This is a genomic window from Pseudodesulfovibrio mercurii (assembly GCF_000189295.2).
Taxonomy (GTDB): domain Bacteria; phylum Desulfobacterota; class Desulfovibrionia; order Desulfovibrionales; family Desulfovibrionaceae; genus Pseudodesulfovibrio; species Pseudodesulfovibrio mercurii.
This window is the reverse complement of sequence record NC_016803.1, coordinates 1-113,923: the sequence shown is the minus strand read 5'-3', so window position 1 is coordinate 113,923 and position 113,923 is coordinate 1. Positions and strand designations below refer to the sequence as shown.

At 66.1% G+C, this 113,923-nt stretch carries 103 protein-coding genes and 3 tRNA genes (1 of these 106 cut by a window edge); 50 read left to right on the top strand and 56 right to left on the bottom strand.

Going from position 1 to position 113,923, the window contains the following annotated elements:
- From DND132_RS00530 to DND132_RS00490, 9 genes are all read right to left on the bottom strand, one after another.
- Positions 1–373, bottom strand: the 5' end (the start) of a protein-coding gene (locus DND132_RS00530; protein ID WP_014320749.1) for a molybdopterin-dependent oxidoreductase. Its footprint begins 2,312 nt before the window's first position; only the first 373 of its 2,685 coding nucleotides appear in the window; it begins with the start codon at positions 371–373; the stop codon falls past the left edge of the window.
- Positions 374–376: 3 nt separating this feature from the next.
- Positions 377–1,345: a radical SAM protein gene (locus DND132_RS00525; protein ID WP_014320748.1), complete on the bottom strand. Its 969-nt coding sequence runs from the start codon at positions 1,343–1,345 to the stop codon at positions 377–379.
- Positions 1,342–2,463, bottom strand: coding sequence for an ABC transporter ATP-binding protein (locus tag DND132_RS00520; protein ID WP_014320747.1), 1,122 nt, complete (start codon positions 2,461–2,463; stop codon positions 1,342–1,344). The genes DND132_RS00525 and DND132_RS00520 overlap by 4 nt, the downstream gene beginning before the upstream one ends.
- A complete protein-coding gene (locus DND132_RS00515) occupies positions 2,463–3,575 on the bottom strand; it encodes an ABC transporter ATP-binding protein (RefSeq protein WP_014320746.1) in 1,113 nt (370 codons plus the stop codon). The genes DND132_RS00520 and DND132_RS00515 overlap by 1 nt, the downstream gene beginning before the upstream one ends.
- Positions 3,572–4,432, bottom strand: coding sequence for a carbohydrate ABC transporter permease (locus DND132_RS00510; protein ID WP_014320745.1), 861 nt, complete (start codon positions 4,430–4,432; stop codon positions 3,572–3,574). The genes DND132_RS00515 and DND132_RS00510 overlap by 4 nt, the downstream gene beginning before the upstream one ends.
- The gene (locus DND132_RS00505) at positions 4,432–5,358 is read right to left on the bottom strand and encodes a carbohydrate ABC transporter permease (protein ID WP_014320744.1); all 927 of its coding nucleotides are present in this window, start codon (positions 5,356–5,358) and stop codon (positions 4,432–4,434) included. Before DND132_RS00505 ends, DND132_RS00510 begins: the two co-directional genes overlap by 1 nt.
- A gap of 64 nt (positions 5,359–5,422) precedes the next feature.
- Positions 5,423–6,988, bottom strand: a complete 1,566-nt coding sequence (locus tag DND132_RS00500; protein WP_014320743.1) for an extracellular solute-binding protein — start codon at positions 6,986–6,988, stop codon at positions 5,423–5,425.
- A gap of 72 nt (positions 6,989–7,060) precedes the next feature.
- The gene (locus DND132_RS00495; RefSeq protein WP_014320742.1) at positions 7,061–8,158 is read right to left on the bottom strand and encodes an acyl-CoA--6-aminopenicillanic acid acyl-transferase; all 1,098 of its coding nucleotides are present in this window, start codon (positions 8,156–8,158) and stop codon (positions 7,061–7,063) included.
- A gap of 88 nt (positions 8,159–8,246) precedes the next feature.
- Positions 8,247–9,623 carry a glutamine synthetase family protein gene (locus DND132_RS00490; RefSeq protein WP_014320741.1) on the bottom strand — a complete coding sequence of 459 codons (1,377 nt, stop codon included), beginning with the start codon at positions 9,621–9,623 and terminating at the stop codon, positions 8,247–8,249.
- Positions 9,624–9,997: 374 nt separating this feature from the next.
- On the opposite strand from DND132_RS00490, the gene DND132_RS00485 reads away from it, so the two are divergent.
- The 6 genes from DND132_RS00485 (at position 9,998) to DND132_RS00460 (ending at position 17,951) form a co-directional block, all read left to right on the top strand.
- Complete coding sequence (locus DND132_RS00485) at positions 9,998–11,884, top strand: hybrid sensor histidine kinase/response regulator (protein WP_014320740.1); 1,887 nt, start codon at positions 9,998–10,000, stop codon at positions 11,882–11,884.
- A gap of 7 nt (positions 11,885–11,891) precedes the next feature.
- Positions 11,892–13,286: a sigma-54-dependent transcriptional regulator gene (locus DND132_RS00480; protein WP_014320739.1), complete on the top strand. Its 1,395-nt coding sequence runs from the start codon at positions 11,892–11,894 to the stop codon at positions 13,284–13,286.
- 230 nt (positions 13,287–13,516) lie between these two features.
- Positions 13,517–14,494 carry an ABC transporter substrate-binding protein gene (locus DND132_RS00475; protein ID WP_014320738.1) on the top strand — a complete coding sequence of 326 codons (978 nt, stop codon included), beginning with the start codon at positions 13,517–13,519 and terminating at the stop codon, positions 14,492–14,494.
- A 15-nt stretch (positions 14,495–14,509) separates the two neighbouring features.
- A complete protein-coding gene (locus DND132_RS00470; RefSeq protein WP_014320737.1) occupies positions 14,510–15,298 on the top strand; it encodes an ABC transporter permease in 789 nt (262 codons plus the stop codon).
- Entirely contained in the window at positions 15,295–17,151 is a 1,857-nt protein-coding gene (locus DND132_RS17910; protein WP_014320736.1) for an ATP-binding cassette domain-containing protein, read from the top strand. The genes DND132_RS00470 and DND132_RS17910 overlap by 4 nt, the downstream gene beginning before the upstream one ends.
- A 101-nt stretch (positions 17,152–17,252) precedes the next feature.
- On the top strand, positions 17,253–17,951 hold the full coding sequence (locus DND132_RS00460; protein WP_014320735.1) for a molybdopterin-dependent oxidoreductase: 699 nt from the start codon (positions 17,253–17,255) through the stop codon (positions 17,949–17,951).
- 97 nt (positions 17,952–18,048) lie between these two features.
- On the opposite strand, the gene DND132_RS00455 is transcribed toward DND132_RS00460, so the two are convergent.
- Genes DND132_RS00455 through DND132_RS00445 form a run of 3 tightly spaced genes read right to left on the bottom strand, consistent with a single transcriptional unit; the run spans position 18,049 to position 22,577 of the window.
- Positions 18,049–19,434, bottom strand: coding sequence for an efflux transporter outer membrane subunit (locus DND132_RS00455; protein WP_014320734.1), 1,386 nt, complete (start codon positions 19,432–19,434; stop codon positions 18,049–18,051).
- 15 nt (positions 19,435–19,449) lie between these two features.
- Positions 19,450–21,393, bottom strand: coding sequence for a MacB family efflux pump subunit (locus DND132_RS00450; protein WP_014320733.1), 1,944 nt, complete (start codon positions 21,391–21,393; stop codon positions 19,450–19,452).
- Positions 21,394–21,395: 2 nt separating this feature from the next.
- Complete coding sequence (locus DND132_RS00445) at positions 21,396–22,577, bottom strand: efflux RND transporter periplasmic adaptor subunit (RefSeq protein WP_014320732.1); 1,182 nt, start codon at positions 22,575–22,577, stop codon at positions 21,396–21,398.
- A 536-nt stretch (positions 22,578–23,113) separates the two neighbouring features.
- On the opposite strand from DND132_RS00445, the gene DND132_RS00440 reads away from it, so the two are divergent.
- A complete protein-coding gene (locus DND132_RS00440) occupies positions 23,114–23,290 on the top strand; it encodes an ATP-binding protein (protein WP_014320731.1) in 177 nt (58 codons plus the stop codon).
- A 221-nt stretch (positions 23,291–23,511) separates the two neighbouring features.
- Here DND132_RS00440 and DND132_RS00435 read toward each other — a convergent pair.
- Positions 23,512–23,603, bottom strand: a tRNA-Ser gene (locus DND132_RS00435).
- Positions 23,604–23,802: 199 nt separating this feature from the next.
- Between DND132_RS00435 and DND132_RS00430 the strand changes: the two genes are divergently transcribed.
- Positions 23,803–24,234: a Fur family transcriptional regulator gene (locus tag DND132_RS00430; RefSeq protein WP_014320730.1), complete on the top strand. Its 432-nt coding sequence runs from the start codon at positions 23,803–23,805 to the stop codon at positions 24,232–24,234.
- A 1-nt stretch (position 24,235) separates the two neighbouring features.
- Here DND132_RS00430 and DND132_RS00425 read toward each other — a convergent pair whose 3' ends face one another.
- Together DND132_RS00425 and cysC are read right to left on the bottom strand one after the other, a co-directional pair.
- Positions 24,236–25,219 carry a hypothetical protein gene (locus DND132_RS00425; protein ID WP_014320729.1) on the bottom strand — a complete coding sequence of 328 codons (984 nt, stop codon included), beginning with the start codon at positions 25,217–25,219 and terminating at the stop codon, positions 24,236–24,238.
- A gap of 203 nt (positions 25,220–25,422) precedes the next feature.
- The gene (gene cysC / locus DND132_RS00420) at positions 25,423–27,114 is read right to left on the bottom strand and encodes an adenylyl-sulfate kinase (protein ID WP_014320728.1); all 1,692 of its coding nucleotides are present in this window, start codon (positions 27,112–27,114) and stop codon (positions 25,423–25,425) included.
- A 201-nt stretch (positions 27,115–27,315) separates the two neighbouring features.
- Here cysC and phnF point away from each other — a divergent pair, with 201 nt between their 5' ends.
- On the top strand, positions 27,316–28,089 hold the full coding sequence (gene phnF / locus DND132_RS00415) for a phosphonate metabolism transcriptional regulator PhnF (protein WP_014320727.1): 774 nt from the start codon (positions 27,316–27,318) through the stop codon (positions 28,087–28,089).
- Here phnF and phnE read toward each other — a convergent pair whose 3' ends face one another.
- The 3 genes from phnE to DND132_RS00400 are packed head-to-tail and all read right to left on the bottom strand — an operon-like array spanning position 28,090 to position 30,597.
- Entirely contained in the window at positions 28,090–28,929 is an 840-nt protein-coding gene (phnE, locus tag DND132_RS00410; RefSeq protein ID WP_014320726.1) for a phosphonate ABC transporter, permease protein PhnE, read from the bottom strand. It lies immediately after the preceding gene.
- Positions 28,922–29,716 (bottom strand): phosphonate ABC transporter ATP-binding protein, encoded by a 795-nt coding sequence (locus DND132_RS00405; protein ID WP_014320725.1) that lies wholly within the window; start codon positions 29,714–29,716, stop codon positions 28,922–28,924. Before DND132_RS00405 ends, phnE begins: the two co-directional genes overlap by 8 nt.
- On the bottom strand, positions 29,716–30,597 hold the full coding sequence (locus DND132_RS00400; RefSeq protein WP_014320724.1) for a phosphate/phosphite/phosphonate ABC transporter substrate-binding protein: 882 nt from the start codon (positions 30,595–30,597) through the stop codon (positions 29,716–29,718). Before DND132_RS00400 ends, DND132_RS00405 begins: the two co-directional genes overlap by 1 nt.
- Before the next feature lie 309 nt (positions 30,598–30,906).
- Here DND132_RS00400 and DND132_RS00395 point away from each other — a divergent pair, with 309 nt between their 5' ends.
- Positions 30,907–32,049 (top strand): alpha-D-ribose 1-methylphosphonate 5-triphosphate diphosphatase, encoded by a 1,143-nt coding sequence (locus DND132_RS00395; protein ID WP_238528232.1) that lies wholly within the window; start codon positions 30,907–30,909, stop codon positions 32,047–32,049.
- Positions 32,050–32,107: 58 nt separating this feature from the next.
- On the opposite strand, the gene DND132_RS00390 is transcribed toward DND132_RS00395, so the two are convergent.
- On the bottom strand, positions 32,108–33,394 hold the full coding sequence (locus DND132_RS00390) for a BamA/TamA family outer membrane protein (protein ID WP_148266915.1): 1,287 nt from the start codon (positions 33,392–33,394) through the stop codon (positions 32,108–32,110).
- A gap of 95 nt (positions 33,395–33,489) precedes the next feature.
- Positions 33,490–33,831 (bottom strand): DsrE family protein, encoded by a 342-nt coding sequence (locus tag DND132_RS00385; RefSeq protein WP_014320721.1) that lies wholly within the window; start codon positions 33,829–33,831, stop codon positions 33,490–33,492.
- 217 nt (positions 33,832–34,048) lie between these two features.
- On the opposite strand from DND132_RS00385, the gene DND132_RS00380 reads away from it, so the two are divergent.
- From DND132_RS00380 to DND132_RS00360, 5 genes are read left to right on the top strand one after another with little or no spacing between them, the layout of a single operon-like run.
- Positions 34,049–34,552: a MarR family winged helix-turn-helix transcriptional regulator gene (locus DND132_RS00380; RefSeq protein WP_041915637.1), complete on the top strand. Its 504-nt coding sequence runs from the start codon at positions 34,049–34,051 to the stop codon at positions 34,550–34,552.
- Between the two features lie 32 nt (positions 34,553–34,584).
- Positions 34,585–35,607, top strand: a complete 1,023-nt coding sequence (locus DND132_RS00375) for an HlyD family secretion protein (RefSeq protein WP_014320719.1) — start codon at positions 34,585–34,587, stop codon at positions 35,605–35,607.
- An 8-nt stretch (positions 35,608–35,615) separates the two neighbouring features.
- Complete coding sequence (locus DND132_RS00370) at positions 35,616–37,355, top strand: ATP-binding cassette domain-containing protein (protein WP_014320718.1); 1,740 nt, start codon at positions 35,616–35,618, stop codon at positions 37,353–37,355.
- 2 nt (positions 37,356–37,357) lie between these two features.
- Entirely contained in the window at positions 37,358–38,497 is a 1,140-nt protein-coding gene (locus tag DND132_RS00365) for an ABC transporter permease (protein WP_014320717.1), read from the top strand.
- 4 nt (positions 38,498–38,501) lie between these two features.
- A complete protein-coding gene (locus DND132_RS00360) occupies positions 38,502–39,614 on the top strand; it encodes an ABC transporter permease (protein WP_014320716.1) in 1,113 nt (370 codons plus the stop codon).
- 173 nt (positions 39,615–39,787) lie between these two features.
- Here DND132_RS00360 and DND132_RS00355 read toward each other — a convergent pair.
- From DND132_RS00355 to DND132_RS00320, 8 genes are all read right to left on the bottom strand, one after another.
- A tRNA-Ser gene (locus DND132_RS00355) sits at positions 39,788–39,881 on the bottom strand.
- 88 nt (positions 39,882–39,969) lie between these two features.
- Entirely contained in the window at positions 39,970–41,487 is a 1,518-nt protein-coding gene (gene der, locus DND132_RS00350; RefSeq protein WP_014320715.1) for a ribosome biogenesis GTPase Der, read from the bottom strand.
- 237 nt (positions 41,488–41,724) lie between these two features.
- A complete protein-coding gene (gene mtnA, locus DND132_RS00345) occupies positions 41,725–42,765 on the bottom strand; it encodes an S-methyl-5-thioribose-1-phosphate isomerase (RefSeq protein WP_014320714.1) in 1,041 nt (346 codons plus the stop codon).
- Between the two features lie 284 nt (positions 42,766–43,049).
- Positions 43,050–44,483: an Asp-tRNA(Asn)/Glu-tRNA(Gln) amidotransferase subunit GatB gene (gene gatB, locus DND132_RS00340; RefSeq protein ID WP_014320713.1), complete on the bottom strand. Its 1,434-nt coding sequence runs from the start codon at positions 44,481–44,483 to the stop codon at positions 43,050–43,052.
- Between the two features lie 10 nt (positions 44,484–44,493).
- Positions 44,494–45,138, bottom strand: a complete 645-nt coding sequence (locus DND132_RS00335; protein ID WP_014320712.1) for a DUF4254 domain-containing protein — start codon at positions 45,136–45,138, stop codon at positions 44,494–44,496.
- Positions 45,131–46,534 carry an MltA domain-containing protein gene (locus DND132_RS00330; RefSeq protein WP_014320711.1) on the bottom strand — a complete coding sequence of 468 codons (1,404 nt, stop codon included), beginning with the start codon at positions 46,532–46,534 and terminating at the stop codon, positions 45,131–45,133. The genes DND132_RS00335 and DND132_RS00330 overlap by 8 nt, the downstream gene beginning before the upstream one ends.
- Before the next feature lie 21 nt (positions 46,535–46,555).
- Complete coding sequence (locus DND132_RS00325; RefSeq protein WP_014320710.1) at positions 46,556–48,319, bottom strand: ARMT1-like domain-containing protein; 1,764 nt, start codon at positions 48,317–48,319, stop codon at positions 46,556–46,558.
- A 2-nt stretch (positions 48,320–48,321) separates the two neighbouring features.
- A complete protein-coding gene (locus tag DND132_RS00320; RefSeq protein ID WP_014320709.1) occupies positions 48,322–49,173 on the bottom strand; it encodes an NAD(+)/NADH kinase in 852 nt (283 codons plus the stop codon).
- Positions 49,174–49,338: 165 nt separating this feature from the next.
- Here DND132_RS00320 and DND132_RS00315 point away from each other — a divergent pair, with 165 nt between their 5' ends.
- Positions 49,339–49,749 carry a DVU0524 family FlgM-associated protein gene (locus DND132_RS00315; RefSeq protein WP_014320708.1) on the top strand — a complete coding sequence of 137 codons (411 nt, stop codon included), beginning with the start codon at positions 49,339–49,341 and terminating at the stop codon, positions 49,747–49,749.
- Positions 49,750–49,776: 27 nt separating this feature from the next.
- On the top strand, positions 49,777–50,085 hold the full coding sequence (gene flgM / locus DND132_RS00310) for a flagellar biosynthesis anti-sigma factor FlgM (protein WP_014320707.1): 309 nt from the start codon (positions 49,777–49,779) through the stop codon (positions 50,083–50,085).
- Between the two features lie 20 nt (positions 50,086–50,105).
- On the opposite strand, the gene fliW is transcribed toward flgM, so the two are convergent.
- The 11 genes from fliW to DND132_RS00255 all read right to left on the bottom strand — a co-directional run bounded on the left by fliW (position 50,106) and on the right by DND132_RS00255 (position 60,526).
- Positions 50,106–50,525, bottom strand: a complete 420-nt coding sequence (gene fliW, locus DND132_RS00305) for a flagellar assembly protein FliW (protein ID WP_014320706.1) — start codon at positions 50,523–50,525, stop codon at positions 50,106–50,108.
- Positions 50,525–50,767 carry a carbon storage regulator CsrA gene (gene csrA, locus DND132_RS00300; protein WP_014320705.1) on the bottom strand — a complete coding sequence of 81 codons (243 nt, stop codon included), beginning with the start codon at positions 50,765–50,767 and terminating at the stop codon, positions 50,525–50,527. Before csrA ends, fliW begins: the two co-directional genes overlap by 1 nt.
- A gap of 105 nt (positions 50,768–50,872) precedes the next feature.
- The gene (gene flgL / locus DND132_RS00295) at positions 50,873–52,537 is read right to left on the bottom strand and encodes a flagellar hook-associated protein FlgL (RefSeq protein WP_014320704.1); all 1,665 of its coding nucleotides are present in this window, start codon (positions 52,535–52,537) and stop codon (positions 50,873–50,875) included.
- Positions 52,538–52,553: 16 nt separating this feature from the next.
- Positions 52,554–54,689, bottom strand: a complete 2,136-nt coding sequence (gene flgK, locus DND132_RS00290; protein ID WP_014320703.1) for a flagellar hook-associated protein FlgK — start codon at positions 54,687–54,689, stop codon at positions 52,554–52,556.
- Positions 54,689–55,168, bottom strand: a complete 480-nt coding sequence (locus DND132_RS00285; protein ID WP_014320702.1) for a flagellar protein FlgN — start codon at positions 55,166–55,168, stop codon at positions 54,689–54,691. The genes flgK and DND132_RS00285 overlap by 1 nt, the downstream gene beginning before the upstream one ends.
- A gap of 77 nt (positions 55,169–55,245) precedes the next feature.
- Positions 55,246–55,980: a rod-binding protein gene (locus tag DND132_RS00280; RefSeq protein ID WP_014320701.1), complete on the bottom strand. Its 735-nt coding sequence runs from the start codon at positions 55,978–55,980 to the stop codon at positions 55,246–55,248.
- A 1-nt stretch (position 55,981) separates the two neighbouring features.
- The gene (locus tag DND132_RS00275) at positions 55,982–57,139 is read right to left on the bottom strand and encodes a flagellar basal body P-ring protein FlgI (RefSeq protein ID WP_014320700.1); all 1,158 of its coding nucleotides are present in this window, start codon (positions 57,137–57,139) and stop codon (positions 55,982–55,984) included.
- Between the two features lie 48 nt (positions 57,140–57,187).
- Complete coding sequence (locus DND132_RS00270; protein WP_014320699.1) at positions 57,188–57,883, bottom strand: flagellar basal body L-ring protein FlgH; 696 nt, start codon at positions 57,881–57,883, stop codon at positions 57,188–57,190.
- 15 nt (positions 57,884–57,898) lie between these two features.
- Positions 57,899–58,912: a flagellar basal body P-ring formation chaperone FlgA gene (flgA, locus tag DND132_RS00265; RefSeq protein WP_014320698.1), complete on the bottom strand. Its 1,014-nt coding sequence runs from the start codon at positions 58,910–58,912 to the stop codon at positions 57,899–57,901.
- Between the two features lie 36 nt (positions 58,913–58,948).
- Positions 58,949–59,731 (bottom strand): flagellar basal-body rod protein FlgG, encoded by a 783-nt coding sequence (flgG, locus tag DND132_RS00260; RefSeq protein WP_014320697.1) that lies wholly within the window; start codon positions 59,729–59,731, stop codon positions 58,949–58,951.
- Positions 59,732–59,749: 18 nt separating this feature from the next.
- Positions 59,750–60,526: a flagellar hook-basal body protein gene (locus DND132_RS00255; protein WP_014320696.1), complete on the bottom strand. Its 777-nt coding sequence runs from the start codon at positions 60,524–60,526 to the stop codon at positions 59,750–59,752.
- Positions 60,527–60,660: 134 nt separating this feature from the next.
- Between DND132_RS00255 and DND132_RS00250 the strand changes: the two genes are divergently transcribed.
- The 12 genes from DND132_RS00250 to uxx1 all read left to right on the top strand — a co-directional run bounded on the left by DND132_RS00250 (position 60,661) and on the right by uxx1 (position 71,741).
- Positions 60,661–60,736, top strand: a tRNA-Gly gene (locus DND132_RS00250).
- A gap of 114 nt (positions 60,737–60,850) precedes the next feature.
- Positions 60,851–61,309, top strand: a complete 459-nt coding sequence (gene rimP, locus DND132_RS00245; protein WP_014320695.1) for a ribosome maturation factor RimP — start codon at positions 60,851–60,853, stop codon at positions 61,307–61,309.
- Between the two features lie 53 nt (positions 61,310–61,362).
- Complete coding sequence (nusA, locus tag DND132_RS00240) at positions 61,363–62,742, top strand: transcription termination factor NusA (protein ID WP_014320694.1); 1,380 nt, start codon at positions 61,363–61,365, stop codon at positions 62,740–62,742.
- Positions 62,743–62,762: 20 nt separating this feature from the next.
- On the top strand, positions 62,763–62,999 hold the full coding sequence (locus DND132_RS00235; RefSeq protein WP_014320693.1) for a YlxR family protein: 237 nt from the start codon (positions 62,763–62,765) through the stop codon (positions 62,997–62,999).
- Positions 63,000–63,003: 4 nt separating this feature from the next.
- A complete protein-coding gene (infB, locus tag DND132_RS00230) occupies positions 63,004–65,937 on the top strand; it encodes a translation initiation factor IF-2 (protein WP_014320692.1) in 2,934 nt (977 codons plus the stop codon).
- Between the two features lie 72 nt (positions 65,938–66,009).
- Positions 66,010–66,303: a DUF503 domain-containing protein gene (locus DND132_RS00225; RefSeq protein WP_014320691.1), complete on the top strand. Its 294-nt coding sequence runs from the start codon at positions 66,010–66,012 to the stop codon at positions 66,301–66,303.
- 11 nt (positions 66,304–66,314) lie between these two features.
- Positions 66,315–66,656 carry a 30S ribosome-binding factor RbfA gene (gene rbfA, locus DND132_RS00220; RefSeq protein WP_014320690.1) on the top strand — a complete coding sequence of 114 codons (342 nt, stop codon included), beginning with the start codon at positions 66,315–66,317 and terminating at the stop codon, positions 66,654–66,656.
- Positions 66,631–67,599: a DHH family phosphoesterase gene (locus DND132_RS00215; RefSeq protein WP_014320689.1), complete on the top strand. Its 969-nt coding sequence runs from the start codon at positions 66,631–66,633 to the stop codon at positions 67,597–67,599. Before rbfA ends, DND132_RS00215 begins: the two co-directional genes overlap by 26 nt.
- A complete protein-coding gene (gene truB / locus DND132_RS00210; RefSeq protein WP_014320688.1) occupies positions 67,600–68,541 on the top strand; it encodes a tRNA pseudouridine(55) synthase TruB in 942 nt (313 codons plus the stop codon).
- A 64-nt stretch (positions 68,542–68,605) separates the two neighbouring features.
- Positions 68,606–68,875, top strand: coding sequence for a 30S ribosomal protein S15 (gene rpsO, locus DND132_RS00205; RefSeq protein ID WP_014320687.1), 270 nt, complete (start codon positions 68,606–68,608; stop codon positions 68,873–68,875).
- Positions 68,876–69,131: 256 nt separating this feature from the next.
- Entirely contained in the window at positions 69,132–71,393 is a 2,262-nt protein-coding gene (pnp, locus tag DND132_RS00200; protein ID WP_014320686.1) for a polyribonucleotide nucleotidyltransferase, read from the top strand.
- A 144-nt stretch (positions 71,394–71,537) separates the two neighbouring features.
- Positions 71,538–71,741, top strand: a complete 204-nt coding sequence (gene uxx1 / locus DND132_RS00195) for a UXX-star selenoprotein family 1 (RefSeq protein ID WP_014320685.1) — start codon at positions 71,538–71,540, stop codon at positions 71,739–71,741.
- A gap of 94 nt (positions 71,742–71,835) precedes the next feature.
- Here the strand turns inward: uxx1 and amrB are convergent, their stop codons facing one another.
- From amrB to DND132_RS00155, 8 genes are all read right to left on the bottom strand, one after another.
- On the bottom strand, positions 71,836–72,645 hold the full coding sequence (amrB, locus tag DND132_RS00190; protein ID WP_014320684.1) for an AmmeMemoRadiSam system protein B: 810 nt from the start codon (positions 72,643–72,645) through the stop codon (positions 71,836–71,838).
- A 136-nt stretch (positions 72,646–72,781) separates the two neighbouring features.
- The gene (locus DND132_RS00185) at positions 72,782–75,967 is read right to left on the bottom strand and encodes a tetratricopeptide repeat protein (protein WP_238528216.1); all 3,186 of its coding nucleotides are present in this window, start codon (positions 75,965–75,967) and stop codon (positions 72,782–72,784) included.
- 217 nt (positions 75,968–76,184) lie between these two features.
- Positions 76,185–77,201, bottom strand: coding sequence for a sigma-54 interaction domain-containing protein (locus tag DND132_RS00180; RefSeq protein WP_014320682.1), 1,017 nt, complete (start codon positions 77,199–77,201; stop codon positions 76,185–76,187).
- Between the two features lie 456 nt (positions 77,202–77,657).
- The gene (locus DND132_RS00175; protein WP_014320681.1) at positions 77,658–79,052 is read right to left on the bottom strand and encodes an NAD(P)/FAD-dependent oxidoreductase; all 1,395 of its coding nucleotides are present in this window, start codon (positions 79,050–79,052) and stop codon (positions 77,658–77,660) included.
- Positions 79,053–79,364: 312 nt separating this feature from the next.
- On the bottom strand, positions 79,365–79,691 hold the full coding sequence (locus DND132_RS00170; RefSeq protein ID WP_014320680.1) for a flagellar basal body rod C-terminal domain-containing protein: 327 nt from the start codon (positions 79,689–79,691) through the stop codon (positions 79,365–79,367).
- Positions 79,692–79,779: 88 nt separating this feature from the next.
- On the bottom strand, positions 79,780–80,550 hold the full coding sequence (gene folE2, locus DND132_RS00165; RefSeq protein WP_041915634.1) for a GTP cyclohydrolase FolE2: 771 nt from the start codon (positions 80,548–80,550) through the stop codon (positions 79,780–79,782).
- 184 nt (positions 80,551–80,734) lie between these two features.
- Positions 80,735–81,154: a nickel-responsive transcriptional regulator NikR gene (nikR, locus tag DND132_RS00160; protein ID WP_014320678.1), complete on the bottom strand. Its 420-nt coding sequence runs from the start codon at positions 81,152–81,154 to the stop codon at positions 80,735–80,737.
- Between the two features lie 11 nt (positions 81,155–81,165).
- Complete coding sequence (locus tag DND132_RS00155) at positions 81,166–81,864, bottom strand: class I SAM-dependent methyltransferase (RefSeq protein WP_014320677.1); 699 nt, start codon at positions 81,862–81,864, stop codon at positions 81,166–81,168.
- A gap of 312 nt (positions 81,865–82,176) precedes the next feature.
- Here DND132_RS00155 and gcvH point away from each other — a divergent pair, with 312 nt between their 5' ends.
- The 6 genes from gcvH to DND132_RS00125 all read left to right on the top strand — a co-directional run bounded on the left by gcvH (position 82,177) and on the right by DND132_RS00125 (position 87,882).
- A complete protein-coding gene (gcvH, locus tag DND132_RS00150) occupies positions 82,177–82,557 on the top strand; it encodes a glycine cleavage system protein GcvH (RefSeq protein ID WP_014320676.1) in 381 nt (126 codons plus the stop codon).
- Between the two features lie 72 nt (positions 82,558–82,629).
- The gene (gene gcvPA / locus DND132_RS00145; RefSeq protein WP_014320675.1) at positions 82,630–83,964 is read left to right on the top strand and encodes an aminomethyl-transferring glycine dehydrogenase subunit GcvPA; all 1,335 of its coding nucleotides are present in this window, start codon (positions 82,630–82,632) and stop codon (positions 83,962–83,964) included.
- Positions 83,961–85,403 (top strand): aminomethyl-transferring glycine dehydrogenase subunit GcvPB, encoded by a 1,443-nt coding sequence (gene gcvPB, locus DND132_RS00140; protein ID WP_014320674.1) that lies wholly within the window; start codon positions 83,961–83,963, stop codon positions 85,401–85,403. Before gcvPA ends, gcvPB begins: the two co-directional genes overlap by 4 nt.
- Entirely contained in the window at positions 85,393–86,757 is a 1,365-nt protein-coding gene (locus DND132_RS00135; protein ID WP_014320673.1) for a dihydrolipoyl dehydrogenase family protein, read from the top strand. The genes gcvPB and DND132_RS00135 overlap by 11 nt, the downstream gene beginning before the upstream one ends.
- A complete protein-coding gene (locus tag DND132_RS00130) occupies positions 86,754–87,197 on the top strand; it encodes a NanQ anomerase/TabA/YiaL family protein (RefSeq protein WP_014320672.1) in 444 nt (147 codons plus the stop codon). The genes DND132_RS00135 and DND132_RS00130 overlap by 4 nt, the downstream gene beginning before the upstream one ends.
- Positions 87,198–87,495: 298 nt before the next feature.
- Positions 87,496–87,882 (top strand): rhodanese-like domain-containing protein, encoded by a 387-nt coding sequence (locus DND132_RS00125; protein ID WP_014320671.1) that lies wholly within the window; start codon positions 87,496–87,498, stop codon positions 87,880–87,882.
- Between the two features lie 97 nt (positions 87,883–87,979).
- On the opposite strand, the gene DND132_RS00120 is transcribed toward DND132_RS00125, so the two are convergent.
- The 3 genes from DND132_RS00120 to DND132_RS00110 form a co-directional block, all read right to left on the bottom strand.
- On the bottom strand, positions 87,980–88,525 hold the full coding sequence (locus tag DND132_RS00120; protein ID WP_014320670.1) for a hypothetical protein: 546 nt from the start codon (positions 88,523–88,525) through the stop codon (positions 87,980–87,982).
- A gap of 306 nt (positions 88,526–88,831) precedes the next feature.
- Entirely contained in the window at positions 88,832–89,353 is a 522-nt protein-coding gene (locus DND132_RS00115) for a hypothetical protein (protein ID WP_014320669.1), read from the bottom strand.
- A 108-nt stretch (positions 89,354–89,461) separates the two neighbouring features.
- Complete coding sequence (locus DND132_RS00110) at positions 89,462–91,228, bottom strand: chloride channel protein (RefSeq protein ID WP_014320668.1); 1,767 nt, start codon at positions 91,226–91,228, stop codon at positions 89,462–89,464.
- A 189-nt stretch (positions 91,229–91,417) separates the two neighbouring features.
- Between DND132_RS00110 and DND132_RS00105 the strand changes: the two genes are divergently transcribed.
- A complete protein-coding gene (locus tag DND132_RS00105) occupies positions 91,418–91,939 on the top strand; it encodes a hypothetical protein (RefSeq protein ID WP_014320667.1) in 522 nt (173 codons plus the stop codon).
- Positions 91,940–91,941: 2 nt separating this feature from the next.
- Positions 91,942–93,258: an L-cysteine desulfidase family protein gene (locus DND132_RS00100; protein ID WP_014320666.1), complete on the top strand. Its 1,317-nt coding sequence runs from the start codon at positions 91,942–91,944 to the stop codon at positions 93,256–93,258.
- A gap of 521 nt (positions 93,259–93,779) precedes the next feature.
- On the opposite strand, the gene DND132_RS00095 is transcribed toward DND132_RS00100, so the two are convergent.
- The 5 genes from DND132_RS00095 to DND132_RS00075 form a co-directional block, all read right to left on the bottom strand.
- Positions 93,780–94,247: a hypothetical protein gene (locus tag DND132_RS00095; RefSeq protein WP_014320665.1), complete on the bottom strand. Its 468-nt coding sequence runs from the start codon at positions 94,245–94,247 to the stop codon at positions 93,780–93,782.
- 68 nt (positions 94,248–94,315) lie between these two features.
- Positions 94,316–94,786: a lipoprotein gene (locus DND132_RS00090; RefSeq protein WP_014320664.1), complete on the bottom strand. Its 471-nt coding sequence runs from the start codon at positions 94,784–94,786 to the stop codon at positions 94,316–94,318.
- A gap of 78 nt (positions 94,787–94,864) precedes the next feature.
- Complete coding sequence (locus DND132_RS00085; RefSeq protein WP_014320663.1) at positions 94,865–96,520, bottom strand: ribonuclease J; 1,656 nt, start codon at positions 96,518–96,520, stop codon at positions 94,865–94,867.
- Between the two features lie 5 nt (positions 96,521–96,525).
- Positions 96,526–97,248 (bottom strand): lysophospholipid acyltransferase family protein, encoded by a 723-nt coding sequence (locus DND132_RS00080; RefSeq protein ID WP_014320662.1) that lies wholly within the window; start codon positions 97,246–97,248, stop codon positions 96,526–96,528.
- A gap of 117 nt (positions 97,249–97,365) precedes the next feature.
- The gene (locus DND132_RS00075) at positions 97,366–99,426 is read right to left on the bottom strand and encodes an elongation factor G (protein ID WP_014320661.1); all 2,061 of its coding nucleotides are present in this window, start codon (positions 99,424–99,426) and stop codon (positions 97,366–97,368) included.
- Positions 99,427–99,690: 264 nt separating this feature from the next.
- Between DND132_RS00075 and DND132_RS00070 the strand changes: the two genes are divergently transcribed.
- The 13 genes from DND132_RS00070 to DND132_RS00010 all read left to right on the top strand — a co-directional run bounded on the left by DND132_RS00070 (position 99,691) and on the right by DND132_RS00010 (position 111,879).
- Positions 99,691–100,653, top strand: coding sequence for a ParB N-terminal domain-containing protein (locus tag DND132_RS00070; protein ID WP_014320660.1), 963 nt, complete (start codon positions 99,691–99,693; stop codon positions 100,651–100,653).
- On the top strand, positions 100,646–101,752 hold the full coding sequence (locus DND132_RS00065) for an SPL family radical SAM protein (protein ID WP_014320659.1): 1,107 nt from the start codon (positions 100,646–100,648) through the stop codon (positions 101,750–101,752). The genes DND132_RS00070 and DND132_RS00065 overlap by 8 nt, the downstream gene beginning before the upstream one ends.
- A gap of 182 nt (positions 101,753–101,934) precedes the next feature.
- Positions 101,935–102,726 carry a 30S ribosomal protein S2 gene (gene rpsB / locus DND132_RS00060; protein ID WP_014320658.1) on the top strand — a complete coding sequence of 264 codons (792 nt, stop codon included), beginning with the start codon at positions 101,935–101,937 and terminating at the stop codon, positions 102,724–102,726.
- Between the two features lies 1 nt (position 102,727).
- The gene (gene tsf, locus DND132_RS00055; protein ID WP_014320657.1) at positions 102,728–103,537 is read left to right on the top strand and encodes a translation elongation factor Ts; all 810 of its coding nucleotides are present in this window, start codon (positions 102,728–102,730) and stop codon (positions 103,535–103,537) included.
- A gap of 114 nt (positions 103,538–103,651) precedes the next feature.
- On the top strand, positions 103,652–104,371 hold the full coding sequence (gene pyrH / locus DND132_RS00050) for a UMP kinase (RefSeq protein ID WP_014320656.1): 720 nt from the start codon (positions 103,652–103,654) through the stop codon (positions 104,369–104,371).
- Between the two features lies 1 nt (position 104,372).
- Complete coding sequence (frr, locus tag DND132_RS00045) at positions 104,373–104,927, top strand: ribosome recycling factor (RefSeq protein WP_014320655.1); 555 nt, start codon at positions 104,373–104,375, stop codon at positions 104,925–104,927.
- A 19-nt stretch (positions 104,928–104,946) separates the two neighbouring features.
- The gene (uppS, locus tag DND132_RS00040; RefSeq protein WP_014320654.1) at positions 104,947–105,654 is read left to right on the top strand and encodes a polyprenyl diphosphate synthase; all 708 of its coding nucleotides are present in this window, start codon (positions 104,947–104,949) and stop codon (positions 105,652–105,654) included.
- Between the two features lie 110 nt (positions 105,655–105,764).
- The gene (locus DND132_RS00035; protein ID WP_014320653.1) at positions 105,765–106,574 is read left to right on the top strand and encodes a phosphatidate cytidylyltransferase; all 810 of its coding nucleotides are present in this window, start codon (positions 105,765–105,767) and stop codon (positions 106,572–106,574) included.
- A 14-nt stretch (positions 106,575–106,588) separates the two neighbouring features.
- A complete protein-coding gene (gene dxr, locus DND132_RS00030; RefSeq protein ID WP_014320652.1) occupies positions 106,589–107,791 on the top strand; it encodes a 1-deoxy-D-xylulose-5-phosphate reductoisomerase in 1,203 nt (400 codons plus the stop codon).
- A gap of 72 nt (positions 107,792–107,863) precedes the next feature.
- A complete protein-coding gene (gene rseP, locus DND132_RS00025) occupies positions 107,864–108,922 on the top strand; it encodes an RIP metalloprotease RseP (protein WP_014320651.1) in 1,059 nt (352 codons plus the stop codon).
- A gap of 10 nt (positions 108,923–108,932) precedes the next feature.
- Positions 108,933–109,727 carry a tRNA (adenosine(37)-N6)-threonylcarbamoyltransferase complex dimerization subunit type 1 TsaB gene (tsaB, locus tag DND132_RS00020; RefSeq protein WP_014320650.1) on the top strand — a complete coding sequence of 265 codons (795 nt, stop codon included), beginning with the start codon at positions 108,933–108,935 and terminating at the stop codon, positions 109,725–109,727.
- Between the two features lie 45 nt (positions 109,728–109,772).
- Positions 109,773–111,353, top strand: coding sequence for a hydantoinase B/oxoprolinase family protein (locus DND132_RS00015; protein ID WP_014320649.1), 1,581 nt, complete (start codon positions 109,773–109,775; stop codon positions 111,351–111,353).
- 97 nt (positions 111,354–111,450) lie between these two features.
- Entirely contained in the window at positions 111,451–111,879 is a 429-nt protein-coding gene (locus DND132_RS00010) for an arsenate reductase ArsC (RefSeq protein WP_014320648.1), read from the top strand.
- Positions 111,880–112,437: 558 nt separating this feature from the next.
- Here DND132_RS00010 and dnaA read toward each other — a convergent pair.
- The gene (dnaA, locus tag DND132_RS00005) at positions 112,438–113,799 is read right to left on the bottom strand and encodes a chromosomal replication initiator protein DnaA (protein WP_014320647.1); all 1,362 of its coding nucleotides are present in this window, start codon (positions 113,797–113,799) and stop codon (positions 112,438–112,440) included.
- Between the last annotated feature and the right edge of the window lie 124 nt (positions 113,800–113,923).

The window sequence follows — 113,923 nt, the reverse complement described above, 5'->3', positions numbered from 1 at the left end:
CCAGCAGGTTGAAGAAATACTTGTTCAGGAGCTTGAGCGCCGTGCGCTCGCCGTACCCCTGGTAGTACAGGACCGCCTCGGGCCCCGACTCGGCGACCACCGCCTTCAATTTGTCGGCCACCAGGTCCAGGACCTCGTCCCAGGTCGCCCGTCGCCAGCGGCCGTCCACCTTGCGCAGGGGGTGGGTGATGCGCTCGGCGCTGTACACCCGCTTGATGTACTTGGCGGTCTTGTGGCAGGACACCCCGCCGGTCAGGGGGTGGTCCGGGTCGCCCGAGAGCTTGACCAGCCGCCCGTCCTCCACCACGGCGATCAGGCCGCAGGAGTTGGGGCAGTCCCGGGTGCAGGTGGTCACGATCTTCCGTCGGCTCATTATCTATGCTTCCTTGGCGTTGTCATCGGTGTCCGGCGCGGCCGGTGCGGCGGCGCGGCGCAGGGCCATGCAGCCCCCCTGGCAGCGGCGCATGAAGTCCTTGCACTCCAGGCAGTCCGTGGACACGTTGGCCTTGCGGATGGGCCGTACCCGCTCGGCGAAGTGCCACATGACCGCGTCCTGGCTCGAAAAGGCGGTCACGTCCGGCACCGCGATGTCCCGCATGGGCAGGCAGTAGGACGCGGACAGGTCCGGATGCACGTCGATGGACGGATGGCAGACCCCGGAGAACTTCATGGACACCCGCTCGAGGTAGTTCCGGTCTTCGATCCTGAGGTCGCACAAACGGACGCTGCAATCAAGCCCGGTGCGGATGCCCCGCTCCTCGCACGCCTTCACGAAACGGACGATGTGGGAGATGACCTGCCGCGTGTCGTCGTTGGTGAAGTGGTCGTTGGCCGCCGAGATGGACGGCCGAGAGATGTCGTAGCGCACGGACTGCACCCCGTACCGGGCGCACCCCTCCAGCAGGTAGCCGTACTCGCGGTACCGGCTGGAAAAGTTCTTGGAGAAGGTCAGCCGCGCCCCGGACCGGGCGATGGCCGTCAGGTTGGCGTCGAGCAGCGCTGCCTGCGTGTCGGAGTACATGGACGGCTCGTTGTAGTTGACCACGAAGTTGGAGACCACGGGCGTGAGCCGGTCCGCCAGGTCCGTGGGGAACAGGCCGTTGGTGAACAGCACCGGGGCGATGCCCGCCTCGGCCGTGCGCTCGACCATGTACGGCAGCAGCGGGTGCAGGGTCGGCTCGCCGCCGATGAAGGCCGCCGCCGGGAGCTGCGCCCGCTCCATCCATTCCAGGAGCCGGGCGAAGTTCTCCTCGGTCAGGTCCTCGGGGTACTCGGCGTGCAGCTCCCTGGCGAAGCAGTAGGAGCAGGCGAGGTTGCACCGGTAGGTGACGAAGATGTTGATCATGCCTGTATCCGCAACCCGGTTTCGAGGTCGAAGGCGACCATGCGCGCGGTGTTCACCGGGGTCACCCCGATGGGTGCGTGCAGGGTCAGGCCGGGGACCTCGCGGCTGTCGATGAGCACGCGGAACTCGGCGTCGTGCACGCGCACCGTGGCCACGGACTTGGGTCCGAGCGGCTCGATGTCGATCAGCTCGCCCACGGCCGGGGCTCCGTCCGGCGCGGTCAGGACCAGGTTCTCCGGACGGATGCCCAGCTCGAACCCGCTCCCCCTGGCCTTGAGGGGCGCGGCCAGATGCTCGGGCGCGGCCAGGGACACCCCGGCGTCCTTGATGCGGACCGTGCCGGAGGCCTCGTCGAACTCGCCCCGGAACAGGTTGATCTGGGGCGCGCCCACGAAGCAGGCGGTCTCGCGGTCCGCGGGCAGATCGTAGATGGTCTGGGGCGCGTCCACCTGGACCACGCGGCCCTTGCTCAGCATGATCACCGTGTCCGCGATGGCCATGGCCTCGTGGTAGTCGGGCGTGGCCATGAGGAAGGTGTACCCCTGCTCGCGCTGCATGCGCCGCAGCTCCGCGCGCAGTTCGATGCGCAGCTTGGCGTCCAGGCTGGACAGGGGCTCGTCGAGCAGGAAGAGCTGGGGCGTGCGGATGAGCGCCCTCCCCAGGGCCACGCGCTGCTTCTCGCCGCCGGACATGGTCTTGGGCAGCCGCCCGAGCACGTGGGTGATCTGCAGAGTCTTGGCGATCCCCTCCACGCGCTCCCGGATGACCTCCCCGCTCTCCTTGCGGATGACCAGGGGCGAGGCGATATTGTCGAAGCCGCTCTTGTTCGGATAGAGCGCCAGGTTGTCGAAGATCATGGCCACGTTGCGGTCGCGCGGCTCCCACCGGCCCACGTCGCCGCCGCCCAGGAGCACGCGCCCCTGCTCGGGCGTCTCCAGCCCGGCGATGATCCGCAGGGTGGTGGTCTTGCCCGCCCCGGCCGGGCCGAGGATGACGGTCAGCGAGGCCTCGGGCACGACGAAGTCCACTCCGCTCAGGGCCTGGTTGTCGCGGAACCGCTTGGACACGGATTCCAGGTGCAGGACGGGGGTCTGCCCCCCGATGTTGGCGGTCGTCATCAGAAAACCCTCCCGGCCACGCTGATCTCCTCGCGGCGGTTGCTGTCCCCGCCGAAGAAGACCAGGGAGTCGAAGTCGATATCGAGCCCCACGGGGTCGCCCGTGTGCAGGGCGCCCGAGGGCGGCGTGACCAGGGTGAGCATCTCGTGGCCCGCCTCCACGGTGACGACCATCTCCGGGCCGCGCGGCTCCACGTTGTGGATGCGCCCGGTGATGTCCGGCGTCCGCGACTCGGACAGGCTCAGGGATTCGGGACGCACGCCCAGGGTGTGGAACCCGCCGGGCGCGGGACCGTCGGCACTCTCGCCCATGGCCAGGGAAAAGGCGTCCTTGGTGAAACGGATGGCCCCGCCGTCGGTGACGAACCGGCCGCGCAGCAGGTTCATGGGCGGCGAGCCCAGGAACCCGGCCACAAAGGTGTGGTCCGGCCGGGCGAAGATGGTCGAGGTCTCCTCCACCTGGAGGATGTGGCCCATGTTCATGACCGCGATGCGGTCGGCCAGGGACAGGGCCTCCACCTGGTCGTGGGTCACGTAGATGATGGTCAGGCCGATCTCCTGCTGCAACCGCCTGAGTTCGCGGCGCATGGCCAGCCGCGCCTCGGCCTCCAGGTTGGACAGGGGCTCGTCCAGGAGCAGGATCTCCGGCTTGGTCACCAGGGTCCGGCCGATGGCCACCCGCTGGAGCTCCGAGCCGCCCAGCTCCTTGACGCTGACGTCGAGCTTGTCCTGCATGCCGAGCAACTCGGCCACGCCCTCCACGGCCCGGTTGATCTCCAGCACGTACTTGCCGCGCACCTCCAGGCCGAAGGCCAGGTTCTTGCGCACGGTCATGTGGGTGAAGACCGCGTAGTCCTGGAAGACCAGCCCCACGTTGCGCTTGCCCGCCGGGGTGTTGACCACGGTGGCCCCGTCGATCTGGATGTCGCCGCCGGTGGGCTGCTCCAGACCGACGATCATGTTCAGGGTGGTGGACTTGCCGCAGCCGGAGGAGCCCAGCAGGGCCACGGTCTCCCCGGCCTCCACGGCCAGGTCGATGTCGTCCACGGCGATGACGTTGCCGTCGGAATATTCCTTGCGCAGCTTCACCAGTTCCAGTTTGGGTCTGCTCATTGCTTGATCGCTCCGAATGTCATGCCACGGGCGAGGTGGCCTTGGATGAGGTAGCCGACGATGACCAAGGGAATCATGGCCAGCACGGCCAGGGCGGCCTGCACGCCGTACAGGGTCCCGGCCGTGGCCGTGACGTACTTGGCGAGCTGGACCGGGATGGTCGAGATGTTCGAATAGGCCAGGACCAGGGCGAACATGAACTCCGACCAGTTGAGAATGAAGATGAACATGGTCGTGGCGAACAGCCCGCCCTTGATGAGCGGAATGGTCACGGTCAGGTGCGCGGCCAGCTTGCCGCTCCCGTCGATCATGGCCGCCTCCTCGATCTCGCGCGGCAGGTCGTCCACGAAGGACTTGAGCATCCAGGTGGAGAACGGCAGCGTGACCGCCACGTAGATGGCGATGAGTCCGGTGTAGCTGTCGATCAGCCCGATGTTCGAGAAGATGATCACGAAGGGCACGGCGATGGCCGCGGGCGGGAACATGCGCCCGGACAGGATGACCAGGGGCGTGGACTTGGAGTTGTTCCCGTAGCGCGAGATACCGATGGCCGAGAAAAGCCCGATGATCACGGACAGGGTGGTGGACACGATGGTCGCCAGCAGCGAGCCGAAGACCGCCTTGGTGGCGGGCTGGCTCACGCCGCCCACGCCGTACTTGCCCAAAGCCTCGGGGTCGAACAGGGTCTGGAAGTTGACGAAGGTCGGCTCGGACGGGACCCAGATGGCCGGGGACGCGTTCCAGTCGGTGGGCGGCTTGATGGCCGTCATCAGGATCCAGAAGACCGGGAACAGGACCACGATCAGGGCCGCGCCCATGATGATGGTCTGCACGGGGGAAAGCTTCTTGTCTTGCATTATTTGCCCTCCAGGAGCTGGTTGCGCACCGGGGCGAGCAGCAGGTGGACCAGCAGGAGCGATCCCACCAGGACCAGGAAGGCCGCGGCCGCGCCGTAGGCGAGCTGGAAGTCGTTGAAGGCCAGCTTGTAGATGTACAGGCTGATGGTCTCCGTGGAGGAGCCGGGCCCGCCCCGGGTGAGCATGAAGACCTCGTCGAAGAGCTTGATGATCTCCATGGCCCGGATGACGAAGGCCACGATGATGACCGGCTTGAGGGTCGGCATGACCACGCGCCAGAAGACCTGGCTGGGGTTGGCCCCGAGGATGACCGCCGCCCGTATCGGGTTCTCGGGCACGGAGTTGAGCCCGGAGAGCAGGATCAGGAAGAAGAGCGGCGTCCAGTGCCAGACCTCGGTGACGATGACCGCGACGATCGCCGGGGCGGCCGAGCGGAACCAGTCCAGGGTGGCCCCGGCCCCGAAGACGAACTCGAGCATCTGGTTCACCGGGCCGTTGGACTGGAAGAGCATCCAGAAGATGTACCCCACCACCACGGGCAGGATCATCATGGGCGTCAGAAACGCCGAGAAGAGCACCGACTTGCCCCGGAACCTGCGCAGGAACAGGACCGCCAGGCCGAGCCCGAAGGTGAACTCGAGGCACAGGCAGATGCCGGAGATGAGCAGTGTGCGGATGACCGCGTAGATGAACCGGGTGTCCCAGATGAGCAGTTCCGAATAGTTGTCGAAGCCCACGAAGGAGGCGTCGAACAGGGAGCCGCGCGTGGGCGACCAGTCGGTGAAGCTCATATACAATGCCACCAAGAGCGGCATGACGAGGACCAGGAGGGAGACCACCTGCCCCGGCACCGTGAAGATGCGGGCGATGGCCTGGTTGCTGAACCCCTTGCGGTCCGGAGTGGTGCCGATAGCTGTCTGTGTCACGTTTTCCACCTGACCGGCCCGGGGAATGGCCCCCGGGCCGGGTTCGGTTGTTGGGAGTCTCGTTCTAGCTCCAGTTGTCCACGCCCGCGGCCTTCTTGATGGGCGCGGCCAGGTTGGAGGTCAGGGCGATCCAGGCCTTCTTGACCTTGTCCTTGCCGATGCGGCGGGTGATGCGCTCGAACTTGTGCGCGGCCTGTTCCAGGGCCTCCTTGGGCTTCTTGGAACCGGTCATGCAGGCGTGCACCTCCTTGTCCAGGGCGTCCTGGTACTCGAAGCCGCCGGGCAGGCAGAAGTCGGGCACGGTGTTGACCATGTTGTTGTACAGGGTGTTCAGGTACGGCTTGGTGTAGGTGTCCACCAGCCGCTTGGTGGGTTCGAGCATGTGGTTGACGCGATACGGGTCGGAGTAGCCGCCGAGGTACGGGATGGCGTCGGCCGAGATGGTCGGCGAGGTCATCCACTGGGAGTAGGCGTAGGCCAGCTCGGGGTTGGCGGAATACTTGGAGACCGCGTAGCCGTAGCCCCAGCAGAACATGCCCGCGTACAGCTTGGTGCCGTCCTTGGTGAAGTCGGCGGGCATGACGGTGGCCGCGATCTTGCCGGTGGTGGCCGGGCCGGTGGACGGGGCCATGGAGTACTTGAAGCCGGACGGCCAGACGATGTTCATGAAGCCCTCGCCCCGGCCGAAGGCGTTGTAGTTGGAGGACCAGGTGAAGGAGAAGGCGTCCGGGTGCAGGAACTGGTTCATGGCCAGCATGTCTTCCAGGGCGGCCACGCCTTCGTCGGAATTGAAGGTCGGGTTCATCTCGCCGTCGAAGTAGAGCATGCCCTTGGACACGAGGCGCTGCATAAACATCCACTTGACGTAGTACGGGGAGCGGTATTCCAGGGAACCGTAGAAGCCCTTGGCCGGATCATGCATGAAGGAGGCCAGGTCGTAGTACTCCTTCCAGGTGTCGGGCACGGCCAGCTTGCGGCCGAACTTGTCCTCGAAGGCCTTGGCCTTGTCGGAATCCTCAAGGTAGTCCTTGCGGCACAGCAGGGTGATCTGGTCGCCGTCGTTGAGCAGACCGGCCACGCGGCCGTTGTACAGCTGGGCATGGTGCGAGGCCGGGAAGACCACGCCCCATTCCTTGTTGAACAGCTCGGGGTCGTACTTCTCGGTCCAGTCGGTCAGGTCGTAGATGACGCCGGAGTCGATCCAGTCCGGATAGGACATGGCCGTGGGCATCATGACGTCGTACCGGCCGGTCTTGGCCACGGCCTCCTGCATGCCCTTGGTGTGGACGACCTCGTCCGGCTCCTCGATGAACTCCAGGGTGATGCCGAGTTCGTTCTTCCACTTGTCGGCATACGGGGTCATGTTGCCGATGGACCCGGTGGGAATGAGCAGGGTCAGGGTCTTCTTCGTGGCCTTGGCCGCAGCCACCTTGGCCAGGGCCCAGGCGCGCTCCTCGGGACCGGAGATGGCGGCGAACGCCTTGACCGCGCCCAGCGGCGACAGGGCCACGGCGTTGGCCACGGCCGCGGCCACGCCCAGGGTGGTCATGGTCTTGAGGAACGAGCGGCGGGTCATGCCGCCGGACTCATACTCTTTCAGGGTCTTCTCCAACTTCGCATTCGTTTCCATTGCACACCTCTGCTTGCTTAATATGTTGAAAATGCTTGCCAGCTACCGAACATCAGCCGATTCACCGCCGCGTCAGAGGACGTGGCGCTCGTAGGTATTCTCGCAGGGATTGCCGGAACACAGCTCCAGCCACCCCGCCTCGGGGTCCATGATCACGGCGAAGACCGTGTGGAAGGCCGTCTTCGGGTCCTCGCCGGGGAACCCGTGGGCGCAGATGCACCGGGGATAATTGGTGTGGTCCCTGGTCAGCTCCTTGAGCTTCTCGGGGTTGAGGGCGCCGCGATGGCGCTTCAGGAAGTTGTCGGCCACCTGCTTGCGCACCATGGACCCGCCGTGGGACAGCCAGTTGGGGGTCTCGAACCGGCGCATGTCCCGGCCCACGAAGTGGTTGGTGTGGGCGATGGACCCGTCGATGTCGAGGAGCTGGTAGTACGCGGCCGAGGTCTCGGCGCAGAAGGCCACCCCGCTTCCCGCGAACTGGTAGTTGATGCCCCCCGCGCGCGGCGAGAAGATGGCCGCGCCCAGCGCGTCGCCGATGCGCTCGCTGGATAGCGCCCTGCGCATGATGAACGGGTAGACCACGCCGGGCCGGGCGTCCGTGGCCGTGACCTTGTTGATGACCGCGCCCACGCCCGCCGCGTTCAGGCCGACCAGGCCGAGGATGCCCGCGAACGAGATGACCAGCTGGGCCGGGCCCTGTTCCGGAACGATGCGCAGCAGGCAGAGAAACCTCTCGTAGTATTTCTCCATGTCGTAGGTCTGGCCGATGTAGGCCCGGCCGCCCTCCCCGGCGTCGCGGGTGACGTTGAAGGTGGTGCAGCCCCACAGGCCGTCGGGCAGGACCGTGCCGCCGATGCCGGGCGCACGCAGGTCCTCCAGCTCCAGGAAGGAGTTGAGGTAGAGAATCTCCTTGAAGGTCACGCCCGCGCCCTCAGCGATGCCGCGCATCTCCTCCACCAGCTCGGGGGAGAACTTTTCGAGGAAGCCGAGATTCTTCATGCAAAAGGTTTCGAGCCGGTCCTTGTCCACGCGGATGAACCCGTTGTTCATCTGGTGGACCGAGGTCACGGACTCCACGAACTCCGCGATCAGGTCCCCGAGGGCCCGGCCGTGGGCGACGCCCCGTTCGAAGGGGGTGCCGGTCAGTTCTATGACGGGAATGGTGCTCATTGTTGCTCCGGTTGCTCCTGTTCGAAAACACCGCACGGGGAGGGAGGATGAAGGAAGGCCCCCCTCCCCGGGTTGGGAGGTGCGGTGTCTACAGCAGTTCCATGTAGTAGTCCCACTCCCATGGATCGACGCGATTGTTGAATTCGGGGGTACCGTAGTCCGCGAACTTGGCCCTGGCGGTCTCGACCTCGAACTTCTTCACGGCCAGGACCAGCTTGATGAACTCGGGGTCGAGCACGGCATGCAGGTCCGTGTCCTGCTCGAAGGCCTCCACGGCCTCGTCCAGGGTGAACGGCAGCCTGGGCAGGGTTTCATCGTCGTAGGCGATGCCCAGGACCGGATCGGGCAACTCCGGCTTGGAACGGATGCCCTCAAGGCCGGCGGCCAGGGTGGACAGGGCCAGAAGGTAGGGGTTGGTCCCGCCGCAGGCCAGCCGGTTCTCGAAATGGGTGGACTCGCCCCGGCAGCCCTTCAGGCGGATGCCCACGGTGCGGTTCTCCATGCCCCAGGTGGCGGTGTGCGGGGCGAAGGAATTGACCCGGTAGCGCTTATAGCAGTTGATGGTCGGGGCGGTGAACACGGTGTTGGCCCGGGCGTGCTTGAGCATGCCCGCCAGGAAGTCGCGCGCCAGCTCGGACAGGCCGCACTCGCCGTCCGGGGCGTTGAAGGCGTTCTTGCCGGTCTTCTTGTCGATGAGGGAGACGTGGAAGTGGGAGCCCGAGGCGCTGGAATTGATGAACGGCTTGGTCAGCCAGGTGGCGATGTAGCCGTGCTGCAGGGAAATCTCCTTGCAGCCCATCTTGTAGAGGAAGGCGGTGTCCGCGGCGGGCAGGCCGTCCTGGTAGTACAGGTTGATCTCCTGCTGTCCCGGCCCGTGCTCGGAGTTCTGGGTGATGATCCGCACCCCGGCCTGGTCCATCTTGCGCATCAGGTCGTAGGTATAGTCGATGTCGAAGTTGTTCTTGAGGGTGACGAAGATGGGCTGTCCGTCGTAGACCGGCTTCCTGGTCTCCTTGTCCAGCACGTAGAACTCGAACTCGTAGCCCAACCGGCAGATGTAGCCCATGGCGGCGAACTCATCGAGGATCTTCTTGAGCAGCAGGCGCGGGGAGGCCATGGCCGGGCGGCCGTCGTACCAGTAGGGGTCCACGGTGATGTTGGCCGTGTTGGGCACCCAGGGCAGGACCGTGAAGGTGGACAGGTCCGGCACCGTGCAATGGTCCTCGAAGGCCACCTCCTCGGCGTACCCGGTCCCCTTGGGGACCATGGACTGGATGTCCAGGCCGAGCAGTCCGCCGTAAAAGTTCAGGCCGTTCTCTATATAGTCCATGAACGCGCCGACCGGCACGGTCTTGCTCCGGGACACGCCGTACAGGTCCGCTTGCTCGAAACGGACGAACTGGATGTCATGATCCCGGATCTGCTTCTTGATGCTGTCGATGGAAGATGGTTTTGGCAGGCTCATCGTCTCAATCCCTCATTTTGGCAATTTTATGATACCGCTCGCCCGGACCGAATCCGGACAATTTTCATCAATGTGATTTTTTCATCTAGTACAATCGCCGTGCCATTTTGGCCTGTTTTTCAATAAAATACAGTAAATCAGTTAGTTAAGTAATCATTTGCTCAGCGCACTCCATCTTAGACATATCTCGATTCGTTCTCGATTCTTAAAAACGAGAATTGAATTATTGAAAATTTAACTGGCAGACAAAGAGTCTTCTTGAGTAAAATATAAATTAAAACAGTATATTAATGACTATTTTATTATGATTGAAAAAACTTTGCGAAATAACTATAGTGTTCGTAGAGCGTAAATGTAGAAAAATGTAAATCGAAATGCAGATACCCGCACCTTCCGATCTCCGGCTCTTCGCCCGGCAGAGCCCGACCCCCATGGCCGTGCTCGGCCCGGACGGGGTCATCGCCTATGCCAACAACGCCTTCACCCGGCTGCTCCCGGCGGACGCACCCTTTCCAGAGGGGCGGCGGCCGGACGAGCTGCCCTTCCACGCCCGGTTCCTGCGGGTCCTCGAGGACGGCCTGGCCCAGGTGGCCCTGACCGGCATGGAGCAGTTGGTGGAGATGGGCGACCCGTCGGCCCCGGACCGGGAGCTGGCCTCCTGCCGCCTGGTGCCCCTGCCCGGCGGCGAGATCGTGGTCGAGGTCCACCGCCACGCCGAGGTGGAGCGGCTGCGCGCGGCCCTGCGCGACGAAAAGGTCCTCCGGCGGCAGTCGGACATGCTCCGCGAGCGCGGCCGGCTGCTCTTCTTCGACGTGGTCAACGAGCTGCCCGTGTTCGTCTACATGCAGCGGCGCGACTACTCCGTGGCCTACGCCAACAAGAAGACCCTGGCCTTCTACGGCGAGGTGGGCGGGCGGCGCTGCTACCAGATGTTCGGCGGCCGCGACGACCCCTGTCCCCACTGCCCTACCTTCCGGGTCTTCGACACGGGCGAGCCCGTGGACTGGCAGTTCACCGACGACGCGGGCCGGACCTTCCACATCTACGACTATCCCTTCGAGGACGAGAACGGGGAGCCCCTGGTCATGGAGCTGGGGGTGGACATCACCGAGCTGAAGCGGGTGGAGCGGGAGCTGTTCCAGGCCCAGAAGATGCGGGCCATCGGCGTGCTTGCGGGCGGCATCGCCCACGACCTGAACAACAACCTGGTCCCGATCATCTTCAATGTAGACTACGCCCTGGGCAAGGCGGACAACACGCCCATGGAGGCCCCCCTGGCCGAGGCCCTGCGCGCCGCGTACAAGGCCTCGGAACTGGTCGAACAGGTCCTGGAGTACAGCCGCCAGCAGGAGGTCAGCCGCTCGCCCCTGCACCTGACCCCCCTGGCCCGCGAGAACCTGGCCATCCTGCAGGGCACCCTGCCCGACCACGTGCGCCTGGACATGGACTGCTCGGCGGACAACGACTGCGTCCTGGCCAACCCCTCCCAGGTCCAGCAGGTTCTGCTCAACCTCTGCCGCAACGCCGTCCAGGCCATGCCCGGCGGCGGCACCCTGTCCGTGCGTCTGTCCAACCTGCACCTGGACTCGCAGAAGGAAGCCCCGCACTCGGGCCTGGCCCTGGGCGACCACGTGGTCCTGACCGTGTCGGACACGGGCCACGGCATAGAGCCGGGCTCGGCGGAGCGCATCTTCGAGCCCTTCTACACGAGCAAGAGCAAGAGCGGCGGCACGGGCATGGGGCTGGCCGTGGTCCACGCCATCGTGACCTGCAACGGCGGGACCATCCACGTGGACTCCGTGCCGGGCCGGGGGACCACCTTCACGGTCTACCTGCCCTGCACCGCCACCCCGGAGACCAAGACCCTGGCCCGCGAAACCCGCCCGGCCGCCCGGTCAACGGGCCGCCTGCTCCTGGTGGACGACGACGCCGGGGCCCTCCAGGCCATGCAGCGCGTCCTGCGCGACGCGGGCTACGAGGTCTTCACGGCCTCCAGCGGACAGGAGGGTCTCAAGGAATTTTTCCGGGGCAAGGGGCGGTTCGACCTGGTGGTCACGGACCAGTCCATGCCCGGCATGACCGGCATGGAGATGGCCGCCCGCGTCCTGGAACACGCTCCGGACGCCAAGGTGGTCATCTGCACCGGCCACGTGGAGGCCCGGCTGGAGGCCCAGGCCCGGCTCACCGGGGTGGCGGGCTTCGTCATGAAGCCCATGTCGCCCCGGACGCTGGTGGAAAACGTCAACAAGTTCCGCATGTAGGACGACCATGGCACGCATACTGATCATCGACGACGACGAGCTCATCCGAAGCGGCCTGTCCCGCTGCTTCGGCGACCTCGGCCACGAGATCCTGACCGCCGACAGCCTGAGCCGGGGGCTGGTCCGGGCGCGCAGCGGCGTGGACGTCATCTACCTGGACCTGAACCTGCCCGACGGCGACGGACACATGTCCATCAACGAGCTGTCCGCCGCGCCCGGCGGGCCCGAGGTCATCGTCCTGACCGGCCTGAAGGACAACTTCGGGGCCCAGGAGACCCTGACCAGCGGGGCCTGGGACTACATCCAAAAACCGGCCACGCCCTCGGTCCTCAAGGCGTCCCTGGAGAGCGCCCTCAAGTACCGCAGCGACAAGTTCGCGGCCCAGCAACCGGCCCGAACCTTCGACGACGGCGGGATCATCGGCAAATCCCCGGCCATGGACCGGGTCCGACAGCTCATGGCCAAGGCCGCCGAGAGCGAGGCCGGGGTGCTCATCCTCGGCGAGACCGGGGCGGGCAAGGAGCTGGCCGCCCAGGCCATCCACCGCAACAGCGCCCGCCGCGACAAGCCCTTCGTGGTCGTGGACTGCTCCAACCTGACCGAGACCCTGCTCGAAAGCGTGCTCTACGGCCACGTCAAGGGGGCCTTCACCGGGGCCATGACCGACCACCGGGGGCTGGTGGCCGAGGCCGACGGCGGCACCCTGTTCCTGGACGAGATCGGCGAGCTGCCGCCCTCCCTGCAGAAGTCCTTCCTGCGCGTGCTCCAGGAGCACCGCTTCCGGCCCGTGGGCTCCTCCCGCGAACAGGCCAGCGACTTCCGGCTCATGGCCGCCACCAACCGCGACCTGGAGGCCATGACCCGGACCGGGACCTTCCGCTCGGACCTGCTCTTCCGGCTGCGCACCCTGGAAATCTCCCTGCCGCCCCTGCGCGAGCGCGACCAGGACGTCATCCTCCTGGCCCGCCACTTCGCCAAGTCGGCCTGCGAACGCTACCGCCTGCCCCCCAAGCAGTTCTCCAAGCAGCTGGCCCGCGTCCTGCACCCCTACACATGGCCCGGCAACGTCCGCGAACTGGGCAACGTCATGGAGGCGGCGGTCATCGCCGCCGGACAGGAGCCGGTCATCTATCCCAAGCACCTGCCCGGCCACATCCGCGTCTCCTCCCTGGACCGGGCCAAGCCCAAGCGCGCCCCGGCCCGGCCCCAGCCGAACCAGGCCACGGACGGCCCCATCCAGGCCTACAACGACTACAAGGCGTTGCGCGACCAGGCCTACTTCCGCCAGCTCATGGACATCTGCGACTTCGACATCCCCGAGGCCAGCCGGTTGTCGGGCCTGAGCGTGCCGAGCATCTACCGCCATCTCTCCCTGGCGGGCATCCGGCGCAACAGGAAATAGCCCGGCCCAAGGGTCTCCCCGCCGCCCCCCGGCCCAGCCCCGACCTTGGGTCCGGGGATCATATGTCACGCGTATACATATTTCCGTGACGACGTTGCCGGTCCGTCCCCGCCATTACATACTTACGCCATTCGCCGACGGAATCCGCCGAGCCATCCCGTGTGCCGGTCAGGACGCCCGCCGCCCGTCGAAACATCCACGCCCAACCCCTTTTGCAAGGAAGTCCACCGATGATCACACGCAGGCATTTTCTCTCCATGAGCGCCGGGGCCCTGGCCCTGTTCCCCTTCCTGTCCGCCCACCGGGTCCTGGCCGCACCGGAAAAGCTGGTCCTGTCCGGCCCGCCCGCGCCCCTGAGCCTCCCCCTGGTCCGCCTGGCCCAACAGTCCCCGGCCGGGCTGCCCGCAATGGAGATGAAGCAGTGGCGCAACCCGGACATCATGCGCGCCTGGATGGTCTCGGGCGAGGCCCAGGTCTCGGCCGCCCCGGCCAACGCCGCCGCCATCCTGTACAACAAAGGGCTGCCGGTCCGCCTCCTGGACGTCAACAACGGCGGCATCCTCAGCCTCCTGACCCGCGATCCGTCCGTCAAGGATTTCACGGACATCAAGGGCAAGAAGGTCCTGCTCTTCTACCGGGGGGACATCCCGGACACCATCGTCCGCTACCTGGCCGCGAAGCAGGGCATCGACCCGGACGCGGACATGACCGTTTCCTACGCGGACTCGCCATTCGAGGCGTTGCAGATGCTTCTGTCCAAGCGCGCGGACACGGTCCTGCTGCCCGAGCCGGCGGCCATGGCGGCCGTGCTCAAGGCCAAGGCGTCCGGCATGGAGCTGCACCGCATCGTGCTCCAGGACGTCTGGGAAAAGGTCACCGGCAACACCCTGTTCCTGCCCCTGGGCGGGACCATCTGCCAGGCCTCCATGGCGGAGAAGGAACCGCAGACCGTGGCCGCGCTCCGGACCGGCATCGGCCAGGCCGTGGACTGGATCAACGCCCACCCGGCCGAGGCCGCCCAACAGTCCGCCGACTTCTTCGGGCTCAAGGCCCCGGTCCTGCAAAAATCCCTGGAGACCTTCCCCATCCGGCGTCTCCCCGCCGCCGAGGCCCGCAAGGACCTGGAATTTTACTACAAGGCCCTGATGGAGCTGTCGCCCAAACTGACGGGCGGCAAGCTGCCGGACGACGCCTTCTACCTGGGCTAGGCAACGGGAGGGAGGATGTCCCGCGCCGCGAGCACGGTCCGGTCCGCCCTGCGGGACCTGCGCTACCCCGCCCTGGGCGTGGCGCTCTTCCTCGCCCTGTGGTGGGTCGGCAGCCTGTGCTACGGCCCGTTCATCCTTCCTTCGCCCCTTGAGGCCTGCCGGGCGCTCTGGCGGCTGACCCTGGAGGGCGCGGTGGGCAAGGCGGCCCTGGTCACGGCCGGGCGCGCCCTGGGCGGCTTCGCCGTGGCCGCCGTGCTCGGCAGCACCGTCGGCATCCTGGCCGGACTCCACCCCGCCCTGGCCCGGACCCTCCGGCCCATCACGGCCATGCTCCTGGGCATCCCGCCCATCGCCTGGATCGTCCTGGCCATGCTCTGGTTCGGCACCACCGGCCTGACCCCGGTGTTCACCGTGGTGGTCACCGCCCTGCCCATCGTCTTCGCCGTGGCCGTGGAGGGCGCGCGCACCCGCGACCGAGGGCTCGAGGACATGGGCCGCTCCTTCGACACGCCCCCGGCCATGCTCTTCCTGGACGTGCGGCTGCCGCACATCCTGTCCTACCTCTTCCCCGGCTGGGTCACGGCCCTGGGATTGTCCTGGAAGGTGGCGGTCATGGCCGAGCTGCTGGCCTCCACCGACGGCATCGGCGCGGACCTGGCCCTGGCCCGGGTCAACCTGGAGACCGCCGACGTCCTTGCCTGGATCATCGTCCTGCTGGCCATGCTCCTGGCCGTGGACCTGCTCCTGCTCGACCCCCTGCAACGGCGCCTGGAGCCCTGGCGCCGCACGGTCCGGTCATCATGACCGCCACGCAAGACGGTCCCGTGCTGGCCTGGGAGCACGTCCACCACGACTACGGCGACGGGCCGGTGCTGGCCGACGTCAGCCTGCGCGTGCTGCCCGGCGAGGTCCTGGCCCTGGCGGGCCGCTCGGGCTGCGGCAAGACCTCCCTGCTGCACATGGCCGCCGGACTGCTCGCGCCCGGCCGGGGGCGGGTGGTCAACACCTTCGCGCACACGGCCTGCGTCTTCCAGGAGCCGAGGCTGCTTCCCTGGCGTCGCACCGTGGACAACATCGCCTTCGGGCTCAAGGCCCTGGGCGTGCCCAGGGCGGACCGCCTGGACCGGGCCCGGCGGCTGGCCGGGCGCATGGGCCTGAACCCCGGCGACCTGGCGAAATTTCCCCATGAACTGAGCGGCGGCATGCGCCAGCGGGTCTCCCTGGCCAGAGCCCTGGCCGTGGAGCCGGACCTGCTCCTCCTGGATGAACCGTTCAGCGCCCTGGACGTGGGCCTCAGGCGCGAACTCCAGGACCTGGTCCGGTCCCTCATGGAGGAGCGCGGCCTGGCCGCCGTGTTCGTGACCCACGACCCGGCCGAGGCGGTCCGCCTGAGCCACCGCGTGGTCATCCTGGCCCCGTCCCCCGGCCGCGTGGTCCACGACCAGGCCATCGACCGGTCCCCGGCGGACCGGGACGCGGACTTCGTCCGACGGACCACCGCCGAACTCCTGGCCGCCCCGCCCGTGCGGGCGGCCTTCGGCAACCACGGGGACGCCCCGACGCCCCCCGAACCAACCGGCATACCGGCAACCAACGAGGTGAGTATGGTGGAATTCAAGCCCGTGCACCTGCCCGAGACGACCCTGGCCACGGACATGGCCGGGCGCAAGGTCCTGGTCAGGACGGAACTCAAGCGGGTCTTCGGCTACAACCCCATGGTCACGGCCCTGCTCTTCGCCCTGGCCCCGGACAGGATCGCGGGGCTGGGCATGCCCCCCATGCCGCCCGAGCGCATGCTGGCGAGCCCGGAATACCTCTCCCTGCCGGTCCTCGGGGTCATGGGCGGCAACTTCGGCGGCGGCAAGACCACCCTGGACAGGGAGGCCGTCGGACAGCGCGGCGTGGACCTGATCCTCTCCCTGACCCTGTTCGCCCTGGACGAGGTCGAGGTGGCCCAGGCCGACCGGCTGCAACAGGAGCTGGGCATCCCGGTGCTCGTCTACGACGGGGGCCTGGACCGCACCGGCGAGGTCCTGCGGCGCGTGGGCGCGCTCCTCGGCGTGCCCGACCGGGGCAACCTCCTGGCCGACTATTTCGAGGAGAAATTCCACCGGATCGTCCGGACCGTGGCGGGCATCCCCCTGGGCGAGCGGCGCACGGTCTACTACGCCCAGTCCCCCACCGGCCTGCTCACCGAGCCCCGGCGCTCCCGCCACGGCGAGCTCATCGAATACGCGGGCGGAGTGAACGTGGCCGAGGTGCACGAGCAGCGCGGCTGCGGCCGCACCCCGGTCTGCGCCACGGACCTGGCCCGCTGGGACCCGGACGTGGTCGTCATGCTCTCGGACGAAGGCAAGTCTCCGCAACGGCTGTACAACCGAATCCGGACCGATCCCTTCTGGTCCCGGCTCAAGGCCGTGCGCAACCAGGCCGTGTTCGAGCCTCCGGCGGGCATGTACCACTGGTTCGACCGGCCGCCGTCCGTGAACCGGCTCATGGGGCTGATCTGGCTGACCAACCTGCTCTACCCCGAGTGGTTCGGCTGGGACATGATCCGGGAGACCAGGGAGTTCTACAAGCTGTTCTACCGCATGGACCTCGGCCCCAAGCAGGTGGAGACCCTGCTCGGCCCGAGCCTGAAGGGGCTGGCCAACTAGCCCGCGCTTTTTCCTTGTCCTTTGCATCGCTCTTTGCCAACATGGGAACATGGCAAAGTGCCGGTCCCGCACGGCCCGGCCGCAACCCGCAAGGAGGATGCATGAACGAGAAAGCCCGATTGTCCCGGCGCGAGTTCCTGTCCGTGGCCGCCGGAACCGTGGTCGCCATAGGTCTGCCCGGCCTGTTCGCCACGGTGGCCGAGGCCCGGCAGGCGGAACTGGCCGGACTGCTCCGGCCCGACGGACGCCCCCGCGTCCCGCCGGGCCAGACCGTGATCGAACGCATCGAGGACATGGGCGGCAGGCCCGGCTCGCCCCGGCCCGAGGACTTCGCCCTGCGCGTCCAAGGCGAGGTCGCGACCCCGCTTGAACTCGATTTCCAGGGGCTCATGGACCTCGGCCAGCAGGACTTCACCTGCGACGTCCACTGTGTGACCGGCTGGACCCTCCTGGACGCCGCCTGGCGCGGCGTGTCGCTCTCCACCATCCTCGACCGCGCGCAACCCACGGCGGACGCCCGGTTCGTCGTCTTCCAGGCCGCCCACGGCTACACCACGAGCATCCCGCTGACCGAAGCCAGCAAGCCGGACGTGTTCCTGGCCCACAGCCTGTTCGGCGCGCCCCTGCCCGGCCCCAACGGCGGCCCGGTGCGCGGGGTGGTCCCGGACCGCTACTTCTACAAGAGCGCCAAGTGGGTGGAAGGGATCAAGATCGTCGCCCGCGACGAACGCGGCTACTGGGAAAAGCGCGGCTACAGCAACTCCGCCGACCCCTGGAAGGAGGAACGCTACTCGCGCTAGGCGGCCCGGTCCGCTCCGGCGCGAAAAGGGCCCGTCTCCCTTGAGACGGGCCCTTTCGCGTTCAAGGCCGGGGACGCGGGCAACCGCCCCGCCCCGATCATTTGGTCTGGGCCACGGTCTCCGTCCGGGGCGGCTCGCCGCCCAGGGCCTGGTACAGGGTCACGTAGTTGGTCAGCCGGCTGTACAGGTTCTCGGCCGCGGACTGCTCGGCGATGCGCCGGGTGTCCTGGGCGTCCAGCCAGTCCTTGAGAGTTCCGGAGCCAGCCTTGTAACGGACCTCGTAGATCCGCTCCACCTCGCGGGCGGCGGTCAGATTCTCGGCCAGATGGTTGGCCCGCTCGGCCAGGCGGTCGCGGTTGGACAGGGCGTCCTCGACTTCCTTCATGGCCTCGTACAGGGTCTGGCGGAAGTTGACCACGGCCTCGTCGAAGTCGGCCTGGGAGACCTTGAGCTGCAGCTGCAGGGTGTTCCAGTTGAGGAACGGAAAGGTCAGGCTGGAGACCAGGGCGGCCACGGGGTTGTTCAGCAGGTCGGACAGCTCGGTGCTGGCGCTGCCCAGCGAGCCGGTCAGGGTCAGGGGGGGATAGAAGTCGGCCTTGGCCGCGTCCGTGTCGGCCAGGTACTCGCGCAGCCGCAGCTCGGCCGCGCGCAGGTCCGGGCGGCGGCCCAGGAGCTGGGCGGGCAGTCCCGCCGGGATGGGCGGAAGCGCGGCCATGGACAGGGTCTCCGGGTCGGCCATGGTCTTGCCCGGCGGCATGTCGAAAAGCACGGCCAGGGCGTTGATGTCCTCCTGGCGCGCCTGGCGCAGGGTCTGGTTGGTGGCCAGCAGGCTGGCCAGGTCCTGGCGGCTCTGGTTGACCTCCAGGGACGAGGCCGCGCCCCACCGCTCCTGGGACTCGGTCAGGGCCAGGGTCTGCCGGGACGACTCGATGTTGCTCTCGCTGAGTTGCAACCGCACGTTGTCGTAGGCGATGCCCCAGTAGAGCTTCATGGTCGTGCCCACCAGGGACAGGGCCGTGCCCTGGCGGTCCTGCTCCGTGGCCAGGGCCTCCCACTCGGCCGAGTCGCGCGCGCTGGAGAGCCTGCCCCACAGGTCGGCCTCCCAGCTGATGCCGAACTTGGCGGAATAATCCGTGTCCCAGCCGCCCCGCTTGAGGGACTTTTCGCTGTCCGTGCCCAGGGAGGCGGACAGGTTCGGGGTCATGTCCTCCCAGGCCAGTCCGGCCTGGTACTGGGCCTTGCGCACCTTGATGGCCGCGGCGGCCAGGTCGTTGTTGCGCTCGAGGGCCAGGGCCACCAGCCGGGTCAGGGCCGGGTCGCCGAAGTCCGTGGGCCAGGTCGCGGCCGGGGAGACCTCGGCGGCGGACGCGGTCCACTGCGCGGGCGTGGTCGTCTCCGGCGGGGTGAAGTCGGTCTTGAGCAGCGCCCCGCAACCGGACAGGGGCAGGAGGAGAAGCAGGAGCGAAACGATGTATCTATGCATGAATGTTTCCGTTTGTTATTCGCGGACCAGGGCGTCCACCGGGTCCAGGCGCGATGCGCTGCGGGCCGGGAGGTAGCCGAAGGCCACGCCGATGAGGGTGGAGCAGACAAAGGCCAGGACCATGGAGGCCGTGGAATAGACCATGGTGTAGCTGCTGCCGCTTTCGGCCACGAGCACGCCCACCCCCAGGGCCAGGAGGATGCCGAGGACGCCGCCCAGCAGGCAGACCAGCACGGCCTCGATGAGGAACTGGCTCATGATGTCGCCGCGCCGCGCGCCCACGGCCATGCGCACGCCGATCTCGCGGGTCCGCTCGGTCACGGACACGAGCATGATGTTCATCACCCCGATGCCGCCGACCACCAGGGAGATGACCGCGATGGCCGAGATGAGCAGGGTCATGGTCTGGGTGGTGCTCTCGATGGTCTTGCGGATGGTGTCCGTGTTCATGATGAAGAAGTCCTTGAGCTTGTGCCGGCGGGTCAGGAGGTGATTGATGCCCTGCTCGGCGGCCTGCATGGGCGCGCCGTCCTTGACCCGCACGGTGATGCTGCCGAGGTAGGACTGGCCGATCATGCGGTGCATGGCCGTGGTGTACGGCACCCATATGTTCAGGGAGTCGCTGTTGGGGCCGAAGGTCTGCTTCGCCTTGGTCACGCCGATGATCCGGCAGGGCACGCTTCCCAGGATGATGACCTTGCCCACCACCTGCTCGCCCGCGCTGAACAGCCGCTTGTACGTGTTCTGGTCGATGACCGCCACCTGGCCGATCTTGCGGACCATGTCGGCGTCGAAGGACCGACCCTGGTCCATCTCGTAGCCGTAGACCCGGAAGTACAGTTCGTTCACGCCCGAGACCGAGGCGTCCACGTCCACGTTGCGGTAGCGCAGGTCCACCGAGGTGGAGACCTTGGGCGTGACGCTGTCCACATAGGACTGCCGGGCCAGGACATCGGCGTCCGAGGGCACCAGGGTGTGGATGTTCCCGGACCGGCGGTCGCCGAAGTCCTCGCCCGGAAAGATGTCGATGACGTTGGTGCCGATGGCGCTGATGTCGTTCAGCACGCGCTGCTGCGAGCCCTGGCCCAGGGCCACCACCGAGACCACCGAGGCGATGCCGATGATGATCCCGAGCATGGTCAGGAAGGTGCGCAGCTTGTGCGCGGCCATGGCCGACAGGGCCATGCGCAGCAGCTCGCGCGCCTGGTCCAGCCAGGCCACGGCGTTGCGCTTGACCGGCTCCGGACGGCTCGCGGCGGGCGCGGCCGGGGGCGCGGCCTCGTTGGCCCGGTCCGAGATGATCTCGCCGTCGCGGATCTCGATGATCCTGCGGGCGAAGGCGGCCACCTCCATATCGTGGGTCACGACCACGATGGTGTGCCCCTCGGCGTTGAGTTCGGTCAGAAGGTTCATGGTCTCGCGGCCGCTGTGGCTGTCCAGGGCCCCGGTGGGCTCGTCGGCCAGGATGACCTGACCGCCGTTCATCAGGGCGCGCGAGATGGACACCCGCTGCTGCTGGCCGCCGGAAAGCTGGCCGGGCCGGTAGTTGATGCGGTCCCCGAGGCCCAGCCGCCGGAGCAGCTCGGCCGCCCGTTTCCGGCGCGCCGCCGGGGCCATGCCCTCGTAGATGGCGGGCATCTCCACGTTGTCCAGCGCCGTCAGCGAGGAAAGCAGGTGGTAGCGCTGGAAGATGAAGCCGAAATGCTCGCGCCGCAGCCGCGCCAGTTCGTCGGCGTCCAGCTCGGACACGTCCCGGCCCGCGATGCGGTAGGTCCCGCTGGTGGCGGAATCCAGGCAGCCCAGGATGTTCATCAGCGTGGACTTGCCCGAACCCGAGGCCCCGACGATGGCGACCATCTCCCCGGCCTCGATGCTCAGGTTCACGTCCTTGAGCACGGCCATGGGCTGGTCGCCCGCCGGGTATTCCTTGCGCAGGTTCTCGATGTGCAGCAGCGGCATGGTTAGAACCCCATGGGCCCGTGGCGGCGGCTCGACTGGCTGACCACGGTGTCGGCATCGGCCTCGCCCAGGATGACCAGGTCGCCCTCGGTCAGGCCGTCCAGGACCTGGATGTTGACCGAATCCGAGAGCCCCGTGCGCACGCCGCGGACCTCGGCCCGGTTGTCCTGGGTCAGGACTCGGACCGAGTAGTGCCCCTGCTTGTCCTTGTCGCCCAGGGCGCTCTCGGGGATAAGCAGGACGTTCCTGGCCTCGTCGAGCACGATGGTCACCTCGGCGGTCATGGAGATGCGCAGCTTGTGGTCCGGGTTGGCCACGTCGAACAGGGCGTTGTAGTAGATGGCCTCGTCGCTGGAGCTGGTGGTCGTGCCGTCGTCGTCCGTCAGGATGGACGAAGGCGCGGGCTCGATGCTCCGCAGGGTGGCCTCGTACTTGTTGTCCGGCTCGCCGAGGATGGTGAAATAGACCTTCTGGCCGGGCTTGACGTGGACCACGTCCGCCTCGGAGACCTCGGACTCCACGGTCATGGTGTCGAGCTGGGCCAGCTTGACGATGGTCGGCGTGGACTGGGCCGCGTTCACGGTCTGGCCCTCCTTGGTGACGACCGCCACCACCACCCCGTCCATGGGCGCGGTGATCTTGGTGTAGCCGAGGTCAACCCTGGCCGTGTCCACGTCGATGGCCGCGGCCACGATCTGGGCGTCCAGGGAGGCGATGTCCGCCCTGGTCTCGGCCAGGGTGGCCTGGGCGTCCTCGTAATCCTGGCGCGAGGTGGCCTTGGACTTGAGCATCTTCTGCTGGCGGGTGTACTCGGACTGGGCCTGTTGCAGGGTGGCCACCTTGGCTGCCCGCTCGGCCTTGATCTTCTCCAGGTCGGCCTCGGCGATGCGCAGGGCGTTCTCCTGGGACTGGGCGTCGATCTCGGCGATGAGGTCGCCCTCCTTGACCGCGTCGCCCAGCTCCACCTTGAGGGAGTTGACCTGGCCCGAGGCCTGGGCGCCCACGCTGACCTGCTTGAAGGCCGTCAGGGTCCCGGTGGCCAGGACCGTCTCCTGGACGTCGCCCCGGGTCACGGGCGAGGTCAGATACTGCATGGGCGCCGATGCGGGAAAGAAGTACAGCTTGACGCCCACGCCCAGCCCGACGAGGACGAGAACGGCGGCCGCCTTGTATAACCATTTCATATGGACTCCAAAATGCCTTACGGTTGTACGTTCACGGGCGACATCGCCCGCTTGGTGCAAGCACCATAGGGTATTCTTCGGTCCAGAGGGGTTAAAGGATACTCAGAAATTGTAAAAAAGTGTAAAAACGGCGGCGGAAAAGCTCCACCGCCGGGACATCCGGACGTCCGCAAACCCGGCCGCAGACCAAGGAGCCGAGAAATGAAAAAACGGCCGTTCCCCGCCCTCCGCGTTTCCTCCGAAAAAACGCTTCGGCACTGCATTTTTTCTTCAACGCGCGCTTTCCGATCGGAAACCCTTCCGCGTGGGCGACGACGCGAATGACAAATTCGGCAGAATTAGGCACCCTCTGCGCCCCTGTGAACAACTCGACATTCTTGACCAAATATGAACAGCCTTCATTCTTGTAGCAGGCCCCTCCTCCGCGTTCCAAACGGAAAACGGTCCACAGGTTTTGATTGACACCCCGTTATTCGGACGTATATCTTTTCGCTTTGAAATACATATGGTTATTATCATTTTTGAGAGGAGAAAAAATGCATAAGATCAATCCCGATGAATGTCAGTTCTGCGGCGCCTGCCAGAGCGTCTGTCCTTCCGACGCCATCATCCACCCCGAGGGCAAAAACTACTACGAGATCACCGAAGACTGCATCGACTGCGGCTCCTGCGAAGCCGAATGCGGCTTCAACGCGATCAGCGAAGAGGAGTAGCGGCAATTCCCCGATCCGGAGGTCTCCCTGACCGCCGGTCGGTCCCAAAACGGCACCTGAAATCCTTCAGGTGCCGTTTTGCATGGGAAAAGCATAACTATCGGTGCCCCCTCCCAGAACCGGACGACAGCGCCCCCCCGGCGCAAACGCCGGACACGTTTTACCGTAACGCACCAATAAAAAAGTGGCTTATCTCATTCGAGACAAGCCACTGATATTCCTGGCGGAGAGGGAGGGATTCGAACCCCCGGACGAGTCGCCCCGTCTCTGGTTTTCAAGACCAGCGCATTAAACCGAGCTCTGCCACCTCTCCTTTGGGATCGGCGCGGGGTGGGACGCCGATTTGTGGGATACCGTTTGTAGAAACCGTATCCCGGAATGTCAAGGAACAAAAGGGGATCGGGCGGAAGGCCGGGGCTATTCCCCGCCGGATGCATTCGCGTTTGACACCTTGTGGCGCTTCACGTATGGGAAGAATTGACTGAAATTCAAACAAAACGACGGGATATCCCATGAAAACCCCGCAAGAAGTCTTTGCCGAATACCTGGCCGCCGAGAACCTGAAGATGACCCCCCAGCGGCGGGTCATCCTCGATACCCTGCTCAGGAAGAATGACCACCTCTCCTCCGAGGAGCTCTACGCCCTGGTCAAGAAACGGGACGCCTCCATCGGCCAGGCCACGGTCTACCGAACCCTCAAGCTGCTCAGCGACTCCGGGCTGATCGAGCCCCTGGACTTCGCCGACGGCGTGACCCGCTACGAGCCCTGCTACGGCAAGGACCACCACGATCACCTCATCTGCGAGAACTGCGGCAAGAACATCGAGATCGTGGACGAGGTCATCGAGCGCCGCCAGGAGCAGCTGGCCAGGGAGCACGGCTTCACCCTCCTGCGCCACAAGATGTATCTCTACGGCCTGTGCCCGGAGTGCCGCAAGAAATAGCCTATTCCTCGATGCCGGCCAGGAACCGCGCCAGGGCCGGAATCTCGCCGTGCACGGCGTGCCACGTGTAGCGGTTGTTCACCTTTTCGCCCTCGGCCACGAACTGGACGCCCAGCCCGATGGCCCCGCCCCGCCCGGAAAAACGGCTGCGGATGGCGCCCAGCACCGTGAAAAACGAGTACTTGCGCGTCTTCGGGCTCCACACGCTGACCCGCAGGACCAGCTGGCTGCCCTTGTCCAGGGGCGGCATCCCCCCCTTGGGATTGACGATGTACAGACGCATGCCGCCCGCCGAGATGTTCTCCACGGCCAGCCGGGTGCTGTCGTCGTAGCGGGCCGGGTTGTTCACGGTCTGCAGCTCCGGGCGGAGCATCCAGAAGGTCCGCGCCCTGGCGCCGCTCCACGCCTTGACCCGGACCGCGCCCTCGCGGGCGACCCGCTGGCGGGAGTGCCGCCGCCGCAAAATGAACCGGTAACGCACCGGCGTGAGCAGGCTCAGTTCCTTGAGGACCACGCCGCGCTTGCGCACGCGGGCCACCAGGGTGACGAAGGCGTTGATGCGGCTGCCCGCATAGGCGAAGGGCCGGGTGAAGCAGATGACCGGCTGGTACTTGAGCTGGGTGAAGGTGGGGTTCGCGTCGAGCAGCTGGAGCTGCATCTTGCCCCCGGCCACGCTGGCCACGCGCGCGTCGCAGAGCTTCCGGCCCACCGCCCCGCCCGTGTACAGGCAGACCTCCAGGACCACGCCCCGCGAAACCAGGTAGTTCTCCACGGCGCGGCGCTTGCGCCGCCGGAGCAACCGGGCCGCCCAGCGTCCGAGCACGTGCAGGATGAGCAGCCGGTAGCGCCACAGGACGTAGACCACGACCATGGGAACGGCCACGGACAGCGTTCGGAACAGCAGTTCCGAGACGTTGAAATAGCCGCCGCCGAAGGTGCGCTGCACCTCGCGCAGGTAATTGGACTGGGCCAGGAATCGGACCATCTTACCACCGGTCGCGGTTCAAGAGGTTGACGCTCGTTGCCTCTACTCCGGACCCTCTGCAATTTCAATACCTTCCGGCACACTCCCGGACCGGACCGGGCCCGCCGCCCCGGACACCGTCCGCCAGCCGCGCCGAAATGGATGCCACAACCACCCTGAATACAAGGACATACCCACGGCCATCCGGGGGCGCGTTCCCGCGATCAGAGGTACTTGTGCTCGCTCAGGTAGAGCAGGACCTCGTGGGCCGCCTCGTTGGGGGTCAGCTCCGAGGTGTCGATGCGCAGCTCCGGGTTCTCGGGCTCGATGTACGGGTCGTCCACGCCGGTCAGCCCCTTGATGATGCCCGCCCTGGCCTTGGCGTAGATGCCCTTGCGGTCGCGCTGCTCGCAGACGGCCAGCGGCGTGCTGACGTGGATCTCGATGAACCCGCCGTACTCCTCCACCGCCGCCCTGGCGTGCCGCCGGGACTCGGCGTAGGGCGCGATGGGCGCGCAGATGGCCACCCCGCCGTTCTTGACGATCTCGCTGGCCACGAAGCCGATGCGGGTCACGTTCAGGTTGCGGTGCTCCTTGCTGAAGGACAGCTCGCTGGACAGGTTGGTGCGCACGATGTCGCCGTCGAGCAGGGACACGGGGCGGCTGTTCAGCTCCAGGAGCTTGACGAACAGGACCTTGGCCAGGGTGGACTTGCCCGCCCCGGACAGGCCGGTGAAGAACAGGGTGAACCCCTGCTCCCGGCGCGGCTTGTACGTGCGCGACAGCTCCTTGAGCACGCCGGGGAAGGACATCCAGTCCGGCACGGGCTCGCCGCGCGAGAGCAGGTCCACCACCGCGTCGTGGTCGTTGGCGCACAGCCCGCCCGTGTCCGAGCGCACGTATTGGCCCGAGGCCCGGTCCAGGGCCATGCAGTGCTCGGCCACCGGGGTGATGCCGGTGTCCGCCGCATGGTCCATGAGCCAGCGGATGTGCGCCTCGTACTCCTCGGACAGGGCGTTCTGCCTCGGCTCGGCCTTGGCGGCGTCCCAGACGAGCATGTGGGTGCAGCCGTAGTTCTTGTTGACGATGGCCCGGAGCAGCGCGCCCCGCGGACCCATGTGGCGCTCGAACCACGGGGTCAGGTTCAGCTTGGCCATGCTCCGGGGAAAGGTCTCGGTGAACTGCTGGAAGCTGCGCACCAGGCTGAAGTGGGACACGCTGAAATACATGGACGGCTTGAGCAGGGGCGAGAGCAGCAGGCTGGCCCCCTGGTCCCGGGCGATCTCCTCGAGCATGGCCCGGTCCGCCTTGTGCAGCGGCCTGCCCGCCTGCACGGCCAGGACCTTGCGCCATCCCTTCTGGACGAAGGATCGCTGGACCTCGGCCGGGGTCAGGCGGATCTCGGTGAAGTCGTAGCGCTGGGGGAAGGACACGCCCTCCACCCGGCCGCCGATGTACCACGGTTCGGCCAGGCCGCAGGAGCAGCCGTCCTCCGGTCCGGGCAGCGCGCCCTCGCCCCGGATGGCCGCGGCCTCGGCCGCAAGGTCCGGCTTCCAGACCTCGGACACGGTCAGCACGGCGAGCATAAACCCCTCGGCGTCGCGCACGGCCACGCTCTCGCCCGGCGTCAGGCTCGCGGCGAACTCCGCGCTCACGCCCAGGCACAGGGGCAGGGGCCACAGGGTCCCGTCGCTCAGGCGCATGCTCTCCAGGACCGACTCGTAGTCCTTCCGGCCGAGGTAGCCGTCCAGGGGGTAGAAGGCCCGGTTGAGGAGCATCTCCAGGTCGCAGAGCTGGCGGGGATTCAGGTTGACGGACTTGAACTCGGTGGCCCGCTCCTTGAGGAGCTCCACCCGGCGGAAATGGACCAGCAGGTTCTCCGCGTTGTGCGCGGGCAGGGAATCGGTATACTGCATCGTCTCGGTTCTCGCATGTTGTACGACAGGTCCGGAATGGCCGTGGACGCCGGGCCGTGTCCCGGACCATGGCAGTCCGAACACGTACCCAAGCAAGCACTTACTATCGTTTATCTTCATGCGCAAGGGCGGACCGCCCCCCGAAAATCGTAACGCCACCGGTACAGACAATCACTCGATTTGATGTCATGGACCGAACCCATGAGCGGACTGCATTACCCTGCCGACGACGCCGACCGGCGATTTTCCCTGGACCGCAACCTCCGCTCCCCCCTGTGGCGGCAGATCGCGGCGGCCCTGGAGCGGGAGATTCTGCGGGGCCGCTTCCTCCGGGGCGACCAACTGCCCGCCGAGAGCACCCTGGCCAAGTGGTACGGCGTCAACCGGCACACGGTCCGCCGCGCCCTGTCCCACCTCCAGGAACGCGATTTGGTCCGGTCCGAGAAAGGCAGGGGCACCTTTGTCAGCGAGCACGTGGTCGAGTACATGGTCTCGCGGCGCACGCGGTTCAGCGACAACCTGAACCGGCTGAACCGCTCCCACGGCGGCGTGCTCATCGGCCATGCCGTGGTGGAGGCCGGGGAGGCCGTGTCCAGGGCCCTCCAGATACGACCCGAAGCCCAGGTCTCCAGGCTCGAAATCCTGCGCGAGGCCGAGGGCCGCCCCCTGTCTCTGACCACCCACTACTTCCCCAGGCCGCGCTTCGCCGGAATCCACGAGACCTTCCGTGAAACCGGCTCCATCACCCGCTGCCTCGACGCCCACGGCGTGGCCGACTACTTCCGCGAGGAGACCCGCATCCTGACCCGCCAGCCGACCACGGAGGAGGCCCGGCTCCTCGGCCTGACCCGGCACCGCCCGGTGCTGGAGACCAAATCGGTCAACGTGGACGAGCTGGGCGTGCCCGTGGACTTCGGCATCACCCGCTACGGCGGCGACAAGATCGAACTGGTCATCAAGACCTTCCTGGACTGATCAGAGGATCATCCGCCGCAGGCGGGACGAGAGCTGCTCCACCGCCAGGACCAGGACGAAGATCAGCAGGATGATGGTCGAGGCCTCGGAGTACATGAACATGTCCATGGAGACCTTGAGCTCGATGCCGATGCCGCCCGCCCCGACCAGCCCCAGGACCACCGAGGAGCGCGTGGCCTTTTCCAGGCTGAACAGGGCCGTGTTCACGAACGAAGGCAGGGCCGCCGGGATTACCGCGCAGATGACCGTGCCCAGCCGGCTCGCCCCCAGGGCCTCCAGGGCCTCCTGCGGGCCCTTGTCCACCTCCTCCATGGCCTCGGCGAAGAACCGGCCGCAGAACCCCATGGTGTCCACCATGATGGCCAGGGTGCCCGCGAACGGCCCCAGGCCGACCATGACCACGAAGAACAGCGCCCAGATCAGGTCGGGCACGGTCCGGAACAGGGCGATGAGATTCCTGGACAGGAAATAGAGCACCTTGTTGGGGCTCTGGCTCTTGCAGGCCAGGATGCCCAGGACCAGGCTGAAGGCCACCCCGAAGACCGTGCCCACCAGGGCCATCTGCAACGTCTCCAGCAGGGACAGGGCCACCGCGTCCACGCGCCTGAGCGACGGCGGGAACATCTCGGAGACCAGGTCCACGATGTACGGGAAGCCGTGCACGAACTCGGCCAGGGAGAAGTTGATGTTGCGCATGGAGACGACGAAGAAGGCCAGCCCGGCGGCGTAGAGCGCGAAGGCCAGGGCGCTGGGCCGGGGGAAGCGGATGGGCAGCAGCGCCGGGTCCGCGGCCTGGCCGTCGAAGACGAAACGATTTCCTTCCCGGGTATGGTCAGCCATAGATCCTCCGCAGGGTTTCCGGGTCCAGGTCCCTGGACGCGCTGTCCATCTCGATGCGCCCGTCGCGCAGGCCGATGACCCGGTCCGAGTACTCCAGGGCGTGGCGCACCGAATGGGAGGTGTAGACCAGGGTCAGCCCCCGGCTGCGGATGAGGTCCACGAACAGGCGCATGACCTCCTCGCCCGCGTTGGGGTCGAGACTGGCCACGGGCTCGTCCGCGAACATGATCCTGGGCCGCTGCATGAGCGCCCTGGCGATGGCCACCCTCTGGGACTGGCCGCCGGACAGCTGGTCCACGCGCTGCTCGGCCACGTGCGACAGCCCGACCAGTTGCAGGCAGCGCATGGCCTCCTGGCGCTCCCCGTCGGTGGCCAGCATGTGCCACCAGACCCTCGGGCCGCGCTTGCGGCTCTGGGCTCCGTGGAGCACGTTGGTCAGGGCGGTCAGGCGCGGCACCAGGTTGTGTTTCTGGAAGACGAAGCCCACCTGGCTGCGCAGCTTGCGCAGGCCGGGCCGGCGCAGGGCCATGACGTCCACCCCGCCCATTTCAAGAGACCCGCCCGTGGGCTCGATGAGCCGCAGCAGGCAGCGCAGCAGGGTCGATTTGCCCGCGCCGTTGGACCCGACCAGGGCCACGGCCTCGCCCTTGTTCACGGTCAGGTCCACGCCGTCCAGAACCGTGACCCGGCCGAAGGACTTGACCAGCCCTTCGACCCGGATTTCCCTGTGTTCATCGACCATGACCGCCGGGGGCGTCTCCCCGGCGGACGTATTGAACTTGAGCATCAGTCACCCACGAAGTCGGAGTACTGGGGATAGCCGATGGTGGCGTACATGGACCGCACGTAGTTGTAGTCCGCGTCCTTGACCTGGGGCAGGAAGACCATGCCCTTGTACTTCTGGTTGTCCTCGCCGGTCAGGATGGCGGCGACCATCTCGTCGGAGTGGTCCGCGAACGCGGCGCGCACCTTGGCGACCACGTCCTTGTCCACGTGGGGGCCGACCACGAGCACGTCGTTGGGCAGGTCCGGACCGCGCGCGATGACCTTGAAGGCCCCGGCCGGAAGCTGCTTGTCCTTGGAGCGCATCTTCAGGAACTTGTCGTTGGTGGTGGCGAAGGCGGCCACGTCGCCGCGCTTGAGGGCCTCGAAGCCGACCTTGTAGTCCACGTGCAGGGTCTTGACGTCCTTCAGGGGATCGAGTCCGTTGTCCTTGAGGATCTGCATGGGGGCCAGGTGCTTGGAGGTGGAGCCGACGTCGCCCATGGCCACCTTCTTGCCCTTCAGGTCCGTGACCGAGTTGATCCCGCTGGAGGCCAGGACGATGATCGAGCCGAAGTAGTCGGGCCGGGAAAAGCCGACCACGGGCTCGGCGTTGACGCGCTTCTTGAAGACCACGTACTCGGCCGGGCCGGTCAGGACGAAGTCCACCCGCTGGGACTTGAGGGCCTCCACGGCGGCCGTGCGGTTGTTGACCGGGAAGAACTCGAAATCGTAGCCGGTCAGGCTGCCCAGCTTCTCCTTGAACACGCCGAACTCCCGCTGGAGCTCCTCCATGCCTTCCAGGTCGGTGACGGCCAGGCGAACGGTCTCGGCGGCCAGGGCCCAGGTGGACATGGCCAGGACCATGAGCAGGGCCGACAACAGGGTGACGACAGAACGTTTCATTGCATCTCTCTCCATGATTTCCGGTTGCGTCGGCCCATGCCGACGGTTTGTTCGGTCACAGAGTATGGCCGCCGGGTTACGGCCGGATTGCGGTTGGACGTACAACAGACGAACTTCCCCTAGACAGATCGGCCACCTGTCTACTGCTTTACTTCCGCCACCCTCCTCGACGAACATGGCTCCCCGGCGGGACCGGTCGCGGTCCCGTTCCGGACGGACGGCGCGGGCCGGACCGCGTCACGGGACCGTCGCCCGACGGCCGCGCGATGTTCATGAACCACGTGACGAAAAAAAGGATGATGGATGGATATGCAGATTCGAAACGGACGCGTACTGCTCCCGGACGGCGACGTGCGGCGGACGGACATCACCGTGGCCGACGGGGTCATCCGCGAACTGGGCGGCGCCCGCAATGGGCAACCTTCACTGGACGTCCGGGGCAGACTCGTCCTGCCCGGCATCGTGGACCTGCACGGGGACGGCTTCGAGCGGCACATCATGCCGCGCGCCGGGGTCTCCTTCGAGCGGGCCCTGGGGCTCCTGGACACGGACCGGACCATGACGGCCAACGGCATCACCACCGCCTTCCACGGCCTGACCGTCTCCTGGGAGCCGGGGTTGCGCAGCCGCGACGCGGCCCACGCATTTCTGTCCGACTTCGCCGCCGTGCGCGGCCGCCTGGGCTGCGACACCCGGCTGCACCTGCGCTTCGAGACCTACAACCTCCCGGCCCTGAACGAGGTGCAGGCCTGGCTGCGCGACGGGCTCGTGGACATGCTCGCCTTCAACGACCACATCGACGCCATGTTCTCCAACCTGGACCGCTACGCCAAGATGTCCGGCTACCTGGACCGCACCGGCCTGAACCGGGACCAGTTCATCGCCCGGATCACCGAGATCAGGGAGCGCGCCGAAGCCGTGCCCGCAGGCATAGAGCGGCTGGCCGGGGCGGCCGTGGAACGCAACATCCCCATGGCCTCCCACGACGATCCGGACCCGGCCACGCGCGCCTGGTACCACGGGCTGGGCTGCGCCATCTCGGAATTTCCCCTGGACGAGGCCACGGCCCGCACCGCCCGCGAACTCGGCGGCAAGGTGGTCCTGGGCGCGCCCAACGCGCTCCGGGGCAAGAGCCACATCAACCGGCTCATGGCCCGCGACGCCGTGCGCATGGGGCTGTGCGACGTCCTGACCTCGGACTACTTCTACCCCTCCCTGCTCCAGGCCGCCTTCGCCCTGGCCCGGGAAAAGGTCTGTCCCTTCCCCGAGGCGTGGGGGCTGGTCTCCGCCGGTCCGGCCAAGGCCGTGGGCCTGACCGACCGGGGGGCCATCGAACCGGGCCGACGCGCCGACCTGGTGGTGGTGGACGACGCGGACCCGGCCCTGCCCTGCGCCGTCCTGACCATGCGCCAAGGCGCGCCCGTGTTCAGCGCGGGCGACCTCATGGGCTAGGCCGGCCCGCTCCCGGAGACGGCGGGGGCGTCAGGCCGCAGCCCGCCCCGGCGTCCGCTCAGAACGGCAGGCCGACCATGACGCGGATGTGCCAGGTCTCCGGGGAAAAGGCGAAGTCGGCGCGGCCGAGGTAGTCGTTGATCAGCGCCGAGAAGCGCACCCCGGCGTCGTACTTCATGTCCTTGTTGAGGGTCAGCAGGTTCCACTCGTCGGCCACCCGGCCGAGTTCCCCGAACAGGGTCACCTGGACCCAGTCCACCTTGGCCAGCCGGAGGTTCTTCAGCGGATTCCAGCGGGGCATGTAGCGGTATTCGAACCCGTAGTAGAGGGCCGCCCGGTCGTTGAAGCGGTTGTTGTCGAAGCCGCGCATGCGGTCGATGCCGCCCAGGGTCGCCCCCTCGAAGGGCGGCGGGCGCTGGCCGGACAGGGTCCCGACGGTCCAGACGTCGATGCCGATCACGCGCTGGCGCGCCGAGTCGGACGGGCCCAGGGAAAAGAACCTGCTCCACTCGCCCTCCAGGGCGGTCCAGTTGACGCTGTCCGCCATGACGTCGAACCCCTGGCTGAGGGCGATCTTCTGCTTGCTCCCGGTGGTCGGGTTCAGGGGAAAGTCGGTGTTGTCGTGGCGCAGCCCCAGGCGGACGCCCGCGGTCTCGTAGACCACCGGCTCGGAATCGCTCTCCTTGATGGTCTGGTCGCGGTAGAACGGGGTCACGTCGAGGTAGGTCAGGCCGCCCTTCAGCGGGTTCCAGTCGCCCCCGCCCGTGGCCCCGGCGACAAGCATGCCGTCCCGCAGCCGGTAGTCGGCGATGGGGTCGTCCGCGCCGCCGCCCCAGGGCAGGACGTACTTGAACTTGGCCTCCAGCCAGTTGTCGTGGCCCCGCCCGCTGAGCCGGTCGGTCTTCTGCGAGGCGTTGTTGCCCGCGCCATCGGAACCGGAAAATATCCACAGGTGGGGATAGGTGCCCAGGGAGCCGATGGTGTCCAGAAAAATCCGCTCCGTGTTCCAGACCCGGTAGTTGGACACGGCCCCGATGACCACCGCCGCCTTCTGGGTCGAGACGTAGCCGGTGCCCGCCACGCTCATCTGCCCGTCCTGGAACCCGGTGATCCCGCCCCCGATGCCCACGGCCAGCCCCACGAGGTCCGAACGGAAGGCGAAAGGCACCAGGATCGAGCGGGTGGGCTTCTCCTCCCCGTCCTCGTCGCCCTGCTCCTTGGCGTCCCCGCCGGTCGTGTCGGTTTCCGGACCGGCCTTGCGGATGAGGGCGGGCCCGAAGCTCTCGGCCCGCACCGGGACGGGCCCGGCGAGCACGGCCCAGGCCAGCCAGAGCAACGGCAGCACGCGGACCCACCGCAGGGCGCGCCACAACGGCGCGCGTGCGGGTCCGGGCGGCGCACCGGCGGGCGGGCGCATGCGCTGGTCGTCTCCCCGGCAGGTCATGGTTTCACGTAGGCGAACCCTTGGCGCTGCAACTCGACGATCTCCACCACCCCGGCGGGCACCACCACACACCCCGGACAAAGCCGCTCGGGATCGATCTCGAACTTGCGCAGGGCGTTGTTGCAGACCTTCACGGCCACGCCCTTGGCGATCGCTTCGCGGAACCGCTCAGCATACTCGCCGTCGCGGTCCAGGAAGAGCACGCCCGGCCCGTTGACCACCAGGGCCACGGCAGGCTGGTCTTCGGGAAAGGCGGCCAGGTAGTTCATGATGTTGCTGAAGGCGATATCCAGGGCCTGGCGGTCGTGATCGAAATGAAACAGGACGTCGTACCGCATATCCGTCACCTCGGAGGGGAAAGCCGAATTGGGCTGAAAGGGTTGATGAACGGGCCGCGCGGACGCGGGCCGCGGCCCCGGCGAAAAGCGTTCACGCGGCGAGACAACACGCCGGGGCAGGACGATACTCGTGAAAACCACGGAATCCGTCAAGGGGGACCAGGCCGGTCGCCGCCGCCCCTTGACAGTAATTAGCTTCCTAACTAAAATGAGAGGCATGTTTTTCCTCAAGGACTTTCCCGACGCCGAGATGATCGACCGTCTGCGGTGCATGTTCCCCCAGGCCGACGTGACCGGGGTGCAGACGTTCATCCGGCTCCTCGCCCTGGGCAGCGAATGCCTGTTCCACCTGGACCGTCTGCTCGACCGGCACGGCCTGAGCCACAGCCGCTGGATCGTGCTCATGCTCCTGCGGCGCCGGGAGGTCTGGCGGGCTCTGCCCTCGGAACTGGCCGAGGAACAGGGCATCACCCGGGCGACCATGTCCGGGCTGACCCAGCGCCTGGAGAAGCAGGGGCTGATCACCCGGCAGCCGGACGACAGCGACCGGCGGCAGACCGTGCTCGTCCTGACCCAGGCGGGCGCAGCGCTCATCGAGCGGGTCCTGCCGGAATGCATCGCGCTCATGGAACGGACCCTCTCGCCCCTGGACGACGGGGAAAAGGACGAGCTCAAGCGGCTGGTCGAAAAGCTGTTTCCGCTCCGCGCCCAAGGCGCGTGAATCTTCACCAAACAACAGGAAGTCGGCACGCTATGCGCAAGGTTGTCATCATCATCGCGGCCCTGGTTCTCCTCGGCGGAGGCGGCTATTGGGCCTACAGGACCTATTGCGGCGAATGCGCGGAAACGGGCGAACTGGTGCTCTACGGCAACGTGGACATCCGTCAGGTCAACCTCGCCTTCAAGGACGGCGAACGGATTCAGGACGTCCTCGTGGAGGAAGGCGACGTGGTCGCCAAGGGCCAGGAACTGGCCCGGTTGCAGACCCGGCGGCTGGAGGCCGAGATAGCGTCCCTCAAGGCGGGCGTGGACGCCCAGAATTTCGTGGTTCTCCAGCTGGAGAACGGGTCCCGGCCCGAGGAGATCCAGCAGGCCCGGGCCGAGGAACGCCAGGCCCTGGCAGAACAGAACCTGACCAAGCGGACCTATGACCGCCAGTCGCGGCTGCTCAAGAGCGGGGCCAACGCCCAGCAGGACCTGGACGACGCCCTGGCCCGGTACGACGTGGCCAAGGCCAAGTACCAGGTGGCGGTGCAGAACCGCATCCTCATGGAAAAGGGCGCCCGCTGGGAGGAGATCGCCTCGGCCAGGGCCTCCCTGCACAAGCTCGAGGCGGACCTGGAGACCCTCAAGGTCAAGCTGGCGGAGAGCACCCTCTACGCGCCCAGCGACGCCGTGGTCCGCAGCCGCAACCTGGAGCCGGGCGACATGGCCTCGGCCCAGAACCCGGTCTTCACCCTGGGCATCATGGACCCCAAGTGGGTCCGGACCTACATCCCCGAGGACAAGCTCGGCCAGATCAAGCCGGGCATGCGCGGCTACGCCGTGGCCGACTCCTGGCCGGGCGAGCGGTTCGAGGGCTGGATCGGATTCATCTCGTCCACCGCCGAATTCACGCCCCGCTCCGTGGAAACCCCGGAGCTGCGCACCTCCCTGGTCTACGAGGTCCGGCTGAACGTCCACGACCCCGAAAACCGGCTCCGGCTGGGCATGCCGGTGACGGTTCGCTTCGACCACGGGACCGGGCCCGCGACACAGCCCGCCGAGGGGGACTAGACACGGCCATGGCGGAAACAGGCGGTTCCAAGCCCCTGGAGGTCAGGGACCTGCACAAGACCTTTGCCCGGGGCAAGGGGCGGGTGGAGGCCCTGCGGGGCATCTCCTTCGACCTCGAACCCGGCAGCGTCAACGCCCTGCTCGGGCCCGACGGCGCGGGCAAGACCACGCTCATCCGCCTGGCCACGGGCGTCATGGCCCCGGACCGTGGCACCGTGACCGTGCTCGGCATGGACTCGGTCAAAGAGGCCCGCGACATCCAGGCGGCCATCGGCTACATGCCCCAGCGCTTCGGCCTGTACGAGGACCTGACCGTGCAGGAGAACCTGGACCTCTACGCGGACCTTCAGGGCGTGGGCCGCGAGGTGCGCGGGGAGCGCTACCAGGCCCTGATGGACATGACCAACCTGGCCCCGTTCACCGGGCGGTTGGCCGGGCGGCTGTCCGGCGGCATGAAGCAGAAGCTCGGCCTGGCCTGCTCCCTGCTCAAGACCCCGCGCTTCCTGCTCCTGGACGAGCCCACCGTGGGCGTGGACCCCCTGTCCCGGCGCGAGCTGTGGTCCATCGTGGACGCCCTGGTGCGCAAGGACAACATCACCGTGCTGGTCAGCACCGCCTACCTGGACGAGGCCGCGCGCTGCGACCGGGTCTTCATCCTCCAGGACGGCGACCTCATCGGCCAGGGCACGCCGGACTCCTTCATCGGCCAGGCGCAGGGCCGGACCTGGCGGGTCACGCCCGGCACCACTCCGCGCGTGGTCCAGAGCCGCCTGTTCGGCAAGCCCGAGATCGCCGACGCCACCCTGGAGTCGGGCCGGGTCCGCGTGGTCACCCGCGAGACCGCCCTGCCCGAAACCCTTTTCAGCAACGCCGAGGCCCTGGACCCGAAGTCCGTGGCCCCGGTCTTCGAGGACGGCTTCATGCTCCTGCTCAACCGGGACGCCGAGGCCGAGGCCCCGGCCCTGAACGTCTCGGCGGTCCACGGACGCGGCGACGGCACGGCCATCCGGGTGACCGGCCTGGAGCGGCGCTTCGGCGACTTCTACGCGGTCAAGGGCTTGGAATTTTCCGTCAAACGCGGGGAGATTTTCGGGCTGCTCGGACCCAACGGGGCGGGCAAGTCCACCACCTTCCGCATGCTCTGCGGCCTGCTGCCCGCCACGGGCGGGACCCTGGAGGTGGGCGGCCTGAACCTGCGCCGGGCCGCGGCCAAGGCCCGCAAGAACCTGGGCTACATGGCCCAGAAGTTCTCCCTGTACGGCCAGCTCTCCGTCCGCGAGAATCTCGATTTCTTCAGCAAGGTCTACGGGTTGTCCGGCCCCCGCCGCGAGGAGCGCGTGCAGTGGGCACTCCAGGAACTGGACCTGGCGAACGAGGCCGACGCCACGTCCGGGGAGCTGCCCTTCGGCTTCCGCCAACGCCTGTCCCTGGCCTGCGCCCTGATGCACGAGCCCGACATCCTCTTCCTGGACGAGCCCACCTCCGGGGTCGATCCCCTGGCCCGGCGGCAGTTCTGGGCCCGGATCAACTCCCTGGCCGAGCAGGGCGTGACCGTGGTGGTCACCACCCACTTCATGGAGGAGGCCGAGTACTGCGACCGCATGCTGATCATGATGGCCGGGGAGCTGCTGGCCCAGGGCACCCCCGACGAGATCCGCAAATACGCCGGCAAGGACGGCGACGCGACCATCGAGGAGGCGTTCATCGCCCTCGTCGAGGAACACCGGGCGCGGCAAAAGGAGGCCTGACCGTGCATAGCCGACTCGATTTCATCCGCCTGCGCGCCCTGCTGGTCAAGGAATGGCTCCAGATCATCCGCGACCCGTCGAGCATCGCCCTGGCCTTCTTCATCCCCATCGTCATGCTCCTGCTCTTCGGCTACGGCATCAGCCTGGACCCCAAGGAACTGCCCGTGGCCTTCGTCATGGACAAGCCCGACCCCACCGGCTCCACCCTGCTGGCCCGCTTCCTCCACTCCGACTATTTCGACCCCGTGCCCATGACCTCCTGGCCCGAGGCGCGGCAGCTGCTCCTGGACCGGAAGGTGGACGCGGTCATCCGGTTGCAGACGGACTTCACCCGCCGCCTGATGACCGGCGGCCAGGCCCCGGTGCAGCTCATCGTCAACGGGGTGGACTCCAACCGCGCCCTGCAGATCCTCGGCTACGTGACCATGACCTGGCGCGGCTGGCTGGCCGAGGTCCAGAAGACCCTGCCGGGGGCGCAGGCGCAGACGCCGGTGGGTCTGGTGGACCTGCAACAGCGCATCTGGTTCAATGAGGCCATCCGCAGCGAGAACTTCCTGGTGCCCGGCCTCATGGCCATCATCATGACCCTGATCGGCACCCTGCTGACCGCCATGGTCATGGCCAGGGAATGGGAGCGGGGGACCATGGAGGCGTTGCTGGTCACCCCGGTCAGCCGCCTCGAAATCGTCCTGGGCAAGCTGATCCCCTATTTCCTGCTCGGCATGGGCGGCCTGGTCCTGTGCATCGTCATGGCCGTGTTCCTGTTCCACGTCCCGTTCCGGGGCTCCCTGGTCCTGCTCCTGGTCCTCGGCGGCGTGTTCATGGTCGGCACCCTGGGCCTCGGGCTGTTCATCTCCTCCACGGCCAAAAACCAGTTCGTGGCCGGGCAGATCGCCCTGCTGGCCGCCTTCCTGCCGTCCTTCTTCCTGTCCGGGTTCATCTTCGAGCTGGCCAGCACCCCCCTGTTCATCCAGGTGCTCTCCTACATCGTCCCGGCCAAATACTTCGTCAACATCGTCCAGACGCTGTTCCTGGCGGGCAACGTGACCTCGGTCCTGCTGCCCAACCTGGCGGGCATGGCCGTCCTGGCCCTGGTCTTCATGACCCTGGCCTTCCGCAAGACACGCAAGAGCCTGGAGTAGCCCCATGGAAAGCGTCCGCCGCGTCATCGCCCTGATCATCAAGGAATTCCTGACCCTGTTCAAGGACCCCAAGAGCCGCACCGTGGTCATCGGGCCGCCGCTCATCCAGCTGGTCCTGTTCGGCTACGCGGCCACCTTCGACCTGACCAACATCCCCTACGCCTACGAGGACCTGAGCCGGTCCGTGGAGTCCCGCGAACTCCTCTCCGGGCTGTCCGGATCGCCCTATTTCCGCCTGGTGGGCGAGGTCCGGGGCGAGGAGGCCATCCGCGAGATCATCGACAGCCGCAAGGTGGGCTTCGTCCTGCGCATCGGGCAGACCTTCGCCCGCGACCTGCGGGCGGGCCGCGACGCCCCGGTCCAGGCCCTGCTGGATGGACGCAACTCCAACACCGCCGGAATCATCGGCAACTACCTGGGCAATGTGGTCAGCCGGTACAACGCCCTGCGGTTGCAAAGGGCGGGCCGGGCCAGCCCGTCCATCCTGGTCTCGCGCATCTACTACAACGAGAACGCGCTCAGCCGGGACTTCTTCGTGCCCGGCATCGTCGGGCTCATCGCCATGGTCGTGACCCTGCTGGTCACCGCCCTGTCCGTGGCCCGCGAACGGGAGCACGGGACCTTCGACCAGTTGCTGGTCACGCCGCTCTCCCCCATCGGCATCCTCATCGGCAAGGCCGCGCCGGGCCTGATCATCGGCCTGTCCGAGGCCACCCTGATCCTGCTGGCCGCGGTCTATTGGTTCGAGGTGCCCCTGCGCGGCAATGTCGGGCTGCTCTACCTGGGGCTGTTCTTCTTCATCTTTGCGGCCGTGGGCGTTGGGCTGATGATCTCGTCCCTGAGCGTGACCATGCAGCAGGCCCTGCTCGGCTCTTTCCTGTTCCTCATGCCCGCCGTGCTCCTGTCCGGCTTCGCCACGCCCATCGCCAACATGGCCACCGTGGTCCAGTGGATCACCCTCATCAACCCCCTGCGCTACGTCCTGGTCCTGATCCGGGGCGTGTTCATCGAAAACTCGCCGACCTACGTGCTGCTCATGCAGGTCTGGCCCCTGGCCCTCATCGGCCTGGCCTGCATGGCCCTGGCCGTGGTCATGTTCCGCAACCGAATATATTGACGACTCGCCACACAAAAGAAATGTCCGGGACCGGCCGGAGGCGGTGTGGAGGTGCGGACTCTGGAGAGGAAAAGACGCGGAAAAACCGGCCGTCCGGGTGCACGGCGGGGATGCGCAGGGCGTTCCCGGCAAAGGAAAAGGGCTTACGATTCGCATCGTAAGCCCTTGATTTCTGGCGGAGAAGGAGGGATTTGAACCCTCGTATGAGCTTTACACCCATAACACGCTTAGCAGGCGTGCGCCTTCAGCCAGCTCGGCCACTTCTCCCGTTCTCAGCGCGCACGAGAACGTGCCGTGCGCATTGAGGAAAGTCCGTCTACACTTTTCCCGCGCAAATTGTCAACAACGGGACGCCCTATTTGCCCTTTTTCCGGGTCCCGGCCTGCTCGTCGGCCGCCTTTTCCTCGCGGCGGCGCTTGCTCTTGAGCGCCTTGTATTTCTCCTCGTGGCGGCGCGTCTTGGCCCCGCCGATGCGCTCGCGGCCAGGACCGCGCTTGCCCAGCGCCGAGATGCCGCGCGCCTTTTCCCACTCCTTCTTGTCGTGGCTGGAGCGGAAGACCACGTTGACCGGCGCGGACTTGATGCCGAGCATCTTGCGGAACTGGTTCTCCAGGTAGCGCACGTAGGACGTCTTGACGATGGTGTGGTCGTTGCAGAAGAAGACGAAGGTCGGGATGGGCTCGTCCGCCTGGGTCACGTAGTAGAACTTGGGCCGCTTGCGCTTGACCACCGGGGGCTGGAGTTTCTCGACCACGGCCTGCATGATCCGGTTCAGCTCGCCGGTGCCCACGCGGATGTCGCACTCCTTGCGCATGGTCTCGGCCAGGGGCAGGAGCTTGCCGATGCCCAGTCCCTTGACCGCGCTGGTCATGACCACGGGCACGTGCGGGACCAGGCGCAGTTCCTCGCGGAAGGCCTCCAGGGCGCGGTTGGTCTCGCTCCTGGGGATGAGGTCCGCCTTGTTCACGACCACCATGAACGGGGTCTTCTCCTTGGCCAAAAATTCGATGAGCCGCTTGTCCTGCCGCCCCACGCCCAGCGTGATGTCGATGGTCAGGACGGTCACGTCGGACCGCTTGGAGTTCTTGAGCGCCCGGATGACGCTGATCTTCTCCAGGTGGTCCTGGATGTTGGCCCGCTTGCGCACGCCCGCCGTGTCCACGAAGGTGTAGCGCTTGCCCCCCTTCTCGAAGGTCACGTCGATGGAATCGCGGGTGGTCCCGGCCACATCCGAGACGATCAGCCGGTCCTTGCCGATGAGGGCGTTGATGATTGAGGACTTGCCCGCGTTGGGACGGCCGAGCATGGTCAGCCGAAGCCCCTTCTCCACCCCGTCGTCCTCCTCGACCGGAATGCCCAGGTCCTCGACGAACCGCCGGACCCGGTCGCGGACCTCGTGCAGGTTATAGCCGTGAGCCGCGGACACGGGCAGGAACTCGATGCCCAGCTCGTGGAACTCGGCGGTCATGTGGGCCTCGAACTCGCTGCCGTCCACCTTGTTGATGAGCATGAGCACCGGCTTGCCCGAGCGGCGCACGAATTCGGCGGCCTGGCGGTCCAGCGGGGTCAGCCCCTCCTTGCCGTCCACCACGAAGACGATGGCGTTGGCCTCGTTGATGGCCTCCTGGGCCTGCTCGAAGATCTCGTCCTCGAAGTCCTTGGACAACTCGGGCGTGGCCTCGGATTCCAGGACCATGCCCCCGGTGTCCACGAGGTCGAAGCGGGTCTCGCCCATGATGCACTCGCCGTAGATGCGGTCGCGCGTCACCCCCGGCAAGTCGTGGGTGATGGACCGCGACTTCCTGAGCAGGCGGTTGAAGAGGGTGGATTTGCCCACGTTGGGGCGGCCCACCAGGGCGACGATCGGCAGCATGTTCGGCTCCGGATGGTTGATGCGCGTTGAAAAATCGGGACCCAGCACTCCCCAGTGGCGGGAAGCGCGGGGTTATCTTATCTTCATTCGAAAGTCGAGTCCATTGTTCCGGGAGGGGTCCGTTCCCCGGCCGCCATGTCCTCGATGCCCCCGCTCGGCCGGATGGCCCGACCGGTCCCGAAACGAAACGGGGAAAACCGCAACCCGGCTTCGCCCCGAAACATACCCGGACAGGAGTTACAGGCTGAACAGCTTCCTGATGGCAAGGTCGTAGGGCGGATAGAGCACGCCCTTCTCGGTGATGATGCCCGTGATCAGCTCGTTGGGCGTGGGGTCGAAGGCCAGGTTGTAGACCTCCACCCCCTCGGGCGGGATGCGGTGGTCGCCGATATGCGTCACCTCGCGCGGGTCGCGGTCCTCGATGGGCACGTCGTCGCCGGTGGGCGTCTCCGGGTCGATGGTGTAGACCGGCGCGGCCACGTAAAAGGGAATGTTGAACCGTTTGGCGATGATGGCCACCCCGAAGGTGCCGATCTTGTTGACCGCGTCGCCGTTGGCCGTGATCCGGTCCGCACCGACCACCACCTTGTCCACCAGGCCGCGCTTCATCAGCAGGGCGCAGGCGTTGTCGCAGGCCACTTTGACCGGAATGCCGTCCTTGTGCAGTTCGTATGCGGTCAGTCGCGCGCCCTGCAGGAACGGCCGCGTCTCGTTGGCGATGACCGAGACCTTCTTGCCCTGGTCGATGGCCCCCCGGATGACCCCGAGGGCCGTGCCGTATCCGGCCGTGGCCAGGGCCCCCGCGTTGCAGTGGGTCATGACCGTGTCGCCGTCGTCGATGAGCGCGCCGCCGAACCGGCCGATCAGCTCGCACATCTCGATGTCGTCCGCCTGTATCTCCCTGGCGCGCTTGAGCCACAGGGCCAGCAACTCGTCCAGGGACACGTCGCCCGCCTCGTCCCAGATGCGGCGCATCTCGCGCACGGCCCAGCGCAGGTTCACCGCCGTGGGCCTCGCGTCGTGAATCTGGTCCAGCTTGGCCGACAGGTTCGCCTTCCAGTCGCCGTCCATGCCCTGCACCTCGCGGCCCGCCAGATAGCAGCCGTAGGCCGCGGTCACGCCGATGGCGGGCGCGCCGCGCACCACCATAACCACCAGGGCGTAACAGATGTCGTCCGTGGTCCGGCACTCGAACCACTCCTCCCGGTTGGGCAGGTAGCGCTGGTCGAGCAGGATCAGGGCGTCCTTCTCGGGGGAATACTGAATGTGATCGGTCATCGTTGGTTGCCTCCGGCGGCCAGGGAACCTTTTGAAAAAGGTTCCCTGGACCCTCCAAAACTTTTTGTCGCGGCGCGGGTCAAGCGAGGGTCATCGGGACGCCTCGTTGGCACCGAATGGTGCGGGCACCACTCTCCGTCTATAAAAATAGAGTACGGAAACGCACCCCCACGCCGCCTAGAGGAATGGACTTTCCCCTATAAACTCCCTGGCGGCGTGGCGACAAAAAGTTTGGAAAGGGGGTCCGGGGGAAAACTTTTTCAAAAATTTTCCCCCGGTCTTCCTTACGAAAGTTTCTTCGTGAACAGCTGCGTGACCACGCCGGGGTTGGCCTGGCCCTTGGACAGGCGCATGACCTGGCCCATGAAGAAGCCCATGAGCTTGGTCTTGCCGCCCTTGTAGGCCTCGACCTCGGACGGGTTATCGGCGATGACCTTGTCCACCATAGCCTCCAGTTCCGAGGTGTCGGACACCTGGACCAGTCCCTTGGCCTCGACATAGGCGGCCGGGTCGTCGCCGGTGGCGCACAGGTCGCGGAAAATGTCCTTGCCGATCTTGACCGAGATGGTCCCGTCGTCCACCAGGGCGAGCAGCGCGGCCAGCTTGTCCGGGGTCAGCCGGACCCCGCAGGCCTCGGTCCCGCTCTCGTGGCAGAACGGCAGCAGTTCGCCGACCACCCAGTTGGTGACCTTCTTGGGATCGCCCGCGTAGGCCTTGACCGCCGCCTCGAAGTAGTCGGCCACGGCGAGGTCGCCGGTGATCAGGGCCGCGTCGTAGTCGGCCAGGTCGTACTCGGCCATGAACCGGGCGCGCTTGGCCGAGGGCAGCTCGGGCAGCTCGGACCGCCACTTATCCACCCAGGCCTGGTCCAGGACCAGGGGCACCAGGTCCGGATCCGGGAAATAACGATAGTCGTGGGCCTCCTCCTTGCCGCGCATGGAGTGGGTCGTGCCCTTTTCCACGTTGTACAGCCGGGTCTCCTGGATGACCTGCTCGCCGTCCTCCACCAGGTCGATCTGGCGCTCCACCTCGTACTCGATGGCCTTCTGGATGTGCTTGAACGAGTTGAGGTTCTTCAGCTCCGCGCGGGTGCCGAACGCCTCCTGGCCATAGGGCCGGATGGACACGTTGGCGTCGCAGCGGAACGAGCCCTCCTCCATGTTGCCGTCGCAAATGCCGAGGTAGAGCAGGACCGAGCGCAGTTCCTTCAGGTAGGCCACGGCCTCCTCGGCCGAGCGCATGTCCGGCTCGGACACGATCTCGATGAGCGGCACGCCGGTCCGGTTGAGGTCCACGAAGCTGACGTTGTCCGCCGCCGAGTGGATGTTCTTGCCCGCATCCTCTTCCATGTGGATGCGGGTCAGACCCACCCGCTTCCTCTCGCCGTCCACCTCGATGTCGACGTGGCCGTGCTCGCAGATGGGCTGCTCGAACTGGGAAATCTGGTACCCCTTGGGCAGGTCGGGATAGAAGTAGTTCTTGCGCGCGAACACGGACTTGAGGTTGATGACGCAGTCCGTGGCCAGGCCCGCCTTGGTGGCGTACTCGGCGACCTTCTCGTTGAACACGGGCAGCACGCCGGGCATGCCGGAGCAGACCGCGCAGACGTTCTCGTTGGGGTCGTTGCCGAACTTGGTCGAGCAGGAGCAGAATATCTTGCTCTCGGTCTTCAACTGGGCATGGACTTCCAGGCCGATGACGGTTTCGTAGCGGGACATGGGGGCTCCCCTATTTCTTGTTTCCGTAGAGTTCCGGGTTGAGCTTGGGGTCGTTGTACATCTTGAACTGGAAGTAGACCTTGGGCTTCTTGGACCCGGCGAAATACTCGTCGATCAGTTCCAGGATGGCCCGTTCCAGATCGTTGTGCTGGCGCTTGAGCACGCCGACCTTGTCGTCGCACTGCTGGATGTGCTTCTCGTCCACGTCCTTGCGCGCGCACTGCTCCTTCATATGGTAGATCTTGAGCGCCTGGATGGACAGCCGGTCCAGGGCCGCGCCCACGGTCTCGGTGTTGTATCTCTCCGAGGTATCCTCGGGCAAAAGCGGTCCCATCATGGCGATCAGGCACGCGTCCACCCGTTCGATGAGGTCGTTGCGCTTCTGGTTGAGCTTGTCGATGGCGTATTTGCAGTCCGCGATGACCCTCGGGTCCACGTCCTTGCGCCGGGCGCGGTCCTCCACGTGCCAGAGCTGGAAGTTGGCCCAGTGCTGGCGGGCCACCAGCTCGCGCAGTCCCTGCAATCCGGCCAGGTCGTCGGCGGGATCGCCCTCGTACACGGGTTCGCCGTAGTGCCAGTCCATGACGGACCGGATCTGATGGGCCACGGCGTCCCGAAGGGTATTCTTGATGGAATCGTGTGTGATGTCAGCCATTGATCAATGCTTCTTTGCTTATGAGCAGGTAGACGGTGGCCTCGGTCTTGATGTTGCTGGCGATGGGCGCCACCGCGTTGCCCTCGCCGATGTAGTAGTCCACGTGGGGACCCTGGATGGCCGTGCCCGTGTCCTGGGCCAGGCCGATGCCCGCGACCTTGCGCTTGCCGGTGGCGCGGCCGTCCCGTGCCTCGGGAATCTCGGCCTCGAAGGCCAGCAGGCTGCCGAGCGGCAGGAGCTTACGGTCTGTAGCCAGTGAAACCATCGGCGTCAACGGCTTTCCTATGGTCCCCTCGGGCGGCGAGTCCTCCAGGCGGAAGAACACGTAGCTTCGGTTTTCGGCCATGAGCTCGAACATCCGTTCGGGATGCTTGGCGAAATATTCCTTCACGTCCTCTTTGGCCAGGTGTTCCCTGGGCAAGAGTCCGCGAGCGTTGAGGATGCGTCCCAGGGAGCGGAACCCGTGGCCGTTCTTGGCCCCGTAGAGCACGTTGCGGGTGGTCCCGTCGGGCAGCCGCAGCCGTCCGCACCCTTCCACCTGCATGTAGAAGACGTCCACCGGGTCCTTGGCCCAGGCGATCTCGAGCCCGCGCCCGGCCAGGACCTTGTCCACGTCCACCTCGCCCCGCTTCCAGTAGGGCAGGACCCGCCCCTTTTCCACGCGGTAGAACCGGTTGCTGCCGCGCACCGGGCCGTAGCGCAGGTCCTCGGGCACGCCGTAGATGGGAAATTCGTAGCCGGGTCGCTTTTCCAGGCTGGCCTCGATCTCCGGGGTGTAATAGCCGGTCATGAGCGGCTTCTGGCGCATGCCGAACCAGACGAACCGCTCGGCCAGCAGGTCCGGGTCCGCGTCCAGGTGGGGCAGGAGGTCGAGAAATTCGGTCAGCGAGCGGACCACCTGGCCCCAGGTCAGGGACATGCCGGGCCGGGCCAGGGCGGGCTCGTCGGCGGGCATGTTCAGGGCGTACTCCAGGCTGCGCTGGACCGGGCTCTCCAGGGCCCGCCAGGAGTCGAGCCCCTGACTCCGGATGTCCAGCCGGGCCATGTTCTGCGCGCCCTCCACGTTGGACAGGGGGAAGAACATGTCGCAGGCCGGGATGGTCGCGGGTTCGCGCACGGGCCGGAGCGTCAGCCGCCCCACCGCCTCCGCGCGGTACAGGCAGGTGCCCTCGGCCGCATCGGGGACATCGGCGACCTCATCATCCGCCGCAGCGGCGGCATCATCGACAACGGCGGCGTCCGCAGCCACGGCACGGGCCTCCACGGGCCCCGCACCGGAGGTCCGGACCGTCCCGGCCCGCACGCAGGACAGCAGCGCGGCCAGGCAGGCCGCGGCCAGCAACAGCCGGACCGCCCGCCACAGGGGTTCCCGTATGTCATCGTAGCATAAATGCATGGCGTACCTGGTTTCGTCTTCCTAGCCGCACGAATCGATGGCCACGTCGCAGAACTTGCCCACCCCGTACTCCCGCCGCCGGAAGAACTTCTCGGGGCTGGGGCCGATGATCTGCAATTCCGGGTGGGCCCGCTGCACGTCCAAGGCGATGTGCATCTCCTTGGTGCAGCCCGTGGAGTAGGTGGAGTCCTTGCCGGCCCAGACCGGGGGCACCTTGCGGCCCATCAGCTCGAAGCTCTTCTCAATATCGAAATACGTCTGGAAACGCCAGACATTGATATACCCGCTGCGCTGGACCTTTTCCCACATGAACATCAGGTCGTCGGCGTCCATGCCCTCCTCGAAGTGCTCGCCGGGATTGATGATGTACACGTCGTCCAGCTGTCCGCGCAGGTGGCTGACGAAGGTGGTGATGACCTCGATGGCCGCCTGGGTCTGGCCGGGCACCGAGCCGATGATCCCGGAATAGAACATGATCGTCTTGCCCTGGGCGCGGGCCAGGCGCATCTCCCGGATGATCTCGTCGGCCTTGCCGGTGATGTACTGCTCCGAGAAGATGCGCACCCGCTCGGGCTTGGCCCGGAAGTGCACGTGGAACTCGCCCTCGGCGTCCCGGCGGAAATTGAGGATGTCCCGGGTGAACTCGTGGGAGTTGAGGATCAGCCGGTCGTACATGTCCTCGCCCTTGGCCAGGATCAGGTCGCACTCCTTCCAGGCCCTGGCGAAGGTCACCGAGGTCCGGTAGGGGTTGAACTTCTCGCGCGTGCCGTCGGAGATGACGATGAACGGATGGCGGGCCATGACGGCCAGCAGGTCGTTTTTGGAAAGCTTGTCCTCGCTGACGAAGTGCGCGCCCTCGAAGGCCTTGGCCAGCTCCAGGTCCGTGTCCCGGTCCCAGAAGGTCGGGTGGTCGAAGAAGAACCCCTCCTTCAGGGCCATGACCACGCGGTGGCCCAGCCGGAGCAGTGCCTTGACCACCTTGAGGTCGAACAGGATGCCGCCCGCCCGGTTGGGCAGGTAGAGGATGCGGCGGCGCTGCTCCCCGTCCTTGCCCAACAGCTCGAACATGGGGTCCAGGAGGTCCGAGCCCTCGCGCACCTCCTCGGCCATGCCCGAGGCGCGCAGCCCGTCCAGGGAAAACATCTCCGGATTCCAGTGGTCCGTGAAGGTGGCGATGCGCATGAGCCGCTCGATCTCCAGCCGGTCGAGCCGGAAGCGCAGGTCGTCGGTCCGGCCGCCCAGGTCGCCGCCCACCGGGCTGGCGTGGACCATCTCGTCGAAGTCCGCGCTTCCGACCATCTCGGCGGCCCGCCGGTTGAGGCCCCGCCGGATGTGCAGGTAGGGATCGTCGATGCCGGACTGGGTCATGAAGATGGTGACGAACCACTTCATCAGCCGCGAGGGCATGAGGATGGGCGAGGCCAGGACCATGCGGAACTTGTGCCGGGCCAGCTGGATGAACCGCCGGGCCATCATGCGGTCCGCGCAGAAGTCGCGGGACAGGTGCAGGAACCGCTTCCACTGCTCCAGGTACTTTTGCAGCAGCCGGTCCGGCAGCCGCTGGTCCAGGAGCATGAAGAACATCCAGTCCGAACATGGGGCGTAGAACTCCCCCTCCCGCAGGGCGATCATGAAGCGCATCTGTTCGCCGGAGGCGTTCTTGAGGGGGTCGATGGTGTATTCCAGATGGTTTTCCGACATGAAGTGGAGCAGCAGCGCGTCCAGGGCGGGGTCCAGTCCGTATCGGACGTCCAGGACCGAATCGTACTCTTTGGCCAATCCCATGTTCACCTCTCGATCAGGAAACCGTGTTTCTTCAATTTCGCGAAATACGCGTCCGGCCCCAGGTCCGCCACCAGCAGGTCGGTGGGCGACTTCTCCACGACCACCTCGTCGCCCGGCATGAGCCGGACCAGGCCCTGCCCGTCCTCGGTCACGTTGACCTCGCCCGCCTGTTCCTCCACGCGCACGCCCAGGACCACGTCCGGCGGCAGGACCAGCGGCTTGAAGCCGTTCAGGAAGGGACAGACCGGGGTCACGCACAGGGCCGCGAGCCCGGCGTGGACCAGGGGGCCGCCCGCCGACGCCCCGTAGGCCGAGGAGCCCATGGGCGTGGACACGATGAGCCCGTCCGCCCGCAGGGAGGAGACCGCCACCCCGTCGCAGGTCACGCCCAGGTGGATGAGCCGGGCCAGATCTCCACGGCTGACGACCAGTTCGTTGACCGCCAGCCCGGCGTGGACCGGCTCGCCGCCGCGCTCCACCCGGTAGGCCAGGACCAGACGGTGCGCCGCCCGGAACCCCTGGTCCAGGACCCTGGCCAGCCAGGGGCGCCAGTGGTCGCGCTCCAGCTGGGTCAGGAAACCCACCCGGCCGAGGTTGACGCCCATGAGCGGAATCTCCAGGCGGAGCAGCCGCCGGGCCGCGCCGATGAAGGTGCCGTCCCCGCCCAGGACCACGGCCAGGTCGAAGGGACCGCGCAGGCGCTCGGCTTCGCCGCAGGAATCCTGTCGGTGTTCGCAGGTCTCGAAGGGGACGCCCCGCTCGGTCAGAAACCCGGTCATGGCGGTGCGCACGGCCTTGGCGGCCGCGTCGCCGGGCTTGGTCACGACGAGCATTTTTCGTACGGTGCGGTTCATGGTCGTTATTTTTTAGTTAAATTTTGAGAACCATTCAACCTTTTTCCCCTTTTCAGACGATTTTTCCAGACCTCGTCCAGCGGCTTTTCTGGATTTTTTTCCGTTTTGCCCCTAAAGTTTTTTTGGTCGGGGACGATTGTATCATTCAAGGAAAGGGATAATACCGTGAATGCATCGTCAGCCAATGTTCGCAACATGCTGCGTACCTATGGAAAGCAGCTTACGAGCGCGAAGCGCCTGGCGCGCTTCCGGCAGGCGATGGGCGGAGCGGAGCCCCCGGACGACATCGCCCGGCAGGCCCGGCGCCGGGAACTGGTGCAGCGCATCGCCCACGAGGTCATTGAAAACCTGATCGTCAACTCCGAACGCTCACCGGTGGTCCGGGCCGTACTGGACCAGTTGGAGCGCGAATTCGGCAGCCGGTACGTCTTCGAGTACCCGCTGGACGGAGGCGACGTTCAGATAATCAGGGAGACGCCGCAGGGTCCGCAGGACGTAGAGGGTTCCGAGAGGAACAAGGTCATGCGGAGACTGTGGGAAATAGCATTGTCAAAGGTGGATGGCACCATGCTTTGATAGTCCCGTCCCCACGGGAGGTACAACATGGTTATTCGAAACATCGTAGGGGATCAGAACCCTTACGCAAACAAGAAGATCGAACGGCCCGAGGCCAAGGAGGTCCGGCGGACGCAAGGGAGCGTCAAGACCTCCGGCGAATCCGCCGACAGCGTGGTCCTCTCGTCCGAGGCCCGGCTGCGGGGCGCCGCCCTGCAGACCGCCAAGGAGGCGCCCGACGTCCGCCGCGAAAAGGTGGACGAGCTCAAGCGCCAGGTCAAGGACGGGACCTACCAGCCCGACCTGAAAAAGGCCGCCGCGAATCTCATCCGCGACGACCTGGATCTTCTGGTTTAGCGAGGGAAACGACCGAGCGATCAGGACCCTATCGGCCGGAAGTGCGTGGGATACCCGGCTTCCGTCTGTGGAATCTGAAGACCTATCTTCGTCTCCGTGTTGATGACAATCGGCCCCTGGAGATTGAGGGTGGTGTCTTCAGGTTTGTCCTGTGGGATGGTCACGGTCACCAGGATGGCCAGCTGCCGGATGTTCCCCACCTTCAGGGCCTTGCGGTCCGGATTTTCGATCTTCACGTCATAGTCGTCGAGAAAGCTGTAGGGATCGGCCACCAGCAGGCCGAGGCCCGGATCGGTGACGCACTGCAACAGCAGAAACGGCGAGTCCCCTTCCCTGACCGGCAACAGCGTGAACACGCGCTTGTCCTCGAGCCCCACCAGTCCCCGGGGAAAATGGAGGATGGCGTCGGTGCTGATCTCCCGCTCGCCCAGCCGGGTCATTATTTTTTTCGTTCTTTCTTTTGCCATAGCGCTGCCGCCGCGAGCAGGTCCTGCTGGCTGATTTCCAGCGCCTGCCGGTTCTGTTCCTTGATCTTCAAATAGACCTCTTCCCGATAGACGGTCATGTCCTCGGGCACGTCCAGGCCGATCTTTATCTGCTTCCCCTGAACGCTCAGGATCTTCAGTTTGATATTGTCGCCCAGGTAGAGGCTTTCTCCCGGTCTCCGGGTCAGAATCAACATGTCGTTACCAGGTCTTTCCTTCGGCTTGTCCGCGTTTCCCGCAGGGTGCTGCCTTGCCGACTACATGAGGTTCACACGCAAGTAAAGTCCATTATTTTTCTTAAGTTATATAAACTTTGAAAGATTGAGCTGCATGATCATGGAGGTCGAGCGCAGCACGGACTCGTAGACGATCTGCTGCTGGGCCAGCTCGGTCATCAGCTCGGACACGTCCGCGTCCTCGATGGAGCTGAGCAGGGACTTCTCGTTCAGGGTCAGCCCCTCCACGATGGTCTGGCTGACGGCCAGCCGGTTCTCCCGGCCGCCCACCTCGGCCACGGCGTTCATGATGTGCTCCTGGGCCTCCACGAGGTTGGCCAGGGACTGCTGGCAGCCGGTCTGGTTGTTGGTCTCGGTGAAGGCCACCAGGTTGCCCATGACCTCGAACAGGTTCATGGAGTACTCGTCGTCCCCCTGGATGGACAGGGCCATGTTCGACGCGCCGTTCGAGTGGAACACGCGGCTCGCGTTCTCGCTGCCCAGCGTCAGGATGGACCCGTCGGCCGCCAGGACCGCGTCCGGGTCCATGTAGATGCCGCCGAAGATGTCCTTGCCCACGCTGTTGACCTGGATCTGCTCGCTGGAGGAGACGTCCAGGTTGATGGCCGCCACCCTGGGGCGGATGACGAACTGCTGGCCCGGCTGCAACTGGTTGGAGCCGTTGGACGAGAGCGTCAGGATGCCGCCGTTGGCCACGGACAGCACGGCCTCGTCCGCCGTGGTGTCGGCCTGGGCCACGTTGCCGGTCACCCAGTTGATGCCGCCGTCCAGGCTGTAGGAATAGTGGATGTCCTCGTCCATGGTCGCGGCCGACTGGTTGTCGATGCGGATGGTCACGTTGGAGTCCAGGAAGGAGCCCGAGGCCTCGGCCGAGATCAGGTTCACGCCCGGTCCCAGGGAATCCACCAGGGGCGGCGCGTCCTCGTCGTCGCCCACGTACTGGGCCGAGGGCCGGATCCACATCCAGGTGCCGTCGGACACGGACACGTCGTCCGGGTCGTTGACCTTGATGGTCGCGTCCCCGTGGAAGGTCACGCTGGTCCCGCTCTGGGGCAGGTTGAGGGTCCCCTCGGTGCCCACGAAGGTCATGGAGCCGTCGGTCTTCCAGGTGCGCCCGCCGTCGATGGAGTAGCGCACGCCCAGGTTGGGGTCGGACAGGTTCATGTCCCCGCCCACCGGGGTGGCCCCGGTGGTGTCGTAATACTGGACCAGGACCGTGGTGTCCGACGAGCCGTTGACCGTGAACTCCGCGTTGCCGAAGGTCTCGTCGTTGGTGGTCAGCCACATGATCTGCTTGAAGGCCGCGCCGTCGGTCTTGTGCCCGGCGAAGATGGAGTTGTCCTCGAAGTCGGAGTTGGACAGGGAGACGAGCTGCTCGAACAGGGAGCGCATCTCGTAGCTGATCTGCTCGCGGTTGTTGTCGTCCACGGTGCCGGTGGCCGCCTGGGTGGCCAGCTCCTTGGCCCGGGTCAGGATGGTCGAGACCTGCATCAGCGCCTCGTCCGCGCTGCCCAGCCACCCCTTGGCCGTGGAGATGTTCTCCGAATACTGATCCAGCGAGCGCAGGGTGTCGCGGTGGTCCAGGATGCGGGTCATGCCCGTGGGGTCGTCGCTGGGCTTGTTGATCGCCTTCTGGGTCTGGGCCTTGATGTTCAGGTCCATGAGCGAGGTCAGGGACGTGTTCAGGTTGAACACGTACCGGTCGAAGAGCATCTGTTGTGTCACGCGCATTGCCGGTTCTCCCCGCCTACGGTTTGAGCGACAGGATGGTCTGGAGCATTTCGTCCGCCGTGGTGATCAGCTTGGCCGCCGCCGTGTACGAGGCCTGGTACCGGATGAGATCGCTCATCTCCTCGTCCAGGTTCACGCCCGAGACCTCCTGCTGGCGGTCGTTCAGGTCGTTGGCCAGGGTCTGGTAGAAATTCTGATTGAACTGCGCCCGGTTGGTGTCCGTGCCCACGTTGCCCACGATGCCGTTGTAGTAGTCGAGGATGGTCTGCGAGGTGGTCCCCTCGAAGGCCGTTGACGTGGTCACGCTGACCTCGCGCAGGGCGTACATGGACAGGGCCGTGGTGTTGTCGCCGGTGTTCATCTCTCCGGCCCCGTTGACGTGGCCCGTGGCCAGGTAGTCCAGGTCGCTCGTGATCTTCTCGTTGATGGCCATGGAATTCGCGTCGTCGCCCTTGAAGAAGGTGTTCAGCCCCAGCCCCGCGTAGAGCCCGGCCGTGTCCGTGCCGAAGGCGAAGGTGTAGCCGTCCTCGGCCTCCAGGCGCAGCTTGTTGTTGACGATGGTCGCGTTGATGGCCCCCGCGTAGGTCCGGTTGAAGGCGTCGCGCACGTCCTCCAGGGTGTGGATCTCCGGGTTGAAGGTCCCGCCGCTGCCGTCGAAGTCGAGCGCCGCGCTGGAGGCCAGCAGTCCGGTGGAGGCATTGTAGATGTACATGAACGAGCTGCCGGACTGGAGCTTGTCGCCGAAGGCCAGCCCCGTGGAGTCGCTGCCCAGCGCCTTGTCGATGTAGTCCACCCCGTAGGTCCCGTCGGCCACGGTGAAGGCCTGGAGCCCCGCGCCCTGGCTGTGCCGCCGGTTGGTCTCCCAGATGACGGTCCCGGACAGCTCGTCGAGCTTGGACCGGTACTTGCCCACGTAGTTGTCGCGGAAGGAGAGCAGCGCGGCGATGGAGCCGCCCGTGAGCCGCTCGGTGTTCTCCTCGCCGTTGAAGTGCAGCTGCGGGGTGATCTCCTCGGCGTGGGAGGTGTTCTGCACCCAGTACAGCCCCTGGTGCGGGCTGATGATGAAGCGGTCGCCGTCCACGAAGGTGCCCGTGGGCGAGCCCTGGGAGTCCGTGGCCGAGCCGAACCAGATCTGCAGCCCCTCGACGTTGACCCGGTCGTCGTATTCCCGGGCCGAGAAATACCGCGTGTTGCCCGCCTCGTCCGTCAGCCAGGTCACGCCGCCGTCCAGGGAGACCTTGAACTTGGCCGCCGAGGCGCCCGAGCCCACCTGCCCCACGGGGTCGCCCGCGTTGGAGGCCACGAACTGGATGGTGTACTCGTAGTCGTCGTTGCCGTCGAAATAGATGTTGCCCTCGAAGGTGGAGTCCGGGCGCAGATCCGTGGTCTTGGTCGCGGACCGAAAATCCAGGGAAAAGGAGCTGGCCCCGTCCACCAGGGTCTGGCCCGACTGGGTCAGGACCGTGAAGTTACCGCCGCCGTTGTCGATGGTCTTGACGTCCACCAGCTCGGCCAGGGCGCGGACCTTGCGGGCCCGCTCGTCGTACAGGGCGTTGGCGTTGTTCTGGCCGGGCACGTCGTGGATCTGGATCTCCTTGTTCAGGTCCGCGATGTCCTCCATCAGGGAGTTGGCCTCGGCCACCTGGGACGCCACCTCGCTGTTGATCCGCTCCTGCATGAGCGAGAGGTTGGTTTCCACGGCCTTGAGGGTGGTGATCAGGGTGGCCGCGTCGTTGACCACGGTCTGGCGCGCCCCGTAGTTGTCGGGCCGCTGGGAGACCTCGTTCCAGGAGTTGAAATACTGGGACAGGGCGTCGCTCACCCCGCTGTCGCTGGACTCGTTGAGCAGGTCCTCCACGCCCTGGAGCTGTTCGAACAGGTTGCCCCACATGTTGCTCAGGGAGGACTGCTGGAGATACATGGCCTCGACCATCTCGTCGAAGCTGCGGACCACCTCCGTGGCCTTGACGCCCGTGCCGAGCTGGCCGGGCGAATAGTCGATGTAGGTGCCCTCCTCCAGATTCACCGAGCGGCGCGAATACCCCTCGGTGTTCACGTTGGCGATGTTCTCGCCCGTGACCTGCAACTGGGCCTGCGAGGCGAACAGGGCCCACCGGCCCATGTCCAGGATGGAGTTGGCGCCGAAGGACATTACAGCCTCCCGCTGAGCAGGCGCGCGTCGTTGATGCCCTTGGCGAAACGGCCGGTGCGGGCGTAGGCCGTGGTGGACTTGGGCTTGATCTGGTTGTGCATGAAGTTGAGCAGCCCCTTGGACTGGTCGAACAGGGCCATGGCCATCTGCTGGTTCTTGGCTGCCTGGACCCCGCAGCGCTGCTCGGTACCGTCGAGACGGGCCAGCAGCTCGGTCAGGGCCGCGCCCTCCTCCTCGCTGATGACGGGCATCAGTTCGCGGACCCGCTTGGCGGACGGCTCCACCCGGGCGACCAGACGGCGCAGGGAGACGCGCTCGGCCGCCACCTGGCGCATGAGTTCCTGGATGGACAGCTCCACCTGGGACACGGACTGGGGCTTGAGCTGGGTGAGGCGGGAAAATTCTTCCTCGAGCAGGAAAAACATGAGCAGCATGGCCTTGTTCTGGCGGACCAAATTTTCCTCTATCAGGCGGATCATCCTGCTACCTCATCATGGCTAATCTGTTATATTCTCTTAACAAATCTTAATCGTCTTCCGTTTTCGCTCCCGGGAGCTCACCCGATTTCTGCAAGTTTCCGGCCAACCATGCCGTCGTCGTCAGCGCCCGTCGCGTAGCCGGTCCGCCTGGCCCCGGACGCGGTCGTTCCGGCCAGTCCGTCGCGGATGCGCCGGGCTTCGAGCCTGCGGGTCAGTTCCTCAAGCCGGGCCTTGACCTCCACGTCGCTGAGCAGGCCGGGGTCGGTCCGCTCTTCCCGCTCCACGGCCACTGCCTCGACCTGGGCCGCGCCACGGGAATCGACCACCTCGCTGCCGCCCCAGTCCTCCAGGGTCATGCCCTGGCGGCGGTTCAGGGCGATGGGCTCCTGCCCGCGCTTCAGCGGGATGCCCCCGCCCTCCACGGCCTGGATCGACACCCCGCCGGACAGGGTCTCCTGGCTGGCCTCCTTGAGCTTGCGGCTGAGCTGGTCGTAGATCATGTCCGCCAGGCCGATGCCGCCCGACTGGGCCATCTTCTCGGAAAAGTCCCGGTTGAACATGCCCATGTAGGACTCCTCCTGCTTGGAGTGCAGGTAGCCCTCCTTGGGCACGGTCTGGCGCATCTGGTCCCAGAGCTTGCCGATGAACACGGCCTCGAAATTCTGGCAGGCCTCGCGCAGCCGGGTCAGCTTGTCCGGCCGCTTGTCGGAGAAGTCCTTCTTCAGCCCCTCCATGCGGGACTTGAAGCGCTCCAGGTCGTCGGCCTCGGCCACGTTCGCGGCCAGCCGGGGGTCCATGTTGCCGTCGATCATGCTAGATAACCTCCACTTCGGCGTGCAGGGAGCCCGCCGCCTTGAGGGTCCGGATGATGGAGATGAGGTCGCGCGGGGTGGCCCCGATGGAGTTCAGGCCGTCCACCAGCTCCTGGAGGGTGGCGCCCTCCATGAGCATCAGCTTGTTGTTCTGCTCCTGGACCTGGATGTCGGTCTGCGGGGTGACCACGGTCTCGCCGTCCGAGAACGGGCCGGGCTGGCTGACCTGCTGGGTCTCGGAGACCACGATCTGGAGGTTGCCGTGGGCCACGGCCACGCGGCTCAGGCGCACGTCCTGGCCGAGCACCACGGTGCCGGTCTTCTCGTCCACGACCACCTTGGCCTTGCCGTCGGGCGAGATGTCCAGGTCCTCCAGGGAGGCCATCAGCGGGACCATGTCGCCCCGGAACCGATCCGGCAGCTCCAGGTCGATGGTTGAAATGTCCTTGGCCTTGGCGAACTGGCCGCCCATGCTGGCGTTGATCTTGTTGACCACCTGCATGGTCGTGCCGAAGTCGCGCACGTCCAGGTTCACGGTCATGTGGTCCTGGTTGTTGAACTTGAAGGGCACGCTGCGCTCCACCACCGCCCCGTTGGGGATGCGCCCCACGGTGGGGATGTTCTTCTGGGCGTCGGCCGCCACCCCGCCCACGGTGAAGCCGCCGATGGTCAGGGAGCCCTGGCCCACGGCGTAGACACGGCCGTCCAGGCCCTTGAGCGGCGTGACCAGCAGGACCCCGCCGAGCAGGGACTTGGCGTCGCCCAGCGACGAGACCGTGATGTCCAGGCTGGAACCGGGCTTGGCCGAGACCGGCATCTTGGCCGAGACCATGACCGCGGCCACGTTCTTGGGCTTGAGGTCGTCCGGGTTGGTCTCCACGCCCATCTTCTCCAGCATGTTGGACATGGAACGCATGGTGAACGTGCTCGACGTGCCGTCGCCGGTGCCGGCCAGGCCGACCACCAGGCCGTAGCCCACCAGCTCGTTGGTCCGCACCCCGCTGAAGGAGGCGATGTCCTTGAGCCGGGCCGCCCGCGCCTCCACCGGCGCGATCAGGGCCGCCAGATACAGGACGAGCAGGACGAACAGCGCCGTCAGGACCAGGGTCCTGGCCGCTTGGCCTGCGTCCACGGGGTTGGTGCGTTCATTCAGGGTCATGGCGTTCACTCCTCGAACCTCTTCAAATGCATTGTTCAGCCGGCTCGGCTAGAAGGGAAAGACGTTGTCCAGGATGCGCGACAGCCAGCCGGGCTTCTGCTTGTCGGCGAGCACGCCCTGGCCGTAGATCTCGATCTGGGCCTCGGCCAGGCTGGTGGACGGGATGGTGTTGCTCGACGAGATGTCCCGCTCGCGGATCAGGCCGCGGACCACCAGGAACTGGGTCTCGTTGTTCACCCGGATGCGCCGCGCGCCCTCCACCTGGAGGATGTTGCCGGGCAGCCTGCGCACGATGCGCGTGGCCACCGTGGCCTCGAAGTTGGACTCCTGCTTGGTCTCGCCGGTGCCCGAGAACTTGGAGGACTGGTTGGCCAGGATGCCGACGCCCGCCTTGGCCCCCAGGGTTTCGGCCAGGGGCACGTTGCCCACGATCCCGGTGGTGGGCATGGCCGAGACCGAGGTGTCCACGTCGTTGGACTTGTCGGCCGTGGTCTCGGACTTGATCTTGGTGGTCGCGGTCTCCGCCACCTGGACCAGAACGATGTCACCCACGCGGCTGGCGCGGTTGTCGTCATACAGGAACTCGGACCGGTTGGTGTCGTACAGGGACCCCGGATTGGACGCCGGGTCCTGCTCCTCGTAGGCGGGCGGGGTCAGTACGGGCATGGGCTCGTTCTCGTACTTCCGGGCGCAGCCCGAGGCCAGGAGGATGGCGGCCATGACCATCAGAAAATAGCGTCTCATGACGATGCTCCTTGTCTACCTGACGACCACGGTCTCGCCGTCGACGACGGTCGCCAGGATGATCTTGTTGCTCTGGATGTTGCGGACCTCGACCTGCTGGCCCGCTCCGGCCTCGCCCATGGCCTCGGCCTTGATGGACAGGTGGATGCCCCGCCCGTTGTAGACCAGGTTGACCATCTCGCCCCGCTCGATGAGCGGCACTGGCTCCAGGTGGGACAGGGTGAAGACCTGCCCCCGGCCCAGGGTCCGGGCCATGCGCCACGGCCCGCCCGTGCCGTCCCAGACGTCGCGGTTGTAGGCCAGGTTCATGCGCTTGAAGGAGACCTTGTCGCGGGTCACCCGCTCCATGCGGTTCATGGGCCGGCTGGCCACGGGCACGGCCTTCCACACGTCCGCGAAGACCACGGCGGAGCGGCGCGAAAGGACCTTGCCGTCCGGGGTCATGCCGCTCAGGAGGATCTCGTTGCGGCCCGGTTCGAGGTTGTCGGTCATGCTGATGACCAGCCTGTCGTAGTCGTTGGGAAAAAAGATGTGGTTGGGCATCTGGAGGTCCTTGAAGTGCACGTCGCCCCCCAGGTCCCTGGCCCTCGGCGTCAAAAAGGCGACGACGCGCTCCTTGAGCTCGGCCGAGGTGATGACCCGCCCGCCGGTCTGCACGGTCAGCTGGCTGGGCAGGGCCAGGTTGGCCGCCGCGTCGCCCATGTAGTACTTGAGGACCTTCCCGAGCTTGTCGCGGGGCACGGTGACCACATGGCCGGTCTTGTCCGAGGCCTTCCAGAGCCGGATGGTCGAGAGGGTCGGCCACTGCCGCCGGGCCGCGCCGTCCACCGGGTCCGCGATCTCGCCCAGGAGGACGTCCGGTCCCTTGACGCAGGCCACGTCCCGGACCAGCCCCTTCCAGCGCTCGCCCTTGGCCGCGCCGGTCGGTGCGGGAGCGGCCAGAAGGATCGCGGCCAGGCACGCGGCCAGGACGCAGCGGACCACGCCGCCGGTGTCGATGCTCGGATGCTGCTTGCTCTTCATGGACATGAACCTGCCTCGCCGCGTGATTATCCCGATCAGCCGCTACCGTTTGATGTTGATGGCCGTCTGCAACATGCCGTCCGAGGTGGTGATGGCCTTGGAGTTGATCTCGAAGGCGCGCTGGCCCACGATCAGGCCGACCATCTCGTCCACCATCTCCACGTTGGACCCCTCCAGGAAGCCCTGGGCGATGGTCCCGTAGTTGTCGTCCCCCGGGGTCCCGGCCACGGCCACGCCCGAGGCGTCGCTCTCGCGATAGAAATTGCGCCCGGTGGCGATGAGCCCGGCCGGGTTCTGGAAGCGGTAGAGGTCGATGTCCGCCGTGGCCAGCACGGTGCCGTCCTTGTCCAGGGCCGAGATGGTCCCGGTCTCGGAGATGGAGATGCTCGACGTCTCCGGGGGCACGGTGAACTCCGGCTGCAGGGGGTAGCCGCCCGCCGTGACCACGCGGCCGTCGCTGTCCAGCTCGAAGGAGCCGTCGCGGGTGTAGACCTCGTCGCCGTTGACCATGACCTGGAAGAAGCCCTCGCCCTCGATGGCCATGTCCAGGGGGTTGCCGGTGTTCTGGAAGTCGCCCTGGGTGAAAAACTTGTGCACGGACACGGGGCGCACGCCCATGCCGATCTGCATGCCCACGGGCGTCTGGGTGCCGTCGGCGTTCTCCCCGCCGGCGATCTTCAGCGTCTGGTACATGAGGTCCTCGAACTCCGCCCGGCTCTTCTTGAAGGCCGTGGTGGAGACGTTGGCCAGGTTGTTCGACAGGGTGTCGATCTGGGTCTGCATGGCGATCATGCCGGTGGCGGATGTCCACAGTGAACGCATCATGATGGCAAGCCTCCTGGGCTAGGCGGTGGGACGTCCCACCTGGTTGATCAATTTGGAGTCCAGATCGCTGTCGCCCTGGATCATCTTGGTATACATGGTGAAGGCCCGCTGGGTTTCGATCATGGAGACCATCTCGGTGACGACCTCCACGTTGGACTTCTCGATGAAGCCCTGGGCCACGGACACGTCCTGGGGCGGAATCTGGGCCCCGCCGGTGGGCATGATATAGTTGTTGGACCCCACCCGTTCGAGCAGTTCCGGGCTGTCGAAGTCCACCACGTCGAAGGACCCGGCGGGCTCGCCGTTGACCTGGATGTTGCCCTCGTCGTCCACCTGGATGCGCCCGCCCTGCGGGATGATCAGCGGGCCGCCGCCGACCATGACCGGATAGCCGTCCACGGTCTTGAGCATTCCGTCGCCGTCGGTGACGAAGTTCCCGGCGCGGGTGTAGAGCATGGCGGTGTCGCCCTGGACGGAAAAGAACCCCGGCCCGGACAGGGCGAAGTCGAGCTGGTTGCCCGTGCGCTCCATGCTGCCCTGGGACAGGTCCGCCTGCTGGGCCGACAGCCGCGCCTTGGCCATGATGTGCCCCTCCGGGAACATGTCCTCGCCCCGGATGTAGGTCTTGGCGTCTACCAGATAGTCATGGGCGAAACGAATGAAGGTGTCATGGAAGGCCAGCTTGTCTTTCTTGAAGGCCGACGTGTTCACGTTCGCCAAATTATTGGCGATGGACGACATCCTCAATTCATTGGATAAAGCCCCGAAAATGGCGCTCTGTGTACTGTCCCGCATAGGGTGATCCTCCTGTTCGACGGAGGATTTGCACTATGCATGCCAACCCAGCCCCCCCCTTTCCGGGCCGGAAACGACCTGCACGATGGTTGTTGACAACCCTGTTGTATATGTATAAATAGGCTCGTTTCCGAGCGGGTGTAGCTCAGTTGGTAGAGTACAAGCTTCCCAAGCTTGGTGTCGCGGGTTCGACCCCCGTCACCCGCTCCAAAGCCTTTCGCAGGGTTCAATAAAAGGACCGTGCGGGGTTCGCGTAGGTGAGCTCGGGCTCACCTTTTTTTTATTTGTCGGACCGGGTCCCGGTCCGGCGGGAGAAGCACCGCGATGCGCCAGACTTTCGAGGAAATGTTGTCGGACATGATCCGGCCCGAGGTGGAAAACCTCGGCTATGTCTTCTGGGGCCTGGCCTCCCCGTCGTCGGGCAAGAAGCGCGTCGTCCGCATCTACATCGACGCCCCCGGCGGCGTGAACATCGACCAGTGCGCCGAAGTCAGCCGCCAGGTGGGACTCATGCTCGAGGTGGAGGACGTCATTCCCGGCGCCTTCGTGCTCGAGGTCTCGTCCCCCGGCCTGGAGCGCCCCTTCTTCGCCCCGGCCCAGCTGGCCGACTACGTGGGCCGCAAAGTGGACGTCCTGCTCTTCGAACCCCTGGACGGCCGCCGCAAGTTCAAGGGCGAGCTGACCGGGGTCGAGGGCGACACGGTCACCGTGAACGTCGATGACCAGACCATGAACTTCGACTGGACCGCCATCAAGAAGATCACCCTGGTCCACGAATTCTAGCAGATATCACTGCCGGGGGGAGAGGCCCCGACCGGCACAAGCGGAGGTTTATCATGTCGGAGCTGAAAAGAGCCATCGACCAGATTAGCAAGGACAGGGGCATCGACCGCGACCTGCTGATCGACACCCTTGAGGAGGCCGTGCGCTCGGCCGTGGCCCGCAAGTACGGCGAGACCATGGACATCGAGGTGGCCTTCAACGAAGAGCGCGGCGAGATCGAGGTCTTCGAGTTCAAGGTCGTCGTGGACGAGGTCCACGACCCCATCAGCGAAATTTCCCTCGAAGACGCCCGGACCCACGATCCCAACGCCCAGCTGGACGACGAGATGGGCTTCCCGGTCAAGGTCGAGGACCTCGGCCGCATCGCCGCGCAGTCGGCCAAGCAGGTCATCATCCAGCGCATGCGCGACGCCGAACAGGAAATCATCTACGAAGAATACAAGGACCGCGTGTCCGAGATCGCCAGCGGCATCATCCAGCGCCGCGACCGCACCGGCTGGATCATCAACCTCGGCCGGACCGAGGCCCTGCTGCCCAAGGAAGAGCAGATCCCCAGGGAGCGCTACAAGCGCGGTGACCGGGTGCAGGCCTATATCATAGATGTATTGAAGGAGTCGCGCGGACCCCAGGTCATCGTCTCCCGCTCCCACCCGGACTACATGGTCGAGCTGTTCAAGCGCGAGGTGCCCGAGGTGGCCGACGGCACGGTCAAGATCATGGGCGTGGCCCGTGATCCGGGCCTGCGCGCCAAGGTGGCGGTCATGTCCCGCGACCGCGACGTGGATCCGGTGGGCGCCTGCGTCGGCATCCGCGGCTCGCGCATCCAGAACGTGGTCCAGGAGCTCAAGGGCGAGCGTATCGACATCGTGGTCTGGTCCCCGGACATCGCCATGTACGCCCAGCACGCTCTGTCCCCGGCCGTGATCACCCGGATCACCGTGGACGACGAGGAAGAGGCATTGGAAGTGGTCTGCCCCGACGATCAGCTGACCCTGGCCATCGGCCGCAAGGGACAGAACGTCAAGCTGGCCGCCAAGCTGCTCGGCTGGAAAATAGACATTTTCACGGAATCCCGGTACGGCGAGCTCAACGCCGCCCGCAAGGGCATGGACCAGATCGCCAGCGTGGCCGAGGTCCCCATGGAGAACTTCTTCAGCGCGGGCTTCGAGTCCATCGAGTCCATCGTCCAGGCCTCCGACGAGGAGTTGCTGGCCATCAAGGGCATGACCGAGTCCAAGATCGGGGACATGCGCCTGGCCATCAACATGCTCGCTCCCGACCTGGAGGCCACCGCTCCGGCCGACGCCCATGAGGCCGAAGAGACGGCCCCCGAGGCGGTCGAGGAAGTGGTCGAGGAAGCGGCCGAAGACGAGACCGAAGACGAAATCGAAGACGAAACCGAAACTCCCGCCGAGGGCGAGGAGAACAAATAGACTCCGCAAGGGGGCGACGCATGGGCGGCAAGGGACACGAACCCGAACGCATGTGCGTAGTCTGCCGAGGGCGGTTCCCCAAGGGGGAGCTGTCGCGGTACGTGCCCCCGGTGGAGACGGACGGACCGGACGCGAGTCCGGTGCCGGACCCGGCCATGACCCGGCCGGGACGTGGATATTACGTATGCGGCCAGGCCAGGTGCAGGGAAATATTCCCCAAGATGATCGCGGGCCTGATGAAGAAACGTGCGAGGTGATTAGATGACGGCGAAGGTTCGGGTAGAAGACTTGGCTGCTGAGCTCGGTCTCAGCAACAAGGAGATCATTCAGCAGCTTCGTGAGATCGGCGTTCAGGCGAAAAGCCAGAAGACCGTCGTGGAAGACGAAGATGTGGACCGCCTCAAGGCGGAATTGAAGAAAGGCGGCTCCGGCAAGAAGGAGGTCCGCCGCGTGGGCGAATCCGGCGTCATCATCCGGCGCAGGCGCAAGAAGGCCAAGTCCCCCAGGGAAGAGGCCGAGGCCCCCGAGATCGAGGAATCGGACGAGGAGTCCGAGGAGTCCGTCCCGGAGACCGAAGCGCCCGAGGCCGTGGAGGCCGAACCCGCCGCGCAGGAGCCCGTGGCCGAGCCCGTCGAGGAGCCCGCGCCCAAGCCGGCCCCGCGCAAGGCCGAGCCCAAGGTCCGAATCATCAAGCCCGCCGTGGAGGAGCCCGTTCAGGCCCCCGAACCGGTGGCCGCCGAAGCCGAACCGGCTCCGGTCGCTGAAGCCGTGGCAGAAGAGGCCGTTCCCGAACCCGCGCCTGCCGAAGCCCGGCCCGAAGCCGCACCCGCACCCGAAGCCGTCGCCGAACCCGAAGCCGCACCCGTTGCCGAACCCGAAGCCCCGGTCGCCGAGGCTGCCGCTCCCGAAAAGCCGGCCGGCAAGGCCGTGCGCGAGGAGCCCGAAGCCTCTTTCGAGGACGAGGACAAGGCCGAACGCGGCGAGCCCCGGAAGAAGAAAAAGAAGAAGCGCGAGGTCGAGGCCCCCAAGGTCAAGATCATCTCCATGCCCACCGAGGCGGAGGTGCAGGCCCGCGAAGCGGCCAAGATGGCCCAGCCCGAACGCCGTCCCGCAGGCGGACGCCCCGCGTCCCCCCGTCCGGCGGGCGCTCGCCCGGCCGGACGTCCCGGTCGGCCCGGCGCAGGTCCCGAAGGCGGTTCCGACGGTCCCATGCCGGATCCGTCCGTGGGCGACGGCCGCAGCAAGAAGAAAAAGGGCAAGAAGGACCGCCGCGTGGTGGAGTTCGCCACCGAGAGCGGCCAGGACCACACCAACAAGCTGTACAACGACAGCAACTTCCCGGCGGGCCGCAAGGGCCGCAAGAAGAAGGGAGGGGCACGTCGCGGCCAGCAGCCCATCATGCAGCAGGAACAGGGTCAGGCGCAGCCCATGAAGGCGGCCAAGCGCAAGATCAAATTCGACGAGGCCATCCGGCTGTCCGACATGGCCCACCAGATGGGCGTCAAGGCCCAGGACCTGATCAAGGCCCTGTTCGGCATGGGCGTCATGGCGACCATCAACCAGTCCCTGGATCTGGACACCGCTTCCCTGCTGGCCGGCGAGTTCGGCTACGAGGTGGAGAACATTTCCTTTGACGAGCAGGAATTCCTCGTCCCCACCCAGGCGGACAAGGATGAGGACCTCAAGCCGCGTCCGCCGGTCGTGACCATCATGGGCCACGTCGACCACGGCAAGACCTCCCTGCTCGACGCCATCCGCATGTCCCACGTGACCGAGGGCGAAGCGGGCGGCATCACCCAGCACATCGGCGCATACCACGTGCAGACCGACCGGGGCGAGATCGTCTTCCTGGACACCCCCGGCCACGAGGCCTTCACGACCATGCGCATGCGCGGCGCCCAGGTGACCGACATCGTCATCCTGGTGGTCGCCGCCGACGACGGCGTCATGGACCAGACCCGCGAGGCCATCTCCCACTCCAGGGCGGCGGGCGTGCCCATCGTCGTGGCCGTGAACAAGATGGACAAGGAAGGGGCCAACCCGGACAACGTCAAGCGCGAGCTGGCCGAACTCGGCCTGTCTCCCGAGGAATGGGGCGGCGACACCATCTTCGCCCCGGTCTCTGCCAAGAAGAAGGAAGGCATCGACGAGCTGCTCGAGATGGTCCTGCTCCAGGCCGAGGTCATGGAGCTCAAGGCCAACCCGGACAAGCACGCCCGGGGCCACATCGTCGAGGCGCGCCTGGACAAGGGCCGCGGCCCGGTGGGCACCATGCTCATCAGCGAAGGCACCCTGAACCAGGGCGACTCCTTCGTGTCCGGCATCCACTTCGGCAAGGTCCGGGCCATGTTCAACGACCAGGGCAAGAAGATCAAATCCGCCGGACCGGCCTTGCCCGTGGAAATCCAGGGCTTCGACGGCCTGCCCGAGGCCGGTGACGAGCTGTTCGTGGTGGACGACGAGAAGGTCGCCCGCCGCATCGCTCAAAGCCGCGCCATGAAGCAACGCGAGAAGATCCTGTCCGCCAAGACCAAGGTCACCCTGGAGTCCTTCCTGGCCTCCAGGCCCAACGACGAGGCCCAGACCCTGAACCTGGTCCTCAAGGCCGACGTGCAGGGTTCGCTGGAAGCCGTGACCGAGGCCCTGAACAAGCTGTCCACGGACGAGGTCAAGATCAGCGTGGTCCACGGCGGCGCGGGCGCCATCACCGAGTCCGACATCCTCCTGGCGGGAGCCTCCGAAGCGATCATCATCGGCTTCAACGTGCGCCCGAACCTGAAGGTCAAGCAGATCGCCGAACAGGAAGGCGTCGAAATCCGCTTCTACGACATCATCTACAAGCTGGTGCAGGAAGTGAAGGACGCCATGAGCGGCATGCTCACCCCGGACATCGAGGAGGTCTACCTGGGCCAGGCCGAGGTGCGCGCCACCTTCAACGTGCCCAAGGTCGGCGTCATCGCGGGCTGCTTCGTGGCCGACGGCAAGATCACCCGCAACGCCAAGGCGCGCCTGCTGCGCGACGGCGTGGTCATCTACACCGGCCAGGTCGCGTCCCTGCGCCGCGAAAAGGACGACGTCCGCGAAGTGGTCAAGGGCTACGAGTGCGGCATCGGCCTGGAGAAGTTCAACGACGTCAAGGTCGGCGACACCATCGAGGTCTTCGAGACCAAGGAAGTCGCCCGCACCATCGACTAGCGCAACGGATCGAAAATCGCGGGCGGCTCATTGGACAATGGGCCGCCCGTGTTTATTTTACAGGGGACCGGCATGATTATCGGCGTGCTCCACCTCGAGTTCAGGCTCCACGGCAACCGCTCCCTCAAGGACAAGCGCAAGGTTTCCCTGAGCCTGAAACAAAAGCTGCGGAACAAGTTCAATGTTTCCGTTGCCGAGGTGGATGCCCTCGACGTACATGACAAGCTGGTCCTGGCCGTGGTCACCACGGCCAACGAGTCCGGCCGCGTGGAGAGCACTTTGTCCAAGGCCCTGGCCATGGTCGAGGCCATCTCTCCGGCGGAGCTGACCCGCTGCAACACGGAAATCTTCTCGGATTCCGAATAGAGGATACGGTTATGAAAGCATCCACTTCCCGCCGCGCCGTGCGCATGGGCGACCAGATCATGCGCGAGATCGGCACCCTCCTCGTGGAGGAGGCCGCTGACCCGCGCCTGAACCTCGTCACCCTGTCCGGGGTGCGCATGAACTCCAACCTGCGCATCGCCGAAATCTTCTACACCGTGTCCGGCGACGCCGAGCACCGCCGTGAGGTCCAGGAGGGCCTGGAAAAGGCCACCGGCTTCCTGCGCTCCCGGCTCGGGCGCATCCTCAAACTGCAATACACCCCGGAACTGCGGTTCCAATTCGACGAATTTCTCGAGGACGTGGTCTATGGAAAGCCCCATCCGACGGATTAGCGAGGTCATCGCGGGCCACGACGAGTTCCTGGTCGCCTCGCACTACAGCCCGGACGGCGACGCCATCGGGTCCATCTGCGCCCTGGGCCACATCCTGGCCGCCCTGGGCAGGAAGGTCTCCCTGTACAATCCGTCCGGACTGCCCTCGCGCTACGCCTTCATCGACCTGCCCGCGCCCATCGAGCGCGACCTGCCCGACGCCCTGCCCGCCTGGACCTTCGTCCTGGACTGCGGCAGCGGGGAGCGCATGGGCGAAGCCCTGGCCGCCCGCGCGGGCGAGACCAGGATCGTCAACATCGACCACCACCTGGGCAACGACCTGTTCGGCGAGGTCAACTGGGTGGACGCCAAGCAGCCGTCCGTGGGCGGCATGATCGCCCTGCTGGCCGACGCCCTGGGCGTGCCCCTGACCGGCCCCCTGGCAGAGTGCGTCTACCTGGCCGTGGCCACGGACACCGGCTTCTTCACCTACGGCAACACCACCCCGGAGTCCCTGGAGCTGGCCGCCGGGATGCTGCGCAACGGCCTGGACATCGCGGGCATGAACGAGCGCATCACCAAGCAGTGGTCCGAGAACCGCATGAAGCTCTGGACCGAGGCCATGTCCGCCATGGAGCTCTTCCTGGACAAGCGGGTCAGCGCCACGGTCATCACGAAGGAGATGTTCGCGCGCACCGGCACGACCAACGCGGACACCGAGAACCTGATCAATTTCCTGCGCCGCCTGAAGACCGTGCGCGTGGCCGCCATCCTGCGCGAGGAGGGGCCGGACCTCTACAAGTTCAGCCTGCGCTCCTACGGCGACGACAACGTCCAGAAGGTGGCCGCCCGCTTCGGCGGCGGCGGACACAAGAACGCGGCGGGCGGGTCCATCCAGGGCCCCCTGGCCGAGGTCAAGGCGCGGCTTGTCCGGGCCGTGGCCGACCAGTTGGGGATCGCCTAGATGGGACGCCGACGCAACCAGCGCAGCCCGTTCCAGCTCGACGGCCTGCTGATCCTGAACAAACCGTCCGGGCCCACCTCGGCCGCCTGCCTGAACGACATCAAGCACCGCCTCAGGCAGTACAAGATCGGCCACGGAGGGACCCTGGACCCAATGGCCGAGGGCGTGCTCCTGGTCCTGCTCGGCAACGGCACCAAGCTCGCGCCGTACCTGACCGGCGGGACCAAGACCTATTCCGGCACGTTTCGGCTCGGAATCACCACCGATACGTTTGATATCCAAGGAGAAGTCCTCAAAGAATGCCCGGTGGACGCCACCCCCGGCGATGTCGAACGTGAAATTTTGTTTTGGAAAGAGTTGACAGAGCAGGAAGTTCCTGCCTATTCGGCTGCCAAACACCAGGGCAAGCCGCTGTACGCCCTGGCCCGCGAGGGCCTGGAGACACCGGTCAAGACAAAGCCCATTGTTGTTTCTCATGTGGAAGTGTTGGACGCGAATCCGCTCAACGCGGCATTCAGGGTCAGCTGTTCCGCGGGCACCTACATACGATCCCTGGTCCACAGCTTGGGGACACGAATGGGGTGCGGCGCGGCGCTGACCAGCCTGGTCAGGGAGGCCAGCGAGCCCTTTCGGCTCGAACAGGCCTACTCCCTGGAGGACGTCCTGGAGCATCCGGAGCTGTTTCCGGAACGGGTGATCCCCCTGCGGGACACCCTGCCCCACTGGCCGAGGTTTCGGTTGACCGAACCGCTGGCCGGACTCGTCATGAACGGGTCCTGGCTGCCGGTGGCCGACCAGCCCGGCACCCTGCTGGCGGGCGAACTCGGCGACCAGGCCATGCTGCTCGGTCCCGACGACGAACCCCTGGCACTGGTGGAGGCCAAGCTTCAGGACGGCAAGCCCAGATGGGCCATTCTCCGGGGACTCTGGAACCGGGACTGATCCGCTTCGGGCATTCGGTCCGGCAAAACGATACAAGCAACATCCAACTTAGGAGGATACCGCTGTGGTGATGACTGCTGAAGAAAAACAGAAGATTATCGACGAGTACAAGACCGCCGAAGGCGACACCGGGTCTCCCGAGGTCCAGGTCGCGCTGCTGACCGCGCGCATCACCTACCTGGGCGAGCACTTCAAGACCCACAAGAAGGACCACCACTCCCGCACCGGTCTGCTCAAGCTTGTCGGCCAGCGCCGCAAGCTGCTCAAGTACTTGCAGAACAAGGACATCCAGCGCTACCGCGACCTCATCAGTCGCCTTGGTCTGCGCAAGTAGTTCTTTGAAGAATTGATGTTCGGGGGAGGGTCGCACCTCCCCCGTCACGTATGTCACTTTCTGCGTCGGAGCCGTCTTTCCGGACCCAGCTCCGAAATCCCCACGCACAGTTTAGTTGGCTGCGGAAGGCGTTTTTGGGACCAATTCGGTTCCATTGCCCCAAAAGCTCCTCCCCAAGCCGGCTAACCCCACCCGAGGGATACTCGCAGAAAGTGATTCACCTTTATTGCCTTGCATCCAAGGCAGGAGAATCTCTATGACGATGATTCCGTTCAACGCCACCCGCGTCACCGCGAGGGTCGGCGATCTCGACATCACCCTTGAAACCGGAAAATACGCCCGCCAGGCCTCCGGCGCCGTGACCATCTCGTCCGGCGACACCACCGTGCTGGTCACCGCCGTGACCCAGCCCCTGGCCGAAGACCGGGGCTTCTTCCCCCTGACCTGCAACTACCAGGAAATGGCCTATGCCGCCGGTCGCGTGCCGGGCAACTACTTCCGCCGCGAAGTGGGCCGCCCGTCCGAGCGCGAGACCCTGGTCTCCCGGCTCATCGACCGTCCCATCCGGCCCCTGTTCGCCAAGGGCTTCACCGATGAGGTCCAGATCATCGCCACCGTCCTGTCCGCCGACAAGCGCGTCAACCCGGACGTCCTGGCCCTGACCGGCGCCTCCGCCGCCTGCCACATCTCCAAGATGCCCTTCCTCGGCCCCATCGTCGGCGCCCGCGTGGGCTACGTGGACAACGAGTTCGTCCTCTACCCCTCCTACAAGGGCATCGAGGAGCGCTCCTCCCTGAACCTGATCTTCGCGGCCACCCGCGATGCCATGGTCATGGTCGAGGGCGGCGGCAACTTCGTCTCCGAGGACCTGGTGGCCGACGCCCTGGCCTGGGGTCATGAGCAGGTCCGCCCGCTCTTCGACATCCAGGACGAGCTGCGCGAGAAGGTCGGCGTGCCCAAGCTCGAGGTCACTCCGCCCCAGCGCGACGAGCAGGTGGCCGAATACCTCGGCGAAATCCTCACCGACGACCTCAAGAAGGCCCTGACCACCCCCGAGAAGATGGTCCGCTACGCCGCCAAGGACGCGGCCAAGCAGAAGGCCAAGGTGGCCGTGGCCGAAAAGTTCCCCGACGACCCGTCCAAGCTGGCCGCCGTTGAGGACATCGTCGGCGACATGACCAAGAAGATCGTGCGCGAGCGCATCGTCAAGGAAGGTCTGCGCATCGACGGCCGCAACACCACCACCGTGCGCCCGCTGTCCATCGAGGTCGGCGTGCTCCAGCAGACCCACGGCTCCGCCCTGTTCCGTCGCGGCGAGACCTGCTCCCTGGCCACCGCCACCCTGGGCTCCACCCGGGACGAGCAGCGCTACGACTCCCTGCTCGGCGACGCCACCAAGCGGTTCATGCTGCACTACAATTTCCCGCCCTACTGCGTCGGTGAAGCCCGCATGCTGCGCGGCCCCTCCCGCCGCGAGGTCGGCCACGGCGCCCTGGCCGAACGTGCCCTGACCCCGGTCATCCCGGACCCGGAGAACTTCCCGTTCACCATCCGCGTGGTCTCCGAGATCATGGAGTCCAACGGCTCCTCGTCCATGGCCTCCGTGTGCGGCGCGACTCTGTCCCTGATGGACGCGGGCGTGCCCATCTCCGACCCGGTGGCGGGCATCGCCATGGGCCTGTGCAAGGAGGGCGACCAGTACTTCGTCCTGACCGACATCCTCGGCGACGAGGACGCGCTGGGCGACATGGACTTCAAGGTCGCGGGCACCCGTGACGGCATCACCGCCATCCAGATGGACATCAAGATCGCCGGCATCCCGCAGGACGTCCTCAAGAAGGCCCTCCAGCAGGCCAAGGAGGCGCGCACCCACATCCTCGACCACATGGCCGAGGTCATCGCCAAGCCGCGCCCCGAACTGTCCACCCTGGCCCCGCAGATGGACGTGGTCTACATCGATCCCGAGAAGATCCGTTCCGTCATCGGACCCGGCGGCAAGAACATCAAGGCCATCACCGCCGAGACCGAGGCGGACATCGACATCGAGGATTCCGGCAAGATCTCCATCTTCGCCCCGACCCTGGCGTCCATGGAAAAGGCCAAGGAAATGGTCCTCTACTACGACCAGAAGCCCGAGCCCGGCAAGAACTACAAGGGCGTGGTGCGCAAGATCCTCGAGGTCGGCGCGCTGGTCGAAATCCTGCCCGGCCAGGAAGGCATGCTGCACGTCTCCCAGCTCGACTTCGAGCGCGTGGACCGCGTGGAGGACGTCGTCCAGCTCGGCCAGGAAGTATGGGTCAAGTGCATCGCCCTGGAGCCCGGCGGACGCATCCGCCTGTCCCGCAAGGCATGGCTCATGGAGCAGGCCGGCCAGGAAGTGAACCTGGACGACTTCAAGCGTCCCGCCCCGCGCGGCGACCGTGGCGACCGTGGCGACCGCGGTGATCGCGGCGACCGTGGCGGACGTGGCCGTGACCGTGACCGTGACCGTGGCGGACGTGGCCGCGACCGCCGCTAGGCCCCATACGCTGTAAACACGACGCCCTGCCCGGCTCCCGCCGGACAGGGCGTTTTTTTTTGCGGCCCCCCTCCCCCGGCCGTCCCCCTGGGGGTTGTGGGACCGGGGACCGGGTGGTAGCCTTAAAAAAACCGAGGAACCGCAATGAGCGAGATCGTCATCTACGGCAAACCCACCTGTCCGCACACCAAGCGGGCCCTGGCCGCCCACCCCGAGGCGCGCTTCGTGGACGTCCTGGCCTCCGAGGCCAACATGGAGGAGATGCTGAAGCTCTCCGGCGGGCAGCGGCGCATCCCGGTCATCGTCGAGGACGGCCACGCCTGCGTCGGCTTCAAGCGGGGCTCCTGACACGTCTGATCCCCGGCGGTCAGCCGGGCACGAAAAAAGGCCATCCATCGGATGGCCTTATTTTTCACTACGCCAAAAACGCGGCGTCCGACGGTCAGGCGACCAGCACGCCCGCGTAGCCCACCACCTGTTCGAAGTCGCCCGAGACCTCGCCCGAGGTGGCGTAGGCCACCAGCTCCGCGCGCTCCGCACCCAGTTCCCCGGCCGCGAACAACCCCATGGTCATGGGCAGGACCCCGCACATGGAGATGCGCCGGGAGCGCACGGTGTCGTAGAGCCGGGCCGGAGCCAGGGTCATCATCGGCTCCAGGGCCATGCCGTCCATCTCGCGGGCGTCCTCGTGGGAGATGTAGTGGCTCATGTCCGAGCTGACCACTATGGACACGGGCTCGGGATAGTCCGCCAACACCCTGCCCACGGCCCGGCCCACGCGCTCCAGGGAGTCCAGGGACGGCGCGGAGACGCACACGGGCACGATGGTCGTGGCCGGATTCAGCCGGAAAAGGAACGGCAGGACCACCTCCAGAGAGTGCTCGCCCATGTGCGCGGCCGTGTCCGCCATGATGGCCGGATCGGCGGCCAGCAGCGCCTCGGCCAGCCCGGTGTCCACGGCCAGGGACCCGCCCGGAATGAGCCAGGACCCGTCGGGCCACAGGGCGAACCGCTCGCCCCGGCCCGTGTGGTTGGGCCCGAGCAGGAGCACGGTGGACGCGAGGTCGGCCGTGCCCAGGGTCTTGCCGCAGACCGCCCCGGAAAAGACGTACCCGGCATGGGGCACCATGGCCAGCAGGGTCTGTTCCGCCTGCCGTTTCTCGGCAAGGCCGAGGAAACCGTCCACCATGGCGTACAATTCGTCCGGCTGCGCATCGTAAAACCGCCCGGCTACTATGGGATGTCTGTCCATATTTCCACCTCGATGAACAAGCGTTTCACAACTCCACGCCCCCTGTGTACCACACTTTCGCGGGCAACCATACCGGCAAGGCGAAAAATCGCGAGAAAGGGGAAACGAAGGTGGGAACGGCGGCCGGGGCCGGTCGCTACCCCGGATTGGGGGCGTACTGGCTGGCCTTCTGTTCGAGGTCGTAGGTCTCCAGGGCGGACTTGGCGAGCTGGGCCTGGAGGGAGTCCGGCTTCTTGTCGATGATGTCCTGCAGGAGCTGCTTCCACTCGTCCATGGCCCCGGCCTTTCGGTAGATGCGGGCCAGCTTGAACCGGGTGGAGGCCCACTCGGGGTTGTCCGGGGAGATGTACTTGTCATACTCCCTGGCCCACTTCAGGGCCTCCTCGTAGCGGCCGGACCGTTCGGTGGCGTAGATGGACATGAGCACGGCATCCTTGATCTTCTCGGGGTCGCCGTCGGTCTGGAGCAGCAGGGATAGGGCCTCCTGGGAATAGACGAAGACCCGGCGCAGGTCCTGGCGCTCCATGGCGTCCTTGGCCATGTAGTACATGGCGTAGGCCCGGAAGGCCGGGTCCACGGTCATGTCCTTGGCCAGATCGGCCCACAGGGTCACGGCGCGTCGGCTGTCGCCCAGGTTCTGGAGGGCCATGGCCCTGGCGTAGTCCAGCTGGCGCTGCTGCTCGGGCTTGAGCTTCCAGTTCTTCGAGGCCATGGACACCAGGTCCGAGATGTCCTGCCAGGCCAGCTGGTCCAGGTGGATGTTCACGGCCAGGCCCAGGGCCTGGTCCGAGATGCCGGGAATCTGCTTCTTGGTCAGATACGGTTTGAGCAGCTCCAGGGCCTTGGCGGGCTGGCCGATCTTCCAGTAGCTGGTGGCGATGGCGAGCCGGGTGTTGTCGTCGACCTTGGAGTCCTTCTTGCCGATGAAGTCGTAGGTCTCCCAGTAGCGGACGATGCGGCCGTAGCGCTGCTCGGCGAGCATGCCGGGCACGGCCCTGACAAAGACCGAGTCGCCGAGCGTCCGGGCCTTGTCCGCCAGCGGGCTGTCCGGGTACTTCTCGATGAGGTCCTGGGCGGCGGTCAGCGCCTCGGGGTACTGCTTGTGGAAGGCGTGCCACATGGCCAGCTTGAGCTGGGCGATGGGGGCCAACGGGCTGTCCGGGTGCTGCGAAACGATCTCGGTGTAGACCCGCTTGGGATTGAGGTTGTACGGGCGGTTGAAGACATCGACCATCTCGTTCATGGCCGGATCGTCGTAGATGCCCTCCTCGGCCAGACGCATCTTGGCGATGAGCCCGCCCTCCTTGTCCGGGAAATCCTTGACCGCCTTCTCGTAGACCTGCTTGGCCGCGTCCTTCTGATTCTTGCGAAGATAGATGTCCCCGATGCGGGCCAGGACCACGTCCGCGCCGTCGGCCTCGGGGTTCAGGTTGTAGTAGGTGAAATAGTGATTCTTGGCCGGGTCCCACTTCTTGAGCTGCATCTCCACGCCGCCCGCCAACCGCAGGAACTCCATGTTTTCCATGTAGTAGTCGGGCCAGCGTTTGTCGATGTAGTCCACGATCTGGTAGGCCTGGTCCAGGTAGCCCAACCGGTCCAGGGAATCGGCCAGGTAATAGGCCGCCTGCTTGGCCAGCTGGTGCTCGGGATAGGTCTGGATGAGCTGCTGGAACTGGTCGGCGGCCTTCTTGTAGTCGCCCTTGCGGTACCAGTATTCGCCCCAGTAGTAGCTGATGGACGGAATGTTGTCGTCGTCCGGGTACTTGTCCTGCAGGATCTTGAAATAGGCCCGGGCCTCGGGGAAGTTGCCCACCTGGAGGTTGAGCAGACCGAGGTTGAGCAGGGCGCGCGGCACGCGGTTGGAGCGCAGGTTGGCGTTCATGGCCTGGATGTACGCCTGGGCCACCTCGTCGAACTTGCCCGGCAGGTCGTTCGCGTCGAGCTGCTTCTTGATGTCGGCCACGGCGTACAGGGTCTCCTCGCGCACGTCGTCCGGCAGCTTGGGCTGCTTGAGGATGTCCTCGAACAGGGGCAGGGCCTCGTCCAGGGCCCCGTTGAACATCAGGGACTGGGCCTCGCCCAGCTTATCGTTGATGGCCTCAAGCCGGGCCTTCTCCTTTTCCTCGGGCGACAATTCCGGGGCGGGCGCTCCCTCGGCGCCGGGTGCGGCGGCCTGCTCCGGCTGCGCGGCCTCTGCCGGCTGCGCGGCCTGTTCGGCCTCGGGCTGGACTTCGGGGGCGGGCTGTTCGGCCACGGGCTGCACGGGCGGCTCAACCGGCTGTACTGTCTCGGCGATCGGGGCGCTCGGGGCGGCCGGAGGCGGAGGCGGCGAAACCGCGCCGCCAGCCTGTCCCGCACCGGATACCGGCGGCGGAGGCGGCGACACAGCGCCACCCGCCTGGCCCGCGCCCGAGACCTCGACCGGGGCCGGGGGCGGCGTCACCTCGGCGACCACCTCGTTGGCGGCCTGGGGCTCCTGCGCCGGGGCAGGAACTTCGACGGCTGGTTGCGGCTCGGGCGCACCTCCCTGCTGCGGGGGCGTCACGGCCTGGCGCATGGCCGGTTCGGCGGCCGGTTCGGCGTCGGTCCCGGCCGGCGCGGCCGCCGGGGAACCGGTCCCGGCGTCACCGGCCAGTTCCGCGAATTTCACTTGTTCCGCCGACTTGTTCACCGCCTTGAAGCGCAGTTCGCTGGCGGGCGGATAGTCGCCGGTCACGGTCTCGGCGGGCGCCGCGCCCCCTGCCGGGGCGGCCGTCTGGTCGCCGGGGGCCTTAACCTCGTCGCGCACGGAATAGGGCACCGCGAAAAACGGCTTGCGGTCGGCGGGCGGGGTCTCGGGCGGCAGGTCCGCCTCGGCCCGCGCCGGGCCGGGCTGGTCCGGACGGACCGTGGAAAGATTGCGGGCCACATCGGCGGCCGTGGGGGCCTTGGGTTCGGGAGCCGGAACGGCCGGGGCTTTCGCCGGCGCGGCCGCCGGGGCTTTCGCGGCCTGGGCAACCTGGGGTTTCACGGCCGGGGTCGCGATCCGGGCGGCCTGGGCGGTCCGGGCGGGCGGCGCGTCGGGCGATTGCCAGCGCGCGCCGATGGGGTCGCCATAGACCTGGAGCACAAATTCGGGTTTGCCCTGCTCGGGCACGCGGATGTAGCCGAAGGCGTCGGTCGAGGTGGTGATCTCCACCCCGTTGTCCGTGATGGCCATGGATTTGACCAGCCTGCCGGGGAAATTCCGGGACTCGGGCCTGGCCTCGCGGTCCCAGATGCCGACAGGCAGCAGGACCTTCACGGACGTCTTGCCTGTCCGGGCCACGGACGACTTGGGCAACGTCGCGGAATCAAAAGCGAAAACCAGCCTATCTCCACCGCCCTGGGAAGAAAAATCCACCCGCAGGGCTTGGGCGGGATCGGCCAGGATCAGTCCCAAGACAAGGGCGGCCGCCAGGGGCCAGGCTATGCTTTTGACATATTTCACAGTCACGGCAAGCAGTTATGCAATTGTCGTGCTACCCGTGAAACGGGCAGCTCTTGCCCTACCCCGCAGGTTACAACAGATCCCTTTTTTTCAGCTTCTCGATGAGGGTCGTCCGCTTGATGCCGACCAGCTCGGCGGCCTTGTTCTTGACCCCCTCGGCCTGGTCCAGGGCCTCGCTCAGCAGGCGGCCCTCGATGGCCTCCAGGAAATCCTTGAGCTTCATGTCCTTGTCGCGCATGTCCTTGAGCGAGGGCCAGGCGAACCCGACCGGTTGCATGGGCACAATCTTCTCTTCGCGCCGGAGCGGCTTTTCCCCGATGTCCGTGAAGATCTTCTCCGGCAGGTCCTCGGGCTCCACCTCGCAGCCGTCGCACAGGATGGTCAGCCGCTCCATGAAATTCTCCAGCTCGCGCACGTTGCCGGGCCAGGAATAGGTCAGGAGCATCTCCCGCGCCTTGTCTGACAGGGTCAGCGCCTTGCGCGCCTTGCTGCCGCAGTGCCGGTTCAGGAAGTGCTCGGCCAGGAGCAGGATGTCCATGCCCCGGCTGCGCAGGGGCGGCAATTTCAGGGGGATGACGTTGAGGCGGTAGAACAGGTCCTCGCGGAACCGGCCCGAGGACACCTCGCCCTCCAGGTCCCGGTTGGTGGCCGCCACCACCCGGACGTCCACCTTCTTGATGGACGTGCCGCCCACGCGCTCGATCTCCTTTTCCTGGAGGGCGCGCAGGATCTTGACCTGGAGCGACAAATCCATGTCCCCGATCTCGTCCAGGAAAATGGTCCCGCCGTCGGCCAGCTCGAACCGGCCCGGCCGGGAACGGATGGCGTGGGTGAATGCGCCCTTCTCGTGCCCGAACAGCTCGGATTCGAGCAGTTCCCTGGGGATGGCCCCGCAGTTGATGGGCACGAACGGCATGTCGCGGCGCTCGCTGTTGCGATGCAGCGCCCGGACCAGCAATTCCTTGCCGGTCCCCGACTCGCCCGTGACCAGCACCGTGCTGTCCGTGGGCGCGACCTTGCCCAAGACCTTGAACACCCTGGCCAGGGCCGGACTGTTCCCGATGATGCCGTCCAGATTGAGCGACATTTCCCCTCCGAATACGCATGGATACACGACCGACGGGACCCCCTGCCCCGCAGCCATATCTTTACTATACGTCTTCTCTGTCAATTTACTGACGGCATGTCAACGACTATAACCCCCTCATATAAAGAAATTCTGGAAAACCACCCCCCTGCCCTGTGGGGAGAAGAACGCCTCCGGCGGCCGGGGCGCCGCCCCGGACCCCGCTCAAGAACCTTTTGTGTGCCTTCGGCAGGTCCGTGCGGAAGCACCAACCATGCTTTTGAGCTTTTATTTCGCCAACGCTCGAATCCCGGCATTCCACAAAAAACAACCGCCCTCGCCTCCCGCGAAGCGGCACCAAAAAGTTTAGGAGGGTGAGAGGGAGGGGGGAAGGGGGAGAGAGGGCAGCCCTTTTCAAAGGGTGCCCTCTTTCCCCCTTCCCCCCTGGCCGCCGGAGGCGGCTCACGCATCCGCCGCCTACGAGCGGCGGATGATTTCCTTGGCGGGGATGAGGGCGGTGGCGGCGGCGCCGACGATGTTGCCGGCCACGCCGGGTCCGTCGCCGGCCACGAACAGGCCGTCCACGCTGGTTTCCAGGTGTTTGCGGGTATCCACCTGGGTGGCGAAGAACTTGATCTCCGGGGCGTAAAGCAGGGTTTCGTCGTTGGACACGCCGGGGACCACGTTGTTGAGCTGTTCCAGGCCGTCCATGAGGTTGGTCAGGATGCGTTCGGGCAGGGCCATGGCGATGTCGCCGGGGACCACGTTGCGCAGGGTCGGCTCGATGTAGCCGTTGCCGATGCGGTCCCAGGTGGACCGTCGGCCGCGGCGCAGGTCGCCGAACCGCTGAAGGATGGGCTTGCCCCCGCCGATGAGGGTGGCCAACCGGCCGATGGACTCGCCGTAGGCCTGGTTGTCCTCCACCGGGTCGTTGAGGACGACCTTGGAGAGGAAGGCGAAGTTGGTGTTGTCGGACTTTTTGTTCATGAGCGCGTGGCCGTTGACGCAGACGAAGTCCTGGTAGTTTTCCAGTGCCACGTAGCCGCCGTAGTTGGTGCAGAAGGTCCGGGTCTGGTCGTCGTACTTGTTGGTGCGCACGAAGAAGGTCGGGTCGTAGATGACCGAGCAGAGGTCCTGCATGATCTCGTTGTGGACCTCCACGCGCACGCCCACCTCGATGCCGCGCTGGGACACCTGGATGCCGTGCTTGCGCGCCTCATGGGCGACCCATTCCGCGCCCACGCGGCCGGGGGCGAGGATGACGTTCTTGGCGGTGTACGTCTGGCGGTTGGTGACCACGCCGGTGACTTTGCCCTTGGTCACGACCACGTCGGTGACGGTCTCGGAGGTGTGGAAGGCCACGCCCTTGTCGCGGATGTGGTCGGCCATGCCCGCGATGTGGCCGGGCAGATTGTCGCTGCCCAGATGCTTCTGCTTGATGACCAGCAGGTCGATACCGTGCTTGCGGGCGTCCTTGCGGATCTGCCTGGCCGCCTCCATGTCCGTGGGGAAGACCTTGCCGTCCATGCCGAAGGTATTGAAGATGTGCTCGGTCTCGTCGATGAGCCGGAGGGCCTCGGAGGTGCCCACGAACTGGGTCAGGTCGGTCTTGCCGAGCTTGTGGATGTAGTTGAGCTTGCCGTCGGAGAACAGCCCCGCCCCGCCCACGCCGCACAGGATGTTGCACGGGCGGCATTTGACGCACTCCTGGTCCCCGGACAGGGGACAGTTGCGCTTGAGGGAACGCTTGCCCTTGTCGATGATCAGCACGTCCAGGTTGGAATGCTCGCCCAGGTAGTAGGCGGCGAACAGCCCGGCCGGGCCCGCGCCCACGATGATGACGTCGTAATCGGTCTTCACGGTCTTGGTCATGGTGTGATGCCTCCGGCGGCCGGGGGAGGGGGAGAAGGAAACCTTTTGAAAAAGGTTTCCTTCTCCCCTTCCACCGGACCCCCATCCCCTCATCCTTCCAAAACTTTTTGTCGGCGCAGTGCGCGCGGATCGAAGGAGAGCGGAAGTGAATCCCCTGCTCAGGGGTTTGGTGTTGTCACGCAAGTATGGCCCGTGCCGTGCGTCCGGGAAAAAGGGGAACGCGCACAGACGGGCCATGATAGACCGTAAGACATGAAAAGGGAGGCTGTCAAGGCGGGGCGGAAAGCGGCCGGGCCGCCCCCGGGCTGAGGGTCAGGCGATCATGTCCAGCAGGTGGCCGGTCATCTCCTCGGACGCGCGGATGAAGGTGGTGTTGGCCTCGAAGGCGCGGCTGGTGACGATCATGTCGACCATCTCGCGGCCGACGTCGGTGTTGGAGGTCTCCACCCCGTTGATGAAGGCGCCGGGCGCGGTGGACTCGGTGATGGAGGCCACCTCCACGCCCTGGCCACCGGGGCCGGACTCGAGGCTCACCGCGCCGGCCCGGAAGCCGTCGGTGTTCATGTTGGCGATGTTGTTGGCCGAGACCTCCTGCACGGTGGACAGGGCGGACAGGGCCGAGACATTGGCGTCGGACATGAGAGATCACCCCCTGGCGGGGTTGGGGAAGCAGCCGGGATTCACCATAGCCGTTTGCGGCGCGGGATGCAAACCGGGAGGGAAACGGCTACCCGTCGCTCTCGATGACCGCGAAGGCCGAGTGGTTGTGGATGGACTCGAAGGACTCCACCTCGACCTTGTACCAGGTGACCTTGGGGTGCTCGTCCAGCCCCTTGGCCGCCTCGCGGACCACGTCCTCCACGAAGGTCGGGTGGGCGAAGGCGGTCTCGGTGACGTATTTCTCGTCCTCGCGCTTGAGCAGGGAGTAGACCTGGCAGGACCCGGCGCGCTCGCCGATCTCGATGAGGTCCTCGAGCCAGAGGAAGCCCTCGAAGCGGGTCAGGATGCGCACCTCGGCCCGCTGGGAGTGCGCGCCTTCGTCCGAGATGGCCTTGGAGCACGGACACACGGTCATGACCGGCACGTCCGCGCCCAGGGTGAAGGTCAGCTTGCCGTCCTTGAGGTAGCCGTCCACGCGGCAGGTATAGTCCATCATGCCGCCCGCCTTGGAGACCGGCGACCGGCGGCGCAGGAAATAGGGGAACACGAAGCGCAGGTGGGCGCTGCGGGCCTGGAGCCGGTCCACGATGTCGTCGAGCAGGGTCAGGAAGGAGTGGTAGTCGAGCGTCCCCTCCCAGTGCTCCAGGGCCTCCACGAAGCGGCTCATGTGCGTGCCCTTGAACTCGGCGGGCAGGTCCACGGACATGGACACCTGGGCCACGGTGTGCTGGACCCCGGACTCGCGGTCGCGGACCACGATGGGCAGCCGCAATCCCTTGACGCCCACACGGTCGATGGGCATGGCGATGGTCGCCTGACTCTGCTGTACGTCTTCCATAAATATCATCCCTTACTTTCTCCCCCTTCCCCACTCGCGCCGGATGACGCATCCCCTCCCCCGGCCCCGCGAAGCGGCCCCAAAAAGTTTGGGAAAAGGGAGGGATGGGGGTCCGGTGGAAGGGAGGGAAAGAACCCTTTCCAAAGGGTTTTTCTCTCCCTTCCACCGGCCGCCGGAGGCCCTCTTAAATCAAGTCTTTGCCCGTGGTTGTCAAGGCGAGGTTGCCGTGTTTGACGCCCTTGGTGGAGATGAGCTTCTGGCCGAGCTCCTTGATGGTCTCGGCATCGCCCTTGAGGATGATGACCTCCAGGCAGTTGAAGTGGTCGAGGTGCACGTGCAGCGAGGACTGGATGACCTCGTGGGAATCGTGCTGGATCTCGGTCAGCTTCTGGGACAGCCCGGACTTGTGGTGGTCGTAGACCAGGGTCAGGGTCCCGGCCAGGTCGCCCTCGGCCTGTTCCCATTCGCGCTGGACCAGGGTGTTGCGGATGAGGTCGCGGATGGCTTCGGAGCGGGTCTGGTAGCTGCGCTCCTCGCAGTGTTGGTCGAACTTTTCGAGCAGGTCGGAGTCCAGAGACACGCCGAATCGGATGGTCTTGCCCATAGTGTCCTCCACTATCGGGGAATGGTGATTTCCCACAGGTTTACCGTGGCGTTCTGGCCGCACAGGGCGACCTTCTCCACGGTCAATTTCTCGGTCGCGAACCCCTCGTCCTCGAGCCGCTCCCAGACGGGCCGGGACACGGTGCGCACGGGCTCGCCGATCCAGATGCGTCCGTCAGGCGCGAGCGCGTGGCGGAAGAGCCGGATCAGGGGGTCGAAAAATCGCTTTTCATAGAGCACGTCCCCGCCCCAGATGAAGTCGAAGCCGCCGGGTTTGAGGGCGGGATGCCGCCAGTCCATGAGCAGCCACAGGGGCTGGGGGACGTCGTTCAGCGCGGCGTTGTGCCGGGCGAAGCGCACGGCGGGCCACTCGTAGTCGAAGGCCGCCACCCGCGCCCCCACCGAGGACGCGATCATGCCGGTCAGGCCGAGCCCGCAGCCGATGTCCAGGCAGGTCCGGCCCCGCAGGCGCTCCGCGTTGCGCAGGATGTGCCGCCCGAGCAGCACGCTGGCGGGCCAGACCTCGGCCCAGTACGGCAGCCGCTCGTCCTCGTCCAGGTCCTGGCCGTCCATGGCGTCCCACAGGGCCTCCATGTCGGCGGCGCGGTCCAGCAGCCAGACGCGACCGCCCACCGCCACCTCCACGCGGGAGCCGGGGTCGGGCTCGCAGAAGCGGGCCGCGGGGGGGGATATGGACGGTGCACTGCTCATACGCACCCACAAGATTACCCCTGCCCCGTGCCATGGTCAACCGTCTTCGTAATACTTTTTACACCATCAGAATAAAACATGTATGACGTTATGGGATACGAGGACTTGCCCAATCGCCCGAAAACATGGGGCTATTTCAGGCGGGACCGAATCGGATTCGTCAGCTTTTTGGCGAATTCGCACGTTCGTCGGAAATTACGGATGAAAACCATGAAACTGTCATTATTTTTACTGTTTCCAACACATTCATCCCATGCTAAAGACTAGCGATCAACCACCCGATAACCCCCTTTTCGAATCAAGGAGAGAGATATGATTCCCGAAGATCTGTTGTATGCGAAAACCCACGAGTGGGTCCTGGTCGAGGGCGACGTGGCCACCGTGGGCATCACCCAGTTCGCCCAGGAACAGCTCGGCGACCTGACCTTCGTGGAGCTGCCCGAGGTGGGCGACACCTTCGAGGCGGGCGCGGAGATGGGTTCCGTCGAATCCGTCAAGGCCGCTAGCGAGATCTACGCCCCGGTTTCCGGCGAGGTCATCGAGGTCAACGAGGAGCTCGCGGACGCGCCCGAGAGGGTCAACGAGGAGCCTTACGGCGCGGGCTGGATGCTCAAGTTCCGGATCAAGGGCGCCCCCGAGGGGCTGCTGGACGCCGAGGGCTACGCCGCGGTGGTCGAATCCGAGGCCCACTAGGCGAAACGCCGACGGGGCCGGGGCACATGTCTCGGCCCTTTTCTTTTTCCCCATAACCGAGCAGGTTTCATCATGCCGTTTGTACCGCATACCGAAGACGAAGTGCGCGAGATGCTCGCCACCATCGGCGTGGATTCCGTGGAGGACCTCTTTGCCGAGATCACCCCGGACATGCGCCCCAAGAGTTTCGACATCCCCGAGGGGTTGAGCGAGATGGACGTCCTCTCCAAGCTGGAGGGACTGGCCGCCAAGAACGCCACCAACAGCGTCAGCTTCCTGGGCGCGGGCTTCTACGACCACTACATCCCGGCCGCCGTGGACGCCCTGACCATGCGCGGGGAGTTCTACACCGCCTACACGCCCTACCAGCCCGAGGCTTCCCAGGGCACCCTCCAGGCCATCTTCGAGTACCAGACCGCCGTGACCCGGCTGCTGGGCATGGAGTGCGCCAACGCCTCGGTCTACGACGGCGGCACCGCCCTGTACGAGGCCCTGATGATGGCCGTGCGCAAGACCAAACGGCGCAAGATCGTGGTCTCCGAGGCGCTCAACCCCATCTACCGGGTCATGCTCGGCTCCTACACCTCCAACCTGGACCTCGAGTTCGTCACCGTGCCCCACAAGGACGGCATGACCGACATCGAGGGGCTCAAGGCGGCCCTGGACGACTCCATCGCCGCCGTGCTGGTCCAGAACCCGAACTTCTTCGGCTCCATCAACGACTTCACGGGGCTGTTCGAGGCCGCCGCCAAGGTCAAGGCCGTGTCCATCGTGTCCGCCTACCCGGTGCTCCAGTCCCTGCTCAAGACGCCCGGCGCCATGGGCGCTGACGTGGCCGTGGCCGAGGGCCAGTCCCTGGGCCTGCCGCTCTCCTTCGGCGGCCCGTACCTGGGCATCATGACCTGCACCAAGGCCATGGTCCGCCAGATGCCCGGCCGCATCGTGGGCCGGACCACGGACACCAAGGGCCGCACGGGCTACGTGCTCACCCTCCAGGCGCGCGAGCAGCACATCCGCCGCCAGAAGGCCACGTCCAACATCTGCTCCAACCAGTCCCTGTGCGCCCTGCGCGCATTGGTCCACATGTGCGCGCTGGGCGAGCTCGGCCTCAAGCGCGCGGCCAGGGTGTCGGTGGAACGCGCCCACATCTGCGCCGGGAAGCTGACCGCTATCCCCGGCGTGGAGATGCTGACCAAGGGCGCCTTCGGCAACGAGTTCGCCGTGACCCTGCCGGTCAACGCCTTCGAGGTCATCGCCAAGCTGACCGAGCGCGGCTTTGTCCCGGGCTTCCCGCTGGGCCGCTACTTCGAGGGACTGGAAAACGGCCTGCTGGTGGCCTGCACGGAAAAGACCAGCGAAGAACAGATCGGCATATTCGCCGAGATGCTGCGAGGTGCGCTGAAATGAAGACCATATTCGAAGAATCCGTAGCCGGACGCGAGGGCTGCTGGCCCTGCGAAGGCATGGCCGAAGAGGCCTACATCCCCAAGGAACTGCTGCGTGACGGCGAGGTCGGCCTGCCCTCGGCCTCCGAGCTCGACGTGGTCCGCCACTTCACCCGGCTCTCCCAGCGCAACTACGGCGTGGACGGCAATTTCTACCCGCTGGGGTCGTGCACCATGAAGTACAACCCCAAGTTCACCGAGGTGGTCGCGGCCATGCCCGGCTTCACCCGGCTGCACCCTGTCCTGCCCCAGCTTCGCGGCGCGGGCGGGCTCTGCCAGGGCGCCCTTGAGGTCATGTACGAAACCGAGGCCCTGCTCTGCGAGATCACCGGCATGTCCGCCTTCACCCTGCACCCCATGGCCGGGGCGCACGGCGAGCTGACCGGAACCATGCTCATGGCCGCCTACCACAAGGACCGGGGCAACAGGAAGACCAAGGTCATCGTGCCCGACTCGGCCCACGGCACCAACCCCGCCTCGGCCGCCATCGCGGGCTTCGAGGTGGTCTCCGTGGAGTCGAAGGACGGCATCGTTGACCCGGCCGCCCTGGCCGAGGTCCTGGACGACGAGGTGGCGGGCATGATGATGACCTGCCCCAACACGCTGGGCCTGTTCGAAAAGAACCTGCCCGAGATCGTCAAGATGCTGCGCAAGGTGGACGCCCTGCTCTACTACGACGGGGCCAACCTGAACGCCATCATGGGCAAGATGCGCGTGGGCGACGTGGGCTTCGACATCGTCCACCTCAACCTGCACAAGACCTTCGCCACGCCCCACGGCGGCGGCGGCCCCGGCTCCGGCCCGGTGGGCGTGTCCGAGAAGGTCGCCCCGTTCCTGCCCATCTCCCGCGTGGCCAAGCGCGAGGACGGCCGCTACTTCCTGGACTACGACCGGCCCAAGTCCATCGGCTACGTGGCCCCCTTCTACGGCAACTTCGGCGTGTACCTGAAGGCCTACGCCTACATCCTGCGCCTCGGCGGCAAGGGGCTGACCAGGGCCACCGAGAACGCGGTCCTGGCCGCCAACTACATGCGCAAGCGGCTGTGCGACCACTTCGAGGTCCCCTACAACCGCATCTGCATGCACGAATTCGTGGCCTCGGCCTCCGAACAGGCCAAGAAGGGCGTGCACGCGCTCGACTTCGCCAAGGGGCTGCTGGACAAGGGCTACCACGCGCCCACGGTCTACTTCCCGCTGATCGTGCCCGAGGCGATCATGATCGAGCCCACCGAGACCGAGAACAAGGAGACCCTGGATCAGTTCTGCGACGACCTCATCGAGCTGGCCGGGCTGGTGGACACCCATCCCGAGGTCCTGACCTCGGCCCCGGTCACCCTGCCCGTGACCCGACTGGACGAGACCAAGGCCGCCCGCGCCATGGAGCTGACCGATGACCTTTGATCTCGTGGTCATCGGGGCCGGTCCCGGCGGGTTCGACGCCGCCGTGGACGCGGCCGGGCTCGGCCTGTCCGTGGCCCTGGTGGAAAAGGACTTCCTGGGCGGCACCTGCCTGAACCGGGGATGCATCCCGACCAAGCTCTGGCTAGGGGCCACCTCGGCCATCGAGGAGCTGCACAACCAGGCCCGCATGAAGGTCGCCTCCGGCGAGGTGACCGTGAACTTCGCCGGGCTGCAAAACCGGGTGCAAAAGCACCTGGCCGGCACCCGCAAGGCCATGGGATTGCAGCTCAAGAAGCTCGGCGTGGAGCTGGTCGAGGGCATGGGCCGCCTGTCCGGCGACCATCGGGTCACGGTGGCCGCGGCCGACGGCGAGCGGACCCTGGACTACAAAAAGCTCGTGGTCGCCACCGGCTCCAGGCCCATCTTCTTCCCCGGCCTGGAACCGGACGGAGAGTGCGTGCTCGACTCCGACATGTTCCTGTCCATGGAGGCCATGCCCGAATCCCTGATCGTGGTCGGCGCGGGCTTCATCGGCCTGGAAATGGCCCAGGTGGCCCACCGCTTCGGCTGCAGGATCACCGTGGTGGACGCCATGGACCGCGTGGCCCCGCTGGAGGACCCCGAGGTCTCCGCGACCCTGGCCTCGGTCTTCAAGCGCTGGAAGTGGGACATCCGTCTGGAGGAACGCGTGGCCGGGGTCCTGACCAGGAACGGCAAGGCCGAGCTGACCTTCCAGTCCGGCGACAAGCTCATCGCGGACAAGGCCCTGGTGGCCGTGGGGCGCGGCCCCGTGACCATGGACATCGGGCTGCGCAAGGCGGGCGTCGAGCTGCTCTTCAACCAGATTCAGGTGGACGACTACCTCATGGCCGCGCCCGACATCTACGCCATCGGCGACGCCAACGGCCACATCCAGCTGGCCCACGCCGCCTCGCACCAGGCTCGCTACGTGGCCCTGCACGCGGCCGGAAAGGTCGAGGGCCCCTACGTCTGCCCCCCGGTGCCGAGCGTGCTCTACGGCGCGCCCGAGGTCATGCGCGTGGGCATGATGGAGAACGAGGCCTTCCTGGCCGACTACGACAGCACCGAGGTATCCACGGCCCAGCTGGCCGCCAACCCCATGGCCCAGGCCCACGCGGCCACCCAGGGGTTCGTCAAGGTGGTCTGGTCCGGCGGCAAGGTGGTCGGCGTCACCGCCGTGGGCCACGACGTGTCCCGCCTGGTCACCCCGGCGGCCATGATCGTGCACCAGGGCTGGACGGCCGACGCCATCCACTCGATCATCTTCCCGCACCCGTCCCTGGACGAGGCACTGCTCACGGCCCTCACGGCCGAACGGAAGAAAGTGCAATGATCCTGGACGTCCTCGACAACGCGGACCGCTACGCGGCCCTGAACCCCCGCTTCCCCGCCGCCTTCGCCTTCCTGCGCAGGCCGGACCTGGCCGACCTGCCCGTGGGCCGGATCGACCTTGAGGACGGCCTGTACGCGGTGGTGGCCAAAGGACCGGGCCGCAGCCCCGGGGACGCGCTCATCGAAACCCACGACCTGTACATCGACCTGGCCTACGTCATCGCCGGCACGGACAGGATCGGCTGGAAGGCGCGACGCGACCTCGGCCCGGCGGCCGAGGCCCCGGACCCGCGCGCCGACGTGGCCTTCTACGCGGACCCGCCCACCCACTGGACCGACGTCGCGCCCGGCATGATCGCCGCCTACTTCCCGGAGGACGCGCACATGCCCATGATCTCGGACAACGAGATTCACAAGATCATCATGAAGGTCCGCGTTTAGGCGCGGACCTTTTTTTGCCTCCGGGCCTCCTAGCCGTTGGCGAGTCTTCGAGCCTTACGGATGAGGACAGCAGCGATTAGCCGGGGGAAGGGGAAGGAAAACCCTTTGAAAAGGGTTTTCCTTCCCCTTCCCCCGGACCCCCATCCCCTTCCTTTCCCAAACTTTTTATTGCCGCTTCGCGGGGTGCGATGCGGGGGTTCGGTTTGGCTGAATGGGGGGATCGGGAATTGCCGTTGGTGCGTCGGTGGAGATCCGGCTAGGGTGAGAATACCCCGACCGCCAACCCATAGGAGACGTCATGCGGGACCAAGTGAGCCACTACGAGAACAAGCTGCGCTGGGAGATGGATTCCTGGGACCTGAACCAGGCCCGTGAAAACGGAGAGAACGTCGTGGTCATCGACGCGCGCGGGGGCTCGGCCTACGCGGCCGAACACATCCCCGGCGCGGTCGGCCTGCCCCACCGGGAGATGAGCGCGGACGCCACCGCCGGATTCGACCGCCAGGCGCTCTACGTGATCTACTGCGACGGCATCGGCTGCAACGCCTCCACCAAGGGGGCCCTGAACATGACCCGCCTGGGCTTTCGGGTGAAGGAACTCATCGGCGGCCTCGACTGGTGGCGGCGCGACGGCTACCCCACGGCAAAGGGCGCAGGCGCACCCGGCATAGGCTGCGCCTGTTGACGGGGCGGCCGTTCCCGACGCCCCGTCCCCTGCCGCGAACGGCAGGCCGCTTGCAGGACAAAAACCGGCGGGCCGCCATGGCCCGCCGGTTTCCTCATCACCCCATCGTGGTCAGGGCCATGGGATCGTAATCGCCGATGGCGTCCAGGCGCACGGCGGAAACACGCCGCTTTTCGAGCATCTGCATGACGGACTCCGGGTCCGCCCCGAGCAGGTAGCCGGGGATGGACACGGTGTTGGTGAAGCGCAGGCTGACCACGGCGAAGAGCAGGCGGCAGAAGGCGGACGGGAACTTGGGCCGTGCCGAGCCGTTGATCTCGATGCGCAGGACGCTGCGGAACGGCATCCGGCTCCTGCGGAAGGCCAGCACCTCACCGAACCGGATCATGGCGTAGCCGAAGGGCGTGTACACCGAGAAGCGGTCTTCGAGGACCTTGACCATGGGCTGCCGGGCCATGACCGCCACGGCGTTGATCATGGACACGGCGAACCCCGCCATGCTCAGGCAGTACACGGCCAGTTTCAGGTTCTTTTCGTCGATGAACTGGAACCCGGCCACGGCCAGGCACAGGCAGAAGGCGGCACGGACAATGCACCCTCTGAGACTCCACCGATTGGGATAAATCTTTATTGGCACGTACATGGGTGCCCCCCCGTTTCCGGTTGTCGTTCCGGCGAACCTCGGTCCGCCCCGAAAAGCAGGCACTCCTCCCGCGGGCAATGACGCCCGAGCCCTGAACACAGTTCCCCCGAACGGTTCCCCCGAACGGCGCAAGGCGGCGCACGCAACAGACGTGCGCGATGAAAACGGCTTTGGTTGGGATCGTAAACAGACATGTCTGCTCCTCCTGATGGACGGGTCCACCGGAAAAGCAGCCGGAGCATTTACAGAGACAATAGACCATTTCCCGGAAATACGCAAACGCGGTATTCCAGATGCGCCGAAAAACTAATGCAGGGCGTGGCCCTCGGGTTCCACGGCGTAGAAGCCGCCGTCCTGCTGGGGGATTTCCAGGGCCAGCAGCCCCTCCTTGGACAGGTCCGGGCCGACCCACAGGGTGCCGGTCAGGTGGAAGCCCCGGGCGATGCGCTTGGCGTGGTCCAGGGCCATGGAGACCTGCTGGAGGTAGAGGTCCCTGGGGAAGATGAACTCGGCCTCGTGCTCCCAGTCGGGCCGGGGCTCGTCCGGCGGCCAGGAGATGGGGTTGATCAGCCGCCAGACCACGGTGTCCGGGGTGTGGGAGACCATGACTCCGTCGTCGATGCCCTGGCAGGCCGGGTTGCCGCAGTCGCAGGTGTAGATGAAGAACTCGCCGGACATGGTCGCCGAGGTGACCAGGTCCACGGGATCGACGTAGACGTTGACCTCGTGCAGATACTGCCCGTCCACGGACAGGTTGAAGTCGATGTAGCCGTCCTCGGGATGCTGCTCGTCCAGGGACAGAGTCACGGAAATGCGGATGTCGTTCATGCGGTCGGTTCCTCGAAATGCGATTGCCCGGCCAGACCGGCCGGTGCCCGGAGGCTAGCACAAAGGTCGGCGGGCCTCAACGGCTATCCACGGCCCGGATCGGCGGGCCTAGGACGCCATCCGCTCCTCGTCCTCGGCGATCTCGGCCTTGACCGTGGCCGAGTTGTAGGCCGCGTCGATGGCCAGCTCTGTCAGGGTGCCCACCAGCCTAGGCTCCCGTCCGGTAGAGAGCACCGGCAGCTGGGACACGCCCCGGTCCGTGATCCGGTCCAGGGCGTCCTGCAGGGTGTCGTCCGTGGTCACGGTCACGGGGTTCTTGGTGGCCAGGTCCTCGGCGATGAGCAGGTCGCCCAGCCCCTCCTCGTTGAGCACGGCCCGCAGGTCGCGGAAGGAGATGATCCCGGTCAGCCGGTCCTCCTCGTCCACCACGTGCAGGTAGGGCGCGTTCTGGGTCTTGAAGGTCCAGATGATGCTCGTCAGGGTCATGGTCCGGGGAATCGTCACGAAGTCGCGGACCATGACCTCCTTGACCAGCATGTGCGAGAGCAGGTGCCGCTCGCGGCCCGCCTCGATGTCGATGCCGCGCCGAAGCAGCTTGGTGGTGTAGATGGACGCCCGCTGGATGGTCGAGTTCATGACCGTGGCCGTGATGCATGTCAGCATGAGCGGCAGGATGATGGAATAGTCCGAGGTCATCTCGAAGATGATCAGGATGGCGGTGATGGGCGCGTAGGTGGTGCCCGCCACCAGGCCGCCCATGGCCACCAGGGCGTAGGCCCCGGGCGTGGCCGTGTAGGCGGGCAGCAGCCAGTGGACCACGTGGCCGAAGGCCCCGCCGGTCATGCAGCCCATGAACAGGCTGGGTGCGAAGATGCCGCCCGACCCGCCCGAGCCGAGCGTCACGCTGGAGGCCGCGATCTTGACGAAGATGAGCACGAACATGAGCTGGAACGGGGTCTGGTCGATGAGCGCCGCGTTCATGGCCCCGTAGCCCACGCCGAAGACCTGGGGCCAGACCGCGAAGATGCCCCCGAGCACGACCCCGCCCAGGGCGGGCTTGCTCCAATCCGGCACGGGCAGCGCGTCGAAGCGGTCCTCCAGCCAGTACAGGGTGTTGGTGAAGGACAGGGCGACCAGTCCCGTGATCACGCCGAGCACTGGGTAGAAGAGGTACTCCCACAGGGAGACGATGGAATAGGCTGGGATGTTGAAATGCGGAAAGTCGCCGAAATAGTAGCGGGAAATGGCCGTGGCCATGACCGAGGACAGGACCACGGGCGAGAACTGCATGACCCCGAAATCGCCGATGATGATCTCCAGGGCGAAGAGCACCCCGGCGATGGGCGCGTTGAAGGTGGCCGCGATGCCCGCAGCCGCTCCGCAGCCGACCATGGTCTTCATGTGCACGCGCGGAATCTTGAATATCTGGCCCACGGACGAGCCGATGGACGCCCCGATCTGGACCATGGGCCCCTCGCGGCCCACGGACCCGCCCGAACCGATGGTCACGGCCGAGGCGAAGATCTTGGCGGCGGCCACCCTTTTTCGGATGCGCCCGCCCCTGAGCGCGATGGCCTGCATGACTTCGGGCACGCCGTGCCCCTTGGCCTCGGAGGCGAAGAAGCTGACCACCAGGCCGACCACCAGGCCGCCCGCCACGGGCATGGCGATCTTCATCCACAGCGGGACGGTGGCGGCGAAGGTCAGCCAGTCCCCGGTGTTCCGGTAGAAGACCCACTGCATGTACTTGAGGATCAGCTTGAACAGGACCGCCCCGTACCCGGCCAGTCCGCCGATGATGATGGCCAGGAACAGAAATCGGATGTTGGGGCGTCTGAGCTTGAGAAAGAGGGGTTCGCTTCGGTCAGGGGCCATTGAATCTCCAATTCGCTCGCTGCGGCACGGTGTTGACAATGCGGGACCGGGCCCTATCTCCCTTGGATGCAATCGTAACCTCACTTTCCCCGGAAGCGCAACGAATTGACCGGAAAACTTGAGCGCGGCCGGGAAAAAGGGTAAGCAAAGCCTCCCCTACGCACCCAATTCCCTTCACGGAGAACCGACATGGCCAAATACGACATCACCCCCCTGACCCCGAACCCCGATTTCGACATGATGTATTTCATGGAGGTGGCGGGCGAAACCCGCATCGAAGGCGACATCCTCGAAGAGTTCGAGGAGTTCTGGGACAAATGGGCCGCCGAGAGCCTCAAGGCCTATGAACTGAAGAATCCCGAGGGCGAAGGCAAGTTCGTGCTCATCTTCCTGGACCAGGCCGCCGAGGACGCCATCGAGGGCATCTGGCAGGACTCGCCCACCCACGGCCTGCTCTTCCACGCCCTGGCCATCACCATGGTCATGAGCGCGGCCCAGGGGTTCGTGCCCGAGCTCCAGCAGGGCAAGTGCGCCCCCCTGCCCCGGCCGGGCCAGGGCATCCTGGCCGCCTTCGAGGACCTCGGCCTGACCTGGAACGAGGAGGGGTCGGTCAACCGCAAGTACGCGGTCCTCACCCCCTACCCCTACACCGGCGGGTGCGAGGTCTGCCACCTGAGCGCCAACTGTCCCAAGAGCACGGTGAGGAGCTAGCCATGCAGTTCACGGTCAAGGACGTTCTCTCCATCCAGGTCGCCCCGGCGCTCGGCTGCACCGAGCCCGTGGCCATCGCCCTGGGCGCGGCGGCCGCCGTGTCCCTGCTCCCCGGCAAGCATTTCGACCGCCTCGAGGTGGCCGTGGACCCCAACGTCTACAAGAACGGCCTGGCCGTCTCCATCCCCGGCGCGGGCGGCCTGTCCGGTCTGGACACCGCCGCCGCCCTGGGCGCGGCGGGCGGCGACCCGTCCCTGCGCCTTGAGGTCCTCCAGACCGTGACCGAAGAGGACGTCAGGACCGCCAAGCGGGCCCTGGCCGAGGGCCGGGTGGACGTCACCCTGATCAAGGACCACCAGGGGCTGCTCATCCGCGCCAAGGCCGTGTCCGGCGACCAGGTGGCCGAGTCGGTCATCGAGGGGCTGCACGACAACATCGTCTCCCTGACCCTGAACGGCAAGCCCGTGGAGAGCCCGCTCATCCGCACCCGGCCCGACGGCGCGCCCTCCCCGGTGGCGGCCATGGAGGCCTGGCTCAAGACCCTGACGCTGAACGAGCTCATGGCCCTGACCGACGAACTGGACGAGGACGACTACGCCTTTCTCCAAGAGGGCGTGGACGTGAACATGCGTCTGGCCGAACAGGGGCTGAAGTACGGCCTGGGGCTGGGCGTGGGCAAGACCCTGGAACGGCTCTGCCGCCAGGGCCTCATCAAGAAGGACATGATGCTGGCCGCGCGCATCCTGGCCTCGGCCGCGGCCGACGCGCGCATGTCCGGCGCGTCCCTGCCCGCCATGTCCTCGGCCGGGTCCGGCAACCACGGCCTGACCGCCATCCTGCCCATCTGGGCGGTCAAGGACTACGTCGAGGGCGTGGAGATCAAGGCCGTGCTCGAGGCCGTGGCCCTCTCCCACATCGTCACCGCCTTCGTCAAGGCGCACACCGGCCGCCTGTCCGCCATCTGCGGCTGCTCCGTGGCCGCCGGGGCCGGAGCCACGGCGGGCATCACCTTCCTCCTGGGCGGCGACGCCCACCACATCGCCGGGGCCATCAAGAACCTCATGGAGGACCTGGCCGGGATCATCTGCGACGGGGCCAAGACCGGCTGCGCCCTCAAGCTCGCCACGGCGGCGGGCACGGCGGTCCAGGCCGCCCTCTTCTCCCTCCAGGGCGTCAACGTCCACCACACCGACGGGATCATCGGGTTGTCGTCCGAGGACACCATGCGGAACGTCGGGACCCTGGCCGTGGACGGCATGATCCAGACGGATCAGACCATCTTGCAGATCATGTTGGATAAGCGGTTCTCGGACGTGTAGGGTTGGTTTTTTGGGCGGAAAGCCCGCTGAATTTGCGAATATGGAGGAGAGCCGTCGCTGGCGCTCCTCCATTTTTTTTGCAGCCCTCCCGGCGGGGTTCTTTCTTTTGCGAGCCCAAAAGAAAGAACCAAAGAAAAGGGCTTGGGAGGTTGCGGCCGCCCGGGTCCGGACGCCGAGAATCCGATCCGCTCGGGGCGGCTCCATCCGATCAAAAGTATGGTCCGCGCCTCCACGGAAACGCCCCTTTTATGGGCCACCTCCGGGCCACGGGAGCGGAGCCGCCGCCTGACGCGATGACGGACGAAGAAAGAAGGCCTTCGGGCGGAACATTGTGAAATGCGAAAGCCGCTGTTTGAGGCTACGCCCCAAAACCGCTTCAGAGGAGGTTCGCCTGTTATCCGCCCCGCGAAGCGGCATAAAAAGTTTAGGAAGGATGAGGGGATGGGGGTCCGGGGGAAGGGGAGAAGGGGACCCTTTGAGAAAAGGGTCCCCTTCTCCCCTTCCCCCGGCCGCCGGAGGCGCTAAAAGTACGCCAACCCCTGGGGCGGGGTTTTGTCCTGGAACAGGGATTCGATGCGGGGGCGGTCGGCGGCGGAGATCTTGAGGTCCGAGACGTTGAGGATGGTGCCGAGGCCGCCGTAGGTCTTGACGGCGCGGTCGATGAAGTCGGCGTCGACGAAGGCGCCGGTCAGGGTCACGGCGCGGCCGGTCCAGCTGACGGTCAGGGGGATGAGCGGGTCGCGTTCCGGGGATTTGGTGATGAGGTTGCCGGTTTTGACCAGGGTTTCGAGGACCTGGTCCGGGAACATGCCGCCCAGTCGGCCGAGGGTTTCGAGGAAGCCGGGCATGACCGCCAGGTAGTAGAACTGGTCGATCTTGCAGGCCACGGAGCGGCCCGGCAGGTTCAGCAGCCAGGGCTCGGCGGCGAACGCCCTGCCCAAGGCCTTCTGCAGGTGATCAACGCTCGCCGTGTAGTCCGCCAACGCCATGTCGCCCTCCCATGGTTTGAAAGGATGCGCCACGAAAAACGCCCCGCTGGGCGGGGCGTTCGGATATGCTAGTTCAGGCGCTTGTCGAATCGCTTGAGGTAGTCGGCCCGGAGAATGCCGTTGACCTTGCCCTCGATGTGCTCAACGCCGGCCGGGTCGTTGATCTTGGCCGACAGGGCTTCGAGCTTGGCCGGGATGATCCGCTGGCAGTAGTCGCTGCGGGCGTAGGTGTTCAGGTTCACGTGCGTGTCGTGGCTGACCACGTAGCAGGCCACGACCTTGGCCGCGTAGTAGTTCTCGTAGGCGGCCGCGTAGTCGGACGCATCCTCGGCGCAACGGGCCTTGAGGAAGTAGGCGTAGGCCAGGTCCATGGCGCTGTCGGGCTGGGCGATGGTGCTCTCCAGATAGGGCTGGGCGCCGGCGCAGTCGCCCTGCTTGACCATGGCCCATCCCGTGTCGAGGTCGTTTTTCTGCGCGCCGCAGGCGGCGAGCAGGGAAATCATGGCCGTCATGGCCGCTGCAAGCAGAATTCGTTTCATGTCGCGTATCCTCTCGGAAAAAGCATCTCTTTCGGTTTATTGGACTATCTAGCCCAACATCGGGGCGAAGTCCAGACGCTAGATGGAAATGACCAGGGGCACGACCACCGGGTCGCGGCCGAGCACCTTGCGGAAGAAGCGGCGCAGGGCCGAGCGGATGCGTTCCTTGAGCTTGGCCGTGTCGCCGGGCGCGATGTTCTCGTGCACGTCCAGAACGATGCACTTGGCGTCGTCCAGCAGGTGCATGTACTGCTGCTCGAAGACGAACCCCTTGCTCATGATGTCCGGGCCCATGGAGATTTCGCCCGAGGCTTCGTCCACCACCAGGACCACGATGACCATGCCCTCGCCCGCCAGCAGCTGGCGCTCCTTGAGCACGCTCTGGCCCACGTCGCCCACGCCCTTGCCGTCCACCAGGATCTTGTCCGCCGCGATGCGCGGCATCATCTCCACGGACCCGTCCTCGAAAAAGGTCACGGGCTGGCCGTTCTCCACCACCATGGCCTTGTCCTCGTCCACGCCGCAGTCGATGGCCAGCCGCCGGTGCTTGACCAGGTGGCGGTACTCGCCGTGCACGGGGATGAAATATTCGGGCCGCACGGTCTGGAGCATGAGGGTCAGTTCGCCCGCATGGGCGTGGCCCGAGGCGTGGATGCCGTGCATCTTCTCGTACAGGACCTCGGCCCCGAGGCGGTAGAGGTTGTTGATGACCCGGTTGATGGCCTTGACGTTGCCGGGAATGAACCGCGAGGAGAGGATGAACAGGTCGTCGGGCCGCACAGACAGCTGCCGGTGCTCGCCCATGGCGATGCGCGACAGGGCCGCCAGGGGTTCGCCCTGGCTTCCGGTGACCAGCAGGACCAGTTGGGAATCGCCGTATTCGTCCAGGGCGTCCAGCTCGATGAACGTGCCCTTGGGCACCTTGAGATGGCCCTGCTCCAGGGCCAGCTCGATGTTGCGGTGCAGGGACTTGCCGGACACGGCCACCTTGCGCCCTTCGGCGTCGGCCAGGTCGAAAATTTCCTGGATGCGCTGGATGTGGCTCGAAAAGAGGGAGACCAGGATGCGCCCCTTGGCCGTGTTGAATATCTCGCGCAGGGAGACCTTGATCTCGCGCTCGGTCAGGGCGAACCCCTCGTTGCCGATGTTGGTGGAGTCCGAGAGCATGAGGCGCACGCCCTCGTCCGAAAACTTGCGGAACGCGGCCAGGTCCGTGGCGTGGCCGCCGAGGGGGTTGCGGTCGATCTTGAAGTCGCCGGTGTGGACCACCCGGCCCGCCGGGGTCTCGATGCCCAGGCCGAACCCCTCGATGATGGAGTGGCAGACCGGGAAGAAATTGAAGCGGAAGTCGCCGAGCAGGAGGCGGTCGTAGGGACGCACGGGCCGCAGGTCGGCCCAGCGGTCCAGGTCGTGCTCCTTGAGCTTGTTCTCCACCAGGCCGAGGGTGAACTCCGAGCCGTAGACCGGCACGTCCACGTTCTGCAGGAGCCAGGGCAGCGCGCCGATGTGGTCCTCGTGCCCGTGGGTCAGGACGATGCCGTTGAGCTGGCGCTTGTTGCGCAGCACGTAGTCGAAGCAGGGAATGACCACGTCCACGCCGAAGTGGTAGTCTTCCGGGAACATGAGCCCGCAGTCCACCATGACCAGGGATTTCTCGGTCCGGTAGAGCATGCAGTTCATGCCGATCTCGCCGAGCCCGCCCAGCGGGTAGAGGGTGAAGGACGTTCCGGCCATCGCGTCTACCCCTTTGCCAGCAGTTCCTGGTAGGCCGTGTTCATCATGGCGTACAGGTCTTCCTTGAACTGCTCGCGCTGTTTCAGGTTGTACCGGGACGGGTCGATGATCGGCAGGGCCTTGAACCGGACCACGGGCCGGTTGTCGATGAAGAACTGGCCCTTGCCCATGACCCGGCCGGTGTTGGTCATGACGAACGGAACCACGGGCAGCCCGGCCTTGAGGGCCAGGATCATGGCCCCGATCTTGAAGTCCATCAGGTGGCTCAGGTCCATGTTGCGCGTGCCCTCGGGAAAGATGACCGGGGAGATGCCGCCCTTGGCGACCTCAACGGCGTCGTTCAGGGACTGCATGGCCGCCCGCCTGTTCTCGCGGTCGATGCAGATGTGCCCGGCGTGGGCCAGGGCCTTGCCGTAGATGGGAATCTCGAACAGGGACTTCTTGGCCACAAAGCGGATGCGGTTGCCCCTGAGGACCTTGAACAGGACCGGGATGTCCAGGTTGGACTGGTGGTTGCCGATGAACACGTAGTGGCCCTCGGGGTCGGCCTCGCCCAGGTCCGCCTCGATGCGGATGCCGGACAGCTTCACGGCGGCCGCGCCCCAAGCCAGCCCCCAGCGGTCGTATTCCTCGGGCGTGGCGGTTTCCCGGTCCACCTTGAGCATCTTCAGGGAATACCAGATGGTTACCGGCACGAGCAGGATGATGAAGAACAATCGTCGAAACATGGTCCGTCCTTGTTGAGCAAACTCCCGTGTAAGTAAACCAAAAGACTGCATGAAACAATGACAAAAAAAAGGCGACGGACCAAGCCGTCGCCTTTTGATTCGTGTTGCGGGCCGAAACTACTCTTCGGTGGCCTTCTTGTGGGCCGCGATGACCTTTTCGGTCTCCTGGGGCGGGCATTCCTCGTAGGCGGCGAACTCCATGAAGAAGGTGCCCTGGCCGCCGGTCATGGAGTTGAGGTCCGGGGCGTAGCGCAGCATCTCGGCCATGGGCACGTTGGCCTTGACCTCGGTTATGCCCGCCTGGGAGTCGGAGCCCAGCACCTTGCCCCGCCGCGACGACAGGTCGCCGATGACGTCGCCCATGAACGAGTCGGGCACGGCCACGGTGACCAGCATGATCGGTTCGAGCAGGGCCATCTTGGCCTTTTCGCAGGCCTTCTTGAAGGCCAGGGAACCGGCCACCTTGAAGGCCATTTCCGAGGAGTCCACGTTGTGGTAGCTGCCGTCGTACAGGGTCACCTGGAAGTCGATGACCGGGAACCCGGCGAGCACGCCGCGCGCGGCGGTCTCCTGGACGCCCTTGTCCACGGCCGGGATGAACTGGCGCGGGATGGAGCCGCCCACGATCTGATCCACGAACTCATAGCCTTCGCCCGAAGCCCTGGGGGCCACGTGAATCCAGCAGTCGCCGAACTGGCCGCGGCCGCCGGACTGCTTCTTGTGGCGGCCCTGGATTTCGCGGGCGCCGGTCTTGAAGGTTTCGCGGTACGGGACCTTGGGGGTCTTGAGCAGGATGGCGGTCTTGTAGCGGCGCTTGGCCTTTTCGACCGAGATCTCGATGTGGTTCTGGCCCATGCCCGAGAGCAGGATGTCTGCGGACTCCTCGTCGCGGCCGAGCGTCAGGGTGATGTCCTCCTCGAGCAGCTTGGCCACGGCGGCGTAGACCTTGTCCTCATCACCCTTGACCTCGGGGGCCAGGGCGAAGGTGATCAGCTGCGGGGCCACGACGGGCTTGGCCAGCTTGAACTCGCCCTTCTCCACCAGGGTGTCGCCGGTGTGGGTGTTCTTGAGCTTGGCCAGGGTGACGATGGCGCCCGGACCCATGGGGGTCTTGACCGGGGCCTGCTCCTTGCCGTTCATGACCAGCAGCTGGCCCACGCGCTCCTTCTCGCCGTTGACGGTGTTGACCAGCTGGGAGTCGGGGGAGAGCTGGCCGGCCAGCACGCGGACCACGGTCAGCTGGCCCGCGAAGGGGTCGGCCTGGGTCTTGAAGACGAAGCAGGCCATGGGCTCGTCCGGGGAGCTCGGCAGTTCGCCGCCGTCCTCGCCGATCCACGGCTTGTGGTCCAGGGGAGAGGGCAGCAGGTTCTGGACGGTGTCCAGGATCATCTGGCCGCCCTGGCAGTTGAGGGCCGCGGCCACCACCACCGGGACCAGCTCGCCGGACGCGACGCCCGCCTGAAGGCCCTTGGTGATGTCCTCGGGGGCGAGTTCGCCCTCCTCGAAATATTTCTCCATGAGCTCCTCATCGCTCTCGGCGATGTTCTCGATCATGGTCTCGCGGATGGTCTCGACCTCGTCGGCGATGTCGCCGGGGACCTCGCCCTCGGTGACCGCGCCGTCCGCGCCGAACATCAGGGCCTTGCCGGACATCATGTCCACCACGCCCTTGAAATTCTCCTTGGAGCCGATGGGATAGTACAGCAGGACCGGACGCGCGCCCAGGGCCTCGGAGATGCCGTGGAAGGCCATGTCGAAGTCGGCCCGGTCACGGTCCATCTTGTTGATGACGATCATGGACGGAAGGCCCATGTCCTGAACCAGGCCCCAAACCTTGCGGGTCAGCGGCTTGACGCCGTCCACGGCGTCGATGACCATGACCACGCCGTCGGCGGCGGTGAGGGAGTAGGAGAGATCTCCGGCGAAGTTGGAGTCGCCGGGGGTGTCGATGAGAAAGTGGTCGTTCTTGTTCCACTTGAAGCTGGCGAAACCGGGCTGAATCGAACCGCGACGCTTGATTTCCTCGGGCTCGAAGTCGAGGACGGTGCTCCCCTCTTCGACTTTGCCGAGGCGGTTTACAACTCCCGCGTTGAAAAGCAGCATCTCGGCGACGGTGGTCTTGCCGCTACCGCCGTGACCGACGAGTGCATACGTTCTTTGGGTCTTGAGGTCAGGCATACTTCACTCCACATCGTTTCTGGTTGTCCTTATCGGCATCGCGGAGCCGTTTCACCCCGCGAAAAGCACAGCACTTGGTTTTTAACGGGTTTAGTCCTATAGGAAGACCAACGCGAGAATGTCAAGTCGCCGGGCACTCTTCAACTTTATTCCAATTAGTTGAAATACCGTAGCTTTTTTACAAGCTTCACCTTAAAATACCCTCTTTCGCAAACAATATCAATCTGTTGAAGCGACATTGAGAGAAACTTCCAGGAGTCCGCATTGCAGCTCACCAGCGAGATTTTCACGGCCCCGGCAGGGGCCATACGCGCCCACGGCGACCACCTGTTCTGGTCCGGCACCATTTCGGAATCACTGGCGAAATCCATCGAGGAATGGGGTCAGTCCGCACCGGTGCTGGTCTTCGAGGGCGACCACGGCCCGGAGCTCGCCGCCGGGGCCGCGCGACTGGCCGTGCTGGCCGGGCTCGGCAGGCCGGTCCTGGCCCGTCGGGTGGAGGGCGCGGACCCCGTTTCCCTGGGGCTGCTCTACCTGGCGGACAACGCCCACCGCGAACCGGACGACGCCATGCGCTTCCGGGCCCTGCAATACTTCGCCCCGCTCCTGGACAGGGACCGCCTGGAGACGGACGTCCTGCCCCGGCTCGGGGTCCGGCCCAAGTCCAAGGACGCCCGGCTGCTCCTGGACTGGCTCACCCTGCCCGCCCCCTGGCGTGAACTGCTCGGCCGGGGCGCGGTTCCCCTGGCCGTGGGCACGGTCCTGGCGCGCCTGGACGAGGCCGACCGCGACCCCCTGCGGCCGCTCTTCACCGGCATGACCTGGTCCAGGTCCAACGCGGTCAACGTGTTGACCTGGCTGTACGAGGCGGCCCGAGTGGCCGGAACCCCCGTGGCCGAGGTCATGGCCGGGGCGGGCATGGACGCGATCCTCGACCAGGGGCTGTCGCCCAAGGACGCCATCGCCCGGCTGTGCGCCGCGGCCCGGCAGGCGCGCCATCCCGAGCTGACCCGGCTGCGCGACCGCTTCGACGCGGCGGCCCGGACCGTGACCGCCGGGACCCCCTGGCGGGTCGTCCAGCCCGACAATTTCGAGACCGACGGGGCCGAGCTGTCCGTGCGCGTCAAGGACCGGGACGGCCTCGCCCAAGCCGTCGAGAGCCTGCGCGCCATGGCCGACGCCCCGGCCTGGGAGACCGTGTTCCGTCCGGAGGGCGACAATGACTAGCCTGCCCGCCCACCTGCGCAGGATCGGCCACGTCTTCGTGGACGAATCCATGACCGATACCCCCGTGGCCCGCCGGGTGCGCGAGCGGCTGGCCGAGGGCGGTCTGGACGTCCCCTGGACCGTGGTCCCGCCCGATCAGGACCGCGTGGTCTTCGACCGGGGCGAAACCCAGGCCGTGTACCTCAAGGAGTACAAGGGGCGGTTCCTGCGCTTCTGCCCCGGCACCCGCGCCTACCACTGCTGCGGCTACCGCATCATCCACATCGGCGAGAACTGCCCCATGGCCTGCTCCTACTGCATCCTCCAGGCCTATTTCCAGGACCGGGTGCTCAAGGTCTGGGCCAACCAGGACGACCTGTTCCGCGAGCTGGCCGACGGCTTCGGCGCGGACCGCGAGACCCGCTTCCGGGTGGGCACGGGCGAGTTCACCGACTCCCTGGCCCTGGAGCACCTGACCGGCTACAGCCGCGACCTGGTCCATTTCCTGGAGGACTACGACAACGTGGTCCTGGAGCTGAAGTCCAAGGTGGTGGACCTGTCCTGGATGGACGGGACCACGCGCACGGACCGCGTCCTGCCCGCCTGGTCCCTGAACGCCCCGTTCATCAACGAGCACGAGGAGTTCGGCGTGTCCACGCTGACCGAGCGCCTGGAGGCGGCCAGGACCTGCGCCGAGGCGGGCTTCAAGGTCTGCCTGCACTTCGATCCGATCATCCGCTTCGAGGGCTGGCGCGAGGGGTACGGCGAGATCATCGACCGCATCTTCGACTACGTGCGGCCCGAGCAGATCGCCTACATGTCCCTCGGCTCCTTCCGCTGCATGCCCCAGCTGACCCCGATCATCGAGGACCGCTTCCCGGAGACCACCTACATTTATAATGAGTTCGTGCCCGGCCTGGACGGCAAGGCGCGCCTGCTCCGCCCCCTGCGCGTGGAGCAGTTCAAGTTCATGGTCGACCGGTTGCGCGCCCACGGCATGGAGGAGCAGCTCTACTTCTGCATGGAGTCCACCCAGGTCTGGAAGGAGGTCTTCGGCTACGCGCCCCCGGACTTCGGCGGCCTGGGCAAACGGCTCATGAACCGGGCGTTCGGCGGGTGACGCCCCCCGGCGACCGTGGCGAACCGGGTAAAAACCGCAATTTCCCCCTTGCCAACCCGGCGATCATGCGTTAAGTACCCCCGACTTTAAATTCACACATCCCGCCCATAACTCCGGGTGGTCCGTGATGGCACGGGCTCCTTAATGGACCGCGGGATGGACGAAAAACCCAGGAGATCATTATGGCTTACGTTACCATGAAGCAGATGCTGGAGACCGGCGTCCACTTCGGCCACCAGACCCGCCGTTGGAACCCCAAAATGCGCCCGTACATCTTCGGCGCCCGCAACGGCATCCACATCATGGACCTGCAGCAGACCGTCAAGATGTTTGCCACCGCCCATGACTTCATCGTCGACACCGTGGCCAAGGGCGGCAAGGTCCTGTTCATCGGCACCAAGCGCCAGGCCCAGGAATCCGTCAAGGCCGAGGCCGAGCGTTCCGGCATGTACTACGTCACCCACCGCTGGATGGGCGGCACCCTGACCAACTTCCAGACCATCAAGAAGTCCATCGACCGCCTCAAGTCCCTCGAGCAGATGTTCGAGGACGGCTCCATCTCCCGCTACACCAAGAAGGAAGCCGTGGGCATGAACCGCGAGGTCAAGAAGCTCAACCTGGCGCTCGGCGGCATCAAGGACATGACCGAGGCCCCGCAGGCCGTTTTCGTCATCGATCCCAAGCGCGAGCAGATCGCCATCCAGGAATGCCGCAAGCTCGGCATCCCGGTCGTGGCCGTGGTCGACTCCAACTGCGACCCGGACATGGTGGACTACATCATCCCGGGCAACGACGACGCCATCCGCGCCATCAAGCTGTTCGCCACCCACATGGCCGACGCCTGCCTCGAGGGCGGCGCCATGCAGAAGGACTACAAGGCCGAAGCCAAGGCTGCCGCTGCGGCCAAGGAAGAAGCTCCCGTCGAGCAAACCGCAACCGAAGAGGTGGCCGAGGCCGCTGCCGAGGAGAAATAATATGTCGATCACCGCCGCACAAGTGAAGGCCCTGCGCGAGAAAACCGGCGCGGGCATGATGGATTGCAAGAAGGCCCTCAGCGAGTCCGGAGGGGACGAGGAAAAGGCCGTCATGTACCTTCGCGAGAAGGGGCTGTCCAAGGCCGCCAAGAAGGCCGGACGCGCCACCTCCGAGGGTCTGGTCACCCCCTACGTCTCCGAGGACGGCAAGACCGCCGTCATCGCCGAGCTTCTCTGCGAGACCGACTTCGTCGCCAAGGGTGACGACTTCCAGGCCTTCGCCGCCGCCCTGCCCGGCAAGATCGCCGCGCTGGACGTGACCACCGGCACCGCCGAAGACCTGCCCAAGGAGGTCGCCGACGTGACCGACCTGATCGCCAAGCTGGGCGAGAACATGGGCGTGGGCCGCTTCGCCAAGATCGTCACCGACGGCGTCATCGGCGTGTACATCCACTCCAACAACAAGCTGGGCGTCATCGTGGAGCTCAAGGGCACCGACGACGCCGAGATCGCCAAGGACGTGGCCATGCACGTGGCCGCCATGAACCCGGCCTGCATCTCCCCCGACGAGCTGCCCGCCGAGACCCTGGCCAAGGAGAAGGAGCTGTACCTCAAGCAGGCCATGGACGAGGGCAAGCCCGAAGCCATCGCCGAGAAGATCGTCATGGGTCGGCTGAACAAGTTCTACAAGGACGTCTGCCTGATCGAGCAGGCCTTCATCAAGGACGACAAGCAGACCATCAAGCAGATCCTCAAGGGCGGCACCGTGGCCAGCTTCCATCGCCTGGCTCTCGGTGAAAAGGCCGAGTAACCGAACTGCCGAAAAAATGAAAACGGGCCTCACGGCCCGTTTTTTTTGTCCGGAAAACATGCTATCGCCTTGGGGCGAGTTCGTGACGCAACAATCATACACGCAGGGGTATCCATGACCAAGACGCGTTATTCGCGGATTTTGTTGAAATTAAGCGGCGAGGCCCTGGCCGGGGAGCAGCAGTTCGGCATCCACCCGGAGGCCATCGGCCAGTTCGCCAAGGAGATCGCCGAGGTGGCCGCCACCGGCCTGCAGATGGCGCTCGTCATCGGCGGCGGCAACATTTTCCGGGGCATGGCCGCCTCCGCCAAGGGCATGGACCGCGCCCAGGGCGACTACATGGGCATGCTGGCCACGGTCATGAACGCCCTGGCCGTCCAGGACGCGCTCGAAAAGAACGGCTGCGACACCCGGGTCATGACCGCCCTGTCCATGGCCGACGTGGCCGAGCCGTACATCCGCCGCCGGGCCCTGCGGCACATGGACAAGGGCCGCGTGGTCATCTGCGCCGCCGGTACCGGCAACCCCTACTTCACCACCGACTCGGCCGCCGCCCTGCGCGCGCTCGAGCTCAAGTGCGACGCCATCTTCAAGGCCACCAAGGTGGACGGCGTGTACGACAAGGACCCGCTCAAGTATCCCGACGCGGTCAAGTTCGACACGGTCTCGTACATGGAAACCCTGGAAAAACGCCTCGGCGTCATGGACTCCACCGCCATCTCCATGGCCAGGGACAACAACCTGCCGATCATCGTCTTCAACCTGTACAAGGAAGGCAACATCCGCAGAGCCGCCAACGGCGAAAACATCGGAACGACTGTTCAAGGAGACTAATATGAAAACCGTACTCGACGACGGCAAGAAACGCATGAGCGGGGCCATCACCGCCCTGGACAAGGATTTCTCCAAGCTGCGCACGGGCCGCGCCACCACCGCCCTGGTGGACTCCATCCTGGTGGACTACTACGGCACGCCCACGCCCATCAGCCAGCTCTCCTCCGTGTCCGTGCCCGACTCCAAGACCATCACCATCCAGCCCTGGGACAAGGGCGCGTTCGGTTCGGTGGAGAAGGCCATCCAGACCTCGGACCTGGGCCTGAACCCGGTCAACGACGGCAAGATCATCCGCATCTCCATCCCGCCGCTGACCGAGGAGCGCCGCAAGGAGCTGGTCAAGGTCGCCAAGAAGTACACCGAGGACGCCAAGATCGCCATCCGCAACGTGCGCCGCGACATGAACGACGCGCTCAAGAAGATGGAGAAGGACAAGGAAATCTCCGAGGACGATCAGCGCCGCAGCGAGGCCGACGTCCAGAAGATGACCGACGACTACGTCAAGAAGGCCGACGAGGTCATGGCCGCCAAGGAAAAAGAGATTCTCGAAATCTAGGATGCACTCCTTGAGCACCATGCAAATTCCCACCCACATAGCCGTCATCATGGACGGCAACGGCAGGTGGGCCAAACAGCGCGGGCTGCAACGATCCGACGGCCATCGGGCCGGGACCGAAGCGGCCCGCGCCGTGGTCACCCGCTGCCGCGAACTCGGCGTCCGCCATCTCACCCTGTACACCTTCTCCAAGGAGAACTGGTCACGGCCCAAGGACGAGGTTCGGACCCTGTTCGACCTGCTGACCACCTTTCTCAAGCGCGAGGAAAAGAGCCTCAAGGAACAGGGCATCCGCCTGAACATCCTGGGCGAGATCGACGACATGCCCCTGGCCGTGCGCCAGGTGCTCAGGCACGTCATGCGCCAGACCGCCGGATGCACGGACATGACCCTCAACCTGGCCCTGAACTACTCGGGCCGGGAGGAGATCGTCCGCGCGGCCAGGGCCCTGGTCGCCAAGGGCGTGCCGCCCGAGGCCGTCACCGAGGAGACCTTCGCGGCCGAGCTGTGGACCGCGGGCCAGCCCGACCCGGACCTGGTCATCCGCACCAGCGGCGAGCTGCGGCTGTCCAACTATCTCCTGTTCCAGTGCGCCTATTCCGAATTCTACTTCACGGACATCTACTGGCCGGACTTCTCCCCGGCGGAGCTGGACAAGGCCATCGCGGACCTGAACGGCCGCCAGCGCCGCTTCGGCAAAACCGGCGAACAGGTGGACGGCGCATAGCCCGTCCGACGCGCTTTCCCCGGCCCGGCGTGTTGCCCCCGCCCGGCAAATAGCGTAGAGAAAATGGATTCATACGGCCACCCAAGTCACCATCAACCGCTGTGATCAACATGGATATCTCCCCGCATAAGCAACGAATCGCCACCAGCGCCGTCCTGGCCATCCTCCCGACCCTGGCCCTGATCTTTCAGGGGTGGGTCCTGTTCGCGGTTCTCGCCCTGTTCAGCGTCCTGACCCTGTGGGAGTTCTACTCCATGTTCCGGCCCGGGCAGTCCATGACCGCCTTCAAGTCCCTGGGCGCGGCCGTGACCTTCCTGCTCATGGGGGCCTACACCACGGGCGACGCCCGCTACCCCGGCGTCATCCTGGCCCTGGCCTTCTGGGCCTCGGCCCTGGTCTTCCTGCTGCGCTACAACAGGGACGTGGCCACGTCCTACCGCCACGCGGCCATTTTCCTGGCCGGGTTGTTCTACATCCCCATGAATTTCCATTTCCTGCTGTTCTTCGACCGCCTGGAGCTGCTGCTCGTCCTGGGCGCGGCGGTCATCTCCGACACCGCCGCCTTCTACGTGGGCACATGGCTCGGCAAGCGCAAGATATGGCCGCGCATCAGCCCCAAGAAGTCCTGGGCCGGGTCCATCGGCGGGCTGACCGCCTGCATGGCCGCCACCTTCGCCTGGGGCCTCGCCTTCGGCCTGCCCGAGACGGTCTGGTGGAAGTGGCTGCTCCTGGGCGCGGCCCTGAACGTGGCCGCCCAGCTCGGCGACTTCTTCGAGTCCGCCCTCAAGCGCTCCCTGGACATCAAGGACTCCGGGACCATCCTGCCCGGCCACGGCGGCCTGCTCGACCGGGTGGACAGCCTGCTCCTGGTCATCCCCTGCTACGGGCTGATCTCCATGTTCCAGCCCTATTTCCCCTAAGGCGCGCCAAGCCCATGAAGACCTACATCTCCGCCTGGCCCGCCACGGTGCCGAGCCCGCCCTTCCCGCGCAGACTGGTCATCCTCGGGGCCACCGGCTCCATCGGCGACTCGGCCCTCAAGGTCGTCGCCGGACACCCGGAGCGGTTCACGGTCACGGCCCTTGCGGGCGGGCGCAACGGCCGCAAGCTGGCCGCCCTGTGCGCCCGGTTCCGGCCGCAATACGCCGCCGTGCTCGACGACGCGGCGCGCACCGAATTTCTCGACAACCTGCCGGGCGACTACGCCCCGGAACTCCTGGTCGGCCCCGAGGCCTTTGATCGCCTGGCCGCCCTGGACGAGGCGGACCTGATCCTGTCCGCCATCGTGGGGGCCGCCGGGTTCGCGCCCACCCTGGCCGCCGCCCGCGCCGGCAAGATGATCGGCCTGGCCAACAAGGAGTCCCTGGTCCTGGGCGGCCACCTCATCCGCGCCGCCTGCCGGGCGTCCGGGGCCGTGATCCTGCCCGTGGACTCCGAGCACAACGCCCTGTTCCAGGGGCTGGCCGGGCACGGCCGGGACGAGGAGATCGCGCGCCTCATCCTGACCGCTTCGGGCGGCCCGTTCCGGGGAAAGGACCGGGCATTCCTTGAAACCGTCACCCGCGAGCAGGCCCTGGCCCATCCCAACTGGAGCATGGGCGCCAAGATTTCCGTGGATTCGGCCACCCTGCTGAACAAGGGGCTGGAACTGATCGAGGCCTGCCATCTCTACGGCCTGCCCCCGGACCGGGTGGACGTGGTCGTCCATCCCCAGTCCATCGTCCACTCCCTGGTGGAGTACGTGGACGGCTCGCAACTGGCCCACATGGGCACCCCGGACATGCAGGTGCCCATCGCCCACTGCCTGTGCTTTCCCGAGCGGGTCACCGTGGACGTGCCCCGGCTCCGGCTGGCCGAGGTGGGCCGCCTGACCTTCGAGGCGCCGGACCTCGACGCCTTCCCCTGCCTGCGGCTGGCCCGCGAGGCCTTCGACGCCGGGCCGAGCCACCCCATCGTGCTCAACGCGATCAACGAAATCGCCGTGGACGCCTTCCTCCACGAGCGCATCGGCTTCACCGACATCCCGGCCATGATCGAGGCCGGACTTGACCGCCACGCCCCTGTGGACGTATCCACGCCCGAGGCGGTCCTGGCCCTGGACCGGGAGGTCCGGCGGGAAACCGAGGCCCGCCTCTAGCCAACCGGCCGAGAATGGTTATAGTTATCCGAGCCGCACGCCTTTTTCATCAACGCGGCACATGAGGAATACATGATCACGAGCACCATCGCCATTGTCCTGGTACTGGGCGGACTTATCTTCTTCCACGAACTGGGGCATTTCGTCGTGGCCCGGATCTTCGGCATGGGGGTCAAGGCGTTCTCGCTGGGCTTCGGGCCCAAGATGGTCGGCTTCACCTCGGGCAAGACCGACTACAAGATCTCCTGGATTCCGCTGGGCGGCTACGTGGCCCTGGCGGGCGAACAGGGCGAGGAGGAGACGGACTTTCCCGACGACAAGCTCTTCTCCCACCGCCCGGCCTGGCAGCGTCTGTGCGTGGTCGCCGCCGGTCCCTTCTTCAATTTCCTGCTGGCCTTCCTGATCTACTGGTTCCTGGCGTTGGCCCAGGGCCAGGGCGTGGTCCTGCCCCTGGTGGGCGGGGTCCTGCCCGACTCCCCGGCCGCCGCCGCCGGATTCGTCAAGGGCGACATGATCACGACCATCGACGGCGCGCCCGTGAACTCCTGGACCCGGATGGTCGAGATCATCCGCGCGGCCGAGGGCAAGCCCCTGCAGGTGGCCGTTGACCGCGCGGGCGAGAAGCTGACCCTGACCGTCACCCCGCAGGTGAACACCTTCAAGGACCTGTTCGGCAAGGACGTCACCGTGCCCATGGTCGGCATCAACCAGTCCGGCCAGATGCGCTACGAACCCATCGAGGGCATCGGGGCCTGGCCCGCGCTGCGCCAGACCTGGTACATGTCCGAGGTGGTGGTCAAAGGGTTCCTGTCCATCATCGAACGGCTCATCCCGGTGGAATCCGTGGGCGGGCCGATCATGCTCGCCCAGATGGTCCACGAGTCCGCCCAGAACGGCCTCTTCGCCCTGCTCGGCATGATGGCGATCATCTCCATCAACCTGGCGATCATCAACCTCCTGCCCATCCCGGTGCTGGACGGCGGCCACATCCTGTTCTTCGCCCTGGAGATCGTCTTCCGCAGGCCGCTCAACGAACGGTGGAAGGCCATGTCCATGCGCGTGGGCCTGCTCATCCTGCTCCTGATCATGTCGCTGGCCATCTTCAACGACGTGCGCAGGCTCCTGGGCTAGCCCCGTGGCCATGCCCAAGACCACCCGCCCGCACGACCTGACCCTGGTCCTGTCCGGGCCCGAGGAGCGCCTCCAGCTCGTCCTGGGCCAGCCCGGCCCCGACGGGCCGCTCTCCGGCATGCCCCTGCTCGCCTCGCGCCAGTGGACCGTGCCCGGCCAGACCGTGCGCTTCCTGGCTCCGGGCCTGCGCGGTCTGCTCGACGAGTTCGGCCTGGACGTCGCGGACCTGGCGCGCATCGCCTGCGTGCGCGGCCCCGGCAGCTTCACCGGCCTGCGCCTCGTCCTGGCCGCGGCCGAGGGCGTGGCCGCCGGGCTGTCCCTGCCCCTGGCCGGGCTCGACTACCTGCCGCTCCTGGCCGCCGGTCCCGGTCCCCTGCTGACCGGCCCGCTCCACGTCCTGACCTACGCCCGGCGCGGCCTGGTCTACATGCAGTCCTTCCGCTGCCCGGACCTGGCCGAGATCGCCCCCCTGGACGCCCTGACCCTGGAGCAGGCCGGGGAACGCATGGCCGGATTCGGCCCGGACGCGCACCTCATGGGCTCGGCCCTGCGCAAGAATCCCGCGTTTTTCGCCGACCTGGCCCAGGCCAACCCCGGCTACGTCCCGCTGAATGCGGCCTTCGACAACCCCGCGCCCGAGATCCTGCTGGAAACGGCCGCCAGGGCGACCTTCGCCCACGACTCCATCGAGCCCATCTACGTGCGCCCGTCCGACGCCGAGGCCGACCTGGACCACATCGCGGCCCAGCGCGGCCTGGACCCGGACGAGGCCCGCCGCAAACTCGAGGCCCTGCGCCGGGCCTAGCCCCGCGAGGTTGCCAGACCGGCCCCCTTGCGGCTAGGTTCGGGCATGCAGACCCATCCCGTCCTCCTCGAAGTCTTCAAGAACCGCTTCTCCTCCATCGCCGAGGAGATGGGCGTCACCCTGACCAACACCGCGTTCTCGCCCAACATCAAGGAACGCCGCGACCTGTCCTGCGCGGTCTTCGACGAACACGGCGACATGATCGCCCAGGCCGCGCACATCCCGGTGCACCTCGGCTCCATGCCCCTGTCCGTGAAGTCCGCCATGGCCGCCATGACCGATAACGGCGGCTTCGCCCCCGGCGACATGGTCATGCTCAACGACCCGTTCAAGGGCGGCACCCACCTGCCGGACATCACCATCGTGGCCCCGGTCTTCGCCCCCGGCACGGACCACCCGGTCTTTTTCGTGGCCAACCGCGCCCACCACGCCGACGTGGGCGGCATGGCCTCCGGGTCCATGCCCCTGTCCACCTCCCTGTTCCAGGAGGGGCTGATCATCCCGCCCGTGCGCATCGTGCGCAATGGCGAGGTGGACCGCGAACTCATGCGGCTCATCCTGAACAACGTGCGCACCCCCCTGGAGCGCGAGGGCGACTTCTCGGCCCAGTTCATGGCCAACGTCACCGGGGTCCGGCGCATGACCGAATGCATTGAAAAATACGGCCTCCCGACCTGCGCCCACTACGCCCGCGCGCTCATGGACTACTCCGAGCGCATCACCCGACAGGCCGTGGCCGCCATACCTGACGGGACCTACCGGTTCGAGGACGTCCTCGAGGACGACGGCCAGGGAGCCCGCGACATCGCCATTCGGCTGACCATGACCGTGGAAGGCGACCACGCCCGCCTCGACTTCTCGGCCAGCGACGACCAGGTGCGCGGCGGGGTCAACGCGGTCCGGGCCATCACCCTGTCCGCCGTGCTCTACGTCTTCCGCGCCCTGGCCGCGCGGGACATCCCGGCCAACGCGGGCTGCATGCGCCCCCTGGACGTGATCACCCGCCCCGGCTCGGTGGTGGACGCCGAGTTCCCGGCCGCCGTGGCCGGAGGCAACGTGGAGACCTCCCAGCGGCTGGTGGACGTGCTCCTCGGCGCGCTGGCCCGGGCCCTGCCCGAGTCCATGCCCGCCGCTTCCCAGGGGACCATGAACAACCTGACCATCGGCGGTCAAACCGCTTCCGGCCCCTTCGCCTACTACGAGACCCTGGCGGGCGGCATGGGCGCGTCCCCGGACCGGGACGGCGAGTCCGCCGTGCACTCGCACATGACCAACACCCTGAACACCCCGGTGGAGGCCCTGGAATACGCCTACCCCTTCCGCGTCCGCGAATACGCCATCCTGCGCGGCACGGGCGGCCGGGGACGACACCACGGCGGCGACGGCCTGGTCCGCGAGATCGAACTGCTGGCCGACGCCGAGGTCACGGTCCTGTCCGAACGACGCACCCGCGCCCCATTTGGCGTGCACGGCGGCGAACCAGGCGCCCCCGGCCGCAACATGGTCGTCTCCGGCAACCAGACCCGCCTCGAGCCCGGCAAGTTCCACCGCGCCCTCAGGGCCGGGGACCGCGTGCGCATGGAAACTCCCGGCGGGGGCGGATTCGGCGAACCCGATCCGGATTGACGCCGCCGTTACCGGAAAGTTGATACACTCCGGTCATGGGAACGCCCTACGGCTGTAACCTGCCGAGGCTAGAGCAGTTGCCACAAGGAGCTGCTCCATGGACCCCATACGCGTACTCTTCGTCTGCCGACACAACAGCGGCCGCAGCCAGATGGCCGAAGCCTTCCTGCAACGCCTCGGCCGGGGCCGGTTCGAGGCCCGCAGCGCCGGGACCGAACCCACCGCCGTGGACCCCCTGGTCAGGGAGGTCATGCGCGAGGCCGACTTCGACTTCCGCAACAATGTCGCCACCAATGTCCGCGACCTGCTCCGAGACACCCCGCCCTACCACTACGTCATCACCACCTCCGGCCCGGACGTGCTCCGGGACATGCCGCCCCTGGCCGGCCGGACCGTACACATCAACTGGGCCTTCCCCGACCCCGAATACGTCACCGGCTCCACCGAAGACCAACTCGCCGCCGCCCGCGCCATCCGCGACGACATCCGCACCCAGGTCATCCGCTTCCTACACGACCAGGAGTAGGCGCAGGGGGATGCCGCCTCCGCCCCCCTTCCCCCCTGGACCCCCCATCCCCCCACTCACCCTCCCAAACTCTTTGGGCCGCTTCGCGGGAGACGGAATAACTTAAAAAACTAGTTTCCTCTCCCTCGTCCCGACACGCCGCCCTGACGACTTTACTTGTCCCCCGCCCTTCCAGGCGGCGTGGGCAACCGTCCCGAAGGGGGCGCGCCGGACGGCCCTCCGAGGCCCGTGGACGCCCGGCGCGACCCCTTCGGGACACCGCCTGGCCGCGTACAGCCAATCCCCCCGCTCAAACAGCACATACCCCGCAACCAACCTCCCCCCACCCCTCCGCCAACCCGCGTCCGCACGCCCCTGCCGAAGGCACACAAAAAGTTTGGGAGAGTCCAGAGAACCCTTTCCAAAGGGTTCTCTGGTCCCCCCGAAGGGGCCGCCGGAGGCATTCCCCATCCCTACCCCTCTCAACGCAAAAAAGAAGGCCGATCTTGCGACCGGCCTTAAAAATTCTCCTGGAGCGCCCGAGCGGGTTGGCTCCGGGAGAACATGCGGGGGGCTTTGTTAGGGTGTAAGCCGTTGGGTGGTATTTTCGATCTGTCGTCCCAGGGGGGTCTGGAGGGAGATTTCCCGTTCGACCTTGGTGATGCCTTTGAGCACGGTGGAGTGTTTTCGTCCGAGTCGTTCACCAATGGATTTGAGGGACAGTTCGGTATGTTTTCGGGCCAGGTAAAAGGCGGTGTTGCGGGCCAGGACCACGTCGCGCTTGCGGCTTTTGGAGCGCAACTCCTCTTCGGACAGCTCGTAGCATTTGCAGATGAACTGGATGATATGGGCGAAGTCCGGGGAGGCGTTCTGGACGGCGTAGTTTTCGAGCACTTCCCAGGCCAGGTTCATGGTCACGTCGCGGTTGAGCAGGCGGGCCTTGAGGATCAGGTTGTTCAGGCAGCTTTCGAGCTGGCGGATATCGGTGGTGATCCGTTCGGCCAGGAGTTCGGAGACCTCGCCGGGCACGGCGACTTGCATGCGCCGGGCCTTGTCGAGGATGATGCGGCGGCGGGTCTCCATGTCCGGACGGTTGATGTGGGCCAGGAAGCCGGAGCAGAAGCGGGAGACGAGCCGGTCATCGACCTTGGAAAATTCCTTGGGCATGAAGGAGCTGGTCAGGACGACCTTGCAGCCGCGTTCGCGCAGGGCGGTCAGGGTGCAGAGCAGTTCCTCCTGCATTTTTTCCTTGCCCTGGAAGAAGTGGACGTCTTCGAGGAGCAGGACATCGATGCCCTGGCGGAACTGGGCCTTGAACTGGTCCACCTGTCCGGATTTGAAGGCCAGGACCCAGCGGGTGGCGAACTCTTCGGAGGACAGGCAGGCGACCTTGAGGTGCTTGCGGTTGGCGGTCCGGCACAGTTCGTTGCCCACGGACTGGAGCAGGTGGGTCTTGCCCAGGCCCGGTCCGGAGCTGAGGAACAGGTGGTCGGAGTTGAAGGCCGAGGAGCCGATGGACTTGCTGGCCGCGCAGGCCAGTTCGTTGGACGGTCCGACGACGAAATCGTCGAAGGAGAACCGCCAGTTGGAGACCGTCACGGGCTTGAGGGTCTGGCCCAGGGGCAATCCCATGTGCCTCGGGGCCGGGGCCGCGACGGCCTGTTTTTTGCCCACGGGGGCAGCCGCCTTTGCGGCCGGTTCGCGCGCGCCGATGTTGATGGTGATGCGGGGCTCCGCGCCGAGGACTTCGGCGGCGGACTCGCGGATTACCTGGAGCAGACGGTCGCGGACCCAGTTGGCCACGAACTCGTTGGGCGCGGTCAGGGTCAGGCGGTTACCGTCCACGCGACCTTGCAGGGGCTTGATCCAGACAGTGAAGAGACCAGGGTTGAGGCTCTTTTCGAGCGAGAAGAGTATTTGCTTCCAGGCAGTGTCGAGCATGTTGTGTGAGATAGTGTATCGGGAGGGATTGGACAATTCGCGTTATTCAATGAAACGGCCGGGGACGGGACAGGTTATCGACAGTGCACTGAACAGATAACGCACTGTAATATATCAATTTATA

Excerpts from the sequence above, each read along its gene's own strand:
- DND132_RS00525 (WP_014320748.1), bottom strand. The coding sequence starts at position 1,345 with ATGATCAACATCTTCGTCACCTACCGGTGCAACCTCGCCTGCTCCTAC.
- DND132_RS00520 (WP_014320747.1), bottom strand. The coding sequence starts at position 2,463 with ATGACGACCGCCAACATCGGGGGGCAGACCCCCGTCCTGCACCTGGAA.
- DND132_RS00515 (WP_014320746.1), bottom strand. The coding sequence starts at position 3,575 with ATGAGCAGACCCAAACTGGAACTGGTGAAGCTGCGCAAGGAATATTCC.
- DND132_RS00510 (WP_014320745.1), bottom strand. The coding sequence starts at position 4,432 with ATGCAAGACAAGAAGCTTTCCCCCGTGCAGACCATCATCATGGGCGCG.
- DND132_RS00500 (WP_014320743.1), bottom strand. The coding sequence starts at position 6,988 with ATGGAAACGAATGCGAAGTTGGAGAAGACCCTGAAAGAGTATGAGTCC.
- DND132_RS00495 (WP_014320742.1), bottom strand. The coding sequence starts at position 8,158 with ATGAGCACCATTCCCGTCATAGAACTGACCGGCACCCCCTTCGAACGG.
- DND132_RS00490 (WP_014320741.1), bottom strand. The coding sequence starts at position 9,623 with ATGAGCCTGCCAAAACCATCTTCCATCGACAGCATCAAGAAGCAGATC.
- DND132_RS00485 (WP_014320740.1), top strand. The coding sequence starts at position 9,998 with ATGCAGATACCCGCACCTTCCGATCTCCGGCTCTTCGCCCGGCAGAGC.
- DND132_RS00480 (WP_014320739.1), top strand. The coding sequence starts at position 11,892 with ATGGCACGCATACTGATCATCGACGACGACGAGCTCATCCGAAGCGGC.
- DND132_RS00475 (WP_014320738.1), top strand. The coding sequence starts at position 13,517 with ATGATCACACGCAGGCATTTTCTCTCCATGAGCGCCGGGGCCCTGGCC.
- DND132_RS00470 (WP_014320737.1), top strand. The coding sequence starts at position 14,510 with ATGTCCCGCGCCGCGAGCACGGTCCGGTCCGCCCTGCGGGACCTGCGC.
- DND132_RS17910 (WP_014320736.1), top strand. The coding sequence starts at position 15,295 with ATGACCGCCACGCAAGACGGTCCCGTGCTGGCCTGGGAGCACGTCCAC.
- DND132_RS00460 (WP_014320735.1), top strand. The coding sequence starts at position 17,253 with ATGAACGAGAAAGCCCGATTGTCCCGGCGCGAGTTCCTGTCCGTGGCC.
- DND132_RS00455 (WP_014320734.1), bottom strand. The coding sequence starts at position 19,434 with ATGCATAGATACATCGTTTCGCTCCTGCTTCTCCTCCTGCCCCTGTCC.
- DND132_RS00450 (WP_014320733.1), bottom strand. The coding sequence starts at position 21,393 with ATGCCGCTGCTGCACATCGAGAACCTGCGCAAGGAATACCCGGCGGGC.
- DND132_RS00445 (WP_014320732.1), bottom strand. The coding sequence starts at position 22,577 with ATGAAATGGTTATACAAGGCGGCCGCCGTTCTCGTCCTCGTCGGGCTG.
- DND132_RS00440 (WP_014320731.1), top strand. The coding sequence starts at position 23,114 with ATGCATAAGATCAATCCCGATGAATGTCAGTTCTGCGGCGCCTGCCAG.
- DND132_RS00430 (WP_014320730.1), top strand. The coding sequence starts at position 23,803 with ATGAAAACCCCGCAAGAAGTCTTTGCCGAATACCTGGCCGCCGAGAAC.
- DND132_RS00425 (WP_014320729.1), bottom strand. The coding sequence starts at position 25,219 with ATGGTCCGATTCCTGGCCCAGTCCAATTACCTGCGCGAGGTGCAGCGC.
- cysC (WP_014320728.1), bottom strand. The coding sequence starts at position 27,114 with ATGCAGTATACCGATTCCCTGCCCGCGCACAACGCGGAGAACCTGCTG.
- phnF (WP_014320727.1), top strand. The coding sequence starts at position 27,316 with ATGAGCGGACTGCATTACCCTGCCGACGACGCCGACCGGCGATTTTCC.
- phnE (WP_014320726.1), bottom strand. The coding sequence starts at position 28,929 with ATGGCTGACCATACCCGGGAAGGAAATCGTTTCGTCTTCGACGGCCAG.
- DND132_RS00405 (WP_014320725.1), bottom strand. The coding sequence starts at position 29,716 with ATGCTCAAGTTCAATACGTCCGCCGGGGAGACGCCCCCGGCGGTCATG.
- DND132_RS00400 (WP_014320724.1), bottom strand. The coding sequence starts at position 30,597 with ATGAAACGTTCTGTCGTCACCCTGTTGTCGGCCCTGCTCATGGTCCTG.
- DND132_RS00395 (WP_238528232.1), top strand. The coding sequence starts at position 30,907 with ATGCAGATTCGAAACGGACGCGTACTGCTCCCGGACGGCGACGTGCGG.
- DND132_RS00385 (WP_014320721.1), bottom strand. The coding sequence starts at position 33,831 with ATGCGGTACGACGTCCTGTTTCATTTCGATCACGACCGCCAGGCCCTG.
- DND132_RS00380 (WP_041915637.1), top strand. The coding sequence starts at position 34,049 with ATGTTTTTCCTCAAGGACTTTCCCGACGCCGAGATGATCGACCGTCTG.
- DND132_RS00375 (WP_014320719.1), top strand. The coding sequence starts at position 34,585 with ATGCGCAAGGTTGTCATCATCATCGCGGCCCTGGTTCTCCTCGGCGGA.
- DND132_RS00370 (WP_014320718.1), top strand. The coding sequence starts at position 35,616 with ATGGCGGAAACAGGCGGTTCCAAGCCCCTGGAGGTCAGGGACCTGCAC.
- DND132_RS00360 (WP_014320716.1), top strand. The coding sequence starts at position 38,502 with ATGGAAAGCGTCCGCCGCGTCATCGCCCTGATCATCAAGGAATTCCTG.
- der (WP_014320715.1), bottom strand. The coding sequence starts at position 41,487 with ATGCTGCCGATCGTCGCCCTGGTGGGCCGCCCCAACGTGGGCAAATCC.
- mtnA (WP_014320714.1), bottom strand. The coding sequence starts at position 42,765 with ATGACCGATCACATTCAGTATTCCCCCGAGAAGGACGCCCTGATCCTG.
- gatB (WP_014320713.1), bottom strand. The coding sequence starts at position 44,483 with ATGTCCCGCTACGAAACCGTCATCGGCCTGGAAGTCCATGCCCAGTTG.
- DND132_RS00335 (WP_014320712.1), bottom strand. The coding sequence starts at position 45,138 with ATGGCTGACATCACACACGATTCCATCAAGAATACCCTTCGGGACGCC.
- DND132_RS00330 (WP_014320711.1), bottom strand. The coding sequence starts at position 46,534 with ATGCATTTATGCTACGATGACATACGGGAACCCCTGTGGCGGGCGGTC.
- DND132_RS00325 (WP_014320710.1), bottom strand. The coding sequence starts at position 48,319 with ATGGGATTGGCCAAAGAGTACGATTCGGTCCTGGACGTCCGATACGGA.
- DND132_RS00320 (WP_014320709.1), bottom strand. The coding sequence starts at position 49,173 with ATGAACCGCACCGTACGAAAAATGCTCGTCGTGACCAAGCCCGGCGAC.
- flgM (WP_014320707.1), top strand. The coding sequence starts at position 49,777 with ATGGTTATTCGAAACATCGTAGGGGATCAGAACCCTTACGCAAACAAG.
- fliW (WP_014320706.1), bottom strand. The coding sequence starts at position 50,525 with ATGACCCGGCTGGGCGAGCGGGAGATCAGCACCGACGCCATCCTCCAT.
- csrA (WP_014320705.1), bottom strand. The coding sequence starts at position 50,767 with ATGTTGATTCTGACCCGGAGACCGGGAGAAAGCCTCTACCTGGGCGAC.
- flgL (WP_014320704.1), bottom strand. The coding sequence starts at position 52,537 with ATGCGCGTGACACAACAGATGCTCTTCGACCGGTACGTGTTCAACCTG.
- flgK (WP_014320703.1), bottom strand. The coding sequence starts at position 54,689 with ATGTCCTTCGGCGCCAACTCCATCCTGGACATGGGCCGGTGGGCCCTG.
- DND132_RS00285 (WP_014320702.1), bottom strand. The coding sequence starts at position 55,168 with ATGATCCGCCTGATAGAGGAAAATTTGGTCCGCCAGAACAAGGCCATG.
- DND132_RS00280 (WP_014320701.1), bottom strand. The coding sequence starts at position 55,980 with ATGATCGACGGCAACATGGACCCCCGGCTGGCCGCGAACGTGGCCGAG.
- DND132_RS00275 (WP_014320700.1), bottom strand. The coding sequence starts at position 57,139 with ATGACCCTGAATGAACGCACCAACCCCGTGGACGCAGGCCAAGCGGCC.
- DND132_RS00270 (WP_014320699.1), bottom strand. The coding sequence starts at position 57,883 with ATGAGACGCTATTTTCTGATGGTCATGGCCGCCATCCTCCTGGCCTCG.
- flgA (WP_014320698.1), bottom strand. The coding sequence starts at position 58,912 with ATGTCCATGAAGAGCAAGCAGCATCCGAGCATCGACACCGGCGGCGTG.
- flgG (WP_014320697.1), bottom strand. The coding sequence starts at position 59,731 with ATGATGCGTTCACTGTGGACATCCGCCACCGGCATGATCGCCATGCAG.
- DND132_RS00255 (WP_014320696.1), bottom strand. The coding sequence starts at position 60,526 with ATGCGGGACAGTACACAGAGCGCCATTTTCGGGGCTTTATCCAATGAA.
- rimP (WP_014320695.1), top strand. The coding sequence starts at position 60,851 with ATGCGCCAGACTTTCGAGGAAATGTTGTCGGACATGATCCGGCCCGAG.
- nusA (WP_014320694.1), top strand. The coding sequence starts at position 61,363 with ATGTCGGAGCTGAAAAGAGCCATCGACCAGATTAGCAAGGACAGGGGC.
- DND132_RS00235 (WP_014320693.1), top strand. The coding sequence starts at position 62,763 with ATGGGCGGCAAGGGACACGAACCCGAACGCATGTGCGTAGTCTGCCGA.
- infB (WP_014320692.1), top strand. The coding sequence starts at position 63,004 with ATGACGGCGAAGGTTCGGGTAGAAGACTTGGCTGCTGAGCTCGGTCTC.
- DND132_RS00225 (WP_014320691.1), top strand. The coding sequence starts at position 66,010 with ATGATTATCGGCGTGCTCCACCTCGAGTTCAGGCTCCACGGCAACCGC.
- rbfA (WP_014320690.1), top strand. The coding sequence starts at position 66,315 with ATGAAAGCATCCACTTCCCGCCGCGCCGTGCGCATGGGCGACCAGATC.
- DND132_RS00215 (WP_014320689.1), top strand. The coding sequence starts at position 66,631 with ATGGAAAGCCCCATCCGACGGATTAGCGAGGTCATCGCGGGCCACGAC.
- truB (WP_014320688.1), top strand. The coding sequence starts at position 67,600 with ATGGGACGCCGACGCAACCAGCGCAGCCCGTTCCAGCTCGACGGCCTG.
- pnp (WP_014320686.1), top strand. The coding sequence starts at position 69,132 with ATGACGATGATTCCGTTCAACGCCACCCGCGTCACCGCGAGGGTCGGC.
- uxx1 (WP_014320685.1), top strand. The coding sequence starts at position 71,538 with ATGAGCGAGATCGTCATCTACGGCAAACCCACCTGTCCGCACACCAAG.
- amrB (WP_014320684.1), bottom strand. The coding sequence starts at position 72,645 with ATGGACAGACATCCCATAGTAGCCGGGCGGTTTTACGATGCGCAGCCG.
- DND132_RS00180 (WP_014320682.1), bottom strand. The coding sequence starts at position 77,201 with ATGTCGCTCAATCTGGACGGCATCATCGGGAACAGTCCGGCCCTGGCC.
- DND132_RS00175 (WP_014320681.1), bottom strand. The coding sequence starts at position 79,052 with ATGACCAAGACCGTGAAGACCGATTACGACGTCATCATCGTGGGCGCG.
- DND132_RS00170 (WP_014320680.1), bottom strand. The coding sequence starts at position 79,691 with ATGTCCGACGCCAATGTCTCGGCCCTGTCCGCCCTGTCCACCGTGCAG.
- folE2 (WP_041915634.1), bottom strand. The coding sequence starts at position 80,550 with ATGGAAGACGTACAGCAGAGTCAGGCGACCATCGCCATGCCCATCGAC.
- nikR (WP_014320678.1), bottom strand. The coding sequence starts at position 81,154 with ATGGGCAAGACCATCCGATTCGGCGTGTCTCTGGACTCCGACCTGCTC.
- DND132_RS00155 (WP_014320677.1), bottom strand. The coding sequence starts at position 81,864 with ATGAGCAGTGCACCGTCCATATCCCCCCCCGCGGCCCGCTTCTGCGAG.
- gcvH (WP_014320676.1), top strand. The coding sequence starts at position 82,177 with ATGATTCCCGAAGATCTGTTGTATGCGAAAACCCACGAGTGGGTCCTG.
- gcvPA (WP_014320675.1), top strand. The coding sequence starts at position 82,630 with ATGCCGTTTGTACCGCATACCGAAGACGAAGTGCGCGAGATGCTCGCC.
- gcvPB (WP_014320674.1), top strand. The coding sequence starts at position 83,961 with ATGAAGACCATATTCGAAGAATCCGTAGCCGGACGCGAGGGCTGCTGG.
- DND132_RS00135 (WP_014320673.1), top strand. The coding sequence starts at position 85,393 with ATGACCTTTGATCTCGTGGTCATCGGGGCCGGTCCCGGCGGGTTCGAC.
- DND132_RS00130 (WP_014320672.1), top strand. The coding sequence starts at position 86,754 with ATGATCCTGGACGTCCTCGACAACGCGGACCGCTACGCGGCCCTGAAC.
- DND132_RS00125 (WP_014320671.1), top strand. The coding sequence starts at position 87,496 with ATGCGGGACCAAGTGAGCCACTACGAGAACAAGCTGCGCTGGGAGATG.
- DND132_RS00120 (WP_014320670.1), bottom strand. The coding sequence starts at position 88,525 with ATGTACGTGCCAATAAAGATTTATCCCAATCGGTGGAGTCTCAGAGGG.
- DND132_RS00115 (WP_014320669.1), bottom strand. The coding sequence starts at position 89,353 with ATGAACGACATCCGCATTTCCGTGACTCTGTCCCTGGACGAGCAGCAT.
- DND132_RS00110 (WP_014320668.1), bottom strand. The coding sequence starts at position 91,228 with ATGGCCCCTGACCGAAGCGAACCCCTCTTTCTCAAGCTCAGACGCCCC.
- DND132_RS00105 (WP_014320667.1), top strand. The coding sequence starts at position 91,418 with ATGGCCAAATACGACATCACCCCCCTGACCCCGAACCCCGATTTCGAC.
- DND132_RS00100 (WP_014320666.1), top strand. The coding sequence starts at position 91,942 with ATGCAGTTCACGGTCAAGGACGTTCTCTCCATCCAGGTCGCCCCGGCG.
- DND132_RS00095 (WP_014320665.1), bottom strand. The coding sequence starts at position 94,247 with ATGGCGTTGGCGGACTACACGGCGAGCGTTGATCACCTGCAGAAGGCC.
- DND132_RS00090 (WP_014320664.1), bottom strand. The coding sequence starts at position 94,786 with ATGAAACGAATTCTGCTTGCAGCGGCCATGACGGCCATGATTTCCCTG.
- DND132_RS00085 (WP_014320663.1), bottom strand. The coding sequence starts at position 96,520 with ATGGCCGGAACGTCCTTCACCCTCTACCCGCTGGGCGGGCTCGGCGAG.
- DND132_RS00080 (WP_014320662.1), bottom strand. The coding sequence starts at position 97,248 with ATGTTTCGACGATTGTTCTTCATCATCCTGCTCGTGCCGGTAACCATC.
- DND132_RS00075 (WP_014320661.1), bottom strand. The coding sequence starts at position 99,426 with ATGCCTGACCTCAAGACCCAAAGAACGTATGCACTCGTCGGTCACGGC.
- DND132_RS00065 (WP_014320659.1), top strand. The coding sequence starts at position 100,646 with ATGACTAGCCTGCCCGCCCACCTGCGCAGGATCGGCCACGTCTTCGTG.
- rpsB (WP_014320658.1), top strand. The coding sequence starts at position 101,935 with ATGGCTTACGTTACCATGAAGCAGATGCTGGAGACCGGCGTCCACTTC.
- tsf (WP_014320657.1), top strand. The coding sequence starts at position 102,728 with ATGTCGATCACCGCCGCACAAGTGAAGGCCCTGCGCGAGAAAACCGGC.
- pyrH (WP_014320656.1), top strand. The coding sequence starts at position 103,652 with ATGACCAAGACGCGTTATTCGCGGATTTTGTTGAAATTAAGCGGCGAG.
- frr (WP_014320655.1), top strand. The coding sequence starts at position 104,373 with ATGAAAACCGTACTCGACGACGGCAAGAAACGCATGAGCGGGGCCATC.
- uppS (WP_014320654.1), top strand. The coding sequence starts at position 104,947 with ATGCAAATTCCCACCCACATAGCCGTCATCATGGACGGCAACGGCAGG.
- DND132_RS00035 (WP_014320653.1), top strand. The coding sequence starts at position 105,765 with ATGGATATCTCCCCGCATAAGCAACGAATCGCCACCAGCGCCGTCCTG.
- dxr (WP_014320652.1), top strand. The coding sequence starts at position 106,589 with ATGAAGACCTACATCTCCGCCTGGCCCGCCACGGTGCCGAGCCCGCCC.
- rseP (WP_014320651.1), top strand. The coding sequence starts at position 107,864 with ATGATCACGAGCACCATCGCCATTGTCCTGGTACTGGGCGGACTTATC.
- tsaB (WP_014320650.1), top strand. The coding sequence starts at position 108,933 with ATGCCCAAGACCACCCGCCCGCACGACCTGACCCTGGTCCTGTCCGGG.
- DND132_RS00015 (WP_014320649.1), top strand. The coding sequence starts at position 109,773 with ATGCAGACCCATCCCGTCCTCCTCGAAGTCTTCAAGAACCGCTTCTCC.
- DND132_RS00010 (WP_014320648.1), top strand. The coding sequence starts at position 111,451 with ATGGACCCCATACGCGTACTCTTCGTCTGCCGACACAACAGCGGCCGC.
- dnaA (WP_014320647.1), bottom strand. The coding sequence starts at position 113,799 with ATGCTCGACACTGCCTGGAAGCAAATACTCTTCTCGCTCGAAAAGAGC.